Here is a 115,343-nt window from a genome sequence, read left to right as displayed (position 1 = left end):
TTTCAGAGATTGCGGTGCGCCCGCCCTACGGTGGCCATCCGCGCCTTGCCATCTACGGCCTGCTCGAAGCACGGATGAGCCGCGCGGACCTCGTCATCTGTGCAGGGATGAGCGAGGGCAAATGGCCCGCATCCCCTGCGCCCGATCCTTTGCTCGCCCCGCCAGTGCTGCGCGCGCTGGGCATTCCGGGTGCCGATTTCCGCATCGGCCTTGCCGCGCATGATCTTGCCGCAGCGCTTGGTGCACCGGAAGTCGTGCTCAGTCATGCCATGCGCGATGCGGGCGGGCCAGTGATCCCCTCGCGCTTTCTGCTGCGCATTCGTGCCATGCTCGGGCGCGAACTGGAACCGGAAACCGAGGCAGTGCGGATCGCGCGGGCGCTCGACAAGGTGGAAGCTGCGCAGCCCTATTTGCAGCCGGCTCCTCGGCCAAGCGCCGAGCAGCGCCGAGTCAGCATCGCTTCTACCGCGCTCGACCGGCTGCGGGGCGATCCATACCAGTTCTACGCTTCGGCGATCATGGGCCTCCGCACGCTCGATCCGCTCGATGCCGCGCCCACCGCAGCCTGGCGCGGCACCATGGTTCACGCGGTGCTGCAACGGTGGCACGATGAGGGGAGCGAGCGCGGGCGGCTGCTGCCGCTTGCCGAACAGACCCTCGATGAGCTCAGCGCGCATCCTTTCATGCGCGGGCTCTGGCGGCCCCGGCTGTTGGCGGCACTGCAATGGGTGGAGGATTACAACGCCGAACTCGCGCTGCATGGGCGCAGGCCAGTCCTGTGGGAGAAGACCGGCGCGGTCGAGATCAAGGGGGTAAAGCTCCATGGCCGGGCCGACCGGATTGACCGCCTGGCCGACGGGACGCTGGCGGTGGTTGACTACAAGACCGGCAAGCCACCTTCCGGAAAGATGGTCGAGGAAGGGTACGCCTTGCAGCTTGGCCTCATTGCCCTGATCGCCGAACGCGGCGGTTTCGAGGGGCTTGGCGGCAAGGTCCACGGGTTCGAGTACTGGTCGCTGCAGAAGAAATCGGACGTGTTCGGCTATTGCGAGGAACCGGTGCCAGACGGCAAGCGCAAGAAAACCGGGCTCCCGCGTGAGACTTTTGTGTCCGAGACGCTGCGTTTCCTGAGCGAGGCTATCGACAAGTGGATTCTGGGAGACGCGCCTTTCACCGCGCGGCCCAATCCGGATCTGCCGGGCTACACCGATTATGACCAACTGATGCGGCTCGAGGAGTGGCAGGGCCGGGGGACCAGACCAGCATGAGCAAGGTCTACCCGCTGCAGGACAACCAGCGCCTTGCCGTGCAGCCCGAACGCACCGTGTGGCTCTCCGCCTCGGCCGGTACGGGCAAGACGCAGGTGCTCTCTGCGCGCGTGCTGCGGCTGCTGCTGCAGGACGGCGTCTCGCCCGATCAGATCCTGTGCCTGACTTTCACCAAGGCGGGGGCAGCCGAGATGGCGACCCGCGTCAACGACGTGCTGGCGCGCTGGGTGCGTTTGCCCGAGACGGAACTTGCCCGCGAACTGATGCACATCGGTGCGCCACATGGTCCGGCGGTGATTGCCCGCGCGCGCAGCCTGTTTGCGGCAGTGCTCGATTGCCCAGGCGGCGGCCTCAGGATCGAGACGATCCATGCCTTCTCGCAATGGCTCCTCGGCGCCTTCCCCGCCGAGGCCGGGCTGGTCCCCGGCACCCGCGCGATGGAAGACCGCGACCGTGACCTGCTGCTGCGCGAGGTTCTCGCGGACCTCCTGATCGCCGCGCAGGAACAAGGCGACGACGCGCTGTTTGCCGCTCTCGAAGACCTCAGCCTGCGCATGGGTGAAGACGCGGTGCCTGCATTCCTGCTGCGCTGCGCCGGGGCACAAACGCTGTGGGAAGGGCCGGGCGCGTGGCAGCCACCGCTGCGGCCGCGGATCAACCGGTTGCTGGGGCTTGATGCGGAGGAGGACGGCGCAGGGCTGGCCGACCTTGTACGCGACAGCGTGTTCGATGTGCGCGCGGTAGAAGTCTGCATGGAAGCAAACCGGCGGTGGGGCGCGCGCACCGGTCTCGATGCGGCGGCAATCATGCAGGACTGGCTGGAGGCAAGCCCCGCAGCGCGCATTGCCGGGCTCGATGGTTTTGCGGATACATTCCTGACCAAGGCCGGCTTGCCGCGTGCATCAAAGAACCTCGAGAAGCATGAGCCGAACTACGCCGACTACCAACTCTGCGTGATCGAAGACCTCCAGCGCGTGCAGGAAATGCGTGCGCTGATCGATCTCGCCGCCCGGCTTGATCCGGCACTCACCTTGGGCCGCCGCTTTGCGCTTGCTTGGGCCGAGGCCAAGGCGCGCGAAGGGTTCATCGACTTCGACGACCAGATCCGGGCCGCCGCCGATCTGCTCACCAAGCAGGCACCGGCGGAATGGATCCGCTACAAGCTCGATCGCCGCTTCGATCACATCCTCGTCGACGAGGCGCAGGACACCAACACCGCGCAGTGGCGCATCGTGCTCGATGGCCTCGTCGGAGATTTCTTCAGCGGGGAAGGGCAGCGGGGCGACGTCAATCGCACGCTCTTTGTCGTCGGCGATTACAAGCAGGCGATCTTCGGCTTTCAGGGGACCAGCCCCGAAAACTTCGCCGCCGCGCGCGAACGGGTGAAGCGCCAGCTGGACGAACTGGCTGGCGTCACGGCTGATCCCGCCAAGGCGCTCCTGCCGCTGGGCCTTGGCCGTTCCTATCGCACCGCCGCCTCGGTTCTCGCCTTCGTTGACCGCGCGATCAATGCCATTGGCCCCGAACGCTTTGGCCTGCCCGAAGCGCCCGAAAAGCATGATGGAGACAAGGAGCGACCGGGCCTTGTCACCCTGTGGAAGCCGGTCGGCGGCGCTCCGGATGAGGACGACGATACGCCGCCCGGCGAAGGCGATGAAGGCGCGGAATCCTGGCTCTCGCGCCCCGACCGCGTCATGGCTGACCAGATCGCACAACAGGTAAGCCGGTGGCTGCAGGACGGGTTTCCGCTGCACAAGGGTGGTCCGCGCCGGGCAACGCCGGGCGATATCATGGTGCTGGTCCGCTCCCGCAAGGCGCTTGCCGGGCTGATCGTGGCAAGGCTCCATGCGCGCGGGGTGCCGGTGGCGGGGGTGGACCGCCTGCGGCTCGGCGCGCCGCTGGCGGTCAAGGATCTGGTAGCTGCTCTGCGCTTCTGCGCGCAGCCGCTGGACGATCTCAACCTCGCTTCATTGCTGGTTTCGCCGCTGGTGGGCTGGTCGCAGGACATGCTGCTCGAGCACGGTTACCGCGCCAAGGGCGCGCGGCTGTGGGATCATCTGCGCAAGACCGAAGGCCCGACAACATTTTTGGCGATGGAACAGCTGCGCGGTGTGCTGTCCCGCGCCGATTTCGGGACACCAGCGCAATTGCTGCACTGGTTGCTGGTGGGGCCATGGCAAGCCCGCCGCAAGCTGGTCGCCCGGCTCGGCGAGGAGGCCAACGATCCGATCGACGAACTGCTGAACGCCGCGATGGCATACGCTGGCGCCCAGACGCCCAGCCTCGTCGGTTTTCTCCAGTGGTTCGATGTCGGCGATGGCGAACTGAAGCGCGAGGCGGGTCAGAAGGCCGATCTCGTGCGCGTGATGACGGTGCATGGTTCGAAGGGCCTCGAAGCGCCGATTGTCATTCTCGCCGATGCCGCTGCTGATCCGGACAAGTCCGCTCCGCGCGAGCTCAGCCTTGAGGAGCGGGTGGCAGATGAACGCCGCACCGTCCCACTGTTGCCCTTGCGCAAGGCTGAGCAGGCCGGACCTGTCCGCGATGCAGTCGAACGCGCGGCGGCGGCCGAGCGCGAGGAGCACTGGCGTCTGCTCTATGTGGCGATGACGCGCGCCGAAGAAGCGCTGTTCATCGGCGGTGCGCTTGGCAGCAGGGCAAAGGAGGCGCCGGAGGAAAGCTGGTACGCACAGCTCGAGCCGTTGTTCGGTGACGCGGAAGGCGAGTGGCGTGAGGATCCGATCTGGGGGGCATCGCGGCAGTTGGGCGGGCTGGGGCCGCTTCCGCCCGCGCTCGCGGCCACGGCGCCAGCACCCGCAGAGGCTGATGATTTGCCTGCGTGGCTCGAGGCAGCACTCCCGGCAGAACCGCGCCCGCCTCGTCCGCTTGCACCTTCCGGTCTGGGGGACGCGGACGAAGCCCCCGATCCGCCGACACGCCCCGGCCCGGCAGCGGGGACGGCTGCGCGGCGCGGTACGTTGCTGCATAAGCTGATCGAGCGCCTGCCTGAACTGGCGCCCGAAGCGCGCGAAGCGGCGGCTCGCAACTGGCTGGCGCGCATGGCGACCGAGTTTGCGGAAGAGGACCGCGAGGCGATGGCTGCTGCCGCGCTGCGTGTGCTTGCCGAACCCGCCTGGGCGGAAGTTTTTGCCAGCGGTTCCTTGGCCGAAGTTCCAATTGCTGCCGTGGTGGGCGAACGCGTGGTGAGCGGCACCATCGACCGGCTGCTCGTGCAGGAAACGCGCGTACGTATTGTCGATTTCAAGACCGACCGCCGCCCCCCGCATGCGCTAGCCGAAGTGCCACTCGCCAGCCTGCGCCAGATGGCAGCTTATGCTGCGGCGCTGGAGGTGATCTATCCCGGTCGCCGCATCGAGGCGGCGCTGCTCTATACGCATACGCCCCGGTTGATCGAGCTTGGGGCCGATGTGATTGCGGCGCACAAGCCAGTCCTTCAGGCCGCGCAGGAAAGCTTTTAGCGCTCATTCTTGCGCGGCTCGCCAGACCGCTTACATAGCGAGACAACACAAAGGAGTTCTCTGCCATGGCTACCAAAGCCGTTACCGATGCCAGCTTTGCCACCGACGTTCTGGGCGCCGACAAGCCCGTGCTCGTCGATTTCTGGGCCGACTGGTGCGGCCCCTGCAAGATGATTGCGCCTGCACTTGAAGAAATTTCGGAAGAGCTCGCCGGCAAGGTCTCCATCGTGAAGATGGACATCATGGAAAACACCGGCATCCCCGGCGAAATCGGCGTGCAGTCGATCCCGCTGATGGTGCTGTTCAAGGATGGCAAGCCGGTCGCGCAGAAGCTGGGCGCTGCGCCCAAAAGCCAGCTCAAGGGCTGGCTGGAGAGCGTTCTCTAACGAGGCGCTGGATTGCCGGTTGGCAAGTCCGGAACGGGGTGCGAGACTGTGCGTCTGCACCCCAGTTTCGGAGCTTTGCCTGATGTCCAAGCCTACTCTTCGTCGGTCTACCCCTCTCTTCGTGGCAGCGCTGATGGCGTCCGCCCTGCCGATGCCGGTCCTCGCCGCACCGGATGGCGATAGCGCCGCGATTGCCCGGATCATCGATGAAGGCATGAACCGCAGCGAGGCGATGACCACCGCCTCTGCGCTGATGGACCGCATCGGTCCGCGCCTCACCAATTCGGAAAACCATCGCAAGGCGGAAAGCTGGGCGATGGACCTGTTCAGGCAGCGCGGGCTCGCCAACGTGCATGTCGAGCCGTTCGATTTCGGTGTGGGCTGGAACCTCGACAGCTATTCGGTTGCGATGGTCACCCCGCGTGCGTTGCCGCTGACGGCCATCCCGGTTGCATGGTCGCCGCCCACGGCAGGCACCGTGCAGGCACCCGTGGTGATCGCGCCCATGTCGCGCGAGGAGCACTTTGCCGAATGGAAGGGCAAGTTGGCGGGCAAGATCGTGCTGGTCTCGCTGCCGGGCCAGACCAGCGAGAGCAAGGGACCGGTGTTCCAGCGCTACACCGATAGCGATATCGCCGCGCTCGATACCTACACCAAGCCGGATTTCGATCCCGACGCGCCGGCGATCCAGGTCCGTAACCGCCGCTTCCAGGGCAAACTCGCCGCCTTCCTCAAGGCAGAAGGCGCGGTTGCCATGGTCAAGATCAGCTACCGTGATGGCAAGCTCGTCCACGGCGAAGGCTATGATTTTCAGCCCGGCCAGACCCTCGCGCTGCCCGCCATCGAACTGGCGCAGGAAGACTACCGCAAGCTGGTCCGCCTCGCGAAGACCGGTGCCGCACCCGAGGTCGCGATCAACGTCGCCGCGCGCTACGATGAAAGCAACTTGAAGGCCGAAAACGTGGTCGCCGAGATCCCCGGCAGCGATCCCAAGGCGGGCTACGTGATGGCCGGCGCACACTTCGACAGCTGGATCGCGGGTGACGGCGCCAACGACAACGGCGCGGGCAGCATCACGGTGCTCGAAGCGGCGCGGCTGATTGCCAAGCTTGGCGTGAAGCCCAAGCGCACGATCCGCTTCGTGCTGTGGAGCGGCGAGGAGCAGGGCCTGCTCGGCAGCCGCGCCTATATCGACCAGCATTACGCAAGCCGCCCGGTCGATCCCTCGCTCAAGGGCATCGATTCCTACATCGCCTGGCGCAATGCCTTCCCCATCACGCCGAAGCCCGAATACAGCCAGCTCAAGGCCTATTTCAACATGGACAACGGCTCGGGCCGGTTCCGCGGCATCTACAGCGAAGGCAACCTCGGCGCGGAAAAGCTGCTCAAGGAATGGCTGTCACCGTTCGACATGCTGGGCGCGGACAAGCTCGTGGTGAGTAAGACCGGCGGGACCGATCACGTCTTCCTGCAGGCGATCGGCCTGCCCGGTTACCAGTTCATCCAGGATCCGCTGGACTACGAAAGCCGCGTCCACCACTCCAATCTCGATACGGTGGACCACATGCGCGCGGACGATATGCGGCAGGCTTCGGTCATCATGGCCGGGATGCTGTGGCAGGCAGCGAACAGCGACAAGGAACTGCCACGCGCCGTGTTGCCGACGCAGCCCGCGCCCACCGATCCGTTCAAGGTGCGCGATCCCTCGCAGTGAGGTTTGGATAGGGTAGGGGGACAGGTTCCCCCTACGCATTCCATGTTCCCCCCATTCGCTCACCCTGAACTTGTCGAAGGGCGCCGGAACGACGGCCGCTCCAGATGCTTCGACAAGCTCAGCATGAGCGGGATGGGATTAGAGCGCTATTCGGCGCTGCTGTGCTTCACAAATTGATCGAACAGCGCGGGTGAAGAGGCTGCAAACAGGCCTTTTTGCCCGTGCTGGTCAGTTCGGTAAGGCGTCCCGTCCGGGCGAGCCGCCATGCCGCCTGCTTCATTGACGAACAGCACGCCCGCCGCGTGATCCCACGGCAAGGTGCGTTCGAACACGGAGATGTCGTTCACGCCAAGGACAAGCCGCGGATACTGCTCGGCAGCGCAGCGGGGGATGTCGACGAGGGTGTAGTACGGCGCAATCCTGGCCTGCACGGCAGCGCGCTGCGCGGGATCGAGGAACACGGTGCTGATGGCAGCGATGGGCGGAGTCAGCCCGGTCGTGCGGGCCGAAACGCGCTCTCCGTTGACGAACGCGCCCTTGCTCTTGTGCGCTATGCACAGCCGGTCCTGCAGCGGATCGTAGATCCAGCCGCTCTGCGTTTCGCCGCCATCGCTGAGCGCGAGGATGATGCCAAAGGGCGGTTTACCGGCGGCGAAATTGTTGGTGCCGTCAACCGGATCGATGATCCAGCACAGGCCGTTGTCAAGGCGCGACGAAAGCGCCGGATCGGCATGGACCGCTTCTTCACCGACGATGGCCGCTTCGGGGAGGATCGCGGCAAGGCCTTCCGCCAGCAGCGCTTCGGCTTCGGTGTCGGCAATCGTCACCATGTCATTCGCGGCCTTGGCGATGACCTCGTGTTCGGCCAACGTCTGATAGCGCGGTAGGATGGCCTCCTGCGCAACGCGCCGCATCAGGGCGGCAACTGCGGTATCGAGCGCGGTCATGTCAGCGGGATCATCACGTTGTCAGCATAACCGGGACGATCCTGCAGGAGGGCATACCAGTGCGCGAGGTGGGGCAGGTCCGGCCGGTCGACCGGAAGCGAGAAGTAGGTGTGGGCATAGACGCCCATCGGGATATCGGCGATGCCGAAGCGGGCACCGGAGAGCCACGGACGCTTCGCCAGTTCAGCATCGAGCAGTTCCATCATCGCGGCCGCTGCCTTAGCCGATTGCGTGACCGCAGGATCGCTGCCGTCCTTGCCTTGCCGGACGCAGCCGAGGAAGGCATCGCGCTGGGCGTCGGCAAAGTGGAACTGCCAGTCCATCCACTTGTCCCCCTGCGCTCGCTCGGCAGGGTCATCGCTGCGCAGCGCCGGAGCATAGGCATCGGCAAGATACCGCAGGATCGCGTTGGATTCCCACAGGACAACATCACCGTCTTCGATGGTGGGGATCATGCGGTTCGGGTTGAGCATGAGGTACTCGGGCGTGAAACCGAATGCGCCGCCCATGTCGATGCGCCGGTGGGCAAGGCCCATCTCGATGACAGCCCAGGCGATCTTCTTGACGTTGTGCGAATTGAGGCGGCCCCAGATCGTGATCATTTCGGCGCTCAACTGCGATAATCGGCGTTGATCGCGATGTAGCCATGGGTGAGATCGCAGGTCCAGACCGTAGCGCGACCTTCGCCGAGCCCGAGGTCGACCTCGATGGTGATTTCCTGCCCCTTGAGATGCGCAGCGACCGGAGCTTCGTCATAATCGGCAAGGGGCTGGCCCTCGCGCGCAGCCCAGGTGCCGCCGAAGCCGATGGAGAGCTTGTCGCGGTCTGCCGGTTCGCCGGCCTTGCCAACAGCCATGACGACGCGGCCCCAATTGGCATCCTCGCCTGCGATGGCCGTTTTCACCAGCGGCGAGTTGGCGATGGCGAGGCCGACGCGGCGGGCGCTGCCATCGTCGATTGCTCCTGACACGGTGACGGCGATGAACTTCTGCGCCCCCTCTCCATCGCGCACCACGAGGTGTGCGAGCTGGCGGCAGACATCATGGAGTGCAGCGGCGAAGGCATCGGCGCCGGGGCTGTCCGCCGAAACCAGCGGAGTGTTGCCCGCCGCTCCGGTAGCGAAGGCCAGCACCGTGTCGCTGGTCGAGGTGTCGCTGTCCACCGTGATGCAAGAGAAGGTTCTCTGGTTGGCATCAGAGAGGCAGGCTTGCAGGAAAGCCGGATCGACCGCCGCATCGGTAAACACATAGCCCAGCATGGTCGCCATATCCGGCGCGATCATGCCGCTGCCCTTGATGATCGCGCTGAGCGTCACCTTGACCCCGCCGACCATCGCCGTGGCCGTCGCGCCCTTGGCGAAAGTATCGGTGGTGCCGATGGTGTTGGCTGCGTCTTCCCACGAGCAAGGCTCAGCCTTGAGCGCCGTTTCGATCCCGGCGCGCGCCTTGTCCTTGGGAAGCGGCACGCCGATCACGCCGGTCGAGGAGACGAACACCTCTTCGCGCGGGCAGCCGAGCTGCCCGGCGACCTGATCCATGATCGCCTCTACCGCCTCACGCCCGCGGTAGCCGGTGAAGGCGTTGGAATTGCCGGCATTGACCACCAGCGCCCGCGCGCGGCCTTGCGCCACGTTTTGCCGGCCGAGTTCGACTTCGGAAGAGCAGCAGACATTGCGGGTAAACACGCCCGCCACCGCCGTACCCTCGGCCAACTCGACAAGCGTGAGGTCGCAGCGGCCCCAGTCCTTGTATCCGGCGCGGGCGATGCGCGGCGTAGCCCCGGCAATCGCGGGAAGCGCAGGGAAGGGCTGGGCGAGCGGAGAAACGGCGTGGGTCATGCCGAGCGCGTAGCGCGCGCGGCAAGGGCCTTCAACCGTTTGCGTGACCTTGGGGCAGTTCGAAATGGGCAGGGCGCCACAGGTGATCGGGCAGCCTTACCCCCTTAACCAGCGGACTTGCGGCAATTCTGGCCGAAGCGGCAAGGATCGCGGCGAACACTGCCGAGCGGAACCACAGGGTATCCTGCCAGCCAAATTTGCCCGCAACCAGGATCGTGAATGCCAGGATCGGCACATGCACAGCATAGACGGGATAGGATATCTCGCCGAGCCAGCGCAACGCTGGCATGGCTCGCTGCGGAACGCTGACGCTCGCGCTGACCCACAGCAGGGCCGGCATGACGAGGATGACGAGCAAAAGGTCTCCGCCGATGCGCGGAAGCCACTGCGCTCCGAGCAGGATCGCGGGAAGCAGCAGGACCGGTATGGCCCAGTTGACCTGCCAGCGCCGCTTCGCTGACCGATGCAGGCGGGCGAGCACGATGCCGAGCGGGTAGGACAGGCCGATGCGGAAAAAGCCGTAGCCCCAGTCTGCCGTTACATCGCCAAAGGAAATGTCTCCGGTGATGAGTGTGGCGAACGCCGCGCCGACGCCACATGCGGCAGAGATCATCAGCAGTTGCCAGTTCTTCAGACGATCCAGCAGCAGGACGTGGACTGTGTTTGCAAAGAGCTCGAACGCCAACGACCACATCGGGCCATTGGCGGGGTAGATGGCGCCCTGACCGGTGATGCTGGGGATCAGCAGCAGCGCAAGGATCATCGAAAGGAACGCCTGCCACGTGCCGTGATCGGTTGCATGGGCCGCAGCGCCGATTGCGATGCCGATCGCCATGACCGGCATCAACCTCGCATAGCGCTCCGCCAGCAGGCGCATTGGCCTGACGCCTTGCGCAAGGCGTTGCTCGAATACCGGAGTCAGCACGAAGCCGCTCAGAAGGAAGAAGAAATCGACCGCAAGGTATCCGCGCGGCAGGATGCCGATCGAGCTGTGATACGCTGCCTCGTGATGGATGACGACACAGACGGCCGCAAGGCCGCGCATCGCGTCGAGCGCGATGATCCGCCCACCCTGAGCGGCACACGAAGATGCATTCGGCGTCGTCACGGCAACCAAGGTAAAATCAAATGTGGTAGGAATGGTAAAAGGTATGGTGACTATAAATGCTGTGCCGATGAAAAATTGCCTTTTTGCCTGAAGCCCCCTATCTGCAAGTTCCGATGCGTTTGCTGCTCGTCCTTTTTGTGCTGCTGTCCGGGCTTTCGCTTCCCGAAATGGGGGCTGTTTCCGCGCGTGCGGAAGTGGTTGCGCCAATCGCCGGCAACGTTGCGGCTGCGGCGGTAGAGCGGCAGGCCTGCGCGGTATCGCAGTGCGAAGTGCAGCCCGGATATTGGGCGCAGTCAGCAACTTTGCGTATGCCGAATGCATTTCCGGTCAGCCGGATCAGCATCAGCATCTCGGACCGCCCGCGCGAATAGCGCAGTCGCCTGAAGTTCTCTCCGTCCCGCGCCAGCGCGGACGCCCAATCGGCGCGGCACACTTCGCGCACCTCCCTTCTACAACAGGAATCCAGCCATGCTCGGCAGCATTGCCAAGGCCATTTTCGGGTCGTCCAACGATCGTTACGTCAAGTCGCTCGACAAGATGGTGCGTGCCATCGCCGCATTTGAACCCGAAATGCAGGCGCTCAGCGACGAGGAACTGCAGGGCCAGACGGCCAAGCTGCGCGCGCAGCTCGAAGCCGGCAAGACGCTCGACGACATTCTTCCCGAAGCCTTTGCCACCTGCCGCGAAGCCTCGCGCCGCGTGCTCGGCATGCGCCACTTCGATGTGCAGATGATCGGCGGCATCGTGCTCCACCGCGGCGAAATCGCCGAAATGCGCACCGGCGAAGGCAAAACGCTGGTCGCGACGCTCGCGTCCTACCTCAACGCGATCGAGGGCAAGGGCGTCCACGTCGTCACGGTCAACGACTATCTCGCTCGTCGCGACGCCGAATGGATGGGCCAGATCCACAAGTTCCTTGGGCTGACGGTCGGCGTGATCGTGCCCAACATGAACGAGTACGAACGGCGGCAGGCCTACGAGGCCGATATCACTTACGCGACCAACAACGAGCTCGGCTTCGACTACCTGCGCGACAACATGAAGCACGAGCGGAGCCAGATGGTGCACCGCCCGTTCAACTTCGCGATCGTCGACGAAGTGGACTCGATCCTCATCGACGAGGCGCGCACGCCGCTGATCATTTCAGGCCCGACCGACGACAAGAGCGAACTTTACGTCTCGGTCGATGCGGTGGTGAAGCAGATCGATCCCTCGCTTTACGAGGCGGACGAGAAGACCAAGAACATCTCGCTCACCGAGGACGGCGTCGAATGGGTCGAGCGCGCGCTTGAGGAAGCCGGGCTGCTGGTCGGTTCTAACCTCTATGACGTCGAGAACACGATGGTGGTCCACCACCTCGATCAGGCGCTCAAGGCCAATGTCATGTTCAAGCGGGACATCGACTACATCGTGAAGGACGGCAAGGTCGTCATCATCGACGAGTTCACCGGCCGCATGATGGACGGACGGCGCTGGTCAAACGGGCTGCATCAGGCGGTCGAGGCCAAGGAAGGCGTGCAGATCGAGCCCGAGAACCAGACGATGGCCTCGATCACCTTCCAGAACTACTTCCGGATGTACCCCAAACTCTCGGGCATGACGGGTACGGCGGCGACGGAAGCGCCCGAGTTTTTCGATATTTACAAGATGAACGTCGTAACGATTCCCACTAACGTGCCAGTGCAGCGCGTCGACGAGGAAGACGAGTTCTACAAGAACACGCAGGACAAGTTCCAGGCGATCGCGAAGCTGATCCGCACCCGCTATGACACCGGCCAGCCTGTACTCGTCGGCACCGTCTCGATCGAAAAGTCGGAAATGCTGTCCGAGTTCCTCAATCAGGAAGGCGTGAAGCACAACGTCCTCAACGCCCGTTTCCACGAGATGGAAGCGCATATCGTAGCGCAGGCAGGCCGGCTCGGCGCGGTGACCATCGCCACCAACATGGCGGGCCGCGGTACCGACATTCAGCTCGGCGGCAATGCCGAGTTCCGCATCGAGGACGAACTGCGTGACATGCCGGAAGGCGCCGAGCGCGATGCCGCTGTTGCCCGGATCAAGGCCGAAGTCGCCGAGGAGAAGGCCAAAGTGCTCGCCGCTGGCGGTCTCTGCGTAATCGGCACCGAGCGCCACGAAAGCCGCCGCATCGACAATCAGCTGCGCGGCCGTTCGGGCCGTCAGGGCGATCCGGGTCTGTCGAAGTTCTACCTCTGCCTTGAAGACGACCTGCTGCGTATCTTCGGGCCGGATACGCTGTTTGCGCGCATGATGAACTCGAACCTTGCCGACGGCGAGGCGATCGGTTCGCGCTGGCTTTCGAAGGCGATCGAGACCGCGCAGAAGAAGGTCGAAGCTCGCAACTACGACGTGCGCAAGCAGGTCGTCGAGTACGACAACGTTATGAACGACCAGCGCAAGGTCATCTACGAGCAGCGCGCGGACATCATGGACGCCGATGCCGTTGAGGACGTTGTGCTCGATATGCGGCAGGATACGATCAACGCGATCGTTGCCGATGCCTGCCCGCCGGGTTCGTACCCCGAACAGTGGAACGTTCCGGCGCTTGCTGCGCGCGTGGACCAGATCCTTGGGCTCGAGCCGCCGTTTGATGCTTGGCTCACCGAAGATGGCCTTGAACCCGAAGTCATCGAGCAGCGGATTGTGGCGCTGGCCGAGGAGAAGATGGCGGCGAAGCTGGAGACCGTCGATCCGGCGTCATGGCGCAACCTCGAGAAGTCGGTGCTGCTGGAGCGGCTCGATCACCACTGGAAGGAGCACCTGGCCACGCTCGATGCGCTGCGGCAGGTGGTTTTCCTGCGCGCCTATGCGCAGAAGACGCCGATCAACGAATACAAGCAGGAAGCCTTCGGTCTTTTCGAAAAGATGCTCGAAGTTATCCGCGAGGACGTGACGCGGATCCTCATGACGAGTGAAATCCGCATGGGGGCGCCGGAAGATTTCCAATTGCCCGAACTGCCCGATTTCCTCACCAGCCATATCGATCCGCTGACCGGCGACGACGATGCGCGCCCGGTCCCCGCCGGGCAGCTGTTCGGCACCTTCACGCCGCCGATGGCCGGATCCGGCGGGCCTGCCGATCCCTATGCCGGCATGGGCATCAGCCGAAATGCGGCCTGTCCCTGCGGCTCGGGCCAGAAGTACAAGCATTGCCATGGCACCCTTGCCTGAGGGGCAGGGGGCTCATGTGATTTGCATGAAGTAAACTATCCGAAGGCGATGACAGGAATCTGATAAAGCAGGGATATTCATCCCTCGTCACGCTATCGGAACGTTGCACTAGATTGCCCGGGCGCACCCAATAAGGTGCGCCCGGTGCTGCGCAGCTAAGTTTCCGAGTCGATGCGAGCCATTGTACCAGTTTGGTGCAATCGCAATTATTTCGATATATATTCAATACTTTAGCATGGTGGCAAAGCGATTGACTCAGGGTCTTACCGCTTGCTACCCGCTAACGAAAGAAAATGGCGGGGCCGCAAAACCGCAGCAGGGAAGATAAGGGCCTCCACGATGAACGAGGGTGCGAGCACCGGCAGACGGAGGGCAGGATTGTCCCGTTGTGGCTGGTTTCCGCTTGCCCTCGCGGCGGTGGTTTTCGCCGCATGCGCCAGCCTTCCTTCGACAGCCCTCGCACAAGTCAGTACGCCAACGATTGCTGGGCCCAGCCGCGACGAACTTGGCGGCATCACGCGCGCGCCGACAGTTCAGGCTCCCCGCCTTACCGTTTCTGGCGGGATCGAGCGGTCTGGCTGCCCGCTTGCCGATCCGCAGTTCACCAAGATTACGACGACGATCACTTCGGTCACGTTCAACGGCCTCAAAGGTGCCACTGCAGCGGAAATGGAAGCGGCGTGGAAACCGCTTGCCGGGACGCCGCAGCCGATTTCCGTGCTGTGCGAGATCCGCGATGCCGCTGCCACGATCCTGCGGGGGAAGGGCTATCTGGCCGCAGTGCAAGTGCCCGTCCAGCGCATCGAGAACGGCCAGGTCCGTCTTGAGGTCCTCTACGCCCGGATCACCGCGATCCGCGCGCGGGGCGAGACGCGCGGGGCCGAGCGCAAGCTGATGGCTTATCTCGGGCGCCTTACCCGCGACGAAATCTTCGATCGCAACAAGGCTGAGCGTTATCTGCTGCTGGCGCGCGATCTACCGGGCTACAATGTACAGCTCACACTTCGCCCTGCCGGCACAGCTCCGGGCGATCTTATTGGCGAAGTAACCGTTCTTCGCCAAGCATTTGCGGCCGATTTCTCGGTCCAGAACCTCGCTTCCGCCGCGACCGGCCGGTGGGGCGGTCAATTGCGTGCGCAGGCTTTCGGGATCACCGGCGCTGGCGATGCGACGACGCTGTCCTATTACACGACATCGGACTTTCGCGAGCAGCGCATCTTTCAGGCGAGCCACGAGTTCCGTCCCGGCCACGAAGGTCTGGTGGTCGGCGCTTCGCTCACTTACGCGTGGACCCGGCCTGATCTGGGGCAGGCAACCGGCGGCGCCGCACTTGATGCGCGCACGCTGCTTGCCAGCTTCTATGCCCGATATCCGCTGATCCGTTCGCAGGCAGGCGACCTGTGGGTGGGCGGCGGGTTCGATCTGCTCAATCAGGATACGACCCTCATTATCCCGCTGAGCCGTGACCGCTTGCGCGTGTTCTGGGCGCGGCTTGATTTCAACCGGACGGACCTGTCGCGCGCAGAACCGGCTTGGCGGATCGACGGCTCGCTTGAAGTCCGGCAGGGCGTCAGCGGCCTTGGCGCATCCCCCTCTTGCCTGGGCCTGGCCTGCGGCACCCGGGTTCCGACGAGCCGGTTCGATGCGTCGCCAGCGGCCACGGTCGTGCGTGCCGAAGTGGAGTATGAGCACGCGCTGGGGCGGTTCTCGCTCGCGGTTCATCCGCGCGGGCAATATGCATTTCGCAAAGTCCTCGGGTTCGAAGCCTTTGTGCCCGGCAACTACACGGTGGGTCGGGGCTATGATCCGGGTGCGATCATCGGTGACAGCGGCATTGGTGTTGCAACCGAACTGCGCGGCCCGCGCCTGCCGATCGGGCGGGGCAATGGGCCGGTCGTACAGCCGTTTGCCTTCGTCGATGCTGCGTGGGCGTGGGATCGCGGCGCGGGCAAGCCGCAGCGGCTGAGTTCGGTCGGTGGCGGGCTGCGCGCCGATATCGGCAGCCGGTTCCGGCTTGATGCCAGTGTGGCCGTTCCGCTTGACCGGGCCGGCTTCAATGGCCGCAAGCCAGCGCCGCGCATCCTGGTATCGCTGACCACGCGTCTCTTGCCTTGGGGAGGCCGCTGATGCGCCTGAGCTTTGCCAGCGCTCCATCGCTGCTCGCCATGGCGGCCATCCTTGCCGCCGCACCAATCGCCGCGCGCGCGCAGTCGTTCAACGCGACGGGCACGATCGTGGCTGGGGCCGGCGCCATCAATACCGCGGTCGGGACGACTACGGTAACCGCCAATGCTCCCAATCTGGTCATCAATTGGGATCCCAATGACACAGCCACCGGCGGTGGCCCGATCGATTTCCAGTCCGCCGGCACGAGCGCCTTGTTCGTCAACGGGGATTCGACTTCGCTTGCCGTCTTGAACCGGATCGTGCCCAAGGACGTGACCCGGCCGATCGTGTTCAATGGCACGGTGACGACGCAGCTCATCGATGTTGCGACGGGTGCTGCGAGCCGGGGCGGGACGGTGTTTTTCTACAGCCCTGGCGGCATTCTGGTTTCCCCTACTGGCGTGTTCAATGTCGGCAATCTGGTGCTTACCGCATCGGACCTGAATTACGATGCGGTGAGCGGTGCATTTGGAACAGCGGGCACTTTCAAGTTCTTGCCGGCAAGTCCTGGCAGTGTGGTTGAAGTCCAGAAGGGCGCGAAGATCACGGCGGGGCCGACCAGCGCCTATGTCGCGCTGATCGCGCCAAAGGTTACCAATTCGGGCACGATCACCGTTGATGGCTCGGCGGTCATCGTGGCGGCAGATGCTTCGACGATCACGTTCAGGCCCAACGGGCTGTTCGATATTCAGATCGATCAGGGCACGAGCAGCGCCGGTGAAGTCGTCACCAATGACGGGACGATCACCGGCCCGGTCGGCGTGACCAACTCCGCCCACCGCGTCTACATGGTCGCCGTGCCCAGAAACGATGCCATCACCATGGCAATCAAGAGCGGCAGCGCGCTTGGCTTCGATATTGCCGGGGCCGCCGATACCGACGGCAACGCGGTCGTACTGTCCGCAGGCTATGACATATTCGGCGGCGCGATTGACGCGGTGCGCGCAAAGGCGAGCGGCGCAGTCCCTGCCGCGCTGGCGATCAGTGCGATCAGCGCGACGTCGCAAGTTACCGGGCAAGCCACCGGGCAGGCGTCCCTTACGGTCGATAGCGGCAACGCCGCGACATTTGCTTCCAATCTTGCGCTGTCCGGGGTGCAGGATCCCGCTGCGGCCACGACCGACGGTGCGTTTATCTCGGTCGGAGGCATTGGCTCGACGCTTGATATAACGGGCGCGCTGCAGGTGACCGCGCTGGATGGCGGGCAAGTTGCCGGGAGCCTCACAACCGATAGCGGCAGCGCCGCGGTCACCGTCGATCAGGGCAAGCTCACGGTTAGCGGCGATACATTGATCAGCAGCGCCCGCGCCCCGCTGATCGGCGTGGATGTGCAAGCGGGGAATGCCACGCTGACGGCGCGAAATGGCGCTGTCGTCAGCATCGGCGCGGACCTTTCGATGGATGCGAGCGGGACGGGCAAGATGACGAGCGCCGCGTCTGCCGCTGGGCCCAATCCGGCAAAAGGTGGTACCGCGCAGGTCACGCTCGAGAGCGGCTCGAATGTAACGGTCGGACGAAACCTCGTCCTCGATGCCTCAGGTACAGGCGGCGGTGCTCTTGTCGGCGGCTTTGCCGGCACCGACGGATCCGGCGGTCAAGCGATCATCGATGGCAAGGCGAATGGCGGCATTCTCGATGTTACCGGGGCCACCACGCTCGATGCGCGCGGCATCGGGGGCGCAGGGCAGAACTGCATTTCCTGCACGATCGAAGGCGGCACCGGGTCGGGCGGCAACGCCAGCATTCTCGCCGGGACCGGCACGAACTTCCGCTTCGGCAATGCCGTCACGCTCGATGCATCGGGCCAGGGCGGGGCAGCGACGACCGACTCTGGCAAGGACGGTGGTTTCGGCATAGGCGGAAGCGCATCTGTTGGGACGACGGGCGGCGCGGTCACGTTCGTGCAGAGCCTCGATGTGCTTGCAGATGGACGGGGCGGCGCGGGGGCATTCGACAATGCGGGCGCTTCTGGTGCCACGGCTTCCGGCGGAACCGGTGGCAACGGCACTGGCGGTACTGCGAGCCTGACTGCAGGGAGCGCCTTGAGCCTTGGCGGTGGGGGAACGATCGGCGTCACGGGCGCTACTGCCGTTTCGGCGATCGGTGTCGGCGGCAATGGCGGCAACGGCGGCACGGGAACCGGCGGCTCGGCAGTTCTTTCGGCACGCAACGGCAGTGCTACCGGTGCAGGGCTGACCGTCAGGGCTTATGGCGATGGCGGTGCCAGTTCGAATGGCGGCATCGGCGGCGAGGGAAGCGGCGGTAGTGCCGAAGCGATCGCCTACAACGCGGTCGAAGGCGATGCGACGATCAGCTTTGGCGGCACGCTGATTGATGCGCGCGGACGGGGCGGGGCGGGCAGTGCTCCGCTGTTTTTCCCGGATAACGGCGGCGCTGCCGGTGCCGGTGCCGGCGGGCAAGCCCGGGCGCTGGCAGAGGCTGGCAATGCCACTCTCACCCTTGGTGGCACCACCGTGACGGCGGATGGCATTGGCGGTGCGGGCGGCGCTGGCGGCGCCGCATTCAGCAGCGGCACCGGCGGTACAGGTGGGAAAGGCGGCAATGCCCGCGCTGGCTCGGCAACACTGGGCGTGATCGCCAGTGCCGTCGCAGTTCCGGTAACCGGCTCTGCCACGTTTGGCGCGGCGAACGTGCTGGCGAACGGTATCGGCGGTGCAGGCGGCGCGGGCGGTGCGGGCCTGGCAGCCGCAACAGACGGCAATGGCGGAGACGGTGCTGGCGGCACAGCAATGGTTACTGCCGAAGCTGGCAAGCTTAACTTTACAAGCTCGCTCCTCGGGCAGGCTAACGGCACTGGCGGCAGCAGCGGGACCGGTGCAGGCGGCGCTGGGCAAGTGGGCGGCACGGTTGAGACCACTGACCTGCGCGGGGCGCGCCTGATCGTCGGAACTGGCCAGATCACCGGCCAGTCGATGACCTTCAGCGCAAGGGGCACTGGCGGAACCGGCGCGACAACGGGGACGACTTCCAATTTGGGGCACCCGCTGACCTGGACGGTGAATGGCGGCACGATCAACGCAAACAGCCTTAGCTTCACCAGTTCCGGCACGGCAATCGCAGGCGCGCCAGCCTCGATCATCGCGTTGACCGGGGGCAATTCGGTCCTGACCGGCGACCTGAGCTTCGATACCCCGGCTGACCTGACGGTCACGCTCGACGGGGCGAACGTAACGGCCGATACCGCGAACATTTCTGCCGGAAACTGGCTTCCCGGCGCGGACCCTGCTGGCGTCGCTGGCACACTTTCCGGCACAACTTCGGTCAGCCTGACAACCGGGGGCGACCTCTTCGCGCATATGTCGGCAAACAGCGGCGGCCCGCTGGCGCTGACCGCAACGGGGCTCGTCAGGCTCGATGACCTCACCTCGCTGGGCGCAATCGGGGTGACGGCAGGAACGACAGTTTCGCTCGGTGCCATCCGGGCTGGCGGCGACGTCAATGTTTCCGCGCCCGGCAACGTTGCCGTTGGGAGCGTCACGGCCGATGGGGCAGCCTCGATCACGTCCGCTGCGGTGCTGACAACCAACGCTGTCACCGCGGGTCAGGCAGTACTGCTTGCCGGCACGACATCCGTGGGGGTGGCCGGGGCCATTCAGGCGGGCGACAGCGTCCAGATCAACTCGGACGGGACGGTTGATGCCGGGGCGATTTCTGCCGGACTCGTCAGCCCATCGGCCCTGCCGGGTGCGACCTTCGGGATCACCGTATTGGGTCGCACCGGCGTTACAGTTGGCAATCTCGGCGCCGCGCGCGACATCGTGCTGCTTTCGCCCGCTGCGATCACCAGCGGTTCGCTCGCCGGGCGGGAGATCGCCGTTCTTGCCGGAACCGGGCAGACGACCGGTGCTATCACCGCTTCAGGCCGAGTGCTGCTGGCGGACTACGAGATGGCCGCAATCGGCGGCAATCCGTTCCTCGATTACGATCTTCCCGCTGTCCTCTCGGCAGTGATCCTGCCTGCGGGCGGGCCGATCTCGGTATCAGGCGCGATCAACGCCGGGGCACTCGCGGCCGTTTCGATCGGCAATGTTTCGGTCGGCAATGTCACCGCCACGCGGGCGCTTCCGGCCAGCGGGGCGATCAATTTGGGTGCGGGCGGCGCACTTGCCGCCAGCGTGCTTGCTGCCGATGACCGGATCGACCTGACCTCTGGCACGACGATGGACGTCACTTCGGCCAGCGCGGGCGATTTCCTTTCGGTCGATTCAACGGGGGTGCTCACAGCGGGGAACCTCGGCGGCGCGGCGGGCGTCAACGTGAAGGGCGGGGCGGCGGTGACCGCAGGCGCCGTCACCGCAACCGGCACCGCCAGCCCGATCACCATCACCTCCAACGGAGCGATGACGCTTGCCTCGGTGCTGGGGGCGGGGACTGTCGACCTCAGCGCCTCGGGCGGCGTGCTGACCAGCGGCGACGTATCGGGCAGCGCGGTGACCGCGACCGGCACCGACAAGGTCGCGCTCGGCGCAGTCACGGCGACAGCTGGCCCCATCACGGTGAATGCAGCAACGGACCTGACCGGCGCGGCAATGTCGGCCACGGGAACGATCTCGCTGACCAGCACCGGCGGCGCGGTCGGTGTCGGCAATCTCACTTCTACAATTGGGGCTGTGGCCTTCTCGGCAAATCAAGCGGGTACTGCGGGCGCGGTTTCTGCGCGGACCGGCGTGACAATGAGCGCGGGCACCAATCTCACGCTGACTTCGGCGAGTACGGCAACCGGCGACCTGACGCTCGATGCCGTGTCAGCGCTGACCACCGGCGACTTGAACGCGGCGGCGGGCCGCGTGTCCGCCAACGCAGGCACGTCCGCTGCGCTTGGCAACATCACGGCGGCGGGGCTTGCTGGCACCAGCGGTGTTCGCGTCATCGCAGGCACAACCCTCTCGCTCGGTAATGCGAACACAACCGCTGGATCGCTTGATCTTTCGAGCACCGGAGTGCTCACAGCGGGCAATCTGGGCGCGGCTGCCGACGTGACGGTAACGGGCAATGCCGGGGTAACCGTCGGCACGGTGCAATCGACAAACGGCGCGGCGACGCTTTCGGCGAACGGCAATCTTGTTGCAGGATCGGTGACTGCGGGGGGCCTGATCGCGCTCACCAGCACGACCGGCGGGATCAGGGCTGGTGCGCTTGCGTCAGTCAACTCGGCCATCACGGCCACGTCTGCCGGCACCATGGACATCGTTTCGGCCGATGCGGGGGACAGCGTCACGCTGAACAGCGGCGGCGTGTTGACGGCGGGTGATCTGGCCAGCTTCGACGGGATTACGGTGACAGGCCTTGCCGCCGTGACGACGGGGCAGCTCAGCGCAACGGGCAGCAGCGTCACTGTCAACGCGGTCGGCGACTTTGTCGCGGGGGCGTCCAGCGCACTGCTCAATGTCAATCTTGCCAGCAGCGGCGGCGCGATTTCCGCTGGTGACGTGACCGCGACCGGCGGGACTGCCACGCTCGGTGCGAGGACTGCGTTGACAGCAGGCGCTGTCAGCGCCGCAAACGGCATTACCGCTGACGCGGGTGGCAACCTGCGCCTTGCCTCTGCTAGCGCCACTACCGGCGATGTTCTGCTCACGGCGGGCGCCAATCTGCTTAGCGGAGACCTCACCGCGACCGGCGGACGGCTGCTCGCATCGGCGGGCGGCTTTGCAGCGTTGGGCAATCTTTCGGCAGCGGGCCTCGTCGGAGGCGTGGGCCTGCGCGTCTCGAGCGGCACGACGCTGTCCTCCGGCAACGCTACGGTGACAGCTGGCGAGCTGCGACTGGTGAGCGGCGGGGCAATGGCCACCGGCGATCTGGCGGCGAACGGTGGGGTCCTCACCGTGCGGTCTGGCGGAAGCCTGCAGGCGGGCGCGCTGGCCGGCCACGACGGGATTGCGCTGACGGCTGCGGGTGACACCGCGCTGAGCGGCGATGCGGGTTCGGCCGCTGGCGACGTGACGCTGGACATCACCGGGGCACTGGCTGCCAGGGCGATTTCGTCGACCAACGGGCTGCTGACGATCAACACGACCGGCCCGGCAGCGACGGGGGCACTGGCTGCCGGCACGGCGCTGACTGTCAGCAGCACCGGCGGCGCGATCACTACGCAGGCGTTAGCGGCGGGAACCGACCTCAGTGTTCTGGCTGCAGGCGATCTTCAGACCGGAGCGGTCGACGCGATCGGCAGCGTGCTCCTCGGCGGGCGCAACCTCGGGATCGGCAACGTCAACGGCGCGGCGGTGACATTCGCTGCAAACGGCACGCTTGTGTTTGGCAATGTCGTCGCAACTGACGGCTCGGTTTCCATCGGAAGTGCCGGTTCGATGACGGGCGGATCGGTTACCGCGATTGGCAGGATCGCACAGAGCAATACGGCCGGCGGGGTGACGCTTGGCAATCTCGATGCCGGAACTGCGGTGCTAATCAACGGTGCGGGCAACGTGCAGGTCGGTAATGCAATCGCTGGTGGCACAACGGTCGAGCTGCGCGCCGCTGGCGGATCACTGGCAGCAGGCAACGTGACTGCGGCAACCGATACCGCGCTTATCGCGACAGGCGATCTGACAGTCGGTTCGGTGCGGGCACGGGATGTGGCGTTCCTTGCCGGCGGCAGTGTGCGCACGGCAGACCTCACGAGCCAGGCTGGCCGTATTCTCGTGGCAAGCAATACGCTCGGCGCAGTTGGCGGCGCGATTGGCGAGTTCAACTTCGACGCCGTGTATGCCGCGCCGCTGGTGGCTGCGGGCGGCGGGCTGACCATCACCGGGGCTGCGAGCGGCAGCACCTTCACCGCCGCCGTAGCCGGCGATGCGGCGACGCAGGGCATTGCCGCCGCACGCAGCATCCTGATCGATGCAGGCGGCACGGCGCAGCTTGGCGGTGTGTGGCAATCGCCATCAATCGAATTGCGCGCCAACGACCTTGTCATGCCGGCAGGCTCTGGGCTCAATGCCGGTCTCTCGGGGACAATCACGCTCATTTCGCGCAACCCGCTCGGCATGCGGATCGGCGACGGGCTTGACGGAAGCATCGTACCGGCAGGCAGCTTCACGCTCGACAATGCCGAATGGAGCCGGATCAACAGCGGCTCGGTCAGCATCTTCGCGCCCGACGTGGCCGGGGCCGTTGATATCCTGATCGGCAATCTGGGAGTGACCGGTCCCGATGCGGGCAGCACGATCGACGATCCGCTCGGGACTGTGCAGTTCACCACCGGCGCAGCGGCAGCGGGGCCCCCAAGCGGAACCATTCGCATCGCGGGAGCGCTTCAGGCCACAGGCTTCCGGGCAAGCAATGCGCTGGTCTTCCGCACCGGCCAGTTCCAGATCGCCTCGGATACCGGAAGCGTGTCCGTGCTCGGCCAGGGCGGCGTGCCGACCGGCACTTTGCAGATCAATGCGCGCGATATCCACGTTGCGGCGGCCCCGCTCCTCGACCAACTGGCCGCAGATCCATTCTTCGCCGGGGTCGAGCCTGCACTTGACCGTGTGAGTGCAGGCAGCAACGGACCGGTCATCCGCGCCGGGGCGCTCGATTTCACCGTCGGTCGCAGCTTCTATATCCAGCGGACCGGCAACGGCCTCGACCCGCTGGGCTTCGAGGAACCGCTTGACGGCATCAAAATCGCGCAAGCCGGCGTTAGCCCGATCACGGTCATCATCAACGGCACATTCCGCACCGCCACCGGTCTTGTCGGCGGAGCAAGGGCCTGGTTCCAGTTCAAGCAGAGCGGGTTCAATCTCTCCGGATTTACTGCAGACAGCCGCTTGAACGGCTGCCTGCTCACAGCAGCTTCCTGCGGGATCGATACCCGGTTGCTGCCTGACCCCGGCATCAGGACGGTCATCGACGGCGTTGAAACTCCGGTGCTTGGCGATACCCCGCCTGATCCGGAAAAGCGCAAACTGCCGAGCTATAATGCGATCCAGTCGCCGCCCTTGCTGCTTCCGGTCCAGCCCGATGCGCTGCCCGGCCAGATCGACGAGCCGATTGCCGGCAGCGGCAACCCGGCGCTGACCGGCGGCGTCATGCTGGAAGGAGCCCGGCCATGAAGCGCGCGATCGGGCTGTTCCTTTCGCTCGCAGCGCTGGGCAGCGGCTTCGCGCCTGCGGATCCGGCCGCACGCCCGGTGCCGCTATCGGTGCGCAGCAGCTTTCGGCTCGGCAATGCTGGCGTGGTCTGCTCGGCGCAGGTCGCCCCGCGCGATCCGCGCCTCAGCGGCATGTTCGACCGCAGCTATACGCTTTCCTGCCGCGATGCGGCTGGCCCGGTAGGCACGCTTGTCGCTCTGCGCCATGCTTTCCCGATCGATGTCGCACCGATGGCGGGAATACCCGCCGCGGCCGGTCAGGAGCGCGCCTGCGGAGCAGCGGGCCATGTCGAGATCGATGGCCTTGGTCAGGCCGACGCGATGCTTTGCCGCGATCCCGCCAGCGGCCTCGACTATCGCCGCTACGCCTTGGTCCGCGGGAATACGAGTTACTTCGTCGAAGGCCTTGCCGCCTATGATGCTGCGCTGCGCCTCGCGCTGGCGAGCGTTGTGCTGAACAGGCAGGTGCCCGGCGAGATCAAGGTCGCCAGCACCGAAGTCACCGATGCGGCAGCTTTTGCGCGGCTGCAGGCTGGCTTGCTTGATCCGCTCGGTGTGCGCGGTGAAGGGTATCTGCGCAACAATGGCAGCAGCTTTGCCGAATCCGCAGCGTTCTTCGAAGTGCTGGCCGAAAAGGCCCGGAGCGAAAAGGGCGAGCAAGCGGATGTGGCAGAAGCCCTTGCCAACCAAGCGCTTCAGCAATCGAATCTCGGCAATTTCGATACGGCGGCGCGTCTCTTTGGCGAAAGCGAACGGGCGCAGCTTGCTGGCGATGGCCTGAGCCAGCGGCTGCTGCGCAACTACCGCGCACTGGATCAGCTCAACCAGCGCAATCCCGATGGCGCCGTGGCAGAACTCGCAAAAAGCGTTGATCCGGTGGACGCGATCTTCAACAGCGCGAAGCTGGCGGACGGCGAGATCAACCTGCCGCTGTCCGAAGCCATCAACCGCGAGAACAGCGCCACGCGGCGCATGGGTGCACCCGATCCTTCGCTGACCCGCGCGGAGAAGGCGGAGATCCTCGATGGTCAGGCGCTTGCCATCGGCGCCACGGCTGCGCGCATCGCCGGCCGCAATGAGGAAGCTGCTGCCGGTTTCGCCAAGGCGCGAGAACGCCTCGCCATGGTGCGCGGCGGGAGAGTGGCCTCGATTGTCTGGCTGTCAGCCGAGATCGATATCGAAATGGCCCGGATCGCAGGAGCCGCCGGTCGCAAAAACGAAGCCGAAGCAGGTTTCGACCGCGCTATCGCAGAACTTGAGGCAGCCTATCCCGCATCGCCGGCGGTGCTTTCTGCCAAGGCGCGCAAGGCCGCCTTCCTGCTGGCTGCAGGTGATCGCGCAGCGGCTGCCAAGCTGTTTGCCGCCGTGGTCGATGAGAGCGCGGCGATTGCGGATAGCGGAACCACGCTGCGTGACCTGCTGGCGCCGTACTTCTCCCTGTTGGCAGGAGAAGGAAGCGATGGGGCAGCGAGCGCAGTGGCTGCGTTTGCGGCTGCGCAAGTGCTGGAACGCCCCGGTGTCGCGCAGACGCAGGCCATCCTCGCGCGGCAGCTTACCGAGGGGAACGATGCCGCCGCCGCGCTGTTTCGGCTTTCGCTCGCCCGCAGCCGCGATATTGTCCGCACAGAAGGTGAAGTTGCGCGCCTAGGTGCACTTCCCAGCCCGACAGCGAGCGAATCCGCAGAACTCACCGCGCAGCAGGAAGCGCTGACTGCTCTCCGCCGCGAACAGACCGAGATCCTCGCCAAGCTCTCCGCCTATCCGCGCTATACTTCGCTCGCTCCGAAGCGGGTGACGCTGCCGGAGATGCAGGCGGCGCTGAAGGCTGGCGAGGCGTACTACAAGCTCGTGGCGGTCGGTCAGGATATCTACGGGCTCTACGCTACGCAGAGTGCAGCGCGGCTCTATGCCGTGCCGCTCTCCCGTGCAGACCTTGCCCGTACGGTGCAGAAGATCCGCAACAGCATCGTCACCATCGAGAACGGCAAGGTGGTCAACCGGCCTTTCGATCTCGATAGCTCTCGCGCGCTCTACAAGGCGCTGTTCGGACCGATCGATGCGGAACTGGCCGGTGTGCGCCATCTCGTGTTCGAGCCAGATGCGGCGATGCTCCAGTTGCCACCCGCTGTCCTTGTCACTGCCGATGCCGGGATTGCGGCCTACAAGGCGCGCACGGTCGATATCGACGCGGACGCGTTCGATTTCACCGGCATTGCCTGGTTCGGGCGGGATCGCTCCATTTCCATCGCGGTAAGCCCGCGCGCCTTCCTCGACTTGCGCGGGCTTGCGCCGTCGGGAGCGCGGCGGCCCTATCTCGGGCTCGGCAACAATACCGTGCCCCAGCAGCGCCCCGTGACGGCAGTGGCGGACAGCTGCGATTGGCCGCTCGCGGTCTGGCAGCGTCCGGTGAAGGCCGACGAATTGCTGTTTGCCGCGAGGACTCTGGGCGGGACCAGCGTGGTGAAGACGGGAAACAGCTTCACCGACACCGGCCTCCTCGCCGATCCCTCGCTCGATCAATACCGTGTGCTTCATTTTGCCACGCACGGGCTGGTTTCGGCGCCGCGCAAGGATTGCCCGGCCCGTCCCGCGCTGGTGACAAGCTTCGGCGCCAAGGGATCGGACGGCCTCCTCAGTTTCCGCGAAATCTTCGACCTCAAGCTCGATGCCGATCTCGTGATCCTCTCCGCCTGCGATACGGCCGGGATGGCGACCGTCGCGGCGAGCCGCGAGGCCGGTGTGACGACCGGAGGCAACTACGCCCTCGACGGACTGGTGCGGGCCTTCACGGGCGCCGGCGCGCGGGCCGTGATCGCCAGCCACTGGCCGGTGCCAGACGAATTCAACGCCACCCGCCGGCTGATCGGCGGCCTCATCGCCGGCAAGCCCGGCGAATCCGTTGGTACTGCGCTCGCAGGAGCCGAAGCGGCCTTGATGGACGATCCGCAGACGTCGCACCCGTTCTATTGGGCAGCGTTTGTCGTTGTGGGGGATGCGGCAAAGCCTGCCATCGTGGGAAGTCCGGCTCGCTGACCGATGTTGATGTGTATAAGCGGCGTGGGGGCTGGAACTATTCCTTTCGCTGATGCACAATAAGCTTCTGAGATGAGGGTATGACTGCGAGTCATGGCCGGTCTCTTCCGGATAAAGCAGGCTGTCACAGCCTTTGGATGAAGGAGTATGCCGCAACCATTGTCTTGATGACCGCATGGGAGAGTTCGGTTTCGTACCGGCGCCGACGGAGCAACCCCCCAGGAAACTCTCAGGCACCAGGAACCGTGTGGTCTTGACACTCTGGAGAGTGATGGCGTGGGCAGGGTTTATAACCTCAGCGCGACCATCCGCCGACGGAGAAAGCCGTATGGTAGGGTCACACGCAGCTGCCGTGTGAGGCCGAAGCGGTCAAGCTCTCAGGCACAAGCGACAGAGATGGGGAAATGAACGCCGCGCTGGTCCTTTTGGGGGCCGGCAAAGACGCATTTCTCACATCAGGAGCACAGCTCATGTCGCATTTTGCGGTTATTGGCGCCGGAATTACCGGTATTACCACGGCTTACGCGCTGCTCGAGCGCGGCCACCACGTCACTGTCATTGATCGTCAGCCGCTGCCGGCCATGGAAACCTCGTTCGCCAACGGCGGGCAGCTTTCGGCCAGCAATGCCGAAGTTTGGAATTCGGTCGGCACCGTGTTCAAGGGCCTGCGCTGGATGGCGCGGCGCGATGCACCCTTGCTGTTCAACCCGCGTCCGGGCTGGCACAAGTTCTCCTGGATCGCGGAATTCCTCGGCGCGATCCCCAAGCATGATGCCAACACGATGGAAACGGTCCGGCTCGCCATCGAGGCGCGCAAGTACCTGTTCGACATTGCCGAGCGGGAAGGCATCAATTTCGACTGCGAGAAGCGCGGCATCCTGCACATCTACCGCAATGCCGCCAGCTTTGCCGATGCGGAGCGCACCAACAAACTCGTCCGCGCAGGCGGGCTTGATCGGTTCCAGGTGACGCCGGATGAAATGCGCAAGATCGACCCGACCGTCACCGGCGACTATTGCGGTGGCTATTACACACCGTCTGACGCGACGGGCGACATCTGCAAGTTCACCCGCGGCCTTGCTGCCGCCTGCGAGCGCAAGGGCGCAGTGCTGCAGCTTGACCGGGCGGTACAGGCCATTGCCGTGCATGAACGCGGCGTCACGATCCGCACTGCCAGCCTGACAGACCAGCGGATCGAGGATGTCGGCCATTTCGACGGAATTGTCATCTGCGCCGGAGTGGGCAGCCGCCGGCTCGCTGCGATGATTGGTGACCGGGTCAATGTCTATCCGGTGAAGGGCTACTCGATCACCGTGATGCTGCGTGACGAGGCGAGCCAGACAGCCGCACCTTGGGTCAGCCTGCTTGACGAGGATGCCAAGATCGTCACCTCGCGCCTCGGGAAGGACCGCTTCCGTGTTGCGGGAACGGCTGAGTTCAATGGCGAAAACCGCGATATCCGCGCAGACCGCATCGCGCCGCTGGTGCAGTGGGTGCGCCAGTTGTTCCCGGACGTGAACGTGGGAGAAGTCGTGCCTTGGGCAGGCCTCAGGCCCATGCTCCCCGACATGATGCCGCGCGTCGGCGCAGGTCGGCGTTCGCAGGTGTTCTACAACACCGGCCACGGCCACCTTGGCTGGACCTTGAGTGCGGTCACGGCGCAGATGGTGGCGGCTACCATCGACCAGTCCCTCGAAACACAGGCGGCGCTCCGCGTGGCTTAATGCGCACGGACTAGGTAAGAACCACATGGTCGGCCCGGACATCCGCCTTGCCTAAAAGGCACGGTTGCCGGGCCGTCCTTCCTTGTGAGGACCGATCACCGGATCTGGCACAGGGAATATTGTCATGCTGGTCAAGCGCGCTGCGGGACACGAAGGCAATTCATGGGGCGCCGCGCCGCGCGGTCCTGTCATCACCGCCACGTATCGCCGCGGGGTGCTGCGCGCAAAGGTCAGCGTTAGCGAACTGACCTGTCGTTCGGCACGGATCGATTCGATGGATGCCGTGAAACCCGGCATGTTGGTGTGGATCACGCTGCCCGGTCTTGAAGCCCGCCCCGCCACGGTCGACTGGACAAGCGGCTTCACTGCCGGCCTGAGCTTCGAAGCACCGCTACACCCAGCCATACTGGACGCGATCCTCGACGGACGCATCGGCTCGGTTCACTGAGGCTAACGCTGGAAGGGGGGTGGCTCCCTGAGTAGGATTCGAACCTACGACCACTCGATTAACAGTCGAGAGCTCTACCGCTGAGCTATCAGGGACCAGACCCGGTTGCCCGGGGCAGGAGCGCGCTAATAGCAGGCGTTTCGGGTTTGGCAAGCGCCTGATTGCCCAAAAATCCACACCGAATTTCAGACCAGGAATTGCTCAGCGAAAATCCGCTCGTCGAGGCTCTTGCCCTTGTCGAACAGCAGGGTCAGCCGGTGGTTGCGCGCGGCGCTCACGCGCACTTCGCTGACGTCCCGAACTTCCTTCTGGTCTGCCACCACCGACACAGGCCGTTTCTTGGCTTCAAGCGAGCGGAACAGGATCTCGCAGCTTTCCGGCAAAATTGCTCCGCGCCAGCGGCGGGGGCGAAATGGGCTGATTGGCGTGAGCGCGAGCATCGCGCTGCCCAGCGGCAGGATCGGGCCATTGGCGGACAAATTGTAGGCGGTGGAGCCCGCCGGAGTCGCCACCAGCACGCCGTCGCATGATAGTTCGGGCATCCGCACCTTGCCATTGACCGAGACTTCAAGCTTCGCCGTCTGGCGGGTTTCGCGCAACAGGGAGACCTCGTTGATCGCCCAGGAGGAATACTTCTCCCCGCCGTGCGTCACTGCCTCCATCCACAGCGGCGCAACATCAACACCACGCGCCTTGGCGACGCGTTCGGCGATGGGGCGCGTTGCCTTGTGGCGGTTCATCAGAAAGCCGACGGTGCCAAGGTTGAGCCCGTAAGCGGGAATCACGCGGCCGGTATCGAGCATATGGTGCAGGGTCTGCAGCATGAAACCGTCACCGCCGAGCACGACGACGATGTCAGCCTCTTCCAGCGGCACCCAGTCGTGCGAGGCGACGAGCGCCGCTTCGGCTTCTTGCGCGCGGTCAGCGGGGGAGGCGAGCAGTGCCAGCCTGGGGCTTTGGGGCATTGGTTAAGGCTCTCCTCGGGCCGGGCGCTGTTGTGCCGCACCCGCTGCTTGCGTGATATGGAGCGACCCAAAGTGGTGCAATGCCAAATGGCACAGCGAGGATGATTTCGCCAAACCAATCGCCTAAGAGAGCGGCGATGAACGATACCACGCTCCTCCCTGGCGATGATCGCGATGTGCTCACCGGCCTTCCCGGCCTTGAAAGCGCAGCGCTGTGGCTGGATGGCGCGGGTGATACGGGCTTCGTCCAGGCGATGATGGTAAGTCTGCAGCGCCTTCCAGCGGTTAATCTCGCGTATGGCATGGCCGGCGGGGATCGGGTGCTGGTCGAAGTCGCGCGGCGGCTGAGGGATTTCGTGGCGGACGAGCTCGGCCCGCAAGCCGTGACGGCGCGCGCGTCGGGCGGCGCCTTTTTCGTCGCCTCCCGCTCTGCGCTCAGCCGCGAGCGCTGGCAGTGGCTTGCCGAAGCGCTCGGGCGCGCCATCGCGCGGCCGCTGCTGATTGATGGCGAAAAGCTGAGCCTTGCCCCCCGCATGGCCTTGCTCCGCGGGCGGCCGGGCGAGGGCGGCGCAGCGCTGCTGGACCGGCTCGAGCAGGTTTCGGGCGATCTCCAGCGCCGCAGCGGCCGCCGCGTGCTGTGGGCTGACGGCAGCCATCCGGCGCGCGGGCGCAGCGCGGCGAGCCTCGAGGGTGATCTCCTCGGCGCGCTTCACCGCGACGAGATCACCGTGCTGTTCCAACCCCAGTTCAATGTGTCGACCGGCGCGCTGGCGGGTGCGGAGGCACTGGCACGGTGGGAGCATCCAAGCTTTGGCCGCATCTGCGCCGAAACGCTGTTCGCCGTGGCGGACCGGGGCGACCACGTGGCGCAGCTTTCCCGTCACATCGGCCGGCGCGCCCTCGCGATGGCCGCGGCCTGGCCGGTGCCGCTGCGGCTTTCGCTGAATGTGACGGCGGAGGACTTCGCGGTGGGCGATTTCGCGGCGACGCTGCGGGACGAGATCGCGGCAAGCGGCTTTGCCGCCGAACGGCTGACCATCGAGATTACCGAACAGACCCTAATAACCGATTTCGAAGCCTGCGCCGCTGCGCTGCGCGAACTCGAAGCGATCGGTGTTAAAGTGGCGCTGGATGATTTCGGCACCGGTTTCTCCAATTTCCGCGCACTGAAGGCCCTGCCGCTCGATGCGCTGAAGCTGGATCGCTCGCTGGTGGTTGATACCGAAACCGACCCGCGAGACCGGGCGATTGTCGCTGCGATGACGGCAATGGCGCGTGCGCTGGGGCTCAAGGTGATTGCCGAAGGGGTTGAGACGGAAGGTCAACTTGCCATCCTGCGCGCCGAAGGCTGCGACCTGTTTCAGGGTTTTCTGCGCGCCGGGCCGCTCTCGGCCGAGGACTTCGCGGCGCTTGCGGCAACCTGAGGGGCAGCTTGCGCTTAATCGCTCGATTAACTAGCCTCAGTCCAAAGGCTTAGGGCGGCTGACGCCCGGCATTCGGGATGAGGCACAAGCATGGCGCAGGGCGAATTCGATTATATCGTGATTGGTGCGGGAAGCGCGGGAGCGGTGCTGGCCGCGCGGCTTTCCGAAGACCCGCAAAACCGCGTGTTGCTGCTGGAGGCGGGCGGGCCGAACACTTCCGTTCTGGTGCGTATGCCGGCGGGGGTGGGCACGCTCATCAAGCAGAAGAGCAAGCACAACTGGGGCTTCTGGAGCGAGCCTGAGCCGCACATGGACGGCCGCCGCATGTGGCATCCGCGCGGCAAGGGGCTGGGCGGGTCTTCGGCGATCAATGGCATGGTCTATGTTCGGGGGCACGCCCGCGATTATGACCAGTGGCGACAGTTGGGGCTGGAGGGGTGGTCCTATGCCGATGTGCTGCCTTATTTCCGCAAGGCTGAGGACAATTGCCTCGGCGCGAACGAATTCCACGGCACCGGCGGCCCGCTCAAGGTCAACTGGGGCGAGCATTCGGACCATCCGCTCTACACGAGCTTCCTTGCTGCCGGGCAGCAGGCGGGGCATCAGCTGACCGAGGATTTCAACGGGGCGAGCCAGGAAGGGTTTGGCCGCTATCAACTGACCATCAACGACGGGCAGCGCTGGTCTGCGGCGCGGGGATACCTGACGCCGATCATGGCGACGCGGCGCAATCTGCAGGTGGTGACCGGCGCGCGGGTGCACCGCATCGTGATCGCAAATGGGCGCGCGGCGGGGGTGGAATATTCGCTCGGGCCGGGCAAGCCGGTGCAGACGGCGCAATCTGCCCGCGAAGTGCTGCTGAGTGCGGGTGCGTTCCAGTCTCCGCAGATCCTGCAGCTTTCGGGCATTGGCGATCCGGAGAAGCTGACGGCGGCGGGGGTGCGGCCGGTCCATGCGCTGCCGGGTGTCGGCGCGAATCTGCAGGATCACCTTGATGTGACGCTCAACTGGGCGGCGACGCAGCCGGTTTCGCTCTACCACCAGATCCGGGGCTGGCGGCAATACAAGGTGGGGCTGCACTATCTGCTGACGGGCAAGGGCGGCGGGCGGCAGAACGGCCTTGAAGCCGGTGCCTTCCTCAAATCGCGCCCCGATCTTGATCGGCCGGATCTGCAGCTGCATTTCGTGATCGCGATCATGCAGGAGCATGCCAAGGTGCGGGTGGAGCGCGATGGCTTTACCGTCCACGTCTGCCAGTTGCGGCCGGAAAGCCGGGGCACGGTGGGCCTTCGCAGCACCGATCCCTATGACGATCCGGCGATCACCGCCAATTTCCTCGCCACCGAGGAAGATCGGCGCGTGGTGCGTGAGGGCATCCGGATCGCGCGGGAGGTTGTGGCGCAGGAGGCGTTTGCTCCTTATCGCGGCGAGGAGATCTGGCCGGGGGCGGCGGTGCAGAGCGACGCGGAGATCGACGCGTGGGTGCGCGCCAAGGGCGAGACGATCTACCACCCCGTCGGCACCGCGAAGATGGGGGCGGACGGCGATCCGATGGCGGTGGTCGACAAGGACTGCAAGGTGATCGGGCTTGAGGGCCTGCGGGTCGTCGATGCATCGGTTATCCCGCTGCTGATCGGGGGCAACACCAATGCGCCGACGATCATGATTGCCGAGAAGATTGCCGATGTGATCCGGGGGAAGGCGGCGCTGGCGGCTGCTGCATGAGAGTCCCGCTGCGGGACAAGTTGACACAGTTGACACAGTCCTGAGCGAAAACTCGCGGGGGGCGCCTTTGCTCCGAAATTGGACAGCGTGTTCAGGGACTTGGGTGCAACGGGCGGCCATGCGGGGATGATATCGCAGGTGTGGGTCTGTAGGACAGGGAGACGAGTGGCATGACCGTGAAAGTAATCAGTATGGAGCCCGATCCGCTGGCCCCTTATGCGATTTCGCCGGGGTGGCAGGTGGGGAACCTGCTGTTCCTATCGGGGCAGGCGGCGCTGAGCCCGGAGGGCGCACTGGTGGGCGTGGGGGATTTCGACGCGCAGCTGGAACAGACCTTCGCCAATATCGACAGCGTGCTGGCAGCGGGCGGCAGCGACCGCAGCCGGATCGTGAAAGTGACGATCTACCTGACGGACATGAGCAACTTCCCGAAGATCGTGGAAGCGCGGCGCAAGTACTTCACGCCGCCCTGGCCGGCGGACACGATCGTGGAGGTAAAGAGCCTCGCGCTGCCGGAACTGATGGTGGAGATTGATGTGATTGCGGTGGTGGGGTGAGGGGAGAGACAGGTCCAAGCGGCGTTGTAGTCTCCACAATCACGTCTTAGACATGCAGCATATAGGTCATTATTTTCGGCAAAGCATGTTTCATTTCGAGGCGAAACGTTTTCCAGCACGCAAGACTGCCGTCATCGGTGTTATAGGGTCCTTTCCTATCGATTCTACACAGCGCAATGGCTTTAGTTGACTTTTTGCTCAAGAACGCTATACCATTGATGGCTTTTGCGATTCGAGCTGCTGTTCGGGTAACCTCTAGCCAGAGAATGGCGGGACGACTTTAGTCAGTCCTCGCGTTCAATCAAGGCCCGCAAGTCTCCGGATTTGCGGGCCTTAGTTTTTGTGGCACTGTTGACAATGGTCGAGGCGGTAACTATCTTGTTAACCGCTGTTGAGACCCATGGGCCACTCAACAAGCTAAGGGTGGCGGGGCGTTTTAGCCTTTGCGTCCAATTGAAAGCCTGCGCCGACTGGCGCAGGCTTTTAGTTTATGGGAAGGGCAGAGGCGGCGGATGTATCTCTTGTTTATTGACGAGTTTGGTCATGAGAACACTTCGCATGCAAACCAATCGCCAATTTTTGGCTATGGTGGATTTATCATTCCTGCTGCGGCCTTCTCTCAGTTTTCGATGGAATACTTCGACATAAAGGTAGCGGCATTTAAACCTTTATACGAGGCTCGATTGAGGCATCAACGGGATCATAGCGAGCGGTCACAGATTTCCCGAGAAAAGCTCAAGGCAATTCTGGACAGGTTGCGGGTAGAGCGGCCCGAAGTCTATTTTCGAGACGCCTCTCTCCGGCGCGCTGTCGCCACGTATGAGGTAAAAGGTTCAGATGTTTTCTCGACGAGCTATATAGCGAAGCTCGCCCGGCGAGCGCCACCCGGCTCACTTGGCAGTTCCGGGCGAACAATGGTTCGATTTGCTAAATGGCTTATGCGGGCACTGAGATACTATCAGGGTGAAGTGTTCTATGTCGGATTCCATAGGAGTCAGGCGCCACTCCTTAAAGGAGGTGACCAAATTCACCTTCATCTTGTCAGGGATGTTATTGATCGAGCTTATAAATTTGCTAAAAGCAAGAACTCAGTTGTAAAGATAATTTTCGACCATCATTATTCTGATGTTGGTCCATCGACTGGCCCAGGTGGAAAATTAATAGCTGGACAAGTTAGGCAGTCACGAGCAGACCGAGCTCGCGAAATCGTTATGTCGAAAGGTTATTTTGAGCACTTAACTGAGCCGGTATTCAACGCGAAAAGTCACCTTTCCCAGGGAGTGCAAGCAGCAGATTGGATCTGTGCATTGCTAAAAATTGTTTTGACGCAAGAGTCGGAGTACAGGGGCGCTCAAACTCCATTCTCATCAAGAATTGAAGAGCTTGTTTTGGGCAATGTCGCCGATCAAGCGATTTTCAGGATGGCACCCAAGGCGCTTGAAGGAAGTAAATTCAGCCGGCAGGGAAATTTTTCACTGCATGGCGGAAAAGGTAGCAATCCCAACCCTAAGAGAAGCTACAACACTTAGTTGTACATATCAAAATGTGAATTACCAAAAAACTGAACCCCCGTCAGGGGGTTCAATTGATACAGAAAACTCTTTGAAACTGCACTTAATTGCCAGTTTGATCCTCAGAAGCATTGCTAGCGCCGCGAGGATCACAACGGCGCCAATGATAGCATACGCAACCATAATTCAGCCTCCTCGCGAAATGTGCCTGGAGGCGTGGATCAACAAAAAGATCCTTGAAACTGTGTTATAGCGTGCTTCCCTAGCGCTTGCAATCTTGATCGCGTGGCGACTGTGCTATTGGTGAACATCACCCCCGCTTCGCCCGCTTCGCCACAGCACTCAGCCCCTTCGTCAGCTGCACCAGCCCGTTGAGCCGCGCCTCAGGCGAACCCCAAGCCCGGTTGATGACCAGTTTGTTATCGGGGCGCAGGCGGGCGGTGCCTTTGAGGCGGTCGATGTAGGCGATGAGGCCCATGGGATCGGGGAAATCGTCCTGGTGGAACGAGACGAGGGTGCCCTTTGCGCCGACGTCGATCTTGGCGATGTTGGCGGCGATGGCTTGCCGTTTGATCTCGATGAGCTTGAGCAGGTTCTGCGTGGGCGCGGGGAGGGGGCCGAAGCGGTCGATCATTTCGGCAGCGAGGGCTTCGACGGCGTCTGGCCCATCGGCGTCGTTCATGCGGCGGTAGAGCGCCATGCGGACGGCGAGGTCTGGCACGTAGTCTTCCGGGATCATGATCGGGGCGTCGACGGTGATCTGGGGGCTGAGGGCCTCGCGGCTGCGGGCTAGGCCGATTTCGCCGGCCTTGGCGGCGACGATCGCGTCTTCGAGCATCGACTGGTAGAGTTCGAAGCCGACTTCGCGAACGTGGCCGGACTGTTCGTCACCCAGCAGGTTGCCGGCGCCGCGGATATCGAGATCGTGGCTGGCGAGCTGGAAGCCGGCGCCGAGGCTGTCGAGATCGGAGAGGACCTTGAGGCGCTTTTCGGCGACTTCGGAGAGGGCCTGATCCTCCGGGTAGGTTAGGTAGGCATAGGCGCGCAGTTTGCCGCGCCCGACGCGTCCGCGCAGCTGGTAGAGCTGGGCGAGGCCGAAGCGGTCTGCGCGGTGGAGGACGATGGTGTTGGCGCTCGGGATATCGAGGCCGCTTTCGACGATGGTGGTGCTGAGGAGCACTTCGTAGCGCTTTTCGTAGAAGGCGCCCATGCGGTCTTCGACTTCGGTGGGGCTCATCTGGCCGTGCGCGGAGACGTAGCGGATCTCGGGCACGTTGAGGCGGAGCCATTCCTCCAGATCGGGCATGTCGGCAATGCGCGGCACTACGATGAACGACTGGCCGCCGCGCTGGTGCTCGCGCATCAGGGCCTCGCGCATGGTGACGTCGTCCCACGGCATGACGTAGGTGCGCACGGCGAGGCGGTCTACCGGCGGGGTCTGGATCGTGGAGAGTTCGCGCAGGCCGGACATCGCCATCTGGAGCGTGCGCGGGATCGGCGTGGCGGTGAGGGTGAGGACGTGGACGTCCGCCTTGAGTTCCTTGAGGCGCTCCTTGTGGACGACGCCGAAGCGCTGTTCCTCATCGACGATGACGAGGCCGAGGCGCTTGAATTCGAGGCCCTTGGAGAGGAGCGCGTGGGTGCCGATGACGACATCGACGGTGCCGGCGGCGAGGCCTTCCTTGGTGGCGGCGGCTTCCTTGGCGGGGACGAGGCGCGAGAGGCGGCCAACTTCGAGGGGGAAGCCGCCAAAGCGCTCGGCAAAGGCGGTGTAGTGCTGGCGGGCGAGGAGCGTGGTGGGCGCGATGATGGCGACCTGCTTGCCGGCCATCGCGGCGACAAAGGCAGCGCGCAGGGCGACCTCGGTCTTGCCGAAGCCGACATCGCCGCAGACGAGGCGGTCCATCGGCTTGCCCGAGGCCATATCGGCGAGGACATCGTCGATGGCGCGTTCCTGATCGTCGGTTTCGGCCCAGGGGAAGCGATCGACGAAGGGGCCGTAGCTGACGGGATCGGGGGCGATGGCGTCTGCTTCGCGCAGGGCGCGCAAGGCCGCAGTCTGCATGAGCTGGCCGGCAATCTCGAGGATGCGTTCGCGCATCTTCGCCTTGCGCCGCTGCCATGCCTCACCGCCGAGACGGTCGAGCTGGACGCCTTCGCTGTCGCTGCCGTAGCGGGAGAGGACGTCGAGGTTTTCGACGGGGATGTAGAGCTTGTCGCCGCCCGCGTATTCGAGCTGGACGCAATCGTGCGGGCTATCGCCGACGTCGATGGGGACGAGGCCGATGTAGCGGCCAATGCCGTGCTCCATATGGACGACGAGATCGCCGGTGCCGAGCGCGGCGAGTTCGGCGAGGAAGGCGTCGGCGTCCTTGCGCTTGCGCTTGGGGCGGACGAGGCGGTCGCCCAGAATGTCCTGTTCGGTGAGGACTTCGGTATCGCCGCTGGAGAAGCCTTGCTCGAGCGGGAGGACAACGGCGGCGGCCTTGCCGGTGGCGGCGGCGCCGAGGGCTTCCTGCCACGTACCGGCGAGGATGGGGGGCGCTTTGCCCGCGTCTCCGAGGAGCGAGGCGAGGCGGGCGCGGGAGCCGGCGGTGTAGGCGGCGAGGATGGCCTTCTTGCCGCGCGTGGCGAGCGCCGAGATGTGCTTGGCGGCGGCTTCGTAGATGTTGGCGCCGGATGCGCGTTCGGGGGCGAAATCGCGCGGGGGGCCGAAGCCGAAATCGAGGACGCGGGGGCTCTCCGGCTCGGCGAACTGGCTCATGCGGTGGATGGGCCAACCGGCGAGGGCGCGGTCGAACTCATCCTTGGCGAGGTAGAGCGCGGTTTCGGCAAGGGGGCGGTAGGTGGTGCTGCCGGCGCGGGCGCTGCTTTCGGCGCGGGCCTGACGGTAGTCTGCAATGTCGGCGAGGCGCTGTTCGGCGGCCTTGGCGGCGGAGGTGTCGAGGAGGACGAGGTCGCCATCCGACAGGTGGTCGAAGAGGGTAACGAGGCGGTCTTCGAGGAGCGGGAGCCAGTGCTCCATGCCGGCGAGGCGGCGGCCATCGGTGACGGCCTGATAGAGCGGATCGCCGGTGGCGTTGGCGCCGAACTGTTCGCGGTAGCGCGTGCGGAAGCGGCGGATGGACTCTTCGTCGAGCAGCGCCTCGCTGGCGGGGAGCAGCAAGTGCGACTGGACGGGCTGGACCGAGCGCTGGGTGGCGGGATCGAACAGGCGCATCGTCTCGATCTCGTCACCGAAGAAATCGAGGCGGAGGCCATGCGAGAGGCCGCTAGGCCAGAGATCGAAGACCGAGCCGCGCACGGCGTATTCGCCGGAATCCACGACCGTATCGACGCGGGTGTAGCCCTGGCGCTGGACGAGGGCGATCAGGCTCTCTCGCGCGATTTCCTGACCGACGCGGAGCGCGCGGACGGATTCGCGGATGCGGAACTGGGTGAGGGTGCGCTGGAGGACGGCGTTGATCGTGGTGACGAGAAGCTGCGGGCCGTCCTGCTTTTCCTGCAGCCCATGGAGCGCGGCGAGGCGGCGCGCGCTGACCGACATGGCGGGGGAAGCGCGGTCGAACGGCAGGCAGTCCCACGCGGGGTATTCGGTGACGTCAAGCTCGGGCGCGAAGAACGCGGCGCTCTGGGTGACGGCGCGCATGGCGGCGTCGTCCGCTGCGATGAAGATCGTGCGCTTGGGGGCCTTGGCGCTGGCGGCGGCGCGGGCGAGATCGGCGAGGACAAGCGGCTGCGCGCCGCGAGCAACATTGGCGAGCGTGAGCGGCGTGGTAGCCGAGATGATGCGGGTCGGATCGGGCACGCGTCTGCTCAGCGCGGAATATCGACGTAGTCGAGGCGGCGCATGGCGTCCATTTCGGGGCCTTCTAACGCGGCAGGGACGGGCTGGGTTCCCAAGGCCCATGCCATGATATCGACGTCGTCCTCCTCGATCAGGCGTTCGAACCAGTCGATCGCGGCTTCATCCCAGGCGGCGTGACGCGTGTCGAAGAAGCAGCCGATCATGTAGTCCGCCTCACGCGTGCCGCGATGCCAGGCGCGGAACTTCATCCGGGCGAGCCGGTGGGTGGCAGAAGAGTCGTTGTCGTTCATCTTCGGGCCGATACGCGCTTGGGGGCGGGCGGGGCAAGCGCGTTGCACCCCGGGGCGGGGTTGGCCTAAGCAGGATGGATATGCGTCCCGATCTGCTCAATCCGCTGTTTGCCGAAACCGAAGGCCTCAAAGGCGTGGGTCCGGGACTGGCGCGGCCGCTGGGCAAGCTGGGCCTGACGCGGGTGCGCGACCTTGTGTACCACCTGCCGGACCGGTTCGTGGCGCGGCGCGCTGTCGGCAATCTCGACGAGGCGGCGATTGGCGAGAACATCGTCATCGCGCTGACGGTGCGCGACCATAGGGCGAGTTCGGGGCGCGGCCCCTATCGGATCATGGCCGAGGATGCGCTGGGCAACTACGTCGCGCTCGTGTGGTTCGGGCGGGCGAGTTACACCGCGAAGAAGCTGCTGCCGGTGGGCGAGAAGCGCTGGGTGGCGGGGCGGCTCGATCAGTATGGGCAATCTTGGCAGATCGTCCATCCCGAGCACATTGCCGAGGACAGCAGCGCGCTGGCGGGGTCACTCAACGAGGCGGTCTACCCGCTGACCGACGGGCTGACGCAGGGGCGGATTGGCGCACTTGTGGGGCAGGCGATGGGCATGGTGCCGGATCTGCCCGAATGGATCGAGCCGGGGTTGTTGGCCGGAAAGGGCTGGCCTTCGTGGAAGGAGGCGCTGGGGCGAGCGCATAAAGGAGCGGACGCGGTGGCGCGGGACCGCCTCGCCTATGATGAATTGCTGGCGAACAGCCTTGCGCTGATGCTGGTGAAGGTGAGCAATCGCACGCGCAAGACGGTGCCGCTGCGCGGGGATGGCGGGCTGCGGGAAAAGCTGCGGCTGCCGTTTGCGCTGACGGGGGCGCAAGCGCGTTCGGTGGCGGAAATCGAAAGCGACGTGGCGCAGGATGCGCCGATGCTGCGGCTGCTGCAGGGCGATGTCGGCTCGGGCAAGACGGCGGTGGCGCTGCACGCGATGCTGATCGCGGTGGAAGCCGGGGCGCAGGCGGCCTTGCTTGCTCCGACCGAGATTCTGGCGCGGCAGCATGCCGAGACCTTGCAACGCATGGCAGCGGGTACGGGTGTGCAGATCGCGTTGCTGACAGGGCGAAGTTCGCAGCGCGGCGGGGCCAAGGCGCGCGAGGCGATCCTGATGGGGCTGCTCGATGGCAGCATCGATATCGTGGTGGGGACGCACGCGATCTTTCAGGAGAGCGTGAACTACCGCAATCTGGCGCTGGTGGTGATCGATGAGCAGCACCGCTTCGGCGTGGGCCAGCGGCTGATGCTGACGCAGAAAGGCAAGGCGACGCCGCATTGCCTTGCGATGACAGCAACGCCGATCCCGCGCACGCTGACTCTGGCGCAATACGGCGAGATGGAGGTTTCCAAGCTCGATGAAATGCCGCCGGGCCGTCAGCCGATCGATACGCGCGTGGTGGCGGTGGAGCGGATGGGCGAAGTCGTCGAGGGACTGGCGCGGCATCTGGCGACGGGTGCGCAGGCCTATTGGGTCTGCCCGATGGTGCGCGAGAGCGAGACGGCGGATCTGGCGGCGGCGGAAGCGCGGTTTGCCGAGATGCAGCTGCGCTTCGGCGATCAGGTCGTGCTGGTGCATGGCCAGCTGCGGCCGGAGGTGAAGGACGCCGCGATGGAGCGCTTCGTGCGCGGCGAAGCGAAGCTGTTGGTGGCGACGACGGTAATCGAAGTCGGCGTCGATGTGCCCGCGGCCAGCCTCATGGTGATCGAGCAGGCGGAGCGCTTTGGCTTGGCACAATTGCACCAGTTGCGCGGACGTGTGGGGCGCGGTTCGGCGCGGTCCACCTGCCTTCTGCTGCGGGGGGAGGCGCTTTCGGAAGTGGGGCGCGAACGGCTTGCCCTGATGCGTGAGACGCAGGACGGGTTTCGCCTCGCCGAGGAAGACCTGCGCCTGCGCGGCGGCGGCGAACTGCTCGGCACGCGGCAATCGGGCGATACGCCCTTTCGGGTAGCGGACTTCGAACAGATTGCCCGCCTGCTCCCGCTCGCGCATGACGACGCGCGGTTGCTGATGGAGCGCGACGGCGGGCTGGCCTCTCCGCGGGGAGAAGCGGCGCGGGCGCTGCTTTATCTGTTTGAGCGCGATTGGGGCGTGCATCTCCTTCGCGGGGGTTAGGTTTGGAAGGTTCGGGTGTGAAGCGAGTTTCTGAAGCGGCGCGGGCGCTGGGCTATGCCGGGCTCCTGCCGCAGGTTGCGGCGCTGCTGGCTGTGTTCAAGGGCGGGCCGTGGGCGTGGACGGGGCTGGCACTCGCCTATGCCTATGCGGCGCTGATCTTCAGTTTTCTTGGCGGCGTGTGGTGGGGGATCGGCATTGCCAAGCCGGAAAGCCCGAAGTGGATTTTCCTCGCCGGGGTCATGCCATCGCTGATTGCGCTGGCCGGGTGGTTTCCGTGGATGCTTGGCTGGACCTGGCCGGGGCCGGAACTGATCGCGCTCGGCGCATGCATCGCGCTTTCGCCGCTGGTCGATCTGGCGATTGGCCTGAGGCCCGAAGGGTGGATGGCGCTGCGCCGCAACCTCTCGATTGGGCTGGGCGGCCTGAGCATCGTGATCGGGCTGCTGGCGGAGCGGGCTTCGGGGATTTGATCCGGGGCCACGCCGCAAGCCGCTGAAACGCGGCGCTTCTCTCGCAATTACGAGGGAAGGGGCCTGATGCGGCCCATGTTGCTTGTGATGGAAACGAAGTGGTCGGGGAAAGAGGATTCGAACCTCCGGCCCCTGCCTCCCGAAGACAGTGCTCTACCAGGCTGAGCTATTCCCCGACCGATCGTTCACTTCCAAGTGCCGAAAGACGGCAACCCGGAAGCGAGGCAGGGGCGCGCTATAGGCGGGGGATTCGAGGGTGACAAGCACCCTTTTTCAGGAATTTCGACTCATCGGGATATGCGCCTCAAGCAGCCCGGCTGAACACCGGAGTTGCCGGTGCGCCATCGCCCGAAAGCCGGAACCGCGCGACGAGATCCTGCAGCGTTTCGGCTTCGCGCAGCAGGCTGTGGGCGGCGGCGTTGCTTTCCTCGACCATCGCAGCGTTCTGCTGGGTGACCTGATCGATCCGGCTGAAACTCGCGCCGACCGCGCCGAGCGCCTCGACCTGATCGGCAGATTCGCTTGCAATGGTGCTGATCGCGCTGCCGATGCCGGTGATCCGCTCGACGATTGTGCGGAGCACCGCGCCGGTTTCGCCGACGAGTTCGACGCCGGCTCCGACCTGCGCCGAGGAGGACCCGATCAGGTTCTTGATGTCTTGCGCGGCATCGGCGCTGCGCTGCGCCAGCGCGCGCACTTCGGTGGCGACGACGGCAAAGCCCTTGCCTGCCTCGCCGGCGCGGGCGGCTTCGACCCCGGCGTTGAGCGCGAGAAGATTGGTCTGGAAGGCGATGCCGTCGATGATCGAGACGATCTGCGCGATTTCGCTGGAGGACTGCTCGATCCCGGTCATTGCGGCAATGGCGCGTTCGACGACGGCGCCGCCGGTCGTGGCATCGGCCTGCGCTGCGGCGGTGGTGCGGTTGACGGTCTCGGCGCGGGAAGCCGTGGCGCGGATGTCGGTGGAAAGCGTCGCGGTCGCGTCGCTGTTGGCAGCAATGGCGCTGGCCTGCGCTTCGGTGCGGCGGGCAAGGTCGTCGGAGGCGCTGCGGATCTCTGATGAGCCGGTCGCGATCTGCCGGGCGGCGGTGGTGACGCGGCCAAGGAGGTGATCGAGATCGGAGACGGATTCGTTGAACGAACGCCGCAGCCCTTCGTAGGCGGCGGGGAACGGTTCGGTGATGCGCATCGCGAGGTCGCCGCGAGCCAAGGCCTCGAGCCGGGCAGCCACGGCGCGGATGACGGCGTTTTGTTCGGCGGCGGAGCGACTGCGGTCGGCGGCGGCTTCGGCTTCGATGCGTTCAGCCTCAAGGCGCGCTTCGGCCTGTCGTTCGATGCGGCGGGCAACCTGCTCGCACAGCATGACGAGCGCGCCGGTTTCGGCAACGACCACCGCGGCGTGGAACAGCACGCGGACGAGAGCAGGGCCGCCCGTCCACACGACATCGGGGGCGAGGAAGTTGGCGAGGATATGGTGGACCGCCGTAAGCCCGGCGGCGAGGATCACCGGTCGCCAATCGGCCATGGCGGCAAGCATGGCGAGCGCGGCGAAGAAGGTCATGTGGATATCGACCATGAACGGGCTGCCGGACCACTGATAGAGCAGGATCATCGGATAGGCAGCGACAGCGCTCCCCATGGCGAGGCGCGTGGCGCCATCGGCGCGGCCCTGGGCGACGAGTGCGAGCGGAATGGCGCTGACCGCCAGCGCGAGCACGAGGGGCATGATGCCGGTTGCGGCAATCGCGCTGCCCACCCCGATGACGAGCATGGCAAGGAGACACGTCGCGGCAAGAAGCCGCAAGCCGTTGCGGCGGACGGCGAGGAGTTCATCCATGGGGGTGGGTTTCCGGAGGTTGGCAAAGCAAGGACGGGATGGCGAGCGCCAGAGCGCCTTCACGAAACGCGCGGGCGCCGAAGCCAGTGGGGCTATTGGCGAGAATCAGGCCGCCGAAAGGGCCGCTGCCGCTGATCGCCGCACCGCGGGCAAGTGCCCAATCCAGCGCAGCATGGCGGGCTGGCGGGAGGACCGGGACGTGGAGCGTGGCAAGGCCGGGGCGCGGGGCGAGTTCGGCCATGGCGATGACAGCCGCAAGCACCGCCGCTTGCACGGAGATCACGGCGCGGGTGCTGATGGCGGAATGGGTGGCAGGTGCGGGCATGGCCAGCGGTATAATCCGGTTCGGACTTAAGCTGCGGAAGGGCGAGGTTAAGGTTAACTGCGTATGGCGGGCGCTGGTCAGTGCGGGGGGATATGGCTAGACAGGAGCGCATGGCCACTGCCGCTTCCCCCTCGCGAGTCTCGCCGCGCCCCACGAGCAATGAGGGCACGCATCCCGAACAGCAATACCTCGACCTGATGCGCCGCATCTGGGAGGAAGGGGACGAGCGGGTCGACCGCACGGGCGTGGGCACACGCAGCGTGTTCGGCGCGCAGCTGCGGTTCGATCTGGCCGATGGCGCGATGCCGCTGCTGACGACCAAGCGGGTCTACTGGAAGACGGCGACGCGCGAGTTCCTGTGGTTCCTGACCGGGCGCACCAATATCCGCGAGCTGTGCGCGCAAGGGGTGGAGATCTGGACCGACTGGCCGCTCGATCGCTATCGCCGCGAAACGGGTGAGGACATCAGCCGCAAGGACTTTTCGGCGCGGATTGTGGCGGATGAGGAATTCGCCCTGCGTTGGGGCGATCTGGGGCCGGTTTACGGCAAACAGTGGACGGACTGGCCGGTCTACGAGCCGGCGGGCAATGGGCTGTTTGCGCAGCGCGAGCGCGGCGTGAACCAGGTGGCCGATGTGGTCGAAAGCATCAGGAATAACCCCGGCAGCCGGCGCCATATCGTCGAGGGATGGAACGTGGCAGAGCTGGACCAAATGGCGCTGCCGCCGTGCCACAAGACCTATCAGTTCCATGTCGCGGACGGAAAGCTTTCGGGCCTGCTCTATCAGCGCAGCTGCGACGTGGCGCTGGGGCTGCCGTTCAACTTGTGGGGCGGGGCGCTGTTCATCCGGATGCTGGCGCAGCAGTGCGATCTGGAGCCGGGCGAGCTGGTGTGGATGGGCGGCGATACGCATCTCTATCTGAACCATGCCGAACTCGTGGCAGCGCAGCTGTCGCGGGTACCCGACGGAAGCCCGAAACTGGAGATCGCGCGGCGGCCGGAGAGCATCTTTGACTACCGGATCGAGGACTTCGAGGTGACCGGCTATGCCCCGCAGGCGCACATTGCGGCGCCGGTTGCGGTTTGATTGACTCGGAAAGCGCGGTGTAATATTATTATGCAGTGAGCTAATAATGCGTCTCAACCGATAGACGCGCCGGGAGTGACAGATGCAGGCGTTTTGCGCATGAACGAGGCTTCCCGAAGCAATCTGCCGCCGCTGCAATTGCATGTTCCCGAGCCGAAGTTTCGCCCCGGCGATGCGGTTGACTACAGCCATCTGGTGATCCCGGCAGCGGGCGCGCAGGCGCGGCCGGACGAAAGCTGCGGTGCGAGCGAGACGCACCCCCTGTGCCTCGATCTGGTGCGGGTGCTGGGCGAGGATCACCGCGCGGTGGGGCCGTGGGACCCGAAGCTCGATCCCGAGAGCCTGCGGCGGATGCTGCGGCTGATGGCGCTGACCCGTGCGTTCGATGACCGGATGTACCGCGGGCAGCGGCAGGGCAAGACCAGCTTCTACATGAAGTGCACCGGCGAGGAGGCGACCTCGATTGCCCCCGCGATGGCGCTGGCGAGCGACGATATGGTGTTCCCGAGCTACCGCCAGCAGGGCATCCTGATCGCGCGCGGCTATCCGATGGTCGACATGATCAACCAGATCTATTCGAACAAGGCAGACAAGCTGAAGGGCCGGCAACTGCCGATCATGTATTCGGCGCGAGAGGCCTCGTTCTTCTCGATTTCCGGCAACCTCGCCACGCAGTACCCGCAGGCGGTGGGCTGGGCGATGGCGAGCGCGATCAAAGGCGACACCCGGATCGCGGCGGCATGGCTGGGCGAAGGATCGACGGCGGAGGGCGACTTCCATTCGGCGATGACCTTTGCGGCGGTCTACAATGCGCCGGTGGTGTTCAACGTAGTCAACAACCAGTGGGCGATCTCGAGCTTTTCGGGCTTTGCCGGCGCGGAGCGAACGACCTTTGCGGCGCGGGCCATCGGCTATGGGATCGCCGGGCTGCGCGTTGATGGCAACGATCCGCTGGCGGTCTATGCGGCGACGCGCTGGGCGGCCAACCGCGCTCGGGCCAATGGCGGGCCGACGCTGATCGAGCACTTCACCTATCGCGCTGAGGGGCATTCGACTTCGGATGATCCGGGGCAGTACCGATCGGTTCAGGAGCGCACCGAGTGGCCGCTGGGTGATCCGATCGCGCGACTTGCGGCACATCTGGAAGCGCTGGGCGAATGGACGCCGGAAGCTCACGCTGCGATGGATCTGGAGCTTGCCGAGCAAGTGAAAGCGGCGGCCAAGGCGGCTGAGGCCAACGGCGTGCTCGGCCACGGCCTGCACCATCCGTTCCGCACCCTGTTCGAGGATGTGTTCGAGGAACTGCCCTGGCACCTCAAGGAGCAGAGCGAGCAGGCGATTCGCGAGCGACGGATCAAATGGCCTGAATGGAAGGAGGAAGACTCGTGAGCGAGACTGCTTCCATGAAGAAGCTCAACATGATCGAGGCGATCAACGACGCGCTCGATGTGATGATGGCCCGTGACAGCAACATCGTCGTGATGGGCGAGGATGTCGGCTATTTCGGCGGCGTGTTCCGCGCGACGGCGGGCTTGCAGAAGAAATATGGCCGCACGCGGGTGTTCGATACGCCGATCAGCGAATGCGGGATCATCGGCGTGGCGGTGGGGATGGGGGCCTATGGCCTGCGTCCGGTGCCGGAAATCCAGTTTGCCGACTACATCTATCCGGGGCTGGATCAGCTCGTTTCGGAGGCGGCGCGGCTGCGCTATCGTTCGGCGGGGGAGTTTACCGCGCCGATCACAGTGCGCTCGCCGTTTGGTGGCGGCATCTTTGGCGGGCAGACGCATAGCCAGAGTCCGGAGGCGCTGTTTACCCACGTTTCCGGGATCAAGACCGTGATCCCGGCGACCCCGCACGACGCAAAGGGCCTGCTGATCGCGGCGATCGAGGACAACGATCCGGTGATCTTCTTCGAGCCCAAGCGCATCTATAACGGGCCGTTCAACGGGTACTACGACAAGCCGGTCGAGCCATGGTCACGCCACAAGGATGGCGCGGTGCCGGAAGGGTACTACCGCATCCCGCTCGGCAAGGCGCGGGTGGTGCGCGAGGGTGAGGCGATGACCGTGCTGGCCTATGGCACGATGGTCCATGTGGCCGAAGCGGTGCTGGCCGAGAAGGGCGTGGACGCCGAGATCATCGACCTGCGCACGCTGGTGCCGCTCGATATCGAGACGATCAAGGCTTCGATCGAGAAGACCGGCAAGTGCATGATCGTCCATGAGGCGACGCGCACCGGCGGGTTTGGCGCCGAGCTTTCGGCACTGGTGCAGGAGCGGTGCTTCTATCACCTTGAGGCCCCGATCGAGCGCGTGACGGGCTTCGACACGCCTTATCCGCACAGCCTTGAATGGGCGTATTTTCCGGGTCCGGTCCGCATTGGCGAGGCTGTCGACCGTCTTCTGAAGGCCTGACCGCATGGGTACTTTCACGTTCCGCCTGCCCGATATCGGTGAAGGCATCGCCGAGGCCGAGATTGTCGCTTGGCATGTGGCAGTTGGCGACATGGTGGCCGAGGATGGGCGCGTGGCCGATCTGATGACCGACAAGGCCACGGTCGAGATGGAAAGCCCGGTGAGCGGGCGGATCATCTCGATCGCGGGCGAGGTTGGCGATGTGATCGCGATCGGTTCGCCGCTGGTGGTGATCGAGACGGAGGGGGATGAGGCTGCGGAGCCTGCCGCTGAGGTTGTGAGCGGTCCTTCGACAGGCTCAGGACGAGCGGAGGTTGTGGAGGCGGCTCCAGTCACGCAGCCAGTCGTAGTTGAGGCACCGGTTGCCGTTCGGTCTGAGGAGCCAGCACCGTTCATCCATGCGCCCAAGGTGCTGGCGAGTCCTGCCGTGCGGGCGCGGGCGGAAGCGCTGGGGATCGATCTTGCTGAGGTGAAGCCTTCGGAAGAAGGCCGCGTGCGCCATGCCGATCTCGACCAGTTCCTCGCCTACAATGCCGGCGGCGGCTATCGCCCGGCGGCGGCGGTGCGCAAGGACGAGGCTGTCAAGGTCATCGGCCTCAGGCGCCGGATCGCCGAGAACATGGCGGCGGCGAAGCGGAATATTCCGCACTTCACCTATGTCGAGGAATGCGACGTCACCGCGCTGGAGGAGATGCGCGCGCAGCTTAATGATGCGCGTGGGTCCAAGCCCAAGCTGACGATGCTGCCGCTGCTGATCACCGCGATCTGCAAGACGCTGCCCGACTATCCGATGCTCAATGCCCGCTATGACGACGAGGCAGGCGTGGTGACGCGGCACGGCGCGGTGCATCTCGGCATGGCGACGCAGACGCCGGGCGGCCTGATGGTGCCGGTGATCCGCGATGCGCAGGATCGCAACTTGTGGCAGCTGGCGAACGAGATCGCGCGTCTGGCCGATGCTGCGCGCAAGGGGACCGCGACTTCGGGCGAGCTTTCCGGTTCGACGATCACGATCACATCATTGGGCGCGCTGGGCGGGGTGGCGACAACCCCGGTCATCAACCGGCCGGAAGTCGCGATCATCGGGCCGAACCGGATTGTCGAGCGGCCGATGTTCGTGCCCGACGGCATGGGCGGCGAGCGCGTGGCCAAGCGCAAGCTGATGAACATTTCGATCAGCTGCGATCACCGCGTAGTGGATGGCTGGGATGCGGCGAGCTTCGTTCAGGCGCTCAAGCGGATGATCGAGACGCCGGTTCTGCTGCTGGCGGATTAACGCACCACGCCGCGCCAGGTCATCTGGCCGGTGCCGGCAAGCGCCTGCGGGGTGGGAATACGCCAGCGCAGATGCGTGACATCCTCGGCATGGGCTTGGCGCATGTGGCCATAGGCATCGCGCACGCTGAGTTCTTCGAGCGAGCCCCAGGTGCGGCCGCCATCGACCGAGACTTCCTGTTCGCCATCGGCACCGCCGGCAAAGGCAATCGTGCGCGGGAGCGGATTGGTGACGGTGAAGCCGCCATCCTTGCGGCCGCTCCAGTTGACGACGAAAATCACCCTGTCACCGGGGCGGAGCTGGTCTGCGCGTTCCAGTATGCGGGCCGTGCGGCCGCCGGGGGCGGGCTGGAAGCGCTCCACGAAGACATCGCTGGCGAAATGCACGCCGCCGGCGGCATGCGCGGAGGCGGGCAGGAGTGCCGCGCTTGTCGCGCCTGCGATAACCATCGCCGGAAAGACTGCTTTGACCATTGAACCGAATGCCCCTCGGGCGCCCCGCGCGCCAGCGATGCCTGTCTGACACGCGGGCCGATAAAGTTTGGTTAATGGGGGTTTGCCGGGGCTGCGTGCGGCGCGGGCTGCGGGCAAAGAAAAAGGCACCCGAAGGTGCCTTTTTCGTCTTCCCAATGGCGCGAGTGACGGGACTTGAACCCGCGACCCTCGGCGTGACAGGCCGATACTCTAACCAACTGAGCTACACCCGCTCGCCTTGGGAGCGCCGCATTTAGGGGGGGACTTGCGGGCTGTCAACGCCCTAGATCGGCAATTTTTGCGTTTCGTAAAAATCTTTTAAAATCAACCCCAACGGCCGGTTTCCATCCAGATCAGAAAGCGGCGCAGCGGCAGCAGCCAGACGGTTCCGAGAATCACGTAGACCAAGGTCTGCACCAGAACCGGCAAGTTCCCGATGGGGCCGGAAAGGCCCGCCACGATCAGCGCATAACCAAACAGCCCAAGGATCAGCGCAAGAATGCCGAAGGGTTTGCGCCAGGTGGGCTGGTAGGATTTGGGATCGTCCATCGAAGGTTCCGCTCAGAAAGGGCCGTAGAGGCGGGTGGGGGTTGCCACTGCGGCGAGCGGTCTGTCATGCGCCTCGGTGGGCAGGTCTTCGGCGAGCTGGCTATCCCACGCCATGCCGATCGCGGGGACGTGGGGGTACTTCTCCAGCCAGCGATCATAATGCCCGCCGCCCTGACCCAGGCGCATGCCGTGCGCCGTGAAACCGACGAGGGGGACGAACAGGACATCGGGCTGGAGGCCATCAGCATCGGCTAGCGGCTGCGGCGCGCGGTAGGGGCCGGGCTCCATCAGGTCGTCATGGTGCGGGGAAGCCCAATGGCGAAACTCCATCGGTTCTCCCCGCGCGGCGAACCACGGCATGGCAACCTTGTGCCCGGCCTCATGGAAATGCCGCGCATAGGCACCGGTAGGAGCCTCATCGCCGATCGCTGCATAGAGCCCGATCGTGGCGCCGACGGGGATCAATGCGCCCAGTGCCGCTGGCGGCCGCATGAACAGCAGCGCCTTGACGCGCGGATCAAGCGCCGCGACATGTTCGCGCCGGGCGGCACGCAGGGCGCTCCGCAGGGCCGCCTTGGCGGAAGCGGGATCTGCGCTCATCATCTGTCTCGCTTTATGGAATGGCAGCGTGCCGAGGGTGACGGGACCACCATGGGTCGTTTCCAGGAGAATCCTCTGACGCGTTCACGTCAGGTGGGGACCATGTACCAGGGCCAGGGCCAGGGCAGGGACAGCCCCCAAGGATTTTGCTTATAGCCTCAGGGATTTCATGTGGCACGTGCCGGGCAGTACCCGTCACTCCCTATCTAGGGGAGCCGGACAGCTTTCTCAAGGTGCAGGTTCTTCGAGATGCGTTGCAAGTTTTTCAACGCGGGCGGCCAGCGTTTCGATCCGGGCGAGGACTTCGGCCGCGGGCTGGGCTGGCTTCGGCGCCTCTTCCGCCGGAGCGGGCATGTTGCGGTGGAGTTCGTGCAGTTCGTCCGCCAGCATCAGCGCCGCGAAGAGGAGCATGCGGGTTTCGCTCTGCCCGGCGCCGCCAGCGCCATTGGCTACACGATCCGCGACCATGCGGCCCAGCATCTCGATATGCGATTCTTCGCCGTCGGGCGCGGAGACGGTATAGGGCCGGCCGCCGATGGTGAGGGTGACGTTGGTCATACAGAAGGGCTCATGCGAGAGCGCTCATTGTGGAAGATTGGCCAGAAGAAGGTCAAGCTGCTGGATTTCCTGACTCACCCGTTCCTTGAGCTTGCGGTGGCGGCTGCGCAGTTCCGCCACTTCGGCGGGAACGGGAGCAGCCGCGACGGCTGCCTCCAGCCGGGCAACCGCCTGCTCGATCCTGTCCAGTGCCGCGTTTAGCGGAGAATCCTGCCCCTCGGTCGTCATGGCCGTATTCGCTAGCACAATTGCCTATGCCCGCAAGCCGGGAACTGCCCGCCTTTCCCCAACCTTGACGCTGGGGGGTACGGCTACCAAAGAGAACCCGCTGCCGAATCGGTGGTGATCAGGCGGCTCTTGCCGCGGGTTCAAAGTCAGGAAAGACAGATGGAACGGGATCAGACCGTACTGACGCCGATGGCGAACGCCATCCGCGCGCTCGCGATGGATGCGGTCGAAGCCGCCAATTCGGGGCACCCCGGCATGCCGATGGGCATGGCCGATGTGGCGACAGTGCTGTTTACCGAGTTCCTCAAGTACGATCCCTCAGCCCCGAAGTGGTCGGACCGCGACCGTTTCGTGCTTTCGGCCGGACACGGCTCGATGCTGATCTACGCGCTTCTGCACCTGACGGGCTATGCGGCACCGACGATCGGCGACATCCGTAACTTCCGCCAGCTTGGCAGCCCCTGCGCTGGGCATCCCGAGAACGACATGCTGGAAGGCGTCGAATGCACCACCGGTCCGCTGGGACAGGGCGTTGCGATGGCGGTCGGCATGGCAATTGCCGAGCGGCACCTCAATGCGACGTTCGGCAGCGAACTCGTCGATCACAAGACCTGGGTGATCGCGGGTGACGGCTGCCTGATGGAAGGCGTGAACCACGAGGCGGTCGGCCTTGCCGGGACGCTCGGCCTCGGCAACCTCAACGTGCTGTGGGATGACAACAAGATCACCATCGACGGCGATACCTCGCTTTCGACCACGGAAGACATTCTGGCCCGCTATGCCGCAAGCGGTTGGCACACGGCGAGCTGCGACGGCCATGATTTTGCCGATATCGCCCGCGCGCTGGCCGAAGCCGCCGCCGATCCGCGCCCGTCGCTGGTTTCGTGCAAGACGGTGATCGGCAAGGGCGCGCCGAACAAGCAGGGCGGCCACAACGTCCACGGTTCGCCGCTCGGCAAGAGCGAGATCGAGGCGGCACGGGAGTATCTGGGCTGGACTTCGGCGCCGTTCGAGATCCCGGCTGATATCCTCGCCAACTGGCGTGCTGCCGGTGCCAGGGGCGCTACTGCCCGTGCGGCGTGGGAAGCCCGTGCGGCGGCGCATCCGCAGGGTGCAGAGCTTGCCCGGCGCATGGCCGGTGAACTGCCGGCGGACGGCGGCGCGCAGGGCGCCTACATCCAGAGCCTGATCGACAACTCGCCGACCGTGGCGACGCGCAAGTCGAGCGAGATGGCGCTGGAAGCCATGACTGCAGTGATCCCCGAAATGGTCGGCGGATCGGCGGACCTCACCGGTTCGAACAACACCAAGACCAAGTCGACCGGCCCGCTGACCAAGGACAGCTACGGCGGGCGCTATGTCTACTACGGCATCCGCGAATTCGGCATGGCTGCGGCGATGAACGGCATGGCGCTGCACGGCGGCGTGATCCCCTACGGCGGCACCTTCCTCGTGTTTTCGGACTACTGCCGCAATGCGGTCCGCATGTCGGCGCTGCAGCACACCCGCGTGATCTATGTGTTCACGCACGATTCCATCGGCCTTGGCGAGGACGGCCCGACGCACCAGCCTGTCGAGCATGTGATGTCGCTGCGCATGATCCCGAACCTCCTCGTGTTCCGCCCGGCGGATGCGATCGAGACGGCCGAAGCATGGAGCCTTGCACTGGCCAACGCCCACCGCCCGACGGTGCTGGCGCTGACCCGGCAGAACCTGCCGCCGGTGCGCTTCGACACCGAGTTCAAGAGCGCGAAGGGGGCCTACCGCCTCGTCAGCGCGTCTGCACCGCGCAAGGTCGTGCTGATGGCGACGGGTTCGGAAGTGGCAATCGCCATGGACGTCGCCAAGGCGCTGGAAGCCGAGGGCGTGGGCGCGGATGTCGTCTCGTTCCCGTGCTGGGAGCTGTTTGACGAGCAGGACGAAGCCTACCGCGCCGACCTGCTGCCGGCGGACGCGCTGAAGGTTTCGATCGAGGCGGGCGTGACGCTGGGCTGGCAGAAGTATGTCGGCGATGGCATTGCCGTCGGCATCGACAGCTTCGGCGCTTCGGCGCCGGCGCCGGCGCTTTATGACCACTTCGGGCTCACGCCCGACAAGATCCTGCCGCGCATCAAGGCGCGGCTTTCGTAAGTTCTTCGTCTTTGCGGGGATGCGAATAGCTATCCAGAGGTGCAAGTTACGGCGCTTTGGATTGTTTCATCGGTTCGCTACCCCAAATGAACGACGAGGGTGATATCGGATAGCTAGCAAGGAGTTCTACAATGGCGACCAAGGTTGCGATCAACGGTTTCGGGCGCATCGGGCGCAATGTGGCGCGCGCCATTCTGGAGCGCCCGGATTGCGGGCTGGAGCTGGTTTCGATCAACGACCTGGCCAGTGCCAAGGACAATGCACTGCTGTTCAAGCGTGACAGCGTGCACGGCGCCTACAAGGGCACGGTCGAAGTCGACGGCAACGATCTCGTCATTGACGGCAAGCGCATTGCGGTGACCGCAGAGCGTGATCCCGCCAACCTCCCGCACGGCGCGCAGGGCATCGACATCGTGCTCGAATGCACCGGCTTCTTCACCGACCGCGCTTCGTGCGAAAAGCACCTCGCGGCGGGCGCCAAGAAGGTGCTGATCTCGGCGCCGGGCAAGAACGTCGACCTCACCGTCGTCTACGGCGTGAACCACGACAAGCTGACCGCAGAGCACACCGTGGTCTCGAACGCTTCGTGCACCACCAACTGCCTCGCGCCGTTCGCCAAGGTGCTGAACGACAGCATCGGCATCGTGCGCGGCCTGATGACCACGGTCCACGCCTATACCAACGACCAGAAGATCCTTGACCAGATCCACAGCGATCCGCGCCGTGCGCGCGCCGCTGCGATGAGCATGATCCCGACCACCACGGGTGCCGCCCGCGCGGTTGGTGAAGTGCTGCCCGAACTGAAGGGCAAGCTCGACGGTTCGGCGATCCGCGTGCCGACCCCGAACGTTTCGGTGGTGGACCTGACGTTCCAGCCCGGCCGCGACACGACCAAGGAAGAAGTCAACGCGCTGCTCAAGGCCGCTGCCGAAGGTCCGCTCAAGGGCGTGCTCGGCTTCAGCGACGAGCCGCTGGTGTCGATCGACTACAACCACGATTCGCACTCGTCGACCATCGACAGCCTCGAAACCTCGGTGATCGACGGCAAGCTGGTTCGCGTGCTTTCGTGGTACGACAACGAGTGGGGCTTCTCGAACCGCATGGTCGATACGGCCGGCGTGATGGGCGGTCTGCTCTAAGCACATGAGCGCTGCGGGACGTCTTGACGGGATTGCCCGGCACAAGGTGTCCCGCGGCCCCATGGAAACTCTGGAACGCGCCCTCGTGACCCCGGATCTGGGGCTTGAGGGCGATTGCCGGGGGCCCGTGCCTGAAGGCAAGAAGGGCAACCGGCAGATTACCGTGATCGAAGCCGAAAGCTGGGCGGCTGCCATGCAGGAACTCGGCGGAGCGGATGGCCTTGTGTGGTCTGACCGGCGCGCAAATCTGCTCGTTTCAGGCGTGCGTCTGCCGCGCGAGGCGGGCAAGGTGATCGCGATCGGCACAGGTCTGCGCATCGAGGTGCGCTACGAGTGCGACCCGTGCAGCCGGATGGACGCGCTGCGCCCCGGTCTGCGCGAGGCGCTCATGCCGGACTGGCGCGGCGGGATTTGCGGACGAGTGATCAGCGAGGGCGAGATCGCTCTGGGCGATGAAGTGAGGATCGAGGAATGAGCTTCAAGACGCTGGATCAGATCGGTGACGCGCGCGGCAAAGTCGTGCTGGTGCGCGTGGACCTCAATCTCCCCATGCAGGACGGCGCGGTGACCGACGATACCCGCGTGCAGGCCGCCAAGCCGACGATCCTCGAACTCGCCGACAAGGGCGCCAAGGTGCTCCTGCTGGCGCACTTCGGCCGGCCCAAGGGTGAGCGCGTCTCGACCCAATCGCTGAGCATGGTGGTCGGCGCGGTCGAGCAGGTGCTGGGCCGCGAGGTCATGTTCGTTTCCGAGATTGCCGGGCCGGTGGTGAGCCAAGTCGTCGGCATCCTGCCTGAGGGCGGGATCGCCTGCCTCGAGAACACGCGGTTCTGGAAGGGCGAGGAGAAGAACGATCCGGAACTGGTCAAGGCCATTGCCGAGAACGCCGATATCTATGTGAACGACGCGTTTTCCGCCGCGCACCGCGCCCATGCGACGACCGAGGGCCTCGCGCATGTGCTGCCGTCCTATGCGGGCCGTTCGATGCAGGCCGAACTCGAAGCGCTGGGCAAGGCGCTGGGCGAGCCAGAGCGGCCGGTTGCGGCCGTGGTCGGCGGGGCCAAGGTCTCCTCGAAGCTCGATGTGCTGAAGCACCTTGTCGGCAAGGTCGATCACCTCATCATCGGCGGCGGCATGGCCAACACGTTCCTCGCCGCGCGCGGGGTCGATGTTGGCAAGTCGCTATGCGAGCATGATCTGGCACCGACCGCTGAAGCGATCCTCGATGCGGCGGATGCTTCCGGCTGCACGGTGCACCTGCCGTATGACGTGGTCGTCTCGAAGGAATTCGCGGCGAATCCGCCGAGCTTGCGCACCTGCAACGTGCATGAAGTGGCGGCGGACGAGATGATCCTCGACGTTGGCCCTGCAGCGACTGAAGCGCTGGCCGACGTCCTGAAGGTCTGCAAGACGCTGGTGTGGAACGGGCCGATGGGCGCGTTCGAGACTCAACCGTTCGATACCGCGACCGTGGCGCTTGCGCGCACCGCAGCGGCGCTGACCCGCGAAGGCTCGTTGGTTTCTGTTGCTGGCGGCGGCGATACCGTCGCTGCGCTGAGCCATGCCGGCGTGGCGGGCGATTTCTCCTACGTCTCGACCGCGGGCGGCGCCTTCCTGGAATGGATGGAAGGCCGCGTGCTGCCCGGTGTGGCGGCGCTATCTTCATAGAATGCTCTCTATCAATGTACCCTCATAGCCTATAAACTGCTTCTGTCTGCGAACTCATCGCAGGGGGGCACTTGGTGATGGAAGCTTCGATATCAGATCCTGCGAGAGATGTTCTTCGCGCAATGGATCTGTTTGACACTGGAGACGGGAATACATTTGCTCAGCGGTTATCGAACGTTGGGAAAGTGGCACCTTGGTCTCCGGAGTTTTATCATCTGATAAAGCTTATGCAGGACAATATTACCTCTGTTCAGTCTCTTTTGCTAATGGAAGAGGGTGTTGATAAAGAGGACGAAGCGCATATCAGTCAGAGCATTGATCTCATTCTAGGGGCTTTCATGCCCGATTGCTTGATTCAAAATTATACCGAAGCAATAAAGCCAAATGCTTCGTTTGGAAGTAATTCCAGAACGTTTCTTAGATCATCGTCGCGAACCATTAGAAGGTTTGAGTCATTTGAGAACGTTTCGGCTTCTGATATAGGAATCATTGAGAGCGCTATAAGCAATATCAGAAATGATATGAAGGACCTGCAACTAGAGAAAGCCGATTTTGCGCGAGACGCGCTGGTGCGTGGTTGCAATGAGATTTCATTTATTTTGGCGAGAATAAATATATTAGGCTATTCACGAATTCGTGCACCAGCAATTGATCTTGGTGCATTTATATACGCAATCAGTCGTGAATTAGAAGAGACAAACTCTCAAGTAAAAATCGTAAAGAGCGTTCATTCCTTTAAGGAAATGTACAATCGAATTTACGAAATGTACAAAGCTGCAAGCATGCTGAAGTTAGGATACGAGGGCGCCTCCTGGATGCTCACTCGATTAGCAGGTGTCTAGCATTTTCTGCTCAGTCTAATTTACCTCATAGGCTTGCAACTCCCTGTTGCAGTGCAGCAGATCTCGCGCTAAAGGCGCACGCATACGAATGCGCAAATCAAGGGGCATGCCATGAACTACGTCGAGATGAAGTCCAAGATCTCTGCAGGCCAGGGCTTTATCGCGGCATTGGACCAGAGCGGCGGTTCGACCCCGAAGGCGCTCGCGGGCTATGGCATCGAAGCCGGCGCGTGGAACACCGAAGAAGAAATGTTCGGCCTGATCCACGAAATGCGCGCGCGGATCATTCGCTCGGCGGCGTTCACCGGTGAAAAGGTCATCGGCGCGATCCTGTTCGAGCGCACGATGGACGGCGATGTTGACGGCACGCCGGTGCCGGCCGCGCTGCTGGCCAAGGGCGTTGTGCCCTTCATCAAGATCGACAAGGGTCTCGAGGACGAGGCTAACGGCGTGCAGCTGATGAAGCCGATGCCGACGCTGGACGCGCTGCTGGAGCGCTCAAAGGCACTGGGCGTGTTCGGCACCAAGGAGCGCTCGGTCATTAACTCGGCGAACCGCGAAGGTATTGCCGCTGTGGTCGCGCAGCAGTTCGAAGTGGGCCGTCAGGTTCTCTCGCACGGCATGATGCCGATCATCGAACCCGAAGTGAACATCAAGAGCGAGACGCGCGCAGAATGCGACACGATCCTGCTCGAAGAGACGCTGAAGCACCTCGACACGCTGGCCGAGGGCGAGGAAGTGATGCTCAAGCTTTCGCTCCCCGTCGTGCCGGGAACGTTCGATCCGCTGGTGGCGCACCCGCGCGTGCTGCGCGTCGTCGCGCTTTCGGGCGGTTTCAAGCGCCCCGAGGCCTGCGTCGAGCTCGCCAAGAACAACGGCATCATCGCGAGCTTCAGCCGCGCGCTGCTTGAAGACCTGCGCGCGCAGATGAGCGACGCGGAGTTCGACGCATCGCTCGGCGGCGCGATTGACGAGATCCATCGCGGATCGACGGTGAAGACGGCCTGATCTGCGCTGCGGTTTGCACTGGTGCGCTCGGCTCGCTAGGGGCGGAGCATGACTGAACCTGCCTGCCAGCTCTACCTGATCTCGCCGCTCGATGTGGGCGGCATGTTCCCCGACCGGCTAGCCCGCGCGCTTGATGCGGGGCCGGTTGCGGCGTTTCAGTTCCGTGTGAAGAACGTGGACGAACATGAAGCCGCACGCCTCGCTGAACCGCTCCTGCGGATTTGCGCCGACCGTGAAGTGGCGTTCATCGTCAACGACTCGATAGCGCTGGCGAAGCGGCTCGGCGCGGATGGCGTGCATCTGGGGCAGGATGACGGCAGCGTAGCCGATGCGCGGGCGCGGCTCGGCAAGGCGGCGCAGATCGGCGTGACCTGCCATGACAGCCGCCACCTTGCGATGGAAGCGGGTGAAGCGGGCGCGGATTACGTTGCGTTCGGTGCGTTCTTCCCGAGCTCGACCAAAGACACCAAGCATGTCGCCGAGCCGGAACTGCTGAGCTGGTGGTCCCGGCTATTCGAGCTGCCCTGCGTGGCAATCGGCGGGATCACGGCCGCCAACTGCGCACCGCTCGTGACGGCGGGCGCGGACTTCCTCGCGGTGAGCAATGCCGTATGGGGCGGGGACGAGGCCGAAGGCGTGCGCGCGCTCAATGCCGCGATTGCCGGGGCGGCAGGCTGAACCGCCTACTCTGCCGCCGCACCTGCATCGGCGCTGTAATCATCGCGCATTGCACCGGCACGGACACAGCGGAGCGACAGGCGCTTGCCATCGGGGCCGAGCCGGATCAGCGAAAGGCCCACCTTGTCGAACCGGCGCCCGGCGAAAGGGCCGGAGGTCATCGTGAGCTTGTTCCCCAACAGCAGGTATGTGCCGCGCACGCCGTTCACGAGGTAGCTGGAATCGGGAACAATATTGAAGTTGTTCTCCGGCTGCGGGGTGGGCGGCGTGGTTGCATCACCCGGCAGTTCGCACGTCCAGCGCCCTTGCGATATGGTCCACATCGCGCCGCCGGGCGCGGCCATGGCGGGGGCGGCGACGCAAAGAATGCAGGCGGAAACGGCAGCGCGGATCATGTCAAAGGCGCTAGCATGCGACGGCGGCTTGAAGCAATCGCCGCTTGGCGCTAAGGGCCGCGCTCCCGCACCCTTTCGGCGTGCATTACCACTCGACCACTTGGCAGGGCTCTTTCCATCATGAAGATCAGCGGCGTGGACATCCGTCCCGGCAATATCCTGGAATACGAGAAGGGCATCTGGAAGGTTGCCAAGACCCAGCACACCCAGCCCGGCAAGGGCGGCGCGTTCATGCAGGTCGAGATGAAAAACCTCGTCGATGGCCGCAAGACCAACGTGCGCTTCCGCAGCGCCGACACGGTCGAGCGCGTGCGCCTCGATACGAAGGACTTCCAGTTCCTCTACAAGGAAGGCGATGACCTGATCTTCATGGACGTGGAAACCTACGACCAGATTACGCTTCCGGCCGACCTTTTGGGCGATGCCGTGGCCTTCCTTCAGGACGGCATGACCGTGCTGCTCGAAATGTGGGAAGAACGCCCGATCTCGGTGCAGCTGCCCGAGCAGGTCGAGGCAACCATCGTCGAGGCGGATGCCGTGGTGAAGGGGCAGACCGCCTCGTCCAGCTTCAAGCCCGCGATCCTCGATAACGGCGTGCGCGTGATGGTGCCGCCGCATATCGCCAGCGGCACGCGCATCATCGTCGACGTCTACGAGCGCACTTACGTCAGCAAGGTGGGCTGAGCGATCATGTCAGCAATTTCCGGCCTGATGCGGGTGATGGAGAAGGCGGCCCGCAAGGCCGGCCAGCGGCTGCGCCGTGATTTCGGCGAGGTCGAGCATCTCCAGGTGAGCCGCAAAGGGCCGGCGGACTTCGTTTCGAAGGCCGACCAGCACGCCGAGCGCACGCTGTGGGACGAACTGCGCGCGGCGCGTCCCGGTTGGGGCTTCGAGCTGGAAGAAGGCGGCACGATCGAAGGGGAGCCGGGCAAGCCGCGCTTCATCATCGATCCGCTCGATGGCACCAGCAACTTCCTCCACGGCATTCCGCACTTCGCGATCTCGATCGCGGTGCAGGAGCCGACGCTTGACGGCAAAGGCTGGGGCGAAGTGACGGCGGGGATCGTCTATAATCCGATCACCGACGAGAGCTTCTGGGCCGAAAAGACCCGCGGCGCGTGGCTGCAGGATCGGCGCCTGCGCGTTTCGGCGCGGCGCAACCTTGATGAAGCGCTGATCGCCACCGGCATTCCGTTCTCGGGCCGGGGCGACATGGGCGAGTGGACGCGCATCTATCACGAGCTTGGCCCACGCGTGGCGGGCATCCGCCGCTTCGGCGCGGCATCGCTCGATCTCGCGTGGGTGGCCGCTGGCCGCTACGACGGGTTCTGGGAAAGCTCGTTGCAGCCGTGGGATACGGCGGCGGGCTGCCTTCTGGTGCGTGAAGCCGGCGGTTTCGTTTCTGACTACCGCGGGCGTTCGCACCCGATCTGCGCCGAAACGGTGCTGGCGGGCAACGATGCGCTGCATTCGAAGCTGCACAAGCTGGTGGTCGGCGCGATCAAGACGGCTTGAAGCACGCTGAAGGGGAGGGTAAGTCCGCCTCGAGTGCCCCTGTGGTGGAATGGTAGACGCGACCGACTCAAAATCGGTTATCGAGAGATGTGCCAGTTCGAGTCTGGCCAGGGGCACCAACTTTCCACCTGATTGGCGCAAACCGGGGCTTGTGTTCCCGCTATGTTCGCATTAGGCCTGCTGAATGGCCAAACCGAAACGCCGTTATGTCTGTCAGGCTTGCGGCGGGGTATCGCCCCGCTGGCAGGGACAGTGCCCGGATTGCTCCGAATGGAGCACCTTGGTCGAGGACGCGCCGGAAACGGTGTTCTCCTCCAAGCATGATCTTTCCAGCGGCGGTCGGCCGGTTGCGTTTGTCGCGCTCGATCAACCGGTAAAACTGCCGGAGCGGCGCAAGACCGGGCTGGCGGAGCTGGACCGGGCGCTGGGAGGCGGGCTGGTGCCGGGCTCTGCAATCCTGATGGGCGGCGATCCGGGAATCGGCAAATCGACGCTGCTGCTGCAGGCCGCAGCCAAGGTGGCGCTGTCTGGCGGTGCGGCAGTCTATATCAGCGGCGAAGAAGCGGCGGATCAGGTGCGGCTGCGCGCTGACCGGCTTGGCCTTGGCAAGGCGCCGATCATGCTCGCTTCGGCGACTTCGGTGCGCGACATCCTGACCACGCTGAATGCGATGGAAACGCCGGCGCTGGTCGTGATCGATTCGATCCAGACGATGTATTCAGACCAGATCGAAGGTGCGCCCGGAACGGTGAGCCAGGTGCGCGGCTGTGCGTTCGAACTGATCCGCTATGCCAAGGCGAGCGGGGCGGCGCTGGTGCTGGTGGGGCATGTTACCAAGGACGGCACGATCGCGGGGCCGCGTGTGCTGGAGCACATGGTCGATGTGGTGATGAGCTTCGAGGGTGAGCGCAGCCACCAGTACCGCATCCTGCGCGCGCTCAAGAACCGCTTTGGCGCGGTGGACGAGATCGGCGTGTTTGCCATGCAAGGGGCGGGGCTCGAGGAAGTCGGCAATCCCTCGCTGCTGTTCCTTTCGGGCCGCGAGAACCCGGTGCCGGGCAGTGCGGTGTTTCCGGCGCTCGAAGGAACGCGGCCGGTATTGGTCGAGATCCAGGCATTGACGGTGCGCTTGCCCAGCGGAGCAACCCCGCGCCGCGCCGTGGTGGGATGGGACAGCGGGCGGCTCGCGATGCTGCTGGCAGTGCTGGAAGCGCGTTGCGGTCTCAATTTCTCGACCGCAGAGGTCTATCTCAACGTGGCGGGCGGCTACCGGCTGACCGATCCGGCGGCAGACCTTGCCGTGGCGGCAGCGCTGATTTCTGCGCTTTCGGATCGTCCGTTGTCTGGCAGCGCGGCTTGGTTCGGCGAAATTTCGCTCAGCGGTGAAGTGCGGCCCGTGGCGCATTCCTCGATCCGCCTTCGCGAGGCGGCGAAGCTGGGCTTCGACAAGGCGCATGGACCGTCCGGAACGCAGGAGAAAGTGCCCGGTATCCACTATGCCCCGATAACACTTCTGCCGAACCTGGTTGACCGGGTGATGGGTGGCTCCTAGATTTCAGCGCCTATGACCGGCTTCGATTATGTTGTTTTCCTGATCGTTGCGGTTTGCGCGATCGGCGGGTTCTTTCGCGGCTTTGTCGAGGAAGTGCTCTCGCTACTGGCGTGGTGCGTCGGGCTGTTTGCCGTGCGCTACGGTCACGAGCCGCTGACGCTGTGGCTGACGCCGCATCTCAAGAACGAGACCGGCGCCGGGGTGCTGGCCTTCGGCATCCTGACCATTGTGCCCTATTTCACCGCCAAGATGATTGCCGCCTCGGTCGGGAGCGCAAGCCGCAATTCAGTGCTGGGGCCGATCGACCGCGTGCTTGGCTTCGGGTTTGGCGCGATCAAGGGCTTTGTCATCATGGTCCTCGGCTTCTCGCTGCTGGTGTTTGGCTATGACATCGTGTGGGGCGTCGATGGGCGCCCGACGTGGATTTCCGCCGCGCGGACCTATCCGTTCCTCAATGCGGCGAGCGAGGAACTGATGACCGTGCTCGACCAGCGCCGTGATGAAGCCGCCAAGGCTGCAAAGCAAGCCGAGGCGGACAAGGACAACGCGCTGGAGAAAGCGACCCGCGATGCTGCGAAGAAGGCAGCGCGCCGGGAACTCCAGCGCCGGATCAGCAAGGCGGCGAACGGCGAATGACGGCGCAAACGGTGCGCCCGGCTCGCACGCTCTACACCCCGGAAATCCTTGGTGCGGCGACCGCGCTCGCGAACTTTGCGTGGGATGATGGCCTGCCGCTGAAGGGAGATGCGCGTTCGCGGCGCTGTGGCAGCACGCTGTCGCTGGGGCTGTCCCTCGATGGCGAGGGACGTATCGACGCGCTGGGCCTGCGCGCCCATGCCTGCGCGATCGGGCAAGCGGCGGCCTATGCATTTGCCAATGCAGCGAAAGGTCAGACGCGCAGCAAGGTCGCGGCAGCCCGCACCGCGCTGGCCGAGTGGTTGGCGGGCGAGGGCGCAATGCCGGAATGGCCGGGGATCGCCCTGGTCGAGCCGGCGCTCGGCTATCCGGCGCGGCATGATGCGATCATGCTGGCATGGGATGCGGCGCTCGCCGCGATGGGGTGATCCGCGCCTTGTCCTCGGAATGATGATAGGGGGCGTATTTCTTTGTCTCCATGCACTTTCCCGGCGCACTTTGCTTCGCTACAGCCGCCGTCTCGAGGGAATGTGCCGGACGGATCAAAGCCCGCCGGCCAGGGGATGGGAAAAATCTGGGCATGCATGAGGTGAATGGCGCACCCGAACCAACTGCGGCGGAAATCCGCCTTGTGGTGGCGGCATCTTCGGTCGGCACCGTGTTCGAATGGTACGATTTCTTCATCTACGGCACGCTTGGCGCGATCCTTTCCAAGGCCTTTTTCCCGACCGGCAATGCCACGCTGGAGATGCTGCTGTTCTGGCTGGTCTTCGCGGTGGGCTTCGGGTTCCGGCCGCTTGGCGCCGTCCTGTTCGGCTATCTCGGCGACCGGCTCGGGCGCAAGTATACCTTCCTTGTTACCGTTACGCTGATGGGCATCGCGACGGCGGGCGTCGGCCTGATCCCGCCTGCGTCGCAGATCGGCTATGCCGCGCCCGCGCTCGTCATCCTGCTGCGCGTGCTGCAGGGCCTTGCGCTGGGCGGGGAGTATGGCGGCGCGGCGGTCTATGTGTCGGAACACGCGGCGCCAGCGCGGCGCGGGTTCTTCACCAGCTTCATCCAGTCGAGCGTGGTGGGCGGCTTCGTGCTGAGCCTTGCCGTGGTCCTGCTGTGCAAGGGGGCGATGAGCAAGGACGTGTGGGAGGCATGGGGCTGGCGCGTGCCGTTCCTGCTGAGCTTGTTGCTGCTCGCCGTTTCGCTGTGGATGCGGCTCAAGCTGTCGGAAAGCCCGGTGTTCAAGGCGATGAAGGAAAGCGGCGAGATCGCCGGCAATCCCTTCGTCGAGAGCCTGACTTACCCGGGCAACGGCAAGCGGCTGTTCATCGCGCTGTTCGGCGTGGCGGCGGGCCTGACGGTGATCTTCTACACCTCGATGTTCACCGGGCTGTCGTTCCTCAAGGGACCAATGCGGGTGGATGACATGACGGCCGAACTGCTCGTGGGCCTCGCCTGCGTGCTCGGCATGCCGTTCAGCGTGGTATTCGGCCATATCTCCGACAAGGTGGGGCGCAAGCTGCCGATCGTGCTGGGCTATGTCGCGATGCTGGTGCTGGTGTTCCCGATCTTCTGGATGATCGGCAATGCCGCCAATCCCGGGCTTGCCGAAATGGCGCGGCGCGAACCGGTTGTCGTGAGCGGCCCCGATTGCGGGTACAATCCGTTTGCCGCCGAGCAGGCGACGAATTGCGGCAAGTTGCTCGCCGACCTCTCCGCCTCGGGCGTGCGCTATTCGCTGCACGAGGGGCCCGCGCTGGCGATGACCATCGGTAGCGATGCGGCCTCGCTCGGCGATTACCCCTGGGCCGAAAAGAGTGCGGCGCGCGGCAAGGTGCTGCAGGCCACGCTGACCAGCGCCGGGTATGATTTTGCCAAGGTCAAACCGGACTTTGGCCGCTCTGCGATCATTGTGTTCGGCCTCGTTGTGCTGATGGCGCTGACCGGTGCAACCTATGGGCCGGTGGCTGCCGTGCTTTCGGAGATGTTCCCGGCGCGGATCCGCTACAGCTCGATGTCGATCCCCTATCATATCGGCACCGGCTATCTCGGCGGGTTCCTGCCGCTGATCTCGGCGCTGATCGTCGCAAAGACCGGCGATCCCTATGCCGGACTGTGGTACACGTGGGTCGTGGTTGCCGTGGCCTTCGTGGTCTCGCTCTGGGGCCTCAAGGGCGGACCGCCGAAGGACTTTGCCCACGGCGATGACTGAAGCTGCGCCGCTTCCCCCAGCCGCGCTGCGGCTGCGCGTTGATCGCGCGGCGCTCGCGGCGAACTGGACTGCGCTTGATGCGCTCTCGGGCGCGGCGCGGGCGGGGGCGGCGATCAAGGCGGATTGCTACGGGCTCGGCGTCGATGCCGCCGTGCCGGTGCTGGCGGCGGCGGGGTGCCGGGACTGGTTCGTGGCGCACTGGCAGGAAGCGGCCGGGGCCGTGCGGCATGTTCCTGCCGGGCAGGTCTCGGTGCTTCACGGACCGATGACCGATGCAGAGGCCGCTTATGCGCGTGCACTCGGGGTGCGCCCGGTGCTCAATTCGCTGCCGCAAGTGCGGCGGTGGCTGGCAATGGGGGGCGGCGCCTGCGACCTCATGATCGATACCGGGATGAGCCGGCTCGGCCTGCCGCTGGCGGAGATTGGCGCGCCGGAAGTCGGTATGCTGGAGATCGAGACGTGCCTCAGCCATCTCGCCAGCGCTGATGAGGATTGTGCGCAGAATGCCGCGCAGCTTGCGCGTTTTCGCGAGGTCAGGGTTGCAGTACATGCGCAGCGCTTCAGCCTGTGCAACAGCGCCGGAATCGCGCTTGGCAGCGATTACCACTTCGATCTGACTCGTCCCGGCCTTGCGCTCTATGGCGGCGTGCCGCGCGGCGAGCTCGCCGAGCGGATCACGCAGGTCGCATATCCCGAGGCTGCGGTGATCCAGGTGCGCGAACTCGCGCGCGGCGACTCGGTCGGCTACAACGCGACCTTTACCGCTCCTGCTGCGATGCGCGTCGGCGTTATTTCTGTGGGTTACGCTGATGGTTACCTGCGCTGCTGGTCGGACCGCGGGCAGGTGCTGTGGCAGGGCCAGCAACTTCCGGTGTTGGGGCGCGTTTCCATGGACATGACGATTATCGACCTTTCAGCCGCAGAAAACTGCGGGGAAGGCGATTGGTTGGGGCTCGATTACGCGCTGCCGGAGGCTTCGGCGGCGAGCGGATTGTCGCAGTACGAACTGCTCACGCTGCTCGGCAGGAGATACGACCGCGCTGGATGAATTGTTGTTATTCGTCCAAGATTTATTGCGCTGCACATACCGCATCTGCTAAAAGCATTCGCATAAACCCAGCAGGGCGCACAAAAAAATGGCAAACGCAGCGAAGGACGGCGATACCGTCATCATCAAGAAGTACGCCAACCGGCGGCTCTATAACACGCGGACGTCTAGCTACATCACGCTCGATCATCTCGCGCAGATGGTGAAGGAAAACATCGAATTCAAGGTTTTGGACGCCAAGACAGGCGCCGACTTGACGCACACGATCCTTACCCAGATCATCATGGAAGAAGAGGCGAGCGGCGAGCAAATGCTGCCGACGAACTTCCTTCGCCAGTTGATCTCGATGTACGGAAATTCGATGCAGGCGCTTCTTCCGGGCTATCTGGAAGCCTCGATGGAGCACTTCCGCGAGAACCAGGCGAAGCTGCGCAAGGCGATCGAGGACAGCATCGGCGCGAACCCGCTGGCGCAGATCGCGCAGCGCAACATGGAGCTGTTCAAGGCGGCGACCGCTGCTTTCGTCCCCGGTGCCGTGCAGGCGGCCGAGGCCGAAAAGGCCGCCTCCGCGCCGGCCGACGACGAGCTTGCCGTGCTGCGCAAGCAGATGGCGGACATGCAGAAAAAGCTGGATCAGCTCGCGGGCTGAGCAAGGTTCGGGCAATCGCTCTGACGAGGATTGCCCGAAGAACCTTTGCCGGATTTCTCAGTTAATCGCGATTTCCGAGCCGCGAAATGTTCCATTTCGCTCGAAATCGCTCTAACCGCGCCGCATGACCAAGAACGCAACGATCAAGCACGCCCTGCCCATTACGCGGCAGGAGGATTTCGCCCAGTGGTATCAGGCGGTGATCGCCGAGGCCGAACTCGCCGAGGAATCGGGCGTGCGCGGCTGCATGGTCATCAAGCCGTGGGGCTATGGCATCTGGGAACGCATCCAGAAGCTGATGGACGAACGCATCAAGGAAGCGGGCGTCGAAAACTGCTATTTCCCGCTGTTCATCCCGCTTTCGTACTTCACGCGTGAGGCCGAGCACGTCGAGGGCTTTGCCAAGGAAATGGCGGTCGTCACGCATCACCGTCTGATCGGCGATGGCAAGGGCGGGCTGGTGCCTGATCCCGAGGCGAAGCTTGAAGAGCCTCTGATCGTGCGGCCGACGTCCGAAACGGTGATCGGCGCGGCCATGGCGCGCTGGATCCAGTCGTGGCGCGATCTGCCGCTGCTCACCAACCAGTGGGCCAACGTGGTGCGCTGGGAGATGCGCACGCGCATGTTCCTGCGCACGAGTGAGTTCCTCTGGCAGGAAGGCCACACGGCCCACGCCGACGAGGCCGACGCAATGGTCGAGACGCTGCGCGCGCTGGAAATGTACCGCAGCTTTGCCGAAGACGTGCTGGCAATGCCGGTCGTTGCGGGGCCCAAGCCCGAGAACGAGCGTTTCCCCGGTGCGGTCGAGACATTCTCGATCGAGGCGATGATGCAGGACGGCAAGGCGCTGCAGGCCGGCACTTCGCACTATCTTGGCACGACGTTCTCGGAAGCCGCTGGGATCCGCTATCAGGACAAGGAAGGCCAGCAGACGCTGTGCCATACGACGAGCTGGGGCGTTTCCACTCGCATGATCGGTGGTGTCATCATGACGCATGGCGATGACGACGGCCTGCGCACGCCGCCGCAGATCGCGCCGCAGCAGATCGTGATCCTGCCGATGCTGCGCGACAATGATGGCGATGCCGCGCTGCTCGAATACTGCGCGCAACTGCGCGCGAAGCTGGCCAAGCTTTCGGTGTTCGACGAGAAGGTGCGCGTGCTGCTCGACAAGCGTCCGGGCAAGGCAACCGCCAAGCGCTGGGGCTGGGTGAAGAAGGGCGTGCCGCTGATCCTCGAGATCGGCGGGCGCGATGCCGAGGGCGGCCAGGTTTCCGTGTTGCGCCGCGACAAGCTGTGGCGCGAGGATGGCAAGGCCAATTTCGTCGGTATGGCGCAGGACGATTTCGTCGCCAGCGCAGCGGCTGAGCTGGAAGCGATCCAGACCGCGCTGCATGAAGAAGCCCGCGAGCGGCGCGATGCGCAGATCGAGCGTGGGATCAGCGATCTCGATGGCCTTGCGGCTTACTTTGCCGAGGACAAGGCATTTCCGGGCTGGGTCGAGCTGTGCTGGTCGCGGCCGACGGGCGCCGCGCTCGACAAGGTGGTGGAGCAGTTGAAGGCGCTCAAGCTGACGATCCGCAACACGCCGATGGATGCGGCGCCGGCGGAAGGGCTGTGCCCTTTCACCGGCGAACCGGCGGTCGAGCGCATTCTGGTGGCGCGGGCGTACTGAACCTTGGGGCGGGTGCCTCGACTTCATTCGAAGTTGGGGTAAGGGTTTGCGCATGAAGACGATTCTAGCGCTCCCGCTGCTCGCCCTTGCCTTGCCAACCGTAGCCTTTGCCGCGTCGGACGACGGCGTCACGCAGGCCCGCCTTGAAGCCGATGTTGCGCGCCTTGTGGCGTTTGGCACGCGCCACACGCTGTCTTCGCAGGATGATCCCAAGCGCGGGATCGGCGCAGCGCGCAAGTGGGCGGAAGCCGAGTTCCGCAAGACCGGCGCGGCGTGCGGCGGCTGCCTTGACGTGGTGCTGCCAGAAACCACCGTGCAGGGCGAGCGCGTGCCGGTGGTAACGCGGCTTGTAGATGTCGTGGCAATCCAGCGCGGGACTGTGCGGCCCAATGAAGTCGTGATCGTGCAGGGGCACATCGACAGCCGCAATTCCGATGCCATGGACGCTGTGGGTGTTGCGCCGGGGGCGAACGACGATGGCTCCGGCACGGCGCTCGTGCTGGAAGCGGCGCGGGTGCTTTCGAAGCAGAAGTTTGCCGGGACGATCGTCTATGCCGTGCTCTCGGGCGAGGAGCAGGGGCTCTACGGCGGCAAGCTGCTGGCCGACTATGCGAAGGCGCAGGGGTGGACGGTGAAGGCCGTGCTCAACAACGATATCGTCGGCAATTCGCGCGGATCGGACGGACTGGTCGACGATGCACATGTGCGCGTGTTCTCCGAAGGGCCGCGCGACGATGCGAGCGAGCGGGCGCGCGATGCCTTGCGGTCCATCGGCGGCGAGAACGACAGCCCTTCGCGCAATCTTTCGCGATGGCTGGCAGGGCTGGGCGATGATGGCCTTGCCGTGCGGCAGGTCTGGCGCGCGGATCGCATGGGGCGCGGCGGGGATCATCTGCCGTTTCAGGCGCTGGGCTATCCGGCGGTCCGCTTTACCGTGGCGGTCGAGAATTATGAGCGGCAGCACCAGAATGTGCGGAGCGAAAGCGGACGGCCGTTTGGCGATCTGCCCGAGGCGATGGATTTTGCGTACCTCGCCAAGGTGACGAAGCTGAATGTGCGGGCACTGGCGGCCATGGCTGCCGCGCCGATGCCGCCGGTGGCAAAGGTGACGGCGGCGGTGCAGACATTCACTGATGTCGACTGGACCGCAGCCCCGGGCGCGGCGCGCTATCGCGTGTGGCAGCGGCGGACCGATGCGCCGGGCTGGGAGGCAAAGCCGGTGGCCGAAACGGACCAGACCCATCTGCGGCTTGAGGGCGTGCGCGGTGACGATTGGTTCTTTGGCGTGAGTTCGGTGGCGGCAGACGGTTCGGAGAGCCCGGTGGCCTCGGCGGTGCCGCCGGGTGCCTATCTGCCTGAGGCGCCCAAGCCCTGACCCACGGGCCGACCTTGCTATTGCGGCCGGCAACGCTCAGAGGTCTGTGATGGCAATTCGCAAGCAGACACCGAACGGGCCGGACGGTCTTCCCACGCGCCAGCAGGTGCTCGATTTCATCACCGCGAGCGAGGAACCGGCGGGCAAACGCGAGATATCGAAGGCGTTCGGCCTCAAGGGCACCGAGAAGATCGCCTTGAAGGCGCTGCTCAAGGATATGGCCGAGGAAGGCCTGATCGACGGCAACCGCAGCGCGTTTCACCGGCTCGGCGGGGTGCCGCGCGTGACGGTGCTGCGCGTACTGGAGATCGAGGATGGGCAGCCGCTGGCGATCCCCGATAGCTGGCAGCCCGATGATGGCGCGCCGCCACCGCGCATCCGCATTCTGGAGCCGCGCGGAAAGGGCCGCGCGCAGGCTGCGCTCAAGGTTGGCGACCGGGTGCTGGCGCGGACCGAGGAAGCGGGGCGCGGCCTCATCGCCCATGTGATGAAGAAGCTGCCGACGCGGACCGAGCAGGTTCTGGGCGTTGTCGAGTTCGATGGGGCGGGAAAGCCTTGGCTTGCGCCCGTGGACAAGCGCGTGCGCAATGCTGTGGCCATCGCGGATCTGGGCGGAGCAGCGGAAGGGCAGCTCGTGCTGGGCGAGCCGGTGAGCAAGAGCCCGCGCGCAGGGCTGAAGGTGACTGAAGTTCTGGGCGATCCGCTGGCGCCGCGCGCGTTCAGCCTGATTGCTATCCACAAGCATGGCATTCCGTTCGTATTCCCGCAGGAAGCGCAGGATGAGGCAGCGCTGGCAGCGCAAATGGCCTTGTCCGAGGATCAGCGCGAGGATTTGCGGCATCTGCCGATCGTCGCGATCGATCCCGCCGATGCGCGCGACCATGACGATGCGATCTGGGCCGAGCCCGATGGCGAAGGCGGCTTCCGCGCCGTCGTCGCGATTGCGGATGTAAGCTTCTATGTGCGGCCCGGCGGCGCGGTTGACCGCGAGGCGAGGAAGCGCGGCAATTCGGTCTATTTCCCCGACCGCGTGGTGCCGATGCTGCCGCATGTGCTGAGCTCGGACGTCTGTTCGCTGAAAGTGGGGGCGGACCGGGCGGCGATGGCCTGCCACCTGACGATCGACGCCGAGGGGCGGATCACTGGCTGGCGCTTCACGCGGGCGCTGGTTCGGATCGCCGAAGTGATCGCTTATGAGGAAGCGCAGCGGCGGATCGACGCGCGCGAGGCCGCGCCGCATCTCCAGAACCTGTGGGCGGCGTGGCGGCTGCTGGAAAAGGCGCGTGGGCAGCGCGATCCGCTGGAGCTGGAGCTGCCTGAGCGGCGGGTCGTGCTCGACGAGAAGGGCAAGATCGCCGAGATCGCCATCCGGGAACGGCTCGATGCACACCGCGTGGTCGAGGACTTCATGATCGCGGCGAACGTGGCGGCTGCGAAAGCGCTGGAGGCTAAGGTCGCGCCGGTCGTCTACCGCATCCACGAGCCGCCGAGCCGCGAGAAACTGGTGGCGCTGAAGGACTATCTCGCCACATTCGGGCGCAAGCTGGCGCTGGGGCAGGTGATCACGCCGGGGCTGTTCAACCGCATGCTCAAGGACGTGACGGACGAGGCCGAGAAGGCGCTCGTTATGGAAGCCGTGCTGCGCAGCCAGACGCAGGCCTATTACGGGCCGCGCAATGCCGGGCACTTCGGGCTGGCGCTGGGCAGTTATGCGCACTTCACTTCGCCGATCCGGCGTTATTCGGACCTGCTGGTTCACCGCGCGCTGGTCGATGCGTACCATCTGGAACAGCCGCGGCCCGAAGGGAAAAACATTCCGGGGACGTCAGGCTTGTCGGACCGCGACCGTAGCGATCTGGCGCGGATCAGCGATGCCATTTCCAAGGCCGAGCGACGCGCGATGGAAGCTGAGCGCGAGACAATCGACCGCTATGTTGCCGCGTGGCTGGCTGGGCGCGTGGGCGAGGTGTTCGATACGCGCGTGACAGGTGTGCAAAAGTTTGGCCTGTTCGCGACGATCATCGGGCTGGGCGGCGATGGGCTGGTGCCGATCTCGACGCTGGGGGCCGAACGGTTCGGCTATGATGAGAAGCGGCAGGTGCTGTTCGGCGAGGAGACCGGCGAGGAATTCGCGATGGGGATGATCCTCAAGCTGCGTCTTGCCGAAGCCAATCCGCTGACGGGCGCGCTGAAGTTTGAACCGGTCGAAATGCCCGAGGGCGCGGGGCGGATCGAGCCGCGCGGTGGGCGGCCGTTTGAAAGAGCGCCGAAGAAGGCGGGCGGCTATGTGCAGGGTCCGCGCGGGCGTCCGCGCAATATCCGGCATCAGGGGCGCAAGCGGTAATACCCGAAGCCGCTCATGCTGAGCTTGTCGAAGCATCACGCACGACGGTTGCGCCAGCACTCTTCGACAAGCTCAGGGTGAGCGGGTGGGGTTAGCTGAACGAATCGATCCCGCGTTCGTCGATGCCGCCCGGCACGATCATCAGCACGCAGGGCAGCTGGCCGATCTGCGAGGTGAAGTGGGTAACGAGCGGGCCGGGGTTGCCCTCTGCCGCCGCGCCCAGCACGAGCGCAGAAACCTCGGGATGCTCCGCAAGGTATTCGCGCACGACTTGCGGGCCGCTGCCGGTGCGCACTGCGACGGCGGGCTGAAGGCCCGACTCATCGGCAAGGCTTCCGGCGGCAGTGCGGGCGAGGTCTTCCGCCCGCTCTCGAGCTTCGGCCTCGATGGTCGCCTGGATGCTGCCGAACACGACAAATTCCTGCCGGGGAACGAGGGCGAGGATATGGACCGTGCCGCCGGTGCGCACCGCGCGGCGCGCAGCAAAGCGCAGCGCGCGGGCGGCTTCCTCGGTATCGTCCATGATGACCAGATAGACACGCTGCCGTGCACGTGCCTCGGCGCCGGGCGTTCCCTCTGACTCGTTTGCCATGTGAACCATGCCTGCCCCCTTGCGGCGGGGCGAAATTCGCGCGTACCGCGACTGCCCCTATCTCGCAGAGTGATGCGTATTGGCCTAATTCGTATGCGGGGCAAGCGCCAAGAGACTTGACCGGCTTCGCGCGGGTGGCGAAATGGCAGCCCTTGTGCCAAGGGAAGCGCCACGGCCTTGTAACGGCTTGGCTATATGTACCCAAGCCACAAGTCTGAACCACGCCCTTGTAACCAAATAGGGAAAAGAGCTGACCATGCCGATCCAGATCAAGATGCCCGCGCTTTCGCCCACCATGGAGGAAGGCACGCTGGCCAAGTGGCTGGTGAAAGTGGGCGACAAGGTTTCGTCCGGCGACATCATGGCGGAGATCGAAACCGACAAGGCGACGATGGAATTCGAAGCGGTCGATGAAGGCGTCGTGGTGGCCATCGACGTGGCTGAAGGAACCGAAGGCGTGAAGGTCGGCACTGTGATCGCGACGATCGCGGGTGAGGACGATGATGAAGCAGTTCCGGCGGCTGCGGCTGCACCGGCGGCTGCTCCTGCTCCTGCTCCGGTTGCGGCTCCTGTCGCGGCGGCACCTGCGGCAGTTCCGGCTCCGGTTGTTGCCGCCCCTGCGGCGCCAGCGGGTGATCGCATTGTGGCGAGCCCGCTCGCCAAGCGCATCGCGGGCGAGAAGGGCATCGATCTCAGCACTGTGGCCGGCAGCGGCCCGCATGGGCGGATCATCAAGGCGGACCTCGATGCGGCTCCGGCAGCGGCGGTTGCGGCTCCTGCCGTGGCTGCGCCGGTGGCGGCACCCGCGCCCGCAGCAGCGCCCGCACCGGCGGCGGCGCCTGCGCCGTTCAGCACCGATATCCCGCACGAAGCGGTCAAGCTTTCCTCGATGCGCAAGACCATTGCGCGCCGCCTGACCGAGGCCAAGGCGACGGTGCCGCATTACTATCTCACCGTCGATATCAGCCTCGACAAGCTGCTCAAGTTGCGCGCGGAACTGAACTCGGCGCTGGCGGGTGAGGGCGTGAAGCTCTCGGTCAACGACCTGCTTATCAAGGCGCTGGGCAAGGCGCTGATGCTGGCGCCCGATGCCAACGTGAGCTTCGCGGGCGACAACCTGATCCGCTATTCGCGCGCGGATATCGCCGTCGCGGTCTCGATCCCGGGCGGCCTCATCACGCCGATCGTGACGGGGGCCGACGTCAAGTCGATCTCCACGATCCAGAAGGACATGGCCGACCTTGCCGCGCGGGCGAAGGCGGGCAAGCTGGCGCCGCACGAGTACCAGGGCGGCACGGCGAGCCTTTCGAACCTTGGCATGTTCGGGATCAAGCAGTTTGAGGCGGTGATCAATCCGCCGCAGGGCATGATCATGGCGATCGGTGCGGGCGAAAAGCGTCCCTACGTGATCGACGATGCGCTCGGCATTGCCACCGTCATGTCCGCCACGGGCAGCTTCGACCACCGCGCCATCGACGGGGCGGAAGGCGCGCAGCTGATGCAGGCGTTCAAGACGCTGATCGAAGCGCCGCTGGCGCTTGTTGCCTGATCATATTGAGAGCGGCGCCTGCCTGCGGGCGGGCTAAAGCAGATGCCGACTTGAAGGAGCAATTTCGTGGCTGATCAATACGACCTCATCGTTCTCGGCTCGGGCCCCGGCGGCTATGTCGCGGCGATCCGCGCGGCGCAGCTCGGGCTCAAGGTCGGCATTGTCGAGCGCGAACTGCTCGGCGGTATCTGCCTCAACTGGGGCTGCATCCCGACGAAGGCGCTGCTGCGTTCGGCGGAAGTGTTCAACCAGATGAAGCACGCCGCCGCCTATGGTCTGGCGGCGGACAATATCCGCGCGGACATCGACGCGGTGGTGAAGCGTTCGCGCGGAGTGGCCAAGCAGCTCAATCAGGGCGTGACGCACCTGATGCGCAAGAACAAGATCACGGTGCACATGGGCAATGGCGTGCTCAAGGGCGGCGGCCAGATCGAGGTGACCGGCGACAAGGGCACTGAGACGATCTCGGCCAAGCATGTGATCGTCGCGACCGGTGCGCGCGCGCGCGATCTGCCGTTTGCCAAGGCCGACGGGGACCGCATCTGGACGTACCGCCATGCGATGGTGCCGCCTGCGATGCCGAGCAAGCTGCTGGTCATCGGATCGGGCGCGATCGGTATCGAATTCGCAAGCTTCTACAATGACATGGGCGCGGATGTTACGGTCGTCGAGATGATGGACCGGATCGTTCCGGTGGAAGATGCCGATGTTTCGGCGTTCCTCGAGAAGTCGCTTACCAAGCAGGGGATCAAGATCCTCACCGGCGCGGGTGTGGAAAGCATCACCACCAGCGCGGCGGGCGTGAAGGCGAAGATCAAGGGCAAGGATGGCTCGTCGGCCGAGCATGATTTCAGCCATGTGATCGTGGCCGTGGGCATCGTGCCCAATACCGAGAACATCGGGCTTGAGGCGCTGGGAGTCGCCACCGAGCGCGGGATCATTGCGATCGACGGTTATGGCCGCACCAATGTGCCGGGCGTGTGGGCTATCGGCGACGTGACGCCGGGTCCGTGGCTGGCGCACAAGGCGAGCCATGAGGGTGTGATCGCGGCGGAAGCTATCGCGCAGGCGCTGGGCAACGCCGAAGTGCACCCGCATCCGATGGACCGGCTCAACATTCCGGGCTGCACCTACTGCCACCCGCAGGTGGCGAGCGTGGGCCTGACCGAAGCCAAGGCCAAGGAAGCGGGCCACACCGTCAAGGTCGGCAACTTCCCGTTCATCGGCAACGGCAAGGCCATCGCGCTGGGTGAGGCCGAGGGCTTCATCAAGACGGTGTTCGATGCCGAGACCGGTGAACTGCTCGGCGCGCACATGATCGGCGCAGAAGTGACCGAGCTGATCCAGGGCTATGTCGTGGGCAAGACGCTCGAGACGACCGAGGCCGAACTCATGCACACCGTGTTCGCGCACCCGACGCTTTCGGAAATGATGCACGAGTCTGTGCTCGCGGCTTACGGGCGCGCGCTTCATATCTGATCCCCAAGCCATGGCGCCGACGCATGACGTTATCGTGCTCGGCGCCGGGGCGGCGGGGCTGTTCTGTGCAGGGCTTGCGGGCCAGCGCGGCAAGCGGGTCGCGCTGCTCGATCACGCCGATGCGCCGGGCAAGAAGATCCTGATTTCCGGAGGAGGGCGGTGCAATTTCACCAACCTCCACACCGCGCCGGATCGCTATCTCTCTGAAAATCCGCATTTCGCGCGTTCGGCGCTGAGCCGCTACACGCCGGCGGACTTCATCGCGCTGGTCGAGCGCTATGGGATTGCCTGGCACGAGAAGACGCTGGGGCAGCTGTTCTGCGATGGCTCGGCGAAGCAGATCGTGGCGATGCTGCTGGAGGAGTGCCGGGCGGGCAAAGTCGACTTGCGCTGCGGCGAGCCGGTTGGGGCAGTGGAGCATGGCGACGGGCTGTTCCGGGTCGCTTTCGGTGCGGAAACGGTCGTTGCCCCCGCGCTGGTGATCGCGACGGGTGGGCCTTCGATCCCCAAGATGGGCGCGACCGGGTTTGCCTATGAACTGGCGCGCAAGTTCGGCCTCAAGGTCGTGCAGCCGCGCCCTGCGCTGGTGCCGCTGACGCTTTCGGGTGAGGATATCCTTTTCCGCGAACTGTCCGGTGTTTCCGCAGACGTCGTTGCGCGCTCGGGTAAGGCGGCATTTCGCGAGGCGGCGCTGTTTACCCATCGCGGGCTTTCAGGGCCGGCGATCCTGCAGGTCTCGTCGTATTGGCGGCCGGGGGAAAGCGTTTCCATCGATTTCCTGCCCGATCAGCCGCAGGACTGGCTGCTGGCCGCCAAGCGTGAGCGGCCGCGTTCGGCGATGGCCCGGGTGCTCGGCGCAGCGCTGCCGGAGCGACTGGCGGGACGCCTTGCCGAAAGCGTCGGCGTAGCGGGCGAACTCGGGCAGACGCAGGACAAATTGCTGCGAGTTGCCGAAGCGAAGCTGCGTCGCTGGGAGTTCACCCCGAGCGGCAGCGAAGGCTTTGCCAAGGCGGAAGTGACCGCGGGCGGAATCAGCACCGCCGGGCTATCCTCGCGCACAATGGAGGCCAAGGCGGTGCCGGGGCTTTATGCCATTGGCGAGGCGGTGGACGTCACCGGGTGGCTGGGCGGCTACAATTTCCAGTGGGCCTGGGCGAGCGCGCACGCGGCTGCGAACGCGCTCGCGGAAGGCGATCAGGGCGCGGTGTAGACCTGCTCGCCCGCGATGTACGTCGCGAGCACCTTGGTATCGTGGATCTGGCCGACCGGCACCGTCAGCGGATTGCGATCAAGCACGATGAGATCGGCGAGCTTGCCGGGTTCCAGCGTGCCGCCCTTGTCGAGCCGGCCCATTTCGGCGGCGCCATTGCGGGTGAACACGGCCATAGCCTGCTCGCGCGGGATGCGCTGGCCTTCATTGATCGGCTCTCCGGTCGCGCCGGGAACCTGCCGGGTGACGAGGGTTTCGAACGCCAGCCACGGATTGACCGAGGGGACGACCGGCCAGTCCGAACCTGTCACGACATTGGCGCCGCTTTCCAGCACATCCTTCATCGGCCAAAGGCGCTTCATGCGTTCCGCGCCGACCGCCTTGGCGATATCGACTGAGGTGATCGGAGTGGGCCACCAGATGTAGGGCGAAAGCTCCCACGTGAAGTGCAGTTCGTGCCCGCGCGGGACGTCAGCCACGTCGATGAAGGTGTTGTGGCCAATTTCGTGGTGCGGCCCGGCATCGCCATTGGCCTTGCGCGCGGCGGCAATCGCCTCGACAGCCTCGCGCACCGCGCCATCACCGGCGGCGTGGAATTTCACCTGAATGCCCTGCCGGTCGAACGCGGCGACTGCGGGGAAGAGTGTGTCCTCGGGGATCAGCTTGAGGCCCTTGCCGCCGCCGGGCCCCTGATCGTCATGCGCACCGCCGCGATGTTCGTAGGGCGCGAGCATGACCGCCGTGCGGCCCTCCAGCGGCACGCCATCGAGGAACATCTTGACGCAATCGAGCTTGAGCCGGCCCCCGCTCCACGCCTGCCGCTGCGGGATCAGCGCCTCGCTGTCACCCGAATTGGGGCCCCAGACAATACAGCCGCGCGCATACTGCTTTAGGCCGCCGGACTTGGCATAGGCGGAAAGGCCTTCGATCATCTCGCGGCGGACGGCGGCATCGGTGAAGCCGACGATGCCGTAGGAAAGCATCTCGTCGGTCGCGACCTTGATCGCCGTGACTTGCTGCTCGGTCGTTGCCTTGGGCATGAAACGTTCGATATCGCGCGCGGTCACTTCGCGCAGCACGCCGGTTGGCTCACCCTTGGCGTCGCGGTCGATCACGCCGCCGGGAACATCCTTGGTGGCGCGGGTGATCCCGGCGATTTCCAGCACCTTGGAATTGACCCACACGCTGTGCAGGCTCTCGTCGTTGAGCATGACCGGATTGTTGGGGGCGACGGCATCGAGCAGTCGCTTGTTCTGTTCACCCGGCTTGAACGCCGCGCCGACCCAGCTGCCGCCGGTGATCCACTCACCGGGCTTGGCCTTGGCGGCGCAGGCCTTGACCGCGGCGACGATGGCCTTGGCGTCCGCGCCTTGAGCAAAGCGGCAGGAAAGCTTGTCGCGCCCTGCGAAATATGTGTGGACGTGCATGTCGTAGAGGCCGGGCATCACGGTGCGACCGGCGAGGTCAACCGTGCGGGCGGCGGGCCCTGCCATGCCGGCGATCTCGGCATCGGTGCCGGTGGCGACGATGGTGCCGGCTGAAACTGCCAGCGCCTGCGCGGTGCCGGAAGGGGTGAGCACGGTGCCGTGCAGGAAAACCAGATCGACAGGCCCGGGCTGCGCGAACGCGGGGCCGCTGGCGAAGAGTGCGCTGGCGAGGACGGCGCTAGCGGGGAGAGCGGTTCTGATACGGATCATGCGGCACGAACTTTCGGTAGGCGGGAGCGGGAGGACTAGGCCTGCGGGCGGGGGTGGAAGGCTTGGCCAAACCGGCCAAACTGGGATGGCGGCCTTGTCCCGGCGGTGCACGGCGCGGAATGATCCGAAGCAGAGCCAGATGCGGAGGTCACACACATGGAATGGGGGCGGGCATGTTGAAGCCGACGATCTCGGTCCTCGTGTTGCGCCACGTGGTCAATTGCCTCGATCTCGTGGGCTGCGATCCGGAACCACTTCTGGCGCGCTTTTCGCTGAGGCGCGACGATCTCGATAACGCGCGCGGGGTCATGCCGCTCGAGCAGTTTCTGAGTGTTCTTGAATCCGCCGCGCAGGAAGCCGGCAATCCCTATCTCGGGCTGCAGGCAGGGCGGCTCGGCGCACTCAACAGTCTGGGCGCGCTCGGCTTCCTGTTCCTCAGCGCGCCATCGCTGCGCACTGCGTTCACCAGCTTTTCGGCCAATCTTGCGACGATACAGGACGCAGTCCGCAACCGCTTCAGCGCCAGCGAGGGCCTTGCTACCTACGAGTACCTGATTACCGACCAGACCCTGCAATCGCGGCGTCAGGATGCGGAATTCTCGATCGCGATCATGCACAACATGTGCCGCAACTATGTCGGCGGTGAGTTCGAGCTGGTCGAGGTGCGGTTCGAGCATTCGTGCCAGAGCGAGGAGCGGGTCTACCGCGAATTCTTCCGCTGTCCGGTGTTCTTCGATCAGGAGACCAATTCGATCACCTTCGAGGCGCGCTTCCTCGATTGCACCAGCCCGGTGATCGATCCGGAGCTCTACCCGATCGTGGAGGAGCATGTGCGGCGGCAAGCGGCGGAAGCGACACGGCGCGGCACGTCGCTCGGCGCGCTGGTGCGGGCGCTCGAGGCGAGCCCGCTCGACAGCGCGCCGCAGCTGGAGGACGTGGCCGAGAGCATGGGGGTTTCGGCGGCGACGTTGAGCCGGAGGCTGCGCGCGCAAGGGCTGCGCTGGCGCGATCTTGTCAACGAACGGCGGATGCAGGCGGCGGCGCGGCTGCTGCGGCAGAGCCGGCGCGACGTGGCGGAGATCGCGCTGTCGGTTGGGTTTGCCGAGAGCGCGAGCTTCATTCGCCGGTTTGGCCGGCATTTCGGGATGACCCCGCAAGCCTATCGCCGGGCAGGCGAGGACAGTGTCAGCGCAGGGCAAACGCCACCAACGCGTCACTGAGCCGGGTGCCGAAGCCGCCGTGCCCGCCGGTGTTGACGACGACATATTGCCGGCCATCGGTGTGGCGGAAGGTCATCGGCGTGGCGGTGGCGGGCGCGGGGACGAAGGCCTGCCACAGCTCGCGCCCGGTCTGGATATCATAGGCGCGCAGGCGGCTATCGAGGCTGGCGCCGATGAATATGAGGCCGCCGCGCGTGACGATGGGGCCACCCTGGTTGGGGGCTCCCCATGCGGCGGGTGAGGTGATCCCGCTGGACGTGGTGATGCGGCCAAAGGGCACCTGCCAGCGCGTCTGACCGGTCTTCATGTCGATGGCGGTGAGGCGGCCCCACGGCGGCGGATTGCACGGCACGCCGAGCGGCGACATCAGCACTTCGCGCAGCATGACATAGGGCGAGCCTTGCATCTCGTAGTAGGAGACGCCGGGCCTCAGATCGCGCTTGGGATCGAACTTTGCGCGGGGCACAAGCCGGACCGAGGCGGCGAGGTTGGAGGAATTGACCACGGCAAGGCCGGTCGCCGGATCGTAGGCGAGGCCCCCCCAGTTGGTGCCGCCGAGGAAGCTGGGGTGGAGCAGCGAGCCATTGATGCTGGGCGGCGTGAACAGGCCTTCGTTGCGCAGGGACTTGAGCCGCGTGCGGCAGGCAGCGGTATCGAAGCCGAGCAGGCCCCATGCATCCTCGGCGGCAAGATGCTGCGAGGTGACGGCATGGGGCAGTAGCGGCATGGGCTGGGTGAGCGAGGCGCGCTCGCCGGGCATATCGCTGGCAGGCACCTTGCGCTCGGCGACGGGGAACAGCGGTTTGCCGGTTTCGCGGTCGAGCACGAAGATGTTGCCGGTCTTGGTGGCCTGGATCACGGCTTCAGCGGGGCGGCCATTGTGGTCGATGGTGGCAAGGGTGGGGGCGGCGGGGAGGTCGTAGTCCCACAAGTCGTGGTGGACGGTCTGGTAGGACCACACCTTCCGGCCGGTGCGCATGTCGAGCGCGACGACGGCGTTGGCATCGGGGATGCGGTCAAGCCGGTTCACGCCCAGCGTGTCCCAACTCGCGCTACCGGTGGGGAGGAACAGCCATCCACGCATGGCATCAACCGAGAGCGGCGCCCAGGCATTGGCAGCGCCGGTGACCGCTGAAATATCGTCCGGGATCGGATTCCACGACCACAGCTGCTTGCCGGTGACGACATCGAACGCGCGCACGATGCCGTCGAGCGAATTGCGGTACATGTTGTCCTGCACCGCCGTGCCGAGCGCGACGACATTGCCCCAGACGGCGGGCGGCGAGGTGTTGGCGGGCCGGCCTTCGCCCTTGTAGTCCATCGCGCCGAGATCAACGCGGCCGTTCTGGCCGAAGCCGGTGCAAAGGCGCCCGGTATCTGCATCGAGCGCATGGAGCACGGCGTTCTGGGCGCCGTAGAGGATGCGCTTGCCGCAGGGCTGCGCGCGAGTGGCAGCGTCCGGCGCCTGCCAATAGGCGACGCCGCGGCAGTAGTTCTCGTGGTACATGTTGCCGGTGCGCGGCTTGTGCGGGTCGTATGACCAGAGTTCGCGCCCGGTTGCGGGATCGAGCGCGACGGCACGGCCATATGGCGTGCAGCCGTAGAGCCGGGCGTTGACGTAGATCGGCGTCATTTCGCCGACGGTCGCGTCAACCGTCTCGCTCCCGGTGGAGACTTCGCCCGAATGCCAGACCCAAGCGCGTCGCAGGCTGGCGACGTTGGCGGTGTTGATCTGGTCGAGCGCGGAATACTTGGTCGATGAGGGCTGGCCGCCGTAGCTTGGCCATTCGGAGGCTTGTGCTTCGACGGCAGCGATGTCGGCTCGTGCGATGACGGGCGGCCGATCAGGGCCCCGCTGCTGGCAGGCGGCAAGTGCCGCGAGAAGAGCGAAGCTGATGAGGCGCCGCCACATCGCGGTTATTCCTTGGCCCGCGCGAAAATCTGCTGTCCGCCGACCCATGTCTCCAGCACCGTGGTGCTGTGGATCTGCGTCACCGGTATCGCGAAGGGATCGCGGTCGAGCACGAGGAAATCGGCGTACTTGCCGGCTTCGAGCGAGCCTGCCTTATCCGCCATCCCCATCCGTTTTGCCGCGTTGATCGTGAACATGGTGATCGCTTGGGGCAGCGTGATCGCCTCGGTGAGGCCATAGCTGCGCGTCCCGCCGCCCGGGTTGCGGCGGGTGACGGCGGTCTCGATCCCGATCCACGGATTGGGGGAGGGGACGACCGCCCAGTCCGAACCGGCAACGACCAGCGCACCGGAGGCAAAGCCCTCCTTGATCGGCCAGACGCGGTCTATGCGCGGGCTGCCGACGGCTGTAGTGATGTCGTCGTTGATCGGCTGCGGATCCCACAGATAGGGCGAGAATTCGACGGCAGCGTTCAGTGCCTTGAAGCGCGGCAGATCAGCGGGATCGACGAACGTGGAATGGCCGACCTGATGCTGCGGTCCGCCCATGCCATTGGCCTTGCGCGCGGCTTCGATTGCATCGAGCGAGGCACGCACCGCGCGGTCTCCGGCGGCGTGGAACAGCACGGTGACGCCGAGCTTGTCCCACGCGGCGAGGTTCTTCGCCATCACTGCCGGATCGAACAGCAGCAGGCCGCGCGCAGGAGCATTGGGCTGGCCGGCCTGATAGTCTGCCAGCATCGCGCCGGTGTGGCTCTCGGTCGGCACGCCGTCGGCGAAGACCTTGATGCAATTGGCGTTGAAGGTGGCGCGGGCGAACTTGGCCCTGTCGGCAAGCGTCTGATCGAACGCGGGATTGGGGCGGCCCGATTCCGAATAGGCGATGCAGGCCTGCACGCGCTGCTTCAGCACGCCCTTGTCTGCCAGCGCCGCGTAGACTTCGAGGTCGTCGCGGTAGGCCATTGCCTCGACATAGCCGACCACGCCGAAACCGGCGAGCATGGCGAGATGCGCGGAAAGCTGGCGCTCGGTTTCGGCCTGCGGCTGCGGCGGGACTTTGACGGTGAGCAGGCGACCTGCCGTTTCGCGCAGGATGCCGGTGGGATTGCCCGCCGCGTCGCGCTCGATGATCCCGCCTTCGGGGTTGGGCGTGCCGGGGCCGATGCCCGCTGCTGCCAACGCGCGCGAATTAGCCCAGACGCTGTGGCCGCTGACATCGAACAGCATGACCGGATTATCGGGCGATACGGCATCGAGCGTCGCGGCGGTGATCGGTGTGCCGATCATCAGCGAAGCCTGCCACTGGCCGCCGCTGACCCACTCGCCCGGCTTGGCCGCCTTCACGCAGGCGGCGACGAGTTCGAGCAACCGCTGCGGCCCGGCGTCTTGCGGCACGCGGCAACGGCCTTCATCGCCCTTGGCTTGCAGCACGGGGTGGACGTGCATGTCGTAGAGGCCGGGGAGGACGGTGCGGCCCTTTAGGTCGACAATCTTGACGCCGGCGCGCGGCCAGGCCTTGGCCTGCCCGGCGGTGCCGATCCGCACAATGCGCTGGCCGCGCACGTCCATTGCGCTGCGCCAGCCTTGCGGGGTGTAGATATGGCCGTTGATGAAGCGCACCGCCGGTGCAGGCGCGGCCCTTGCGGCAGCGGGAAGGGCGTGGACCAGCGCCGCGATGGCGGCGGTGGCAAGCATGCGGCGCATGATGTTCATTCCGGCTATCTCCCCAGGTCCGTAAGCGCCGCCCGCCCCTGATGGGCAGTGCGGCGCGCACAGGTTACGTCACATGCGGTAGCTTGCGGTCACGCCGAACGTGCGCGGGCGCAGCGTTTCCCGGCGGAAGAATTCGAACGGGTTCGAGGCCCGCTCGCGCCGGGTCCAGGTTGACTTGTCGAGGATGTTGTTCACGAACAGCGAGATATCGAAGTTGCCCGGCTTCACGCCGATGCGCGCCGACCAGAAGGCAACGGCAGGCGGCAGGGTAAGAGCCGTATCGATCGCGCCGTTAGCGGGGTTCAGATAGGGCGGCAGCTTGCTCTGCTTCGAACGGTAATCGAAGTCCGACCGGACATAGCCGCCCTTTTCCCGGAACACGTCGAAATCGTACTGCGCGTGGAAGGAAGCCGTCCAAGGCGCGCCGAGCACCGCATCGCCCTTGCTCACGAAGGGCGCGGCTGCGGTCGGGCCGCCCTTCACTGTGTCGAGGAACTTGGCATCGACGTAACCGATCTCGGCCTGCAGGGTGAGGCGGTTGGTCGGACGGACTTCGACCTGCAAATCGAAGCCGCGGCTGCGCGCCTTGCCAAGGTTGTTGGTGAACTGGAAGCCGCAGGAATTGAGCGCGACCGCCTGCTGGATGTTGTTCCAGTCGATCTGGTAGACGCTCGCCTGCACGCTGCCGAGCCCGCCAAACTTGCTCTTCACGCCGAGTTCGTAGCTCCACACCGAGTCCGACTTGAAGTTGGTCGGGCGGCCGTTCGGATAGCCGATGCTGGCAAGCTCCGGCCCGCAGAACACGCCGACCTGCGGGTTGTAGCCGCCGACGCGGAAGCCGCGCGAGGCCGATGCGTAAACCAGCGTATCGGGCGTTGCCTGATAGTTGATACCGAACTTGGGCGTGATCGGGTTTTCGCTCTGGCGGCCGCGGTCATCGACCAGCGGGCCGACGACGAAGCCTTGCGCAATCGAGCGGATCGTGAAGACGGTGTGGCTGTAGCGCAGGCCCGCAAGGACGGAGAGCTTGTCGGTGAATTTGTAGGTGACCTGCCCGAACAGGGCCGCCTGCTCGTCGGTCGAGACCGCGTTCTGGTCATACACCGAGAAGCCCGCCACCGGGGACGGAGCACCAAACAGATAGACCGGCAAGTAGGGGTCGGTGACGACCTGCAGCGACGTCTGCTGGGCATGGGAGTAGAACCCGCCGAGGACCCAGGTGAGCGGGCTGGAGGCGTTGTTCGACTGCAGGCGCAGCTCGCCGGTCCAGTTCTTCTGCGCGACGAGGAAGTCCGACGGGCCCTGCTGGTCGGGGAAGAACGGCAGCGCGTTCACGCCGGTGAACAGCGTCTGGTCGAAGTTGGTGTAGTCCTGAACGAAGGCCTGCTTGCGATCGAAGTACGAACCGACCGCGATCACATCCACGGCGCCGAGGCCGACGCTGACGTTGAGCGAGGCCAGAGTGAAGCGGTCCTTGCTCGTTTCGGCCAACTGGTTGGCGTTGACGAAGACGTGCTTGTCGTAGTTCGAAAAGGCTTCCCAGCTCTCGCCGCTGTCGGCGGCCTTGATGTTCTGGTAGTAGACGGCGGGCGTGATCTTGACGTTGTCGACCGGCTGCCAGGTGAGGGCAATGCGCCCGACGTAGCTGTCGGTGGAGTTCGCGTTCTTCTGGACGACCTTGTTCGTGAACGAGCTGATCCGATCGACGTAGCCGCCATCGCGGCGGTAGTAGCCGCTGGCAGCGATGCCGAGCTTGCCCTCGATGATCGGAGCGGTGAACGAGATGCCGCCTTCGCCATTGGCTGCGCCATGCTGGGTCGCGCTGCCTTCCGCGCGGCCATAGACCTTGACCACATCAAGGCTGGGCTGCTGCGTGATGAAGCGCACCGTGCCGCCTTCCGAGCCTGCGCCAAACAGCGTGCCCTGCGGGCCGCGCAGCACTTCGACGCGGTCGAGATCGAACACGACCGGATAGGCATTGCCGCCGCCATAGCCGAGCTGGCGGATCTGGATCGGCACATCGTCGATGTAGATACCGGTGGTGGCCGCGCCCACCGACGAGTTCACGCCGCGGATCGCGATGTTGGTCGTGGTGTTCGATTTCTCGAAGCTGACGCCAGGCGTCTGGCGGATCACGTCGCTGAAGTTGCGGATACCGCGGCTGTCGAGCGCCTCGCGAGAAAGCGCGCTGACGCTGAGCGGCACCTTGTTGATGCTCTCGCTCTTGCGGGTCGCGGTGACAATGATCTCACCGCTGTCGGCCGCATCGGCCGCGCCTGCGGCGGCATCGGCTCCGGCGGCCTGCGCCATGGCCACATCAGCCATCATAAGGGCGGCAAGGGCCGTGCCCGCTGCGAAATGGTTGGCGCTGCGCCTGGTCATCGTCTGGAAACTCCCCTGTTGCGGCCTGCGTCTGCATGGGCGACGCCAAGTCCGATCCGGACATAGGCTATGGGCTGGGGAGGGATTGCCATTGACCTGAACTGGCAATGCGCAAGACCGCTGCACGATGCGGCATATTCGCCCGCCCATGGTGCGTGGTTGGCCACATTTGCCAAGGCTGCCGGGAAGGGTGGCGGACAGGGTGGGATTCGAACCCACGGTGAGCTTCCACCCACGGCGGTTTTCAAGACCGCTGCCTTAAACCACTCGGCCACCTGTCCGCAGCGCTGAAGCGCGCGCAGAAGCCCGATAGCGGGCAAGCGATGTCTCGCAAAGAAGTTTTGCGCCGGGGAACGAACGGCACTTCCCACGCAATTCATCGATTGAGGGATTCCCAGCTTGGCCGTGCTGTGCGACTGTCATGCGTGATGCTGCTGCCGATCCGTTTTCGTGTGCCCCAAACCCTCGGCCTCTTGCGGGCGGGGCTCGCCGCGCTGGTGCTATCGCTGCTGGCGGGGCCGGCGGGCGCGCAGGGAGACGAGGCGGCAGCCGGCTTTCAGGGCTATCTCCAGTATCTTGCAGCCAAGGCCCGCGCTGAAGGCGTGCGCGAGACGACGATTTCCTCGGTCATGGCCGGGCTGACGGAGAATCCGCGTGTCATCGCGCTCGACCGCGCGCAGCCGGGTACTTCGTCCTCGATCCCTGCCTTCGCGGGCTATCGCCGTGCCCATGTCGATGCGGCGCGGATCGCCGGGGGGCGGCGGCAGTATGCTGCTTCGGCCGATTACCTCGGCGGGATCGAGCAGCGTTACGGCGTCCCGTCCAAGATCCTGCTGGCGATCTGGGGGCATGAGACGAATTACGGATCCTATACGGGCGATTTCGATCTGGCGCGCTCGCTCGCCACGCTTGCTTATGAGGGGCGGCGGCGGGCGCTGTTTGCTGAGGAGTTCATCGCGCTCCTAAAGATGGTCGATCGCGGAGTGCCGCGCAGCAAGCTCGTTGGCAGCTGGGCCGGGGCCTTCGGCAACCCGCAGTTCCTGCCAAGCGTCTATCTGCGCGTGGCGCAGGACGGTGACGGCGACGGGTTTGCCGATATCTGGTCAAGCAAGCAGGACACGCTCGCCTCGATTGCGAACTACTTCCGCGATGCGGGGTGGCGGGCAGGGGAGCCGTGGGGTGTGGCGGCGGATGTGACGCTGCCGCTGGACCGTCCCGCGCTGGGAACCGCACTCGCCAGCCCGCGTTGTCCTCAGGTCTTTGCACGGCATTCGCAGTGGAAGACGGTGGGCGAATGGAAGGCGCTCGGCGTGGTACCGCGCGCGCCGACTTTGGCGGACGACACGCTCGCCAGCCTGCTCGAACCCGATGGCCCGGGGCAGACCGCCTATCTGCTAACCGGAAATTATCGAGTTATCCTCGATTACAACTGCTCGAATCTCTACGCCCTCTCGGTGGGACTTCTGGCTGATGAAATTGCCCGTTAACAGGAACAATGGCGTGCTGGCGCTGGCCATGGTGCTTGCGCTTGGTACCGGTTTGGCAAGCCCGGCAACCGCGCGCGAGCGGAAGCTAGCCGTGCCGGAGGTGTCAGGACCGGCGGGCGACTATCCGGTGACGCTGGGCGATCCCTTCGTTGTCGACGGCGTCACCTATACCCCCGCCGACACGCTGAATTACGATGCCGTCGGCAAGGCCGTGGCAATGGGCGTAGAGGAAGGTGCCCCCGCGCGGATCAACGGTGCGCACCGAACTCTGCCGGTGCCAAGCTATGTCGAGGTGACCTCGCTTTCGACCGGCCGCACAATTCTCGTGCGGATCGACCGGCGCGGACCGATGAGCGGAGACGGGCTGGTGGCGCTTTCGCCGATGGCGTGGACGCAGCTTGGTCTGCCGGGCGATGCCTCTGCGCCGGTGCGCGTACGCCGGGTGAATCCGCCCGAACCCGAGCGGGCGCTGCTGCGCACGGGCCAAGCCGCGCCGCAGCGTATGGATACGCCGCAGGGCCTGCTCGCAGCGTTGCGGCGCAAACTCGGGCTGGAGCCGCCGGTTGGTGAACTACCGGTATCGATCCACCCGGCAGAAGTGGCGGCAAGCCCAACTCCAAATCCGACTACAGTTCCTGCCAAACCCGCCGCGAAGCCTGCACCCGCTGCAGAGAAGCCTGCGCCGAAGCCTATTTCGAAGCCCGCCCCAAAGCAGGAAGCCGTGGCTCCACCCAAACCGGCTACGCCTGCGGCAGAGCGCCCGAAGCCGACCGCCGCTGCTGGCCGGTACTACGTCCAGATCGGCGCCTTTGCGCAGCGCTCCAATGCCGAAGCGGCCGCGCGCAAGGCTGGCGGATCGCTTGTGCAAATCGGATCGCTTTGGCGCGTACGAAGCGGGCCGTTTTCGGCGGGGGATGAGGCCGACCGCGGACTGGCGAAGGCCCGCGCTGCGGGCTATGCGGGTGCCCGGATCGTGCGCGACTGAACGTCGGCCCCGGCGCGGTCCCCCGATAAGCTGAGGACCCGCGCTTGCCATCGAGGACCCTGACCGCTTTGCTGATCGCCGCGCTGGCAGCCCTGCCAGTACGCGCCGCGGCGCCTGTGCCCGAGACTGCCCAGACCGCTGCACCTGCGATACCGCAGATCTCGGCGCCCATTGCGCTGCTGATCGATGTCAATGGCGGCCGCGTGTTGTTTGAACGGCAGTCGCATAGGCGATTCGTGCCGGCTTCGCTCACCAAGATCATGACGAGCTATGTCGCTTTCGAGCTCATCAAGGCAGGCAAGCTGAAGCTCGACCAGCGTTTCACGATGAGCCACGAAGCCTTCCGCAAGTGGCACCGCGTGGGCAGCACGATGTTCCTTGCCGATGGCAGCGACACTTCGGTGGCGGAGCTCCTCGAAGGCATCGTCACCGTCTCCGCCAACGATGGCTGCGTCGTCCTCGCGGAAGGCGCTGCGGGCAGTGTCGGCGCGTGGACCGAAATGATGAATGCCGAGGCCAAGAAGCTCGGCATGAAAGACACGCACTACAACACCGCCAATGGCTGGATGGACGAGGGCAATACCTACGTTTCCGCCGCTGATCTGGCGACGCTCAGCACCGCGCTTATAACGCGGCATCCGGCTCTCTACGCGCGGTTCTATGGGCACGACCGACTCGCGTTCCGCGGCATCGAGCAGCCCAACCATAACCCGCTTTACGGCCATGTCGTAGGCGCGGACGGTGTGAAGACGGGGTTCACCAACGAGGCGGGTTACGGCCTGGTCGGTTCGGCGATCCGCAATGGGCGGCGGCTGATGATGGTGGTTGGCGGCTATGACAACGGTAAGGTGCGCGCGAAGGAATCGCGCGATTTCATGGAATGGGGCTTTGCCGCGTTCGAGGAACATCCGCTGTTCGCCGCTGGGTCGAAGATCGGAACGGCCAGAGTTCAGGGCGGCGAAGCGCGGAGCGTGGCCCTCGTTGCGCCGCATCCGCTGGCGCTGACGCTGCCGCGCGGCGCCCATGCGCAGTATTCGCTGAGCCTGCGCTACAAGGGTCCGCTGCGTGCGCCGATCGCCAAGGGCGATGAAGTCGCCAGCCTTGTCGTGCGCGTGCCGGGTGAGGGGGAAACCCGGCTTCCGCTGGTGGCTGCCGAGGCGGTGCCGGAAGCAGGCTCACTGGCGCGGCTGCGCAATGGCCTGCTGGCCATGCTGGGGCAATGAGCGGCCAATGACAGGCCGGTTCATCGTGTTCGAGGGCGGGGAAGGGGTCGGCAAATCGACCCAGAGCCGCCTCCTTGCCGAAGCGCTGCGGGGAAGGGGCCTCGAAGTAGTCACCACGCGCGAGCCGGGCGGCACACCCGGCGCAGAGGCGATCCGGGCGCTGTTGCTCCAAACGGATGGACCGGGCTGGGGCTCGCGCGCCGAAGCGCTGCTGTTTGCTGCGGCACGCGCGGACCATGTCGAGACCCTGATCCGCCCGGCCCTCGCGCGCGGTGCATGGGTCGTGTGCGACCGTTATCTCGATAGCAGCCGCGCCTATCAGGGCGGCGGAAGCGGGCTACGCGACGCGGATATCCTGACGCTGCACGGGATCGGCAGCGAGGGGCTCCTGCCCGATTGCACCGTGCTGCTCACGCTTGATCCCGAAGAAGCGGCCGCACGCGTGGCCAGGCGTGATGCCGGCGTACTCGACCGCATTGGCGGGCGCGCGGCGGACTATCATGCACGGGTGGCCGCCGCGTTCCAGCGCTTTGCCGAGGCGGAGCCAGAGCGCTTTGCCATGATCGCGGCACAAGGCGCGCCCGAGGAGGTTCATGCGCGCGTGATGGCAGCGGTGGACAGCTTGTGCGCCTGATCGGCCACGATGAGGCGTGGAACGTGTGGCGCGCGGCGCGAGCAGGCCAGCGCATGCACCACGGCTGGATTCTTGCGGGCCGTGAAGGCCTCGGCAAGGCAAGTTTTGCGCGCGCGGCGGCGGCAGAACTGGTCGCCGAACCGGGCGTGCCGCAGCCGGCGCCCGAAGTGCATCCCGATATCCACCTGCTTGAGCCGCTGCCGAGCAACGATGACGAAACCAAGAAGCGCGATGAGGGCAAGGCATACACCCGCAAGCGCAACATCAGCGTCGACCAGATCCGCGGCGTGCAGCGGCGGCTCGTGACCCGGCCAACGCTGGGATCGCGGCGCGCAGTGATTATCGATGCAGCAGACGATCTGGAGAAAGGTGCGGTCAACGCGCTGCTCAAGAGCCTTGAGGAACCACCCGCAGGCACATTCTTTCTGCTGGTGACGCATCAGATCGGCCGGTTGCTGCCCACAGTCCGCTCGCGCTGTACGGTGCTGCGGTTCCACCCGCTGGAGCCCGACGATTTGGCACGGGCGCTCAGGGAAGCTGCGCCTGAACTTGGCGGTGCGGCGCTCGAAGCCGCGATCGCAGCGGGTAGCGGCGCTCCCGGTGCTGCACTCGCCTTTGCCGAGATGGAACTGGGCAGCGTCTGGCAGATCATGTCGCGCCTGGTAGCCGAGGGTGATCCTGATCTTGCGCTGCGGGGCGAGCTTTCGACGGCACTCGGCCAGCGACCAAGCCGGGAACGGCTGCTTGCGGTGATCGAGGCGGCCCGCCGCGTGCTGGTGACTGCCATGGCGCGCAGCGATGATATGACGCGGCTGCGGATCGTCGAAGCGCATGCCGCATTGGCTACGCTCGCCGCGCAGGCTCCGATCTACAACTTCGAGCCGGCCCTGCTGCTTCTGGAAATCGGCGGCTTGCTGGCATCGGTGGCGCGCACTAGGGAGAACGCGGCCTGAAGCAGGCCTTCCCGAAGACCATATTTCAAGCCAAGGACAGTCGCAGCCCATGGGCGAGCCCTATTATATCACGACCGCGATCAGCTATCCCAATGGCAAGCCGCATATCGGCCATGCCTACGAGGCGATTGCGGCAGACGTCATTGCGCGCTTCCAGAAAGCGATGGGGCGCGACGTGCGCTTCCAGACCGGCACCGACGAGCATGGCCTGAAGATGGCGCAAAAGGCGCGCGACCTTGGCATTACCCCGGCTGAACTCGCGGATGAAATGACAAGTCATTTCATTGCGATGGCTGATGCCCTGAATGTCGATTATGATGTCTTTATCCGCACCACCGAACCGCGCCATCATGCTTCGACGCAGGAATTGTGGCGCCGGATGGAGGCGAATGGCGACCTCTATCTCGACCGCTACGAGGGCTGGTACTCGGTTCGCGACGAGGCGTACTACGATGCGAGCGAACTGATCGACGGGGAAGGGGGCGAGAAGCTCTCGCCGCAGGGAACGCCTGTCGAGTGGACCGTCGAGGAGAGCTGGTTCTTCCGCCTGTCGAAGTACCAGGAGCCGCTGCTGGCGCTGTTCCGCGAGAACGCCGAGTTCATCCGCCCGGAAAGCCGGCGCAATGAAATGATCGCCTTCGTCAGCCAAGGCCTGCGCGATCTATCGGTTTCGCGCACCAGTTTCGATTGGGGCGTCAAGGTTCCGGGCAGCGACAACCACGTCATGTACGTGTGGGTCGATGCGCTGACGAACTATATCACCGGCCTTGGTTTTCCTCATGAATCAGGTGATTATGCAAGGTATTGGCCAGCTGATCTGCACCTGATCGGCAAGGATATCGTGCGCTTCCACACGATCTACTGGCCCGCTTTCCTGATGAGCGCGGGCCTTGCCGTTCCCAAGCAGGTTTTCGGCCACGGCTTCCTGCTCAATCGTGGGCAGAAGGAATCGAAGTCGCTCGGCAATGTGACGGATCCGCTGGCGCTCGCCGAACGCTTTGGCGTCGACACTCTGCGCTACTTCCTGATGCGCGACGTGGTGTTCGGGCAGGATGGTTCCTATTCGCCCGAAGCCATCGTGACGCGATGCAATGCCGAGCTCGCCAACAGCTACGGCAATCTTGTGCAACGTACACTTTCCATGATTTTCAAGAACATGGACGGCGAACTGGTAAAGTTTGCTAGCGCCGAAGCGGACGACAAGCTTCTCGCCACGGTGTTCGAGGCCTGCCACGACGAGTTGCCACGCGAGTTTGCCGCGCTGAATTTCTCCGCGGGGATCGACGGGTGGATGCGCGCCGTCTTTGCCTGCAACCAGTATGTCGACGAGCAAGCCCCTTGGGCGCTGCGAAAGAGCGATCCCGAACGGATGCGCGCGGTCCTGATGACGCTGTTCATGGCGATCCGCGATCTCACCATCGCAATCCGCCCGGTCGTGCCAACTGCGGCGGACAAAGTACTGGATCAGCTCGGAATTCCGGGTGACGAACGAGGCATCACAGCGCTGGCCAAGGCTGATTGGTTCCTGGCCCGCGTCGCCACCGGCGAACGGCTTTCAGCGCCGACCCCGGCGTTCCCACGGCTCGAATTGACCGAGGACGAGGCCGGCTGATGCTGATCGATTCGCACTGTCACCTCAATTACAAAGGCCTGATCGAGACGCAGGCCGAGGTGCTCGCGCGCGCACGCGAGCGCGGGGTGCAGGGCTTTCTCAACATCTCGACCCGGCGCAGCGAATGGGACGCCGTGGTCGCGACAGCGCACCGCGAGATCGATGTCTGGGCGAGCATCGGAATTCATCCACATGAGGCAGATGCCCATGCCGATCTCGGTGCCGAGGCGCTGCGGGCAGCTTCGGCTGATCCCAAGGTGATCGCAATCGGCGAGACGGGGCTCGACTACTACTACGACCATTCGGACCGGCAGGTTCAGCAGGACCTGTTCCGCGTCCACATCGGCGTGGCGCGCGAGACAGGGCTGCCGATCGTGATCCACACGCGTGATGCCGAGGATGACACGCTGCGGATCCTGACCAAGGAAATGGCCAAGGGCGCATTCCCCGCGCTGATCCACTGCTTCACTGCCAGTGCAGAGTTTGGCCGGGCCGTGCTCGATCTGGGGCTGACGATCTCGATCTCTGGTATCGTGACCTTCAAGAATGCCAAGGACTTGCAGGCCTTTGCTGCCGAAGTGCCTGACGACCGCCTGCTGGTCGAAACCGATGCGCCGTTCCTCGCGCCGGTTCCGCATCGCGGCAAGGTTTGCGAGCCTGCGTTCGTTTCGGATACCTGCGCCTTTGTCGCGAACCTGCGCGGCACAACGGCGGAGGCAGTAGCCGAACAGACCGGCGCCAACTTCTTCCGCCTGTTCGCCAAGGCACGGGCATGAAACTGATCGTCCTCGGGTCGGGCACGTCGACCGGCGTGCCGCGCATCGGCAATGACTGGGGCGAATGCGATCCGGACGAGCCGCGCAACCGGCGTACGCGGGTGGCGATCATGGTTGAAGGCGGTGACGGCGGACGCATTCTTGTGGATACGCCGACGGACCTCAGGCACCAGTTGCTCGCGACTGGCATCGGTCGCATCGATGGAGTGGTGTGGACCCACGACCATGCCGATCACACCCACGGCATTGATGACCTGAGACCGCTGCGCATGGGCCGCGGCGCACCGATTCCGGGCTATGCGGCCGACGAGACGGTGCGGCGGTTGCGGCAACGGTTCGGGTATGTTTTCGCCGGGCAGCACGGTTATCCGACGATCTGTAATCTCGACAATCTGGACCGCGTGCGCATGGTGGCCGGCATTGGTGTGTCGCATTGCCAGATGCCGCATGGGCCTGCTCAGACGACGGCTTTCCGTTTCGATCAGGGCGGTAAGTCAATCGGTTACGCGACGGACTTCAGTGCAATAACTGGCGAAATGGTTGCGCTGTTCGCCCGGGTCGATGTGCTCGTCGTCGATGCCTTGCGGCGGCAGCCGCATCCAACCCATGCGCATCTTGCGATGTCGCTTGAACTGATCGAGGCTTGCCGTGCGGGCCGAGCAGTTCTCACGCATCTCGACAAGAGCATGGACTACCGGACACTGTGCGACGAGACGCCGGCGCATGTCGAGCCGGGCTATGACGGGCTGGAGATCGCGCTGTGACGCCGGACAAGGTTGTCGCTGTTATTGGTATCGTGATGGCGCTCGTTCTTGTGCTCGCGAACGGCAGGCTGCGGGGTTTGAAGCTTTCTTCCGGCTTGATGATGGCCGGGGCCTGGGTGGCGATCATCCTCGCTGCAGCGCTCGCCTTTGCCGGGTATCGGCGCTGAAGGCCCATACCGTATTTAACATAATAAATATTATCGAACTCAAGGATCGGCCAGTATGAGCATGTCTCCGGAGGTCTCCCCCGCGATCGAAGCGTCCGGTGCCCCGGGCATTGCGCGGCTGCTGGCGATCATGGCGCGGTTGCGTGATCCGGCGACCGGCTGCGAATGGGATGTCGCGCAGACATTCGCGACCATCGCGCCGTACACGATCGAGGAAGCCTACGAAGTTGCCGACGCGATAGAGCGCGAAGACCTGCCGGCCCTGCGCGAGGAACTCGGCGATCTGCTCCTCCAGGTCGTGTTCCATGCGCGGATGGCCGAGGAGCTTGGCGAGTTCAACTTTGATGCCGTGGCCCACGCGATCTCGGACAAGATGACCGAGCGGCATCCCCACATCTTCGGCGATGCTGCCGATCAGGGCCAATCACGCGAAGTGCGCTGGGAGGCTCAGAAAGCAGCCGAACGGGCGGCCAAGGGCGCCAAGAGCGCGCTGGATGGCGTGGCGTTGGCGCTGCCGGCGCTGATGCGCGCGGAAAAGCTGCAGAAGCGTGCGGCGCGGGTCGGGTTCGATTGGCCGGATACCGCAGGCCCGCGCGCGAAGGTTGTTGAGGAACTGGATGAACTTGCCGCCGCAAGGACTGAGGCTGAAAGACTGGATGAGGCGGGCGACCTGCTCTTCGCCGCGGTCAATCTGGTGCGGCGCTATGGCGTTGCACCCGAGGATGCCCTGCGCCACGGTAATGCGAAATTCGAGCGGCGGTTCCGCGGAATGGAAGTGCTGGCGGGCGACAAATTCCCCGGGCTATCGCTCGAGGAGCAGGAAGCACTGTGGCAGCGAGTTAAAGCCGCTGAACGCTGATCACATCCGGGAATAGCGCCCCAGTTCGCGGGGCGTGAGGCGCACTTTAAGGCGCTGCACGGGCGCCCCTGCCGCATCGGTCCCGGCGCTTTCCGACAATACTTCGCCGTGCGCATGGAGCCAGGCGAGCTTGTGTCCCTCGTTCATTGGCAGTGCGAATTCAAGGACTTGTGCCCCACCTGTGAGCAGTTCACTGAGCACGGTAACGAGATCCTCGACGCCTTCGCCGGTCTGGGCCGAGATCGGCACGACCTTGCGATCCGGCACCCCGGCGGCAATCAGATCGCGGCGCATCGCGCGGTCTTCATCCGGGAGCAGGTCCCACTTGTTCCACGCCTCGATGATGGGGACGATGCTGCCCCCTTCCCCGATGACGCCAAGATCGGCGAGGATCTCCTCCACCTCGAGCTTCTGCGCGGAGGTGGCGGGATTGGCGATATCGCGCACGTGGACGATGATATCAGCCGCGGTGACTTCCTCCAGAGTGGCGCGGAAGGCTGCGACAAGCTGGGTCGGCAGTTCGGAAATGAACCCCACGGTGTCGGAAAGGATCGCCTTGTCGAGCCCCGGCAGGCGGATGGCGCGCATGGTTGGATCGAGTGTGGCGAAGAGAAGATCCTGCGCCATCACGTCTGCGCCGGTCATCCGGTTGAAAAGCGTAGACTTTCCGGCGTTTGTATAGCCAACCAGCGCAATCACCGGCCACGGCGCACGCTGGCGGCGCTCGCGGTGGAGGCTGCGAGTGCGACGCACTTGTTCCAGTTCGCGGCGGATGCGCGCCATGCGGCCGCGGATCAGGCGGCGGTCGGCCTCGATCTGGGTTTCGCCGGGGCCACCGAGGAAGCCGAAGCCGCCGCGCTGGCGCTCTAGATGGGTCCAGCTGCGCACGAGGCGGCCGGCCTGATAATCAAGGTGGGCCAGTTCGACCTGCAGGCGGCCTTCCGCCGTCGCAGCACGCTCACCGAAGATTTCGAGGATAAGCCCGGTGCGGTCGATGACCTTGCGCTCGAGCTTGTCTTCAAGGTTGCGCTGCTGGATCGCCGATAGCGCGCCATCGACGATGACAAGCTCCGCATCCGACTGCGCGATGGCGACGGCAATTTTCTGGACCTGACCTTCGCCGAACAGGGTGGCAGGGCGGACAGTACGGATCGGCAGCGCAAAGGCATCGACGACATCGAGGCCGATTGCACGGGCGAGTCCCTGCCCTTCCTCAAGGCGCGATTCCGCGTCAAGACCGCCCTTCAGGCGCAAGTCGGGGAGCACGACGACGGCACGGGCGCCGCGCGTGACTTCCCCGACAAGCTCGGTCTCACGGCCGAATTCAAAACCGCTCATGCGGGGTTCGGCCCTGTCATTCGATCAGTTCGCTTCACCGTCCCACTCGCCGGAAAGGTCGACATGACCGGCGGGCTGGATGGTCGAGACGGCATGCTTGTAGGCGAGCTGCACATAGCCCTCGCGCTCCAGCAGCATGCAGAACAGATCGTAGGCAGCGACGCGGCCCTGAAGCATGACGCCGTTCACAAGGAACATCGTCACCTGCACGCCGGCATCGCGGACGCTGGAGAGGAACACGTCCTGCAGCAGGCGCTTGCGAGCACCGTCATCGTTGCCAGGCGCGAAGTGCGCCGCGGCAAGCTGCTGGCCAGGCATGATCGTCGAGATCGCATGCTTGTAAACCAGCTGCGATTGGCCATCGCGGCGCAGCAGAATGGAGAAGTTGTCAAACCATGTGACGATGCCCTGCAGCTTGACGCCCTTCACGAGGAACATCGTGACAGGAATCTTGTTCTTTCTCAGGAAGTTGAGGAAGACATCCTGCAAGTTCTGCCCCTTGCCTGCGACGAGGGCGACGGGTGTTGCAGCGGCTTCAGGAGCGGGGGCGGATTCAACCTTGGCGCGCGGACGCGCAGAGAGGGTTCTGCCGGTCATTATGGTAGTCCTTTCGTTTTTTTGGTGCCCGAACGCTCTGCGGCGACAAGGCACAATCTGGCAGGGCCCGCAATCACCCCCTTCGAACCTCGGCCAAAACCGAATCTCTACAGGAGTTCTCGCGGCGCCACAGCCGGTCAGCAGCCGTAATCCTATGTCGGGATTGCGACTTCGTACAGGGGCAAAATGGTTTGAATGGCGAGTGACCGGTTTGGACGAACCGTTCGGTGCACGTTCAGTCGAGCTCTTCGTCGTCGCGCCGGTCTGCCATGCCGAGGAGCTTGAGCTTGCGGTGCAGCGCCGAGCGCTCCATGCCAATGAAGCTCGCAGTTTTCGAGATATTGCCCGAAAACCGCCGGATCTGGACCTTGAGGTACTCGCGCTCGAAGTTCTCCCGCGCTTCCCGCAATGGAACGCCCATCAGTGCCGAAGTGCTCGAATCCCCGCCTAGCCGGGTGGTGACGATCTCGGCTGGCAGCATATCTGCGTCGATCCGGGTAAGCCGCTCGCGCGGGGCAAGGATGATCGTGCGCTCGACCACGTTGCGCAGTTGGCGGACATTGCCGGGCCAGTCGTAGCTCTGCATCGCGGCGATGGCCTCGGGCGAGATCGCCGGCGGCTGCACGCCCTGTTCGTTGGCGTAGCGCGAGAAGAAATGGTCGGCGAGCGCCGGAATGTCCTCGCGCCGCTCGATCAGCGAGGGGATCGACACGGGGACGACGTTGAGCCGGTAGTACAAGTCCTCGCGGAAGCGCCGCTCGGCAATTTCCTTTTCGAGCGGACGCGACGTGGAGGAAACGACGCGCACATCGACGCGGATCTGGCGGTGGCCGCCGACGCGCACGAAAGACTGTTCCGTCAGCACACGCAGGATGCGGGCCTGGCTGGAGGCGGGCATTTCGGCAACCTCGTCGAGGAACAGCGTGCCGCCATCTGCCATTTCGAGGAGCCCTGCGCGCACCAGCTTGCCGTCGATCTCTTCGCCGAACAGTTCCTGCTCGAACCGTTCGGGTGTGATGCGAGCGGAATTGACGGTGACGAAGGCATGGTCCGCACGCGGACTCCACGAATGGAGCAGGCGCGCGGCGACTTCCTTGCCCGAACCCGCGGGTCCGGTGATCAGCAAGCGGCTGCCGGTGTTGGCCACGCGCTTCAATGTCGCGCGGACGGCATTGATCGCGCTGGAATTGCCGGTGAAGCCATCGGCCATCGAGAGGCCCTGCCGCAGCCGCGCGTTCTCGCGGCGCAAGCGCTCGGTCGCCGTGGCGCGCTCGACGAGCAGCAGCAGGCGCTCCGCCTCGAACGGCTTTTCGAGGAAGTCCATCGCGCCCCGGCCGATTGCCGAAACTGCGGTGTCGATGTTGCCGTGGCCCGAGAAGATGATGACCGGCAGTTCCGGCTCGCGCTTCTTGATCTCGTCGAGCACTTCGAGGCCGTCCATCGGGCTGCCGTGGAGCCACACGTCCAGGAGGACGAGGCTCGGCCGCCGCTCGTCCACTGCGGCCAGCGCAGCGGTGCTATCCGCCGCCGTGCGGCAACCATAGCCTTCGTCGCTGAGCACGCCGGCGACAAGTTCGCGGATATCGCGTTCGTCGTCCACGATGAGGATATCGAGTGCCATTGGTTTGTGGTCCTGAAGGTCTTGTCTAGCTGTTGGCGGGAACGTTGGGCGCTTCGGATGGAACGTCGGCAGCGAGCGGATTGCGGGCGAAACGCATGATGACCGAAGTGCCGCCCGCTTCGTTGGGGGCAAAGGCCATGGCGCCGCCATGTTCCTCGACGATCTTGTTGACGATGGCGAGGCCGAGCCCGGTCCCCTTCTCGCGGGTGGTCATGTAGGGTTCGAGAATACGGTCGCGATCGGCCGGGAGACCGACGCCGTTGTCCGCCACGGTCACGGTCACGGCCTGCCGGTCCGCCGCAAGGCTTACCGCGATGCGGCCGCGATAGGCGATGTCTTCGCTGCGTGCGCGCTGCTCGATCGCCTCGATGGCGTTCTTGAGCACGTTGGTCATGGCCTGGCCGATCTGGTGCCGGTCAGCCTCGACCGGAACCTGCGCCTCCCCTTCGAAGGTGAAGGCGATATCGTTGTGCGCGACCTCCTGCAGGAACAGCGCCTGCCGGACGAGGTCGCTGGCATCTTCCGGGCGGAACACGGGCTTGGGCAGCCGCGCGAAGGAGGAAAACTCGTCGACCATCTGGCGAAGATCGCCCACCTGCCGGATGATCGTGGCGGTCAGTTCCTCGAACAGTTCGGGGTCAGTCTCGATCTGGCGGCGATAGCGGCGCTTGAGGCGCTCGGTGGCGAGCTGGATCGGGGTCAGCGGGTTCTTGATCTCATGCGCGATGCGGCGGGCGACGTCAGACCACGCGGCCCGGCGCTGGTCGAGCAGCTGGCGCGTGATGTCCTCGAAGGTGATGACGTGGCCGTTACGATCGGCCGTGACCTTTACCGCAAGCGTCAGGAGATCACCGGCGGCGGCATAGTGGACAACGCCGCTGCGCTCACCCCCGGCGACGAACTGCGCCAGCTGCGGGGCGATTTCGGCGAGCGGCGCGCCCACAGGATCGGTCACCTCCCCGCCCTCACGCGCAGGATTGAGCAGCGCCTGCGCTGAGCTGTTCATCAGGCGGATACTGCCTTCGCGGTCGATCGAGACTATGCCGGCGGTGATCGATTCCAGCACCGCTTCGATGAAGGCGCGCCGCACTTCGAGCTGGGCATTGGCGCTGACGAGCGCCTGCGTCTGCGCTTCGAGCTGGCCAGTCATGCGATTGAACGCGCGGGCGAGCAGGCCGACCTCGTCGGTGCCATTGCCGGGCTGCACACGCATGGCGAAGTTGCCGCTGCCGACATTGCGCGCCGCAGAGACAAGCTCGATCAGCGGGGCAACCTGCCGATCCGCAAACCGCAGCGCCACCCAAACGGCCAACCCGACCAGCGCAAGGCTGATGACGAGGAGCGCAATATTGAAGCGCAGTTGCAGCGCGCGTGCGCGGCGGGAGAGGAAATCGTAGGCCTTGAGCACGCTCTGCGCGCGCTGCCACTGGTTCAGCGCCAGCGCGTCCGAATTGCGGGCGACGTAGAGGTAGATGCCGCGCGTCCGGTCGACCGGGGTGACCGCCTCGATCCGGGCGGCGGACGCAGTGACGACAACGGGCTCACCGCCGTCGATCCGGGCCAGCTCGGCCGGGGTCACCCGTTCGCGCTGTTCGTTGCGGGCAGGATCGACAATGGCCGCCGTGCGCAGAGTCCCATCGGGTCCGCGCTCGACGATGGCCGACTCGTTGAGGCGGCGATTGATCACCTGCCATGAATAGCCCTCGGCAAACTCCTGGCTGGTGATGGGCGCCTGCCCGAGATAGTCGCGAAGGTCTCCCGCCATCGCGACGCTCTCGTTGCCGACATCGCGCAGCTTGTCTGCGTAGTAGCCCCGCGCGAGGCTGTTTGCGTTTTCCAGCATGCCGCGCGAATTGTCCGAGAACCAGAATTCTACGCCCGACTGGAACAGGAGCGAGGCGAACACGACCACAAGCAACGTCGGGATCGCAGCGATGAGCGAAAAGAGCCAGACGAGCCGCACGTGGAGCCGGCCGCTGCTGCCCAGCACACTGCGCGCCGCGCGCCGAAGCGCAAGCCGCCTGCCAATGAGCACAATCAGCGCCATGGCCGGTACAAGTGTGCCGATCAGCAGGCTGGCGGTCAGGCGCGATGGCAGGAGCTGGTTGGCATTGCCGCTTGAGGAAAGCGCCATCCATGTAACGGTGACCATCAGCGCCAGCGCCATGGTCGCGGTCATTTCCAGCAGTAGAAACACGTTGGCACGGCGCATGGCCACCAGGAGGCGGCGATACCACCTCGGTGAGCGCCGCATGCCGACTTTGCCGTTCTGAGCCATCGTTGCTGATCTACAACACTGCTGTTGCAACAATGCAAGCCGATTCGACGAAGAGCAGACTACGTGCGGCGGACAGCATGTGGCCGTGGAGTGACGTCAGCGCGCGGCGGCTCTGGATCTCCGCCTGCGGTGGGTAACGAACAGGTCAGATCGAGCGCCAAACACTGGTGCCCGATTTCACGCCGGCCATCGTCATCCCCGGGCTACGGCCTCATCCGGATCGATGGCCAGTTCGGAAAGCCGCTTGCGCAGCGTGTTGCGATTGATGCCAAGGAGACGCGCCGCGCGCAGCTGGTTCCCTGCGGTGACGGCCAGCGCGTGAAGGAACAAGGGCCGCTCGAACGCGGCGAGCGCAGCGCTGTAGAGTTCGCCTTCGCGCGGTTGCTCCTCGGCAAGCCAGCTTGCCAGCGCCTCGGCAAAATCGGCCGCGACCGCCTGCCCCGCAGCGCCGGGCTGCGGCTGCGCACGGTCCTGCGCAAGCAGCGGCTCAATGGTGCCGGCATCGACCACTTCATCGCGCGCGAGTAGAGCCAGACGGTACACGAAGTTGCGCAGTTCGCGCACATTCCCGCGCCAGGGCTGGCGCGCGAGGAGGGCCGCGCCCGCAGCCGTAAGTTGGCGGCGCGGCAGCCCTTCCCCCGCCGCACGGACGAGGAAATGGCGGGCCAGTGCCTCGATATCGTCGGCACGCTCGCGCAAGGGCGGCAACTCGATGGGCACTACGGCAAGGCGGTAGTAGAGGTCCTCGCGGAATGTGCCCGCCGCGATCATCGGTTCGAGATCGCGGTTGGTGGCGGCCACAATGCGGCAATCGAGGGTGATTTCCTCGGTCCCGCCAACGCGGCGGATGCGGCCCGATTGCAGCGCGCGCAGCAGGCGCGTCTGCGCTTCCAGCGGCATGTCGCCGATCTCGTCGAGGAACAGCGTGCCGCCGCGCGCCTGCTCGAACTTGCCGATACGGCGCGCTACGGCACCGGTGAAGGCGCCCTTTTCGTGGCCGAACAACTCGCTTTCGATGAGGTCAGCCGGGATCGCGGCCGTGTTGACCGCGACGAATGGCCCTGCGCTGCGCTTGCCGAGTTGGTGGATCGCTTCGGCCACCAGTTCCTTGCCGGTACCGGATTCTCCCAGGATCAGAACGGTGAGATCGTTGCGCAGCACGCGCGTGATCATCCGGTAGACCGTCTGCATTGCCAGACTGCGGCCGACAAGCGGCAGGCCGGGGGCGACGTCCTCGGTGACGTCATCCAGCCCGGCGTTCTCGCTGGAGCCGATGGCCTGCCGCACGGTGCGAACGAGTTCATCGAGATCAAAGGGCTTGGGAAAATACTCGAACGCGCCGGTATCGCTCGCGCGGACAGCGGTATCGAGCGTGTTCTGAGCCGAGAGAATGATGACCGGCATGTGCGGCGCCGCTTCGCGCACGCGGCCCAGCGTCTCCATACCGTCGCCGTCAGTCAGCATGACATCGGTCAGCATGAGGCCAAAAGCCTGCTCGCCCAGCAGGCGGTCGCGCTCGGCAATCGAGACGCAGTGGGAGACGTTGTAGCCCTCTGCTTCGAGCGCGGCGGTGATGACGAGCGCGATGGAGGCGTCGTCCTCGACGAGGAGGATGCGGCTCTTCATGGGTTAGAGCTTCCGGCAACGGGCAGATGCAGGCGGAAATGCGTCCATCCGCGCACTTCATCGCGGTCGTGCGTCACGCGCCCGTTCATCTCGCGCACAAGCTTCTGGACAAGGGCAAGGCCAAGGCCCTGCCCATTCTTCTTGCCGGTCACGAAGGGATCGAAGATGTGATCGCGCAGCGCCGGATCGATGCCGGGACCATTGTCGCTGACCCTTAGCTCGATCGGCAGGCGCAGCGGCTTGCCGCCCGGTCCCGCATGGAGCTGGATGCCGCTGGCAAAGCGCGTGCGCACGGCGATCCGGGGTTCTCGTGCAGTTTCACAGGCTTCGCGCGCATTGGTGAAGAGGTTTAGCAGCACCTGCACTAGCGCATCGGGATTGGCCATGACCGGCGGGAGCGATGGGTCGAACTCTTCCTCCACGACAAAACCGCCATGCCCGGCAGCGACGACCGCCTGCGCGCGGCGCACCGCTTCGTGGAGATTGCACGGCGTGCCCGGCTCACGGCCACGGCGCGAAAGCGACTGCATTTGGTCGACCAGCTTGGCGATGCGATCAACCTCGCCCGTGATGAGCTCCGTCAGCGCGCGGTCGGCATCGCCAACCTTGCGGCCGAGCAACTGCGCGGCGCCGCGAATGCCGGCGAGCGGGTTCTTGATCTCGTGCGCGAGGACTTCGGGTGCGCGCAGCGGCGTGCCCTCCCCGGCTCCGGCACCGCCGCCATCACCCGAAAGCGCTTCCACGCCAACGCCTTCGCTCAGCGAAAGCAGTTGCCAGCCCGGACAATAGGCGACGGGCGACGTCATGATATCGATCCGTCGCGCGGGCGCCCCGAGAATGCGCACCAGCGAATCGCGGGCGAGCAGTTGCGCTTCGCCTTCAGCAAGGCGCCGCAGAATCAGCGGTTCCTCGAAGGCGAAGACATCTTCGACCGGCTTGCCGACAAGGCGGCGGGCGCCCTGCCCGGCGAGCTGCTCTGCCGCAGGATTAGCGGCGGCAATCGTCAGGTCCGGCGCAAGCGTGAATACGGCCATCGGCAGGCTGGCAACGATGCGCTTGGGATCGGGCCGCCCGTCACCGGTCTTGCGCCAATCGCCCGGGCCGCTCATGCAGCCGCGCGGCTCGCCGGTGCAGACATCGCGCGGCCATAGAACTCGGCCAGCGAAGCAAGCACGACCTTGGGATCGTCGATGAAGTTCACGCGGTTGCGGAACTCGGCCGATCCCGGCAGACCCTTGGTGTACCAACCGAGGTGCTTGCGCGCCATGTTAACGCCGGTCATCGTGCCATAGTGTTCGAGCATTGCGTGATAATGCTCTGTAATCAGAGCATATTGCTCGGAAATGCTCGGCTCGGAGCGTTCTTCGCCGGTATCAAGCCAGTGCATAACCTGGCCGAGGAGCCATGGCTTGCCATAGGCCCCGCGCCCGATCATCAGCCCATCAGCGCCGCTCTGCTCGATCGCCTGCGCGGCATCCTCGATCCCGCAAATATCGCCGTTGACGATGACGGGGATCGAGACGGCGTCCTTAACGCGGCGGACGAAGGCCCAATCGGCCGAGCCCTTGTACATCTGATTGCGGGTGCGGCCGTGGACGGTAATCATCTGCGCGCCAAGATCCTGCGCGATGCGCGCAAGCTCGGGGGCATTGAGGCTGTCATGGCACCAGCCCATGCGCATCTTGACCGTGACCGGCACCTTGACCGCCTTTACCGTCGCCTCGATCAGCGCGGTTGCGAGCGGAATGTCGCGCATCAGTGCCGAGCCGCAATCGCCGCTGACGATCTTGCGCACCGGGCAGCCCATGTTGATGTCGATGATCGCGGCGCCCTTGTCCTCGGAAATGCGCGCGGCTTCGGCCATCTGCGCCGGCTCGTTGCCCATGAGCTGCATCGAGACAGGCTCTTCGGTGGGATGCCACGCAGCCTTCTGGATCGACTGGCGCGTCTCGCGGATTGCGGCGGGGCTGGCGATCATCTCGGTCACGTTGAGGCCGGAACCGAAGCGGCGGACCATCGTGCGGAACGGCAGGTCCGAAACGCCCGTCATCGGCGCCAGCACGACCGGCTGCGCAATGCGCACGGGGCCGACCATGATCGGCTTCAGCTGCGGCGGGACGGGAAGTTCACGCATAAATGGACTGCCTAAAAAAGAGGCATGCGCTTAGTCGATTGCGCGGTTTGCGGCAAGGACTGTAAGGGGGCGACCTATGAACGCGCCTTCCACCGCCTCCGTTGCCGCTGTTGTTGTCGCCGCCGGGCAAGGCTTGCGCGCGGGCGGCACGGTTCCGAAGCAGTTCGCACTTTGGCGCGGCAAGCCGCTGGTGCGCCATTCAGTAGAAGCGCTGGCGAAAGCCGGCGTCGCGCCGATCGTGGTCGTCATCCCGGCAAACTGGGAAGAAACCGCAGTGGAGACATTGGCCGGCTTACCAGGCGTTCGCTTCGTTCACGGCGCGGCGAGCCGGCAGGGCTCGGTCCGCGCGGGGCTTGAGGCGCTGGCAGAAAATGCGCCCGCATCCGTGCTGATCCACGACGCCGCGCGGCCGGACCTGCCGGAAGCAGTGATTGCCGAGCTGGTGACGGCGCTGGATAGCCAGCCCGGCGCTATTCCGGTCCTGCCGGTTGTCGATAGCGTTGTGCGCGGAGCAAGCGGGCTGCGCGGGGCGTTTGTCGACCGCGACGGCCTCTACCGCGTACAGACGCCGCAAGCCTTCCGCTTCGATGCCATTCTGGCTGCCCACCGGGCTTGGGATGGCGCCGCCGATGCGGGCGACGATGCCGCGGTTGCCCAAGCAGCCGGCCTCGCCGTCGCGCTTGTTCCCGGCGACGAGCGGCTCAAGAAAGTGACGTTTGCCGAAGACCTGAAGGATGACAGCATGAAACTTGCCTCCGTGCGCACCGGCATGGGCTATGATGTCCACCGCCTTGCCGAAGGTGAGGAGCTTTGGCTGTGCGGACTGAAAATCGAGCATACCAAGGGGCTTGCAGGGCATTCTGATGCCGACGTCGCCATCCACGCGCTGGTCGATGCCCTGCTAGGTGCGGTGGCAGCGGGGGACATCGGCGATCACTTCCCGCCCTCTGACGCGAAGTGGCGCGGGGCTTCTTCTGACCGCTTTCTTGCCCACGCCGGAACGCTGGTGGCCGAGGCTGGTTATGCAATCAGCAACGTTGACGTCACGATCATTTGCGAAGCTCCGAAGATCGGCCCTCACAAGACGGCGATGCGGGCAAGGCTCGCAGAGATCCTCGCGATTGACATCGCTGCCGTGAGCGTCAAGGCGACGACCACCGAGCGCCTCGGCTTTACCGGTCGCGGCGAGGGAATTGCAGCGCAGGCGGTGGCAACCGTCATCGCACAGGCTTGAAGGAGCGTACGTCATGTCGCTGGTTCGCAAGATCGTATGGAGCGCCGCGCTGGCAGCGCTGGGGACAGCCGAAATCGCTGCCGCACAAAATCCTGCCTGCCTCAGTGAACGCGAGGTGACGAGCCTTGTGACGTATGCGCTGCCGGTGGTGATGAACTCGACGATGAAGACCTGCAGCCCGCAGCTTTCACCGCAAGGCTATTTCGCCACGCAGGGTTCCAGCCTTGTGCAGCGCTATGCTGCCCGCAAGAGCGCGGCGTGGCCCGAAGCGAGGGCCGCACTGATCAAGATCGGCGGCAACGACGACAAGATGAAGGACGTCGTCGCGAACCTTTCGGACGAGGCGCTGCAGCCGTTTGCCGAAGGCATCGTATCTGCCATGGTGGCCAAGGGCATCAAACCGGGCCAGTGCAAGGCCATCGAGCGTGGGGTGCGGCTCCTCTCGCCGCTGCCGCCTGAAAACACCGCCGAACTGGTCACCTTCATCATCGTACTGGCCGACAAGCCCAAGCCCGGCAGCACGAAGAAGTCCGACCTTCCCATCTGCCCTGTGGCCTGACCCTATGGATACCCTGCTTCCTGCCGAACTGACCGCCCTTGCGGCGCGGGTGATTGCCGAAAACAAGGCCGCAGGCCGCATGGTCGCGGTGGCCGAAAGCTGCACGGGCGGGCTCGTCGCGGCGGCGCTGACTGAGATTGCCGGCTCTTCCGCCGTGGTTGACCGGGGATTCGTGACGTATTCAAACGAGGCGAAGAACGAGATGCTGGGCGTCTCGACCGACCTCATCGACACATTTGGCGCGGTATCCGTCGCGGTCGCCTGGTCGATGGCGCAGGGTACGCTAAAGCATTCGCGCGCGCAGGTTGCCGTGGCGATCACCGGAATTGCCGGACCAGACGGCGGCACCGAGCAGAAGCCGGTGGGAACGGTCGTCTTCGCAAGGGCCGAACGCGGCGAGGATCCCGAGGCTGTGAACGCCGAGCTGAAGGTCTTCGAAACCGCGAAAACGCGCGCTGAAGTGCGGATTCAGGCGGCGCTGGTCGCGCTGGAACTTTTGCTGCCGTAGAGCTTTTCGGCACGCGTTTCGAACGCGGCGACCATCTTGCGGAACGCACGATCGAGATACTGGCCGGCCAGTTTTTCGAAGATGGCGCTGCGGAAGGTGAAATCGACATTGAAGTCGATCACGCAGCCTCCGTCCTCATGGGCCTTGAACTCCCACGTGTTGGACAGGCGCTTGAGCGGGCCATCGAGATATTCCACTGCAATGCGGCGCGGGCGATCCTTGTGGACGCGTGAGGTGAACTTTTCGCGCAGCGCGGAAAAGCCCACCATCATGTCGGCTACCATCTCGGTCTCGCTGTCGGACTTGATCCGCGTCGCGACGACCCAGGGCAGGAACTCCGGGTAGCGCTTCACGTCGGCGACGAGATCGTACATCTCCTCCGCCGACCACTGGAGGTGCCGCTGCTGGTTGATGACCGGCATAGGCTCAGGCTTTCGTGGACGCCTTGGCGAGCTGGGCTTCGCGGGCGGCGCGCATTTCGGCAAAGTCCTCACCCGCGTGGTAGCTCGACCGCGTCAGCGGGCTCGCAGCGACCTGCAGGAAGCCCTTGGCCCGGGCAATTGCGCCATAGGCGGCAAAGGCCTGCGGGGTGACAAAATCGATCACGGGCGCGTGCTTTGGCGTCGGCTGCAGATACTGGCCCATGGTCAGAAAATCGATGCCGGCCGAGCGCATGTCGTCCATTACCTGATGGACTTCGAGCCGCTGCTCTCCAAGCCCGAGCATGACGCCCGACTTGGTGAACACGCGGGGATCGTGGTGCTTCACTTCCTCGAGCAGGCGCAGCGAGGCGTAATACCGCGCACCCGGGCGGATCGTGGGATAGAGCCGCGGCACGGTTTCGAGGTTGTGGTTGTAGACGTCCGGCCCGGCGGCCATGATCGCTTCCACCGCCGCCCGCATCTTGCCGCGGAAATCGGGGGTCAGGATCTCGATCGTGGTGTTCGGCGTCGCGGCGCGCAGGGCCTCGATCACCTTCACGAACTGGCTCGCCCCGCCGTCCGGCAAGTCGTCGCGGTCGACCGACGTGATCACGATATGCTCAAGTCCCAGCTTCGCGGCGGCTTCGGCGACATGGCCCGGCTCACTCGTATCGACCTTGCGCGGCATGCCGGTCTTGACGTTGCAGAACGCGCAGGCGCGCGTGCAGACGTCGCCGAGGATCATCACCGTCGCGTGCTTCTTGGTCCAGCATTCGCCGATATTCGGGCAGGCCGCTTCCTCGCACACCGTGTTGAGGCCGAGGCTGCGCATGAGGCCGCGCGTTTCCTCGTATCCCTTGCTGGTGGGCGCCTTGACGCGAATCCAATCGGGCTTGCGGGCGCGTGCCGGGCGTTCGGGCGCGGCAATCGGAGACTGATCGTTCATGGCGGTTCAGATAGACGCATGAAGCATGACTTGAAAGATGCATTCGTAGGCGGCAACAGGTCCCCCATGGCCAGACCCTTTTCCCCCGAGCTCGACCATCTGATCGATGGCTATCGCCGCTTCCGCACCAACGGCTGGACGCCGCGGCTGGAACGCTGGCACCAACTGCGCGAAGGGCAGGAACCGCCGGTGATGGTGATCGCCTGTTCGGACAGCCGCGTCGATCCGGCGCAGATCTTCGATACGGACCCCGGCGAGATGTTCGTGGTGCGCAATGTCGCCGCGCTGGTCCCTCCGTTCGAAACATCACCCGGCTACCACGGCGTCTCCGCTGCGCTTGAATTTGCAGTGCAGGTGCTCAAGGTGCGCAAGATCGTGGTGCTCGGCCACGGCATGTGCGGCGGCTGCCGCGCCGCGCTCACGCAGGAACTTGAAGGCACCGAGCCGGGCGAAGGCGGCTTCATCAACGACTGGATCGGGCTGCTCGGCCCGGCGCGTGCCGGCGTCGTCCATGCCCACGGCACTAGCGGCCGCACTGCGGAACGGGCGATGGAGCAGGCGGGCGTCAAGGTCAGCCTTGCCAACTTGCGCACCTTCCCGTGCGTGCGCCGCAAGGAAGCTGCCGGCGAATTGCGCCTCCGCGGTGCATTCTTCGCGATTTCGGACGGGGTGCTCCACGTGCTCGACGAGGATTCGGGGGACTTCCACGAGGTGAAGTGAGGATCGATCCCCGCCGGTGCGGGGATGCCAAAGCCAATACAACCTTTGCGCAAAAGAAAAGGGCGGCCTCTCGCGAGGCCGCCCTTTCATTTTTGCCGAATGGCTTCAGCCGATCAGGGCTTGGCCTTCTGGTCCGCGAGCACCGACCACAGCCGGGCAAGCGGAGCGCGAACACCGCCGACCTTGGCGAAGCTGGCCTTGGCCGCGTCGAACTTGTCCTGATCGAACTGCGCGATACCGAGGCGCGTTTCCGCGCGGTCCATGTCAAACGCGCCGCCCTTGGTGAGCGCGAGCTGATAGAGCTCCTCAGCCTTGGCGGGGTTGTCATACGAGAGGTAGGCATCAGCCGTGGCAACGGCGAGCTTGCCATCTGCCGCTGCGCGAGCGTCCTTCTCGAGGCCGACGAGCGAAGCCTTGTCCGCCGTGATGCGGCCCTTGGCCTGCGACAGCGAGTCGCTCACGAACACGTCGCTGGCATCAAGCGCGCCCTTCGACAGGCCAAGCTCGATCACCTTCACCGTTTCGCCCGGCAGACGACGCGGGTCGGCAGCCTGGACATATTCGATGAACTCGCGGGCCACGTACTGCTTGTCGTTGTCGAGCGCGCCGCTGCGCAGGAACAGACGGCCCAGATCGAGCGACTCTTCCTTGCCGAAACCGCCAAACTCGCGCGCGAGTTGGCCGGCGCCGAGCCAGTTGAGCGACGAGGGCTGTGCCGCCACTTCGAGCGTCGACCACTCGATCGCCTGCGGCCCGAGCTTCGCCTTGTAGGCGATGATCTTGGCGCGGGTGTACCAGCTGTCGGGCACCGTGCCCTTGGCAGCCATGCGCGCATCGTAGGCCGCCTTGAGCGCGGCGATGCCTTCGGCGGGCTTGACGAGCTGCGTGTAGGAATCAGCGAGCATTTCTGCCGCCGCATCTTCCGAAACGTTGCCCTGTACCGCCTTGGTCAGCGGCTCGATCGCGCCCTGATAGTCCTTCGCGGAGTAGGCGAAGTTGCCAAGGTAGAAGTTGAAGGTCGGGATCTTTTCCGGCTCAAGCAGGCCGCTGTCGATCATGTTCTTGATGCCGCGCGAACGCATGGCGTTATCTTCAAGGAACCCGCCGAGCTGCACTGCGAACTGGCCTGCAGCGAGCTTGTCCTGGCCGGTCTTGGCCGCAGCCTCGGCCTTGGCAACCGCCTCGGCGGCGCCGCCGAGCGTGGTCTTGATCTGCGCGTCGGGCGTACCCTTGGCCTTGGCAGCCTGCGCATCCTGAACGAGCTTCTGCACCGGGCCGGCGACCGCGATGAATTCCTTGGAATAGGTGCCGCCCTTGGGCGCTTCCTTTTCCTTTGCAATGGCGGGCGCAGCGCCCAGCAGCGCACCACCGGCAGCAAGGCCGGTCGAAAGCGCGACGGCCAGCGCAGCCCGAGCGGCCACAAACTTCATTGCATTACCCCGCATCACTTCATCTCCTCCTGGCCACATCGCACCGGACCGAACCGGTCCCTGCTTCGTCCTGCCATGGGCCATATCCCAAAACTCCGGCAGAACGGACTTGTTTCACACTCCACCGCGCGGAACCTCTGACGCCAAATCGCCGCCTTGGCAACGCCTTGCTGCTATGGAACCCACCGGTTGAACGCCGATTGAATACCAATTCGTCTCATTGTTCAGGAAGCGGCGCCGTGCGGTGCGGACTCATGTGGAAAAGCCGTGCGATGACGGGCACTTTTCTGGCCTTTGCCGGGTGTTTGCCCTAGGGCTGAAACATTCCTGACAACAAAGCGAAATAGCCACCGACGTGAGCGATGATACCGGCCTGATCGACCCGCCCGCACCGCTGCCGGACCACGAGTTCCAGCGGATCGACATCGTCGACGAAATGAAGACGAGCTATCTCGATTACGCGATGAGCGTGATCGTGAGCCGCGCACTTCCTGACGTGCGCGACGGGCTCAAGCCAGTGCACCGCCGCATCCTGTGGACCAGCCACGAAAACGGCTTCACATCGACCAAGGCCTACCGCAAGTCCGCGCGTATCGTCGGCGATTGCATGGGCAAGTACCACCCGCATGGCGACAGCGCGATCTACGACGCACTGGCCCGCATGACGCAGGATTGGTCGATGCGCCTGCCGCTGATCGATGGCCAGGGCAACTTCGGCTCGATGGACCCCGATCCGCCGGCGTCGATGCGCTACACCGAAGCGCGCCTTGCCAAGGTGGCCGACGCGCTGCTGGCGGACATCGACAAGGATACGGTCAATTTCCAGCCCAACTACGACGGCTCGGAAAATGAACCGCAGGTACTCCCTGCGCGCTTCCCCAACCTCCTTGTCAACGGCGCGGGCGGTATCGCGGTCGGCATGGCGACCAACATTCCGCCGCACAACCTCGGCGAAGTGATCGATGGCTGCCTTGCCTACATGGCGAACCCGGCGATCACCAACGAGGACCTGATCCAGATCATCCCCGCGCCGGATTTCCCGACGGCGCCTTTGATTCTGGGAACGAGCGGCGCGCGCAAGGCCTATACCGAAGGCCGCGGCTCCATCGTGATGCGCGCGCGCCACGAGATCGAGGATACCAAGGGTGGGCGCGGCGAAGGCCGAAAGTCCATCGTGCTGACCTCGATCCCCTATCAGGTCGGCAAGAACAATCTTGTCGAGAAGATCGCCGAAGCGGCCAAGGACAAGCGGATCGAGGGCATCTCGGACATCCGCGACGAATCGAATCGCGAAGGCGTGCGCGTCGTCGTCGATCTGAAGCGCGACGCAACGCCCGAAGTCGTGCTCAACCAGATCTGGCGCAACACTCCCGCGCAATCGAACTTCCCGGCGAACATGCTGGCGATCCGCGGCGGCCGCCCTGAAATCCTGTCGCTGCGCGATATCATCGAAGCCTTCGTCCAGTTCCGCGAGGAGGTCATCTCCCGCCGCACCAAGTTCGAACTGAACAAGGCGCGCGACCGGGCCCATATCCTGCTCGGCCTCGTCGTCGCGGTTTCGAACCTCGACGAAGTGGTCAGGATCATCCGTGCCTCTGCCAACCCGGCGCTGGCGCGCGAGACACTGATTGCCCGCGAATGGCCGATTGGCGATATCGCACAGTATATCCGCCTTGTCGAAGCCATCGAGGACGAAGCGCTGGACGGCGCGGGCGGCACTTACCGCCTGAGCGAGACGCAAGTTCGCGCGATCCTCGACCTGCGACTCCACCGCCTCACCGCGCTGGGCCGCGATGAAATCGGCGGCGAGCTGGAAATTCTGGCCAAGGCGATTGCGGAATACCTCGCGATCCTCGCAGACCGCGAGAAGCTCTACGGCGTGATGCGCGAAGAACTCGTCGCGGTGCGCGATGCCTACGCCACGCCGCGCAAGTCTGAAATCACCGCGCCGGCTGACGGCATCGAGGACGAGGACCTGATCGAGCGCGAGGACATGGTCGTCACGATCACCCTCGATGGCTATATCAAGCGCACCCCGCTCTCGACTTTCCGCGCGCAGAATCGCGGCGGCAAGGGCCGCAGCGGCATGGCGACCAAGGAAGAGGACGCCGTGGCGACGATGTTCGTCACGAGCACCCACACGCCGGTGCTGTTCTTCTCGACTGCGGGCAAGGTCTACCGCCTCAAGGTCTGGCGCCTGCCCGAAGGCGGGCCGACCACGCGCGGGCGGCCGATGATCAACCTGCTCCCGGCGCTGGATGCTGGCGAGACGATTGCGACCGTGCTGCCGCTGCCGGAAGACGAAGCCGAATGGGGCAAGCTGTCGGTCGTGTTCGCCACGGCCAAGGGCAACGTGCGTCGCAACGCGATGGACGCCTTCGCGAATATCCCGACCAACGGCAAGTTCGCAATGAAGTTCGAGGAAGGTGACGAGGATCGCCTGATCGGCGTCGCGCTGCTCGAGGCTAGCGACGATGTGCTGCTCGCCACCCGCAGCGGCAAGGCAATCCGCTTTGCCGGTGATGAAGTGCGCGAATTCACGAGCCGCACCTCGACAGGCGTGCGCGGCATGACGCTCAAGGGCGATGACGAGGTTATCTCGCTCTCGATCCTCCACCGCGTCGGCACCAGCGCCGAAGAGCGCGAGGACTACGTCCGCTTCGCCCCGTGGAAGGGCGAGAAGGATGGCGAACCTGCGATGACGGCCGAGCGGATGGCAGAACTGCAGGCGCGCGAACAGTTCATCCTCACCGTCTGCGCCAATGGCTACGGCAAGCTGTCGTCGGCCTATGAGTATCGCCGCACCGGTCGCGGCGGCCAGGGCATCACCAACATCGACAACATCGCCCGCAACGGACCAGTGGTAGCGAGCTTCCCGGCCTCTCAGGCTGACCAGCTCATGCTCGTCACCGATCAGGCCAAATTGATCCGCCTGCCGCTGGAATCGCTGCGCGTGATCGGGCGCGGTTCGGCGGGCGTGCGCCTGTTCAACGTCTCTGGCGACGAACATGTCGTCAGTGCCGTGCGTCTTGCCGAAGAGGAAGGCGATGCTGCCGGAGATGCAGAAGGCGAAGCTGAAGCGTGAGCGAGCTTGATGTAACGGCCTACAAGGTACTCACCGCCGATCAGATGGCCGTTCTGCTCAAGGACGGCGTGTTCCTCGGCGCCCCGATCGATATCGCCGATGGCTATATCCACCTCTCGACTGCGGCTCAGGTGACCGAGACGGTGGACAAGCACTTCGCCGGGCAAGCCGACCTGCATGTGGCTGCGGTAGATCTTGCCGCGCTGGGCGATGCGGTGAAGTGGGAGCCGTCACGCGGCGGGCAGCTCTTCCCACATATCTACGCCCCGCTGCCGTTGAGCGCGGTGACGGCGCATATGCCGTTGGCGCGCGGAGCGGATGGAGCGGTGGTGGTGCCCTGACGACTAACAAACCCCGCTCATCCTGAGCTTGTCGAAGGATGCTGAGACGACCGCCGTGCGAGGTGCTTCGACAGGCTCAGCACGAGCGGATCGGGGGTTCAAGCCGCCCTGAACTCACCTTTCCGCCGCAGTGCCCCGATCACACCCACCGTGATCAGGAACTGGCCGAAGTAGTATAGTGGCCAGACCAGAAGATGCGGGATCTGGCTTTCTGCGAGCGGCCCCATGCGCGCAAAGATCAGCAGATCGGACACCGCAAACATCACCGCACCAAGCGCGACGCGGCTGCGTGGGAAGTCACTGGCAAAGGCGGCAGAAGTCATGCCCCCAAGGCCGAGCGCGTAAAGCGCGACTTCCGGGCGGCCTGTCAGCGCAAAACTCGCGGCGGGTATGGTCAGCAAAAGCCCCGCCGTGGTCCAGCGCTCCGCCTTGTGCATCACGCGGCGGTGATGCTTCAGGTAAAGTGCAATCGCCGCCATGTGCCCTAGCAGAAACGCCATCGCGCCGCCCGTGAAGCTCACTTCCAGCACCATGTCACCCAGCGCGCCCAGCGCCATGATGAGCGCGATGCGGTGCGCGTCCGCCACCGGATGGTGCCGCCATGCATAAACCGCCAGCAAGCCCACACCCGCACCCTTCCACAAGATCAGGTAGAACCCCGGAATCCAGCTTTCCGCCACGAACCAGTAGCTGATCCCCGCGATCAGGCTGGCCAGCAGCCACGGGCGCTGTTCGATCAAGGCACGCTGCGGCATCGTTGCTCCCTACTTCCGGCCTTGCGCCGGG

90 protein-coding genes, 5 tRNA genes and 1 riboswitch (1 of these 96 running past the window's edge) are annotated in these 115,343 nt (G+C 65.0%); of the genes, 60 read left to right on the top strand and 35 right to left on the bottom strand.

The window, feature by feature from the left end:
* The 4 genes from addB to NSE01_RS01640 form a co-directional block, all read left to right on the top strand.
* On the top strand, window positions 1–1,268 hold the end of the coding sequence (gene addB, locus NSE01_RS01655) for a double-strand break repair protein AddB (protein ID WP_147157883.1). Its footprint begins 1,711 nt before the window's first position; the window shows 1,268 of its 2,979 coding nt (coding positions 1,712–2,979); its start codon lies beyond the left edge, outside the window; its stop codon occupies window positions 1,266–1,268.
* Window positions 1,265–4,747 carry a double-strand break repair helicase AddA gene (addA, locus tag NSE01_RS01650; RefSeq protein WP_147157882.1) on the top strand — a complete coding sequence of 1,161 codons (3,483 nt, stop codon included), beginning with the start codon at window positions 1,265–1,267 and terminating at the stop codon, window positions 4,745–4,747. Before addB ends, addA begins: the two co-directional genes overlap by 4 nt.
* Window positions 4,748–4,812: 65 nt before the next feature.
* On the top strand, window positions 4,813–5,133 hold the full coding sequence (trxA, locus tag NSE01_RS01645) for a thioredoxin (protein ID WP_147157881.1): 321 nt from the start codon (window positions 4,813–4,815) through the stop codon (window positions 5,131–5,133).
* An 82-nt stretch (window positions 5,134–5,215) separates the two neighbouring features.
* A complete protein-coding gene (locus NSE01_RS01640) occupies window positions 5,216–6,847 on the top strand; it encodes a M20/M25/M40 family metallo-hydrolase (protein ID WP_246134979.1) in 1,632 nt (543 codons plus the stop codon).
* A gap of 146 nt (window positions 6,848–6,993) precedes the next feature.
* Here the strand turns inward: NSE01_RS01640 and NSE01_RS01635 are convergent, their stop codons facing one another.
* Genes NSE01_RS01635 through NSE01_RS01620 form a run of 4 tightly spaced genes read right to left on the bottom strand, consistent with a single transcriptional unit; the run spans window position 6,994 to window position 10,739 of the window.
* Window positions 6,994–7,794 carry an inositol monophosphatase family protein gene (locus tag NSE01_RS01635; RefSeq protein ID WP_147157880.1) on the bottom strand — a complete coding sequence of 267 codons (801 nt, stop codon included), beginning with the start codon at window positions 7,792–7,794 and terminating at the stop codon, window positions 6,994–6,996.
* Window positions 7,791–8,396 carry a glutathione S-transferase family protein gene (locus tag NSE01_RS01630; RefSeq protein ID WP_147157879.1) on the bottom strand — a complete coding sequence of 202 codons (606 nt, stop codon included), beginning with the start codon at window positions 8,394–8,396 and terminating at the stop codon, window positions 7,791–7,793. The genes NSE01_RS01635 and NSE01_RS01630 overlap by 4 nt, the downstream gene beginning before the upstream one ends.
* A gap of 8 nt (window positions 8,397–8,404) precedes the next feature.
* Complete coding sequence (gene argJ, locus NSE01_RS01625; RefSeq protein ID WP_147157878.1) at window positions 8,405–9,631, bottom strand: bifunctional glutamate N-acetyltransferase/amino-acid acetyltransferase ArgJ; 1,227 nt, start codon at window positions 9,629–9,631, stop codon at window positions 8,405–8,407.
* A gap of 31 nt (window positions 9,632–9,662) precedes the next feature.
* The gene (locus tag NSE01_RS01620; protein WP_170233717.1) at window positions 9,663–10,739 is read right to left on the bottom strand and encodes an acyltransferase family protein; all 1,077 of its coding nucleotides are present in this window, start codon (window positions 10,737–10,739) and stop codon (window positions 9,663–9,665) included.
* Window positions 10,740–10,852: 113 nt separating this feature from the next.
* On the opposite strand from NSE01_RS01620, the gene NSE01_RS21120 reads away from it, so the two are divergent.
* The 7 genes from NSE01_RS21120 (at window position 10,853) to NSE01_RS01590 (ending at window position 29,394) form a co-directional block, all read left to right on the top strand.
* The gene (locus NSE01_RS21120) at window positions 10,853–11,110 is read left to right on the top strand and encodes a hypothetical protein (protein WP_170233715.1); all 258 of its coding nucleotides are present in this window, start codon (window positions 10,853–10,855) and stop codon (window positions 11,108–11,110) included.
* A gap of 97 nt (window positions 11,111–11,207) precedes the next feature.
* Window positions 11,208–13,928: a preprotein translocase subunit SecA gene (gene secA / locus NSE01_RS01615; RefSeq protein WP_147157876.1), complete on the top strand. Its 2,721-nt coding sequence runs from the start codon at window positions 11,208–11,210 to the stop codon at window positions 13,926–13,928.
* 378 nt (window positions 13,929–14,306) lie between these two features.
* Window positions 14,307–16,055 carry a ShlB/FhaC/HecB family hemolysin secretion/activation protein gene (locus NSE01_RS01610; RefSeq protein ID WP_246134978.1) on the top strand — a complete coding sequence of 583 codons (1,749 nt, stop codon included), beginning with the start codon at window positions 14,307–14,309 and terminating at the stop codon, window positions 16,053–16,055.
* On the top strand, window positions 16,055–24,151 hold the full coding sequence (locus NSE01_RS01605) for a hypothetical protein (protein ID WP_147157874.1): 8,097 nt from the start codon (window positions 16,055–16,057) through the stop codon (window positions 24,149–24,151). Before NSE01_RS01610 ends, NSE01_RS01605 begins: the two co-directional genes overlap by 1 nt.
* Complete coding sequence (locus tag NSE01_RS01600; protein WP_147157873.1) at window positions 24,148–27,222, top strand: CHAT domain-containing protein; 3,075 nt, start codon at window positions 24,148–24,150, stop codon at window positions 27,220–27,222. The genes NSE01_RS01605 and NSE01_RS01600 overlap by 4 nt, the downstream gene beginning before the upstream one ends.
* A 166-nt stretch (window positions 27,223–27,388) precedes the next feature.
* Window positions 27,389–27,478, top strand: a riboswitch (glycine riboswitch).
* A 214-nt stretch (window positions 27,479–27,692) separates the two neighbouring features.
* Entirely contained in the window at window positions 27,693–28,946 is a 1,254-nt protein-coding gene (locus NSE01_RS01595; protein ID WP_147157872.1) for a D-amino acid dehydrogenase, read from the top strand.
* A 124-nt stretch (window positions 28,947–29,070) separates the two neighbouring features.
* Window positions 29,071–29,394, top strand: a complete 324-nt coding sequence (locus NSE01_RS01590) for a PilZ domain-containing protein (protein WP_147157871.1) — start codon at window positions 29,071–29,073, stop codon at window positions 29,392–29,394.
* Between the two features lie 20 nt (window positions 29,395–29,414).
* On the opposite strand, the gene NSE01_RS01585 is transcribed toward NSE01_RS01590, so the two are convergent.
* Window positions 29,415–29,489, bottom strand: a tRNA-Asn gene (locus NSE01_RS01585).
* Between the two features lie 90 nt (window positions 29,490–29,579).
* Window positions 29,580–30,359: an NAD kinase gene (locus NSE01_RS01580; RefSeq protein ID WP_147157870.1), complete on the bottom strand. Its 780-nt coding sequence runs from the start codon at window positions 30,357–30,359 to the stop codon at window positions 29,580–29,582.
* 137 nt (window positions 30,360–30,496) lie between these two features.
* On the opposite strand from NSE01_RS01580, the gene NSE01_RS01575 reads away from it, so the two are divergent.
* From NSE01_RS01575 to NSE01_RS01560, 4 genes are all read left to right on the top strand, one after another.
* Window positions 30,497–31,783: a bifunctional diguanylate cyclase/phosphodiesterase gene (locus NSE01_RS01575; protein ID WP_246134977.1), complete on the top strand. Its 1,287-nt coding sequence runs from the start codon at window positions 30,497–30,499 to the stop codon at window positions 31,781–31,783.
* A 90-nt stretch (window positions 31,784–31,873) separates the two neighbouring features.
* A complete protein-coding gene (locus tag NSE01_RS01570; protein ID WP_147157868.1) occupies window positions 31,874–33,508 on the top strand; it encodes a choline dehydrogenase in 1,635 nt (544 codons plus the stop codon).
* Window positions 33,509–33,678: 170 nt separating this feature from the next.
* The gene (locus tag NSE01_RS01565) at window positions 33,679–34,065 is read left to right on the top strand and encodes a RidA family protein (RefSeq protein WP_147157867.1); all 387 of its coding nucleotides are present in this window, start codon (window positions 33,679–33,681) and stop codon (window positions 34,063–34,065) included.
* 512 nt (window positions 34,066–34,577) lie between these two features.
* Window positions 34,578–35,594, top strand: coding sequence for a DUF3800 domain-containing protein (locus NSE01_RS01560; RefSeq protein ID WP_147157866.1), 1,017 nt, complete (start codon window positions 34,578–34,580; stop codon window positions 35,592–35,594).
* 292 nt (window positions 35,595–35,886) lie between these two features.
* Here the strand turns inward: NSE01_RS01560 and mfd are convergent, their stop codons facing one another.
* Together mfd and NSE01_RS01550 are read right to left on the bottom strand one after the other, a co-directional pair.
* Window positions 35,887–39,384, bottom strand: a complete 3,498-nt coding sequence (gene mfd / locus NSE01_RS01555) for a transcription-repair coupling factor (protein ID WP_147157865.1) — start codon at window positions 39,382–39,384, stop codon at window positions 35,887–35,889.
* A gap of 8 nt (window positions 39,385–39,392) precedes the next feature.
* A complete protein-coding gene (locus NSE01_RS01550) occupies window positions 39,393–39,674 on the bottom strand; it encodes an FAD assembly factor SdhE (protein ID WP_147157864.1) in 282 nt (93 codons plus the stop codon).
* Window positions 39,675–39,754: 80 nt separating this feature from the next.
* Between NSE01_RS01550 and recG the strand changes: the two genes are divergently transcribed.
* Both recG and NSE01_RS01540 read left to right on the top strand, forming a co-directional pair.
* Window positions 39,755–41,824, top strand: coding sequence for an ATP-dependent DNA helicase RecG (recG, locus tag NSE01_RS01545; RefSeq protein WP_147158019.1), 2,070 nt, complete (start codon window positions 39,755–39,757; stop codon window positions 41,822–41,824).
* Between the two features lie 17 nt (window positions 41,825–41,841).
* Window positions 41,842–42,294, top strand: coding sequence for a DUF3429 domain-containing protein (locus NSE01_RS01540; protein ID WP_147157863.1), 453 nt, complete (start codon window positions 41,842–41,844; stop codon window positions 42,292–42,294).
* A 99-nt stretch (window positions 42,295–42,393) separates the two neighbouring features.
* Here NSE01_RS01540 and NSE01_RS01535 read toward each other — a convergent pair.
* The 3 genes from NSE01_RS01535 to NSE01_RS01525 all read right to left on the bottom strand — a co-directional run bounded on the left by NSE01_RS01535 (window position 42,394) and on the right by NSE01_RS01525 (window position 44,456).
* Window positions 42,394–42,470, bottom strand: a tRNA-Pro gene (locus NSE01_RS01535).
* Window positions 42,471–42,598: 128 nt separating this feature from the next.
* Entirely contained in the window at window positions 42,599–44,131 is a 1,533-nt protein-coding gene (locus tag NSE01_RS01530) for a methyl-accepting chemotaxis protein (RefSeq protein WP_147157862.1), read from the bottom strand.
* Window positions 44,124–44,456, bottom strand: coding sequence for a hypothetical protein (locus NSE01_RS01525; protein WP_147157861.1), 333 nt, complete (start codon window positions 44,454–44,456; stop codon window positions 44,124–44,126). The genes NSE01_RS01530 and NSE01_RS01525 overlap by 8 nt, the downstream gene beginning before the upstream one ends.
* A gap of 110 nt (window positions 44,457–44,566) precedes the next feature.
* Between NSE01_RS01525 and thyA the strand changes: the two genes are divergently transcribed.
* The 4 genes from thyA (at window position 44,567) to NSE01_RS01505 (ending at window position 49,237) form a co-directional block, all read left to right on the top strand.
* Window positions 44,567–45,544: a thymidylate synthase gene (gene thyA / locus NSE01_RS01520; protein WP_147157860.1), complete on the top strand. Its 978-nt coding sequence runs from the start codon at window positions 44,567–44,569 to the stop codon at window positions 45,542–45,544.
* 99 nt (window positions 45,545–45,643) lie between these two features.
* The gene (locus NSE01_RS01515) at window positions 45,644–46,933 is read left to right on the top strand and encodes a 3-methyl-2-oxobutanoate dehydrogenase (2-methylpropanoyl-transferring) subunit alpha (protein WP_147157859.1); all 1,290 of its coding nucleotides are present in this window, start codon (window positions 45,644–45,646) and stop codon (window positions 46,931–46,933) included.
* A 14-nt stretch (window positions 46,934–46,947) separates the two neighbouring features.
* Window positions 46,948–47,961 (top strand): alpha-ketoacid dehydrogenase subunit beta, encoded by a 1,014-nt coding sequence (locus NSE01_RS01510; RefSeq protein ID WP_170233731.1) that lies wholly within the window; start codon window positions 46,948–46,950, stop codon window positions 47,959–47,961.
* 4 nt (window positions 47,962–47,965) lie between these two features.
* Window positions 47,966–49,237: a dihydrolipoamide acetyltransferase family protein gene (locus NSE01_RS01505; RefSeq protein WP_147157857.1), complete on the top strand. Its 1,272-nt coding sequence runs from the start codon at window positions 47,966–47,968 to the stop codon at window positions 49,235–49,237.
* On the opposite strand, the gene NSE01_RS01500 is transcribed toward NSE01_RS01505, so the two are convergent.
* The 6 genes from NSE01_RS01500 to NSE01_RS01475 all read right to left on the bottom strand — a co-directional run bounded on the left by NSE01_RS01500 (window position 49,234) and on the right by NSE01_RS01475 (window position 51,645).
* Entirely contained in the window at window positions 49,234–49,710 is a 477-nt protein-coding gene (locus NSE01_RS01500) for a hypothetical protein (protein WP_246134976.1), read from the bottom strand. The genes NSE01_RS01505 and NSE01_RS01500 overlap by 4 nt on opposite strands.
* A gap of 156 nt (window positions 49,711–49,866) precedes the next feature.
* A tRNA-Asp gene (locus NSE01_RS01495) sits at window positions 49,867–49,943 on the bottom strand.
* Between the two features lie 91 nt (window positions 49,944–50,034).
* Window positions 50,035–50,259, bottom strand: a complete 225-nt coding sequence (locus NSE01_RS01490; protein ID WP_147157856.1) for a DUF2842 domain-containing protein — start codon at window positions 50,257–50,259, stop codon at window positions 50,035–50,037.
* Window positions 50,260–50,271: 12 nt separating this feature from the next.
* Window positions 50,272–50,862, bottom strand: coding sequence for a 5-formyltetrahydrofolate cyclo-ligase (locus NSE01_RS01485; RefSeq protein WP_147157855.1), 591 nt, complete (start codon window positions 50,860–50,862; stop codon window positions 50,272–50,274).
* 225 nt (window positions 50,863–51,087) lie between these two features.
* On the bottom strand, window positions 51,088–51,417 hold the full coding sequence (locus NSE01_RS01480; RefSeq protein ID WP_147157854.1) for a cell division protein ZapA: 330 nt from the start codon (window positions 51,415–51,417) through the stop codon (window positions 51,088–51,090).
* A gap of 24 nt (window positions 51,418–51,441) precedes the next feature.
* Window positions 51,442–51,645, bottom strand: a complete 204-nt coding sequence (locus NSE01_RS01475; protein ID WP_147157853.1) for a hypothetical protein — start codon at window positions 51,643–51,645, stop codon at window positions 51,442–51,444.
* A 129-nt stretch (window positions 51,646–51,774) separates the two neighbouring features.
* Here NSE01_RS01475 and tkt point away from each other — a divergent pair, with 129 nt between their 5' ends.
* The 7 genes from tkt (at window position 51,775) to thiE (ending at window position 59,110) form a co-directional block, all read left to right on the top strand.
* On the top strand, window positions 51,775–53,775 hold the full coding sequence (gene tkt, locus NSE01_RS01470) for a transketolase (RefSeq protein WP_281289459.1): 2,001 nt from the start codon (window positions 51,775–51,777) through the stop codon (window positions 53,773–53,775).
* Window positions 53,776–53,906: 131 nt separating this feature from the next.
* Window positions 53,907–54,914 carry a type I glyceraldehyde-3-phosphate dehydrogenase gene (gap, locus tag NSE01_RS01465; RefSeq protein WP_147157851.1) on the top strand — a complete coding sequence of 336 codons (1,008 nt, stop codon included), beginning with the start codon at window positions 53,907–53,909 and terminating at the stop codon, window positions 54,912–54,914.
* 61 nt (window positions 54,915–54,975) lie between these two features.
* Window positions 54,976–55,389, top strand: coding sequence for an MOSC domain-containing protein (locus NSE01_RS01460; protein ID WP_147157850.1), 414 nt, complete (start codon window positions 54,976–54,978; stop codon window positions 55,387–55,389).
* Window positions 55,386–56,582, top strand: coding sequence for a phosphoglycerate kinase (locus NSE01_RS01455; RefSeq protein ID WP_147157849.1), 1,197 nt, complete (start codon window positions 55,386–55,388; stop codon window positions 56,580–56,582). The genes NSE01_RS01460 and NSE01_RS01455 overlap by 4 nt, the downstream gene beginning before the upstream one ends.
* Window positions 56,583–56,656: 74 nt before the next feature.
* Window positions 56,657–57,424, top strand: coding sequence for a hypothetical protein (locus NSE01_RS01450; protein ID WP_147157848.1), 768 nt, complete (start codon window positions 56,657–56,659; stop codon window positions 57,422–57,424).
* A 111-nt stretch (window positions 57,425–57,535) separates the two neighbouring features.
* Complete coding sequence (locus NSE01_RS01445) at window positions 57,536–58,432, top strand: fructose bisphosphate aldolase (protein WP_147157847.1); 897 nt, start codon at window positions 57,536–57,538, stop codon at window positions 58,430–58,432.
* A 48-nt stretch (window positions 58,433–58,480) separates the two neighbouring features.
* Complete coding sequence (gene thiE / locus NSE01_RS01440; protein ID WP_147157846.1) at window positions 58,481–59,110, top strand: thiamine phosphate synthase; 630 nt, start codon at window positions 58,481–58,483, stop codon at window positions 59,108–59,110.
* A gap of 5 nt (window positions 59,111–59,115) precedes the next feature.
* On the opposite strand, the gene NSE01_RS01435 is transcribed toward thiE, so the two are convergent.
* A complete protein-coding gene (locus NSE01_RS01435; RefSeq protein ID WP_147157845.1) occupies window positions 59,116–59,505 on the bottom strand; it encodes a hypothetical protein in 390 nt (129 codons plus the stop codon).
* A 120-nt stretch (window positions 59,506–59,625) separates the two neighbouring features.
* Between NSE01_RS01435 and efp the strand changes: the two genes are divergently transcribed.
* The 12 genes from efp (at window position 59,626) to NSE01_RS01375 (ending at window position 72,505) form a co-directional block, all read left to right on the top strand.
* Window positions 59,626–60,189, top strand: coding sequence for an elongation factor P (gene efp, locus NSE01_RS01430; RefSeq protein WP_147157844.1), 564 nt, complete (start codon window positions 59,626–59,628; stop codon window positions 60,187–60,189).
* Between the two features lie 6 nt (window positions 60,190–60,195).
* Window positions 60,196–61,020 (top strand): inositol monophosphatase family protein, encoded by an 825-nt coding sequence (locus NSE01_RS01425; protein WP_147157843.1) that lies wholly within the window; start codon window positions 60,196–60,198, stop codon window positions 61,018–61,020.
* A gap of 35 nt (window positions 61,021–61,055) precedes the next feature.
* Window positions 61,056–61,139: transfer RNA gene (locus NSE01_RS01420), tRNA-Leu, on the top strand.
* 65 nt (window positions 61,140–61,204) lie between these two features.
* On the top strand, window positions 61,205–62,572 hold the full coding sequence (gene radA / locus NSE01_RS01415) for a DNA repair protein RadA (RefSeq protein WP_147157842.1): 1,368 nt from the start codon (window positions 61,205–61,207) through the stop codon (window positions 62,570–62,572).
* A gap of 12 nt (window positions 62,573–62,584) precedes the next feature.
* The gene (locus NSE01_RS01410) at window positions 62,585–63,208 is read left to right on the top strand and encodes a CvpA family protein (RefSeq protein ID WP_147157841.1); all 624 of its coding nucleotides are present in this window, start codon (window positions 62,585–62,587) and stop codon (window positions 63,206–63,208) included.
* Window positions 63,205–63,636: an iron-sulfur cluster assembly scaffold protein gene (locus tag NSE01_RS01405; protein ID WP_174811978.1), complete on the top strand. Its 432-nt coding sequence runs from the start codon at window positions 63,205–63,207 to the stop codon at window positions 63,634–63,636. The genes NSE01_RS01410 and NSE01_RS01405 overlap by 4 nt, the downstream gene beginning before the upstream one ends.
* A gap of 152 nt (window positions 63,637–63,788) precedes the next feature.
* Window positions 63,789–65,414: an MFS transporter gene (locus NSE01_RS01400; RefSeq protein ID WP_147157840.1), complete on the top strand. Its 1,626-nt coding sequence runs from the start codon at window positions 63,789–63,791 to the stop codon at window positions 65,412–65,414.
* Window positions 65,407–66,462, top strand: a complete 1,056-nt coding sequence (gene alr, locus NSE01_RS01395; protein ID WP_147157839.1) for an alanine racemase — start codon at window positions 65,407–65,409, stop codon at window positions 66,460–66,462. Before NSE01_RS01400 ends, alr begins: the two co-directional genes overlap by 8 nt.
* Before the next feature lie 88 nt (window positions 66,463–66,550).
* The gene (gene phaR, locus NSE01_RS01390) at window positions 66,551–67,111 is read left to right on the top strand and encodes a polyhydroxyalkanoate synthesis repressor PhaR (RefSeq protein ID WP_147157838.1); all 561 of its coding nucleotides are present in this window, start codon (window positions 66,551–66,553) and stop codon (window positions 67,109–67,111) included.
* A 124-nt stretch (window positions 67,112–67,235) separates the two neighbouring features.
* Entirely contained in the window at window positions 67,236–68,786 is a 1,551-nt protein-coding gene (gene proS / locus NSE01_RS01385; RefSeq protein ID WP_147157837.1) for a proline--tRNA ligase, read from the top strand.
* Between the two features lie 52 nt (window positions 68,787–68,838).
* Entirely contained in the window at window positions 68,839–70,161 is a 1,323-nt protein-coding gene (locus NSE01_RS01380) for a M28 family peptidase (RefSeq protein ID WP_147157836.1), read from the top strand.
* Between the two features lie 49 nt (window positions 70,162–70,210).
* Entirely contained in the window at window positions 70,211–72,505 is a 2,295-nt protein-coding gene (locus NSE01_RS01375) for a ribonuclease R family protein (RefSeq protein WP_147157835.1), read from the top strand.
* A gap of 91 nt (window positions 72,506–72,596) precedes the next feature.
* Here NSE01_RS01375 and NSE01_RS01370 read toward each other — a convergent pair whose 3' ends face one another.
* A complete protein-coding gene (locus NSE01_RS01370; RefSeq protein ID WP_147157834.1) occupies window positions 72,597–73,097 on the bottom strand; it encodes a universal stress protein in 501 nt (166 codons plus the stop codon).
* A gap of 256 nt (window positions 73,098–73,353) precedes the next feature.
* Here NSE01_RS01370 and NSE01_RS01365 point away from each other — a divergent pair, with 256 nt between their 5' ends.
* The 3 genes from NSE01_RS01365 (at window position 73,354) to NSE01_RS01355 (ending at window position 77,335) form a co-directional block, all read left to right on the top strand.
* A complete protein-coding gene (locus NSE01_RS01365; RefSeq protein WP_147157833.1) occupies window positions 73,354–74,646 on the top strand; it encodes a pyruvate dehydrogenase complex dihydrolipoamide acetyltransferase in 1,293 nt (430 codons plus the stop codon).
* Between the two features lie 66 nt (window positions 74,647–74,712).
* Window positions 74,713–76,125, top strand: coding sequence for a dihydrolipoyl dehydrogenase (gene lpdA, locus NSE01_RS01360; protein WP_147157832.1), 1,413 nt, complete (start codon window positions 74,713–74,715; stop codon window positions 76,123–76,125).
* Window positions 76,126–76,135: 10 nt separating this feature from the next.
* Window positions 76,136–77,335 (top strand): BaiN/RdsA family NAD(P)/FAD-dependent oxidoreductase, encoded by a 1,200-nt coding sequence (locus tag NSE01_RS01355; protein WP_147157831.1) that lies wholly within the window; start codon window positions 76,136–76,138, stop codon window positions 77,333–77,335.
* On the opposite strand, the gene NSE01_RS01350 is transcribed toward NSE01_RS01355, so the two are convergent.
* Window positions 77,320–79,032: an amidohydrolase gene (locus NSE01_RS01350; protein ID WP_147157830.1), complete on the bottom strand. Its 1,713-nt coding sequence runs from the start codon at window positions 79,030–79,032 to the stop codon at window positions 77,320–77,322. The two genes, NSE01_RS01355 and NSE01_RS01350, sit on opposite strands and share 16 nt — an antisense overlap.
* A gap of 173 nt (window positions 79,033–79,205) precedes the next feature.
* On the opposite strand from NSE01_RS01350, the gene NSE01_RS01345 reads away from it, so the two are divergent.
* Window positions 79,206–80,252 (top strand): AraC family transcriptional regulator, encoded by a 1,047-nt coding sequence (locus NSE01_RS01345; RefSeq protein WP_170233714.1) that lies wholly within the window; start codon window positions 79,206–79,208, stop codon window positions 80,250–80,252.
* On the opposite strand, the gene NSE01_RS01340 is transcribed toward NSE01_RS01345, so the two are convergent.
* From NSE01_RS01340 to NSE01_RS01325, 4 genes are all read right to left on the bottom strand, one after another.
* Entirely contained in the window at window positions 80,218–82,164 is a 1,947-nt protein-coding gene (locus tag NSE01_RS01340; protein ID WP_170233712.1) for a pyrroloquinoline quinone-dependent dehydrogenase, read from the bottom strand. The genes NSE01_RS01345 and NSE01_RS01340 overlap by 35 nt on opposite strands.
* A 5-nt stretch (window positions 82,165–82,169) precedes the next feature.
* Window positions 82,170–83,876 carry an amidohydrolase gene (locus NSE01_RS01335; protein WP_246134975.1) on the bottom strand — a complete coding sequence of 569 codons (1,707 nt, stop codon included), beginning with the start codon at window positions 83,874–83,876 and terminating at the stop codon, window positions 82,170–82,172.
* Between the two features lie 69 nt (window positions 83,877–83,945).
* Window positions 83,946–86,258, bottom strand: coding sequence for a TonB-dependent receptor (locus tag NSE01_RS01330; RefSeq protein WP_147157827.1), 2,313 nt, complete (start codon window positions 86,256–86,258; stop codon window positions 83,946–83,948).
* Between the two features lie 191 nt (window positions 86,259–86,449).
* Window positions 86,450–86,539, bottom strand: a tRNA-Ser gene (locus tag NSE01_RS01325).
* 147 nt (window positions 86,540–86,686) lie between these two features.
* Between NSE01_RS01325 and NSE01_RS01320 the strand changes: the two genes are divergently transcribed.
* The 10 genes from NSE01_RS01320 to mazG are packed head-to-tail and all read left to right on the top strand — an operon-like array spanning window position 86,687 to window position 95,718.
* Window positions 86,687–87,745 (top strand): lytic murein transglycosylase, encoded by a 1,059-nt coding sequence (locus NSE01_RS01320; RefSeq protein ID WP_147158015.1) that lies wholly within the window; start codon window positions 86,687–86,689, stop codon window positions 87,743–87,745.
* On the top strand, window positions 87,729–88,730 hold the full coding sequence (locus tag NSE01_RS01315; protein ID WP_147157826.1) for a septal ring lytic transglycosylase RlpA family protein: 1,002 nt from the start codon (window positions 87,729–87,731) through the stop codon (window positions 88,728–88,730). Before NSE01_RS01320 ends, NSE01_RS01315 begins: the two co-directional genes overlap by 17 nt.
* Before the next feature lie 44 nt (window positions 88,731–88,774).
* Window positions 88,775–89,953: a D-alanyl-D-alanine carboxypeptidase family protein gene (locus NSE01_RS01310; RefSeq protein ID WP_246134974.1), complete on the top strand. Its 1,179-nt coding sequence runs from the start codon at window positions 88,775–88,777 to the stop codon at window positions 89,951–89,953.
* Window positions 89,954–89,960: 7 nt separating this feature from the next.
* A complete protein-coding gene (tmk, locus tag NSE01_RS01305; protein WP_147157825.1) occupies window positions 89,961–90,587 on the top strand; it encodes a dTMP kinase in 627 nt (208 codons plus the stop codon).
* Window positions 90,584–91,540 carry a DNA polymerase III delta subunit-related protein gene (locus tag NSE01_RS01300; protein ID WP_147158013.1) on the top strand — a complete coding sequence of 319 codons (957 nt, stop codon included), beginning with the start codon at window positions 90,584–90,586 and terminating at the stop codon, window positions 91,538–91,540. The genes tmk and NSE01_RS01300 overlap by 4 nt, the downstream gene beginning before the upstream one ends.
* Window positions 91,541–91,589: 49 nt before the next feature.
* The gene (gene metG, locus NSE01_RS01295; protein WP_147157824.1) at window positions 91,590–93,152 is read left to right on the top strand and encodes a methionine--tRNA ligase; all 1,563 of its coding nucleotides are present in this window, start codon (window positions 91,590–91,592) and stop codon (window positions 93,150–93,152) included.
* Complete coding sequence (locus NSE01_RS01290; RefSeq protein ID WP_147157823.1) at window positions 93,152–93,928, top strand: TatD family hydrolase; 777 nt, start codon at window positions 93,152–93,154, stop codon at window positions 93,926–93,928. Before metG ends, NSE01_RS01290 begins: the two co-directional genes overlap by 1 nt.
* Complete coding sequence (locus NSE01_RS01285) at window positions 93,925–94,692, top strand: MBL fold metallo-hydrolase (protein WP_147157822.1); 768 nt, start codon at window positions 93,925–93,927, stop codon at window positions 94,690–94,692. The genes NSE01_RS01290 and NSE01_RS01285 overlap by 4 nt, the downstream gene beginning before the upstream one ends.
* The gene (locus NSE01_RS21115; protein WP_170233710.1) at window positions 94,689–94,859 is read left to right on the top strand and encodes a hypothetical protein; all 171 of its coding nucleotides are present in this window, start codon (window positions 94,689–94,691) and stop codon (window positions 94,857–94,859) included. The genes NSE01_RS01285 and NSE01_RS21115 overlap by 4 nt, the downstream gene beginning before the upstream one ends.
* A gap of 55 nt (window positions 94,860–94,914) precedes the next feature.
* Window positions 94,915–95,718 (top strand): nucleoside triphosphate pyrophosphohydrolase, encoded by an 804-nt coding sequence (gene mazG, locus NSE01_RS01280; RefSeq protein WP_371863194.1) that lies wholly within the window; start codon window positions 94,915–94,917, stop codon window positions 95,716–95,718.
* On the opposite strand, the gene hflX is transcribed toward mazG, so the two are convergent.
* The 7 genes from hflX to dusB form a co-directional block, all read right to left on the bottom strand.
* The gene (hflX, locus tag NSE01_RS01275) at window positions 95,719–97,056 is read right to left on the bottom strand and encodes a GTPase HflX (RefSeq protein WP_147157821.1); all 1,338 of its coding nucleotides are present in this window, start codon (window positions 97,054–97,056) and stop codon (window positions 95,719–95,721) included.
* 24 nt (window positions 97,057–97,080) lie between these two features.
* On the bottom strand, window positions 97,081–97,653 hold the full coding sequence (gene hfq, locus NSE01_RS01270; protein WP_147157820.1) for an RNA chaperone Hfq: 573 nt from the start codon (window positions 97,651–97,653) through the stop codon (window positions 97,081–97,083).
* Between the two features lie 235 nt (window positions 97,654–97,888).
* Entirely contained in the window at window positions 97,889–99,274 is a 1,386-nt protein-coding gene (gene ntrX, locus NSE01_RS01265; protein ID WP_147157819.1) for a nitrogen assimilation response regulator NtrX, read from the bottom strand.
* Between the two features lie 25 nt (window positions 99,275–99,299).
* Window positions 99,300–101,552: a sensor histidine kinase gene (locus NSE01_RS01260; protein WP_147157818.1), complete on the bottom strand. Its 2,253-nt coding sequence runs from the start codon at window positions 101,550–101,552 to the stop codon at window positions 99,300–99,302.
* 192 nt (window positions 101,553–101,744) lie between these two features.
* Complete coding sequence (locus tag NSE01_RS01255; protein ID WP_147157817.1) at window positions 101,745–103,178, bottom strand: sigma-54-dependent transcriptional regulator; 1,434 nt, start codon at window positions 103,176–103,178, stop codon at window positions 101,745–101,747.
* Window positions 103,175–104,287 carry a two-component system sensor histidine kinase NtrB gene (locus NSE01_RS01250; protein WP_147157816.1) on the bottom strand — a complete coding sequence of 371 codons (1,113 nt, stop codon included), beginning with the start codon at window positions 104,285–104,287 and terminating at the stop codon, window positions 103,175–103,177. The genes NSE01_RS01255 and NSE01_RS01250 overlap by 4 nt, the downstream gene beginning before the upstream one ends.
* Window positions 104,284–105,312, bottom strand: coding sequence for a tRNA dihydrouridine synthase DusB (dusB, locus tag NSE01_RS01245; protein WP_147157815.1), 1,029 nt, complete (start codon window positions 105,310–105,312; stop codon window positions 104,284–104,286). The genes NSE01_RS01250 and dusB overlap by 4 nt, the downstream gene beginning before the upstream one ends.
* A 76-nt stretch (window positions 105,313–105,388) precedes the next feature.
* Between dusB and NSE01_RS01240 the strand changes: the two genes are divergently transcribed.
* From NSE01_RS01240 to NSE01_RS01230, 3 genes are read left to right on the top strand one after another with little or no spacing between them, the layout of a single operon-like run.
* Complete coding sequence (locus NSE01_RS01240) at window positions 105,389–106,546, top strand: bifunctional 2-C-methyl-D-erythritol 4-phosphate cytidylyltransferase/2-C-methyl-D-erythritol 2,4-cyclodiphosphate synthase (protein ID WP_147157814.1); 1,158 nt, start codon at window positions 105,389–105,391, stop codon at window positions 106,544–106,546.
* Between the two features lie 13 nt (window positions 106,547–106,559).
* On the top strand, window positions 106,560–107,105 hold the full coding sequence (locus NSE01_RS01235) for a hypothetical protein (RefSeq protein ID WP_147157813.1): 546 nt from the start codon (window positions 106,560–106,562) through the stop codon (window positions 107,103–107,105).
* Window positions 107,106–107,109: 4 nt separating this feature from the next.
* The gene (locus tag NSE01_RS01230; RefSeq protein ID WP_147157812.1) at window positions 107,110–107,613 is read left to right on the top strand and encodes a CinA family protein; all 504 of its coding nucleotides are present in this window, start codon (window positions 107,110–107,112) and stop codon (window positions 107,611–107,613) included.
* Here NSE01_RS01230 and NSE01_RS01225 read toward each other — a convergent pair.
* Together NSE01_RS01225 and lipA are read right to left on the bottom strand one after the other, a co-directional pair.
* The gene (locus NSE01_RS01225; RefSeq protein WP_147157811.1) at window positions 107,574–108,035 is read right to left on the bottom strand and encodes a type II toxin-antitoxin system RatA family toxin; all 462 of its coding nucleotides are present in this window, start codon (window positions 108,033–108,035) and stop codon (window positions 107,574–107,576) included. The two genes, NSE01_RS01230 and NSE01_RS01225, sit on opposite strands and share 40 nt — an antisense overlap.
* Window positions 108,036–108,039: 4 nt before the next feature.
* Entirely contained in the window at window positions 108,040–108,981 is a 942-nt protein-coding gene (gene lipA / locus NSE01_RS01220; RefSeq protein WP_147157810.1) for a lipoyl synthase, read from the bottom strand.
* Window positions 108,982–109,047: 66 nt separating this feature from the next.
* Here lipA and NSE01_RS01215 point away from each other — a divergent pair, with 66 nt between their 5' ends.
* Window positions 109,048–109,701: a carbonic anhydrase gene (locus NSE01_RS01215; RefSeq protein WP_147157809.1), complete on the top strand. Its 654-nt coding sequence runs from the start codon at window positions 109,048–109,050 to the stop codon at window positions 109,699–109,701.
* Between the two features lie 113 nt (window positions 109,702–109,814).
* On the opposite strand, the gene NSE01_RS01210 is transcribed toward NSE01_RS01215, so the two are convergent.
* Window positions 109,815–111,146: a hypothetical protein gene (locus NSE01_RS01210; RefSeq protein ID WP_147157808.1), complete on the bottom strand. Its 1,332-nt coding sequence runs from the start codon at window positions 111,144–111,146 to the stop codon at window positions 109,815–109,817.
* 340 nt (window positions 111,147–111,486) lie between these two features.
* Here NSE01_RS01210 and gyrA point away from each other — a divergent pair, with 340 nt between their 5' ends.
* Together gyrA and NSE01_RS01200 are read left to right on the top strand one after the other, a co-directional pair.
* Window positions 111,487–114,216, top strand: coding sequence for a DNA gyrase subunit A (gene gyrA, locus NSE01_RS01205; protein WP_147157807.1), 2,730 nt, complete (start codon window positions 111,487–111,489; stop codon window positions 114,214–114,216).
* Window positions 114,213–114,557 carry a DUF952 domain-containing protein gene (locus NSE01_RS01200; protein WP_147157806.1) on the top strand — a complete coding sequence of 115 codons (345 nt, stop codon included), beginning with the start codon at window positions 114,213–114,215 and terminating at the stop codon, window positions 114,555–114,557. Before gyrA ends, NSE01_RS01200 begins: the two co-directional genes overlap by 4 nt.
* 98 nt (window positions 114,558–114,655) lie before the next feature.
* Here the strand turns inward: NSE01_RS01200 and NSE01_RS01195 are convergent, their stop codons facing one another.
* Complete coding sequence (locus NSE01_RS01195) at window positions 114,656–115,312, bottom strand: lysoplasmalogenase family protein (RefSeq protein WP_147157805.1); 657 nt, start codon at window positions 115,310–115,312, stop codon at window positions 114,656–114,658.
* Between the last annotated feature and the right edge of the window lie 31 nt (window positions 115,313–115,343).

This window comes from Novosphingobium sediminis (assembly GCF_007991615.1).
Lineage (GTDB): Bacteria > Pseudomonadota > Alphaproteobacteria > Sphingomonadales > Sphingomonadaceae > Novosphingobium > Novosphingobium sediminis.
This window is presented reverse-complemented; position numbering and strand designations above follow the sequence as displayed.

Bases quoted from the DNA above. Each gene is read 5' to 3' on its own strand.
- addA (WP_147157882.1), top strand. From the start codon at position 1,265: ATGAGCAAGGTCTACCCGCTGCAGGACAACCAGCGCCTTGCCGTGCAG.
- trxA (WP_147157881.1), top strand. From the start codon at position 4,813: ATGGCTACCAAAGCCGTTACCGATGCCAGCTTTGCCACCGACGTTCTG.
- NSE01_RS01640 (WP_246134979.1), top strand. From the start codon at position 5,216: ATGTCCAAGCCTACTCTTCGTCGGTCTACCCCTCTCTTCGTGGCAGCG.
- NSE01_RS01635 (WP_147157880.1), bottom strand. From the start codon at position 7,794: ATGACCGCGCTCGATACCGCAGTTGCCGCCCTGATGCGGCGCGTTGCG.
- NSE01_RS01630 (WP_147157879.1), bottom strand. From the start codon at position 8,396: ATGATCACGATCTGGGGCCGCCTCAATTCGCACAACGTCAAGAAGATC.
- argJ (WP_147157878.1), bottom strand. From the start codon at position 9,631: ATGACCCACGCCGTTTCTCCGCTCGCCCAGCCCTTCCCTGCGCTTCCC.
- NSE01_RS21120 (WP_170233715.1), top strand. From the start codon at position 10,853: ATGCGTTTGCTGCTCGTCCTTTTTGTGCTGCTGTCCGGGCTTTCGCTT.
- secA (WP_147157876.1), top strand. From the start codon at position 11,208: ATGCTCGGCAGCATTGCCAAGGCCATTTTCGGGTCGTCCAACGATCGT.
- NSE01_RS01605 (WP_147157874.1), top strand. From the start codon at position 16,055: ATGCGCCTGAGCTTTGCCAGCGCTCCATCGCTGCTCGCCATGGCGGCC.
- NSE01_RS01600 (WP_147157873.1), top strand. From the start codon at position 24,148: ATGAAGCGCGCGATCGGGCTGTTCCTTTCGCTCGCAGCGCTGGGCAGC.
- NSE01_RS01595 (WP_147157872.1), top strand. From the start codon at position 27,693: ATGTCGCATTTTGCGGTTATTGGCGCCGGAATTACCGGTATTACCACG.
- NSE01_RS01590 (WP_147157871.1), top strand. From the start codon at position 29,071: ATGCTGGTCAAGCGCGCTGCGGGACACGAAGGCAATTCATGGGGCGCC.
- NSE01_RS01580 (WP_147157870.1), bottom strand. From the start codon at position 30,359: ATGCCCCAAAGCCCCAGGCTGGCACTGCTCGCCTCCCCCGCTGACCGC.
- NSE01_RS01575 (WP_246134977.1), top strand. From the start codon at position 30,497: ATGAACGATACCACGCTCCTCCCTGGCGATGATCGCGATGTGCTCACC.
- NSE01_RS01570 (WP_147157868.1), top strand. From the start codon at position 31,874: ATGGCGCAGGGCGAATTCGATTATATCGTGATTGGTGCGGGAAGCGCG.
- NSE01_RS01565 (WP_147157867.1), top strand. From the start codon at position 33,679: ATGACCGTGAAAGTAATCAGTATGGAGCCCGATCCGCTGGCCCCTTAT.
- NSE01_RS01560 (WP_147157866.1), top strand. From the start codon at position 34,578: ATGTATCTCTTGTTTATTGACGAGTTTGGTCATGAGAACACTTCGCAT.
- NSE01_RS01550 (WP_147157864.1), bottom strand. From the start codon at position 39,674: ATGAACGACAACGACTCTTCTGCCACCCACCGGCTCGCCCGGATGAAG.
- recG (WP_147158019.1), top strand. From the start codon at position 39,755: ATGCGTCCCGATCTGCTCAATCCGCTGTTTGCCGAAACCGAAGGCCTC.
- NSE01_RS01530 (WP_147157862.1), bottom strand. From the start codon at position 44,131: ATGGATGAACTCCTCGCCGTCCGCCGCAACGGCTTGCGGCTTCTTGCC.
- NSE01_RS01525 (WP_147157861.1), bottom strand. From the start codon at position 44,456: ATGCCCGCACCTGCCACCCATTCCGCCATCAGCACCCGCGCCGTGATC.
- thyA (WP_147157860.1), top strand. From the start codon at position 44,567: ATGGCCACTGCCGCTTCCCCCTCGCGAGTCTCGCCGCGCCCCACGAGC.
- NSE01_RS01515 (WP_147157859.1), top strand. From the start codon at position 45,644: ATGAACGAGGCTTCCCGAAGCAATCTGCCGCCGCTGCAATTGCATGTT.
- NSE01_RS01510 (WP_170233731.1), top strand. From the start codon at position 46,948: ATGAAGAAGCTCAACATGATCGAGGCGATCAACGACGCGCTCGATGTG.
- NSE01_RS01505 (WP_147157857.1), top strand. From the start codon at position 47,966: ATGGGTACTTTCACGTTCCGCCTGCCCGATATCGGTGAAGGCATCGCC.
- NSE01_RS01500 (WP_246134976.1), bottom strand. From the start codon at position 49,710: ATGGTCAAAGCAGTCTTTCCGGCGATGGTTATCGCAGGCGCGACAAGC.
- NSE01_RS01490 (WP_147157856.1), bottom strand. From the start codon at position 50,259: ATGGACGATCCCAAATCCTACCAGCCCACCTGGCGCAAACCCTTCGGC.
- NSE01_RS01485 (WP_147157855.1), bottom strand. From the start codon at position 50,862: ATGATGAGCGCAGATCCCGCTTCCGCCAAGGCGGCCCTGCGGAGCGCC.
- NSE01_RS01480 (WP_147157854.1), bottom strand. From the start codon at position 51,417: ATGACCAACGTCACCCTCACCATCGGCGGCCGGCCCTATACCGTCTCC.
- NSE01_RS01475 (WP_147157853.1), bottom strand. From the start codon at position 51,645: ATGACGACCGAGGGGCAGGATTCTCCGCTAAACGCGGCACTGGACAGG.
- gap (WP_147157851.1), top strand. From the start codon at position 53,907: ATGGCGACCAAGGTTGCGATCAACGGTTTCGGGCGCATCGGGCGCAAT.
- NSE01_RS01460 (WP_147157850.1), top strand. From the start codon at position 54,976: ATGGAAACTCTGGAACGCGCCCTCGTGACCCCGGATCTGGGGCTTGAG.
- NSE01_RS01455 (WP_147157849.1), top strand. From the start codon at position 55,386: ATGAGCTTCAAGACGCTGGATCAGATCGGTGACGCGCGCGGCAAAGTC.
- NSE01_RS01445 (WP_147157847.1), top strand. From the start codon at position 57,536: ATGAACTACGTCGAGATGAAGTCCAAGATCTCTGCAGGCCAGGGCTTT.
- thiE (WP_147157846.1), top strand. From the start codon at position 58,481: ATGACTGAACCTGCCTGCCAGCTCTACCTGATCTCGCCGCTCGATGTG.
- NSE01_RS01435 (WP_147157845.1), bottom strand. From the start codon at position 59,505: ATGATCCGCGCTGCCGTTTCCGCCTGCATTCTTTGCGTCGCCGCCCCC.
- efp (WP_147157844.1), top strand. From the start codon at position 59,626: ATGAAGATCAGCGGCGTGGACATCCGTCCCGGCAATATCCTGGAATAC.
- NSE01_RS01425 (WP_147157843.1), top strand. From the start codon at position 60,196: ATGTCAGCAATTTCCGGCCTGATGCGGGTGATGGAGAAGGCGGCCCGC.
- radA (WP_147157842.1), top strand. From the start codon at position 61,205: ATGGCCAAACCGAAACGCCGTTATGTCTGTCAGGCTTGCGGCGGGGTA.
- NSE01_RS01410 (WP_147157841.1), top strand. From the start codon at position 62,585: ATGACCGGCTTCGATTATGTTGTTTTCCTGATCGTTGCGGTTTGCGCG.
- NSE01_RS01405 (WP_174811978.1), top strand. From the start codon at position 63,205: ATGACGGCGCAAACGGTGCGCCCGGCTCGCACGCTCTACACCCCGGAA.
- NSE01_RS01400 (WP_147157840.1), top strand. From the start codon at position 63,789: ATGCATGAGGTGAATGGCGCACCCGAACCAACTGCGGCGGAAATCCGC.
- alr (WP_147157839.1), top strand. From the start codon at position 65,407: ATGACTGAAGCTGCGCCGCTTCCCCCAGCCGCGCTGCGGCTGCGCGTT.
- phaR (WP_147157838.1), top strand. From the start codon at position 66,551: ATGGCAAACGCAGCGAAGGACGGCGATACCGTCATCATCAAGAAGTAC.
- proS (WP_147157837.1), top strand. From the start codon at position 67,236: ATGACCAAGAACGCAACGATCAAGCACGCCCTGCCCATTACGCGGCAG.
- NSE01_RS01380 (WP_147157836.1), top strand. From the start codon at position 68,839: ATGAAGACGATTCTAGCGCTCCCGCTGCTCGCCCTTGCCTTGCCAACC.
- NSE01_RS01375 (WP_147157835.1), top strand. From the start codon at position 70,211: ATGGCAATTCGCAAGCAGACACCGAACGGGCCGGACGGTCTTCCCACG.
- NSE01_RS01370 (WP_147157834.1), bottom strand. From the start codon at position 73,097: ATGGCAAACGAGTCAGAGGGAACGCCCGGCGCCGAGGCACGTGCACGG.
- NSE01_RS01365 (WP_147157833.1), top strand. From the start codon at position 73,354: ATGCCGATCCAGATCAAGATGCCCGCGCTTTCGCCCACCATGGAGGAA.
- NSE01_RS01355 (WP_147157831.1), top strand. From the start codon at position 76,136: ATGGCGCCGACGCATGACGTTATCGTGCTCGGCGCCGGGGCGGCGGGG.
- NSE01_RS01350 (WP_147157830.1), bottom strand. From the start codon at position 79,032: ATGATCCGTATCAGAACCGCTCTCCCCGCTAGCGCCGTCCTCGCCAGC.
- NSE01_RS01345 (WP_170233714.1), top strand. From the start codon at position 79,206: ATGTTGAAGCCGACGATCTCGGTCCTCGTGTTGCGCCACGTGGTCAAT.
- NSE01_RS01340 (WP_170233712.1), bottom strand. From the start codon at position 82,164: ATGTGGCGGCGCCTCATCAGCTTCGCTCTTCTCGCGGCACTTGCCGCC.
- NSE01_RS01335 (WP_246134975.1), bottom strand. From the start codon at position 83,876: ATGAACATCATGCGCCGCATGCTTGCCACCGCCGCCATCGCGGCGCTG.
- NSE01_RS01330 (WP_147157827.1), bottom strand. From the start codon at position 86,258: ATGACCAGGCGCAGCGCCAACCATTTCGCAGCGGGCACGGCCCTTGCC.
- NSE01_RS01320 (WP_147158015.1), top strand. From the start codon at position 86,687: ATGCTGCTGCCGATCCGTTTTCGTGTGCCCCAAACCCTCGGCCTCTTG.
- NSE01_RS01315 (WP_147157826.1), top strand. From the start codon at position 87,729: ATGAAATTGCCCGTTAACAGGAACAATGGCGTGCTGGCGCTGGCCATG.
- tmk (WP_147157825.1), top strand. From the start codon at position 89,961: ATGACAGGCCGGTTCATCGTGTTCGAGGGCGGGGAAGGGGTCGGCAAA.
- metG (WP_147157824.1), top strand. From the start codon at position 91,590: ATGGGCGAGCCCTATTATATCACGACCGCGATCAGCTATCCCAATGGC.
- NSE01_RS01290 (WP_147157823.1), top strand. From the start codon at position 93,152: ATGCTGATCGATTCGCACTGTCACCTCAATTACAAAGGCCTGATCGAG.
- NSE01_RS01285 (WP_147157822.1), top strand. From the start codon at position 93,925: ATGAAACTGATCGTCCTCGGGTCGGGCACGTCGACCGGCGTGCCGCGC.
- mazG (WP_371863194.1), top strand. From the start codon at position 94,915: ATGAGCATGTCTCCGGAGGTCTCCCCCGCGATCGAAGCGTCCGGTGCC.
- hflX (WP_147157821.1), bottom strand. From the start codon at position 97,056: ATGAGCGGTTTTGAATTCGGCCGTGAGACCGAGCTTGTCGGGGAAGTC.
- hfq (WP_147157820.1), bottom strand. From the start codon at position 97,653: ATGACCGGCAGAACCCTCTCTGCGCGTCCGCGCGCCAAGGTTGAATCC.
- ntrX (WP_147157819.1), bottom strand. From the start codon at position 99,274: ATGGCACTCGATATCCTCATCGTGGACGACGAACGCGATATCCGCGAA.
- NSE01_RS01260 (WP_147157818.1), bottom strand. From the start codon at position 101,552: ATGGCTCAGAACGGCAAAGTCGGCATGCGGCGCTCACCGAGGTGGTAT.
- NSE01_RS01255 (WP_147157817.1), bottom strand. From the start codon at position 103,178: ATGAAGAGCCGCATCCTCCTCGTCGAGGACGACGCCTCCATCGCGCTC.
- NSE01_RS01250 (WP_147157816.1), bottom strand. From the start codon at position 104,287: ATGAGCGGCCCGGGCGATTGGCGCAAGACCGGTGACGGGCGGCCCGAT.
- dusB (WP_147157815.1), bottom strand. From the start codon at position 105,312: ATGCGTGAACTTCCCGTCCCGCCGCAGCTGAAGCCGATCATGGTCGGC.
- NSE01_RS01240 (WP_147157814.1), top strand. From the start codon at position 105,389: ATGAACGCGCCTTCCACCGCCTCCGTTGCCGCTGTTGTTGTCGCCGCC.
- NSE01_RS01235 (WP_147157813.1), top strand. From the start codon at position 106,560: ATGTCGCTGGTTCGCAAGATCGTATGGAGCGCCGCGCTGGCAGCGCTG.
- NSE01_RS01230 (WP_147157812.1), top strand. From the start codon at position 107,110: ATGGATACCCTGCTTCCTGCCGAACTGACCGCCCTTGCGGCGCGGGTG.
- NSE01_RS01225 (WP_147157811.1), bottom strand. From the start codon at position 108,035: ATGCCGGTCATCAACCAGCAGCGGCACCTCCAGTGGTCGGCGGAGGAG.
- lipA (WP_147157810.1), bottom strand. From the start codon at position 108,981: ATGAACGATCAGTCTCCGATTGCCGCGCCCGAACGCCCGGCACGCGCC.
- NSE01_RS01215 (WP_147157809.1), top strand. From the start codon at position 109,048: ATGGCCAGACCCTTTTCCCCCGAGCTCGACCATCTGATCGATGGCTAT.
- NSE01_RS01210 (WP_147157808.1), bottom strand. From the start codon at position 111,146: ATGCGGGGTAATGCAATGAAGTTTGTGGCCGCTCGGGCTGCGCTGGCC.
- NSE01_RS01195 (WP_147157805.1), bottom strand. From the start codon at position 115,312: ATGCCGCAGCGTGCCTTGATCGAACAGCGCCCGTGGCTGCTGGCCAGC.